At 67.0% G+C, this 114,684-nt stretch carries 111 protein-coding genes and 1 pseudogene (2 of these 112 cut by a window edge); 75 read left to right on the forward strand and 37 right to left on the reverse strand.

Features of this window, described 5'->3' with window-relative positions; all coding sequences use genetic code 11:
* Positions 1–4,179, reverse strand: partial view of a non-ribosomal peptide synthetase gene (locus ABIA65_RS22890; protein ID WP_354524993.1) — the 5' portion only. 3,042 nt of this gene lie to the left of the window's left edge; the window shows 4,179 of its 7,221 coding nt (coding positions 1–4,179); its start codon is at positions 4,177–4,179; the stop codon falls past the left edge of the window.
* 157 nt (positions 4,180–4,336) lie between these two features.
* On the opposite strand from ABIA65_RS22890, the gene ABIA65_RS22895 reads away from it, so the two are divergent.
* Positions 4,337–5,755 carry an amidase gene (locus tag ABIA65_RS22895; RefSeq protein ID WP_354524994.1) on the forward strand — a complete coding sequence of 473 codons (1,419 nt, stop codon included), beginning with the start codon at positions 4,337–4,339 and terminating at the stop codon, positions 5,753–5,755.
* On the opposite strand, the gene ABIA65_RS22900 is transcribed toward ABIA65_RS22895, so the two are convergent.
* Positions 5,752–7,293 (reverse strand): alpha/beta fold hydrolase, encoded by a 1,542-nt coding sequence (locus tag ABIA65_RS22900; protein WP_354524995.1) that lies wholly within the window; start codon positions 7,291–7,293, stop codon positions 5,752–5,754. The genes ABIA65_RS22895 and ABIA65_RS22900 overlap by 4 nt on opposite strands.
* A 248-nt stretch (positions 7,294–7,541) precedes the next feature.
* Between ABIA65_RS22900 and ABIA65_RS22905 the strand changes: the two genes are divergently transcribed.
* Genes ABIA65_RS22905 through ABIA65_RS22925 form a run of 5 tightly spaced genes read left to right on the forward strand, consistent with a single transcriptional unit; the run spans position 7,542 to position 13,543 of the window.
* Positions 7,542–8,711: an FtsX-like permease family protein gene (locus ABIA65_RS22905; protein ID WP_354524996.1), complete on the forward strand. Its 1,170-nt coding sequence runs from the start codon at positions 7,542–7,544 to the stop codon at positions 8,709–8,711.
* A gap of 17 nt (positions 8,712–8,728) precedes the next feature.
* Positions 8,729–9,295, forward strand: coding sequence for an FtsX-like permease family protein (locus ABIA65_RS22910; protein ID WP_241399734.1), 567 nt, complete (start codon positions 8,729–8,731; stop codon positions 9,293–9,295).
* Complete coding sequence (locus tag ABIA65_RS22915) at positions 9,296–10,018, forward strand: ABC transporter ATP-binding protein (RefSeq protein WP_354524997.1); 723 nt, start codon at positions 9,296–9,298, stop codon at positions 10,016–10,018.
* A gap of 29 nt (positions 10,019–10,047) precedes the next feature.
* Positions 10,048–11,565, forward strand: coding sequence for an APC family permease (locus ABIA65_RS22920; RefSeq protein ID WP_354524998.1), 1,518 nt, complete (start codon positions 10,048–10,050; stop codon positions 11,563–11,565).
* Positions 11,566–11,569: 4 nt separating this feature from the next.
* On the forward strand, positions 11,570–13,543 hold the full coding sequence (locus ABIA65_RS22925) for a primary-amine oxidase (protein ID WP_354524999.1): 1,974 nt from the start codon (positions 11,570–11,572) through the stop codon (positions 13,541–13,543).
* A 9-nt stretch (positions 13,544–13,552) separates the two neighbouring features.
* Here ABIA65_RS22925 and ABIA65_RS22930 read toward each other — a convergent pair whose 3' ends face one another.
* Both ABIA65_RS22930 and ABIA65_RS22935 read right to left on the reverse strand, forming a co-directional pair.
* The gene (locus tag ABIA65_RS22930; RefSeq protein WP_354525000.1) at positions 13,553–13,993 is read right to left on the reverse strand and encodes a carboxymuconolactone decarboxylase family protein; all 441 of its coding nucleotides are present in this window, start codon (positions 13,991–13,993) and stop codon (positions 13,553–13,555) included.
* 75 nt (positions 13,994–14,068) lie between these two features.
* A complete protein-coding gene (locus ABIA65_RS22935) occupies positions 14,069–14,485 on the reverse strand; it encodes a MarR family winged helix-turn-helix transcriptional regulator (protein ID WP_241399729.1) in 417 nt (138 codons plus the stop codon).
* Positions 14,486–14,530: 45 nt separating this feature from the next.
* On the opposite strand from ABIA65_RS22935, the gene ABIA65_RS22940 reads away from it, so the two are divergent.
* The 5 genes from ABIA65_RS22940 (at position 14,531) to rlmN (ending at position 18,695) form a co-directional block, all read left to right on the forward strand.
* The gene (locus tag ABIA65_RS22940) at positions 14,531–15,217 is read left to right on the forward strand and encodes a class I SAM-dependent methyltransferase (protein WP_354525001.1); all 687 of its coding nucleotides are present in this window, start codon (positions 14,531–14,533) and stop codon (positions 15,215–15,217) included.
* A 115-nt stretch (positions 15,218–15,332) separates the two neighbouring features.
* A complete protein-coding gene (gene pyrH, locus ABIA65_RS22945) occupies positions 15,333–16,061 on the forward strand; it encodes a UMP kinase (protein WP_241399727.1) in 729 nt (242 codons plus the stop codon).
* 42 nt (positions 16,062–16,103) lie between these two features.
* Positions 16,104–16,661, forward strand: coding sequence for a ribosome recycling factor (gene frr / locus ABIA65_RS22950; RefSeq protein WP_241399726.1), 558 nt, complete (start codon positions 16,104–16,106; stop codon positions 16,659–16,661).
* 33 nt (positions 16,662–16,694) lie between these two features.
* Positions 16,695–17,555: a phosphatidate cytidylyltransferase gene (locus ABIA65_RS22955; RefSeq protein WP_241399725.1), complete on the forward strand. Its 861-nt coding sequence runs from the start codon at positions 16,695–16,697 to the stop codon at positions 17,553–17,555.
* A 48-nt stretch (positions 17,556–17,603) separates the two neighbouring features.
* Positions 17,604–18,695: a dual-specificity RNA methyltransferase RlmN gene (rlmN, locus tag ABIA65_RS22960; protein WP_241399724.1), complete on the forward strand. Its 1,092-nt coding sequence runs from the start codon at positions 17,604–17,606 to the stop codon at positions 18,693–18,695.
* A gap of 61 nt (positions 18,696–18,756) precedes the next feature.
* Here the strand turns inward: rlmN and ABIA65_RS22965 are convergent, their stop codons facing one another.
* Genes ABIA65_RS22965 through ABIA65_RS22975 form a run of 3 tightly spaced genes read right to left on the reverse strand, consistent with a single transcriptional unit; the run spans position 18,757 to position 21,312 of the window.
* A complete protein-coding gene (locus ABIA65_RS22965) occupies positions 18,757–19,203 on the reverse strand; it encodes a nuclear transport factor 2 family protein (RefSeq protein ID WP_354525002.1) in 447 nt (148 codons plus the stop codon).
* Entirely contained in the window at positions 19,200–20,696 is a 1,497-nt protein-coding gene (locus ABIA65_RS22970) for an aldehyde dehydrogenase family protein (RefSeq protein WP_241399722.1), read from the reverse strand. Before ABIA65_RS22970 ends, ABIA65_RS22965 begins: the two co-directional genes overlap by 4 nt.
* Before the next feature lie 52 nt (positions 20,697–20,748).
* Positions 20,749–21,312 (reverse strand): TetR/AcrR family transcriptional regulator, encoded by a 564-nt coding sequence (locus ABIA65_RS22975; protein WP_354525003.1) that lies wholly within the window; start codon positions 21,310–21,312, stop codon positions 20,749–20,751.
* 116 nt (positions 21,313–21,428) lie between these two features.
* Between ABIA65_RS22975 and ABIA65_RS22980 the strand changes: the two genes are divergently transcribed.
* Positions 21,429–22,601: a CaiB/BaiF CoA transferase family protein gene (locus tag ABIA65_RS22980; RefSeq protein WP_354525004.1), complete on the forward strand. Its 1,173-nt coding sequence runs from the start codon at positions 21,429–21,431 to the stop codon at positions 22,599–22,601.
* A gap of 30 nt (positions 22,602–22,631) precedes the next feature.
* Here the strand turns inward: ABIA65_RS22980 and ABIA65_RS22985 are convergent, their stop codons facing one another.
* Positions 22,632–23,189 (reverse strand): TetR/AcrR family transcriptional regulator, encoded by a 558-nt coding sequence (locus ABIA65_RS22985; protein ID WP_241399719.1) that lies wholly within the window; start codon positions 23,187–23,189, stop codon positions 22,632–22,634.
* Positions 23,190–23,277: 88 nt separating this feature from the next.
* Between ABIA65_RS22985 and ABIA65_RS22990 the strand changes: the two genes are divergently transcribed.
* Positions 23,278–24,543, forward strand: a complete 1,266-nt coding sequence (locus ABIA65_RS22990; RefSeq protein WP_354525005.1) for a cytochrome P450 — start codon at positions 23,278–23,280, stop codon at positions 24,541–24,543.
* A gap of 13 nt (positions 24,544–24,556) precedes the next feature.
* Complete coding sequence (locus ABIA65_RS22995; RefSeq protein WP_241399717.1) at positions 24,557–24,748, forward strand: ferredoxin; 192 nt, start codon at positions 24,557–24,559, stop codon at positions 24,746–24,748.
* Positions 24,749–24,823: 75 nt separating this feature from the next.
* Here the strand turns inward: ABIA65_RS22995 and ABIA65_RS23000 are convergent, their stop codons facing one another.
* On the reverse strand, positions 24,824–25,501 hold the full coding sequence (locus tag ABIA65_RS23000; RefSeq protein WP_354525207.1) for a FadR/GntR family transcriptional regulator: 678 nt from the start codon (positions 25,499–25,501) through the stop codon (positions 24,824–24,826).
* Here ABIA65_RS23000 and ABIA65_RS23005 point away from each other — a divergent pair.
* Entirely contained in the window at positions 25,397–25,624 is a 228-nt protein-coding gene (locus tag ABIA65_RS23005; protein ID WP_354525221.1) for a hypothetical protein, read from the forward strand. The two genes, ABIA65_RS23000 and ABIA65_RS23005, sit on opposite strands and share 105 nt — an antisense overlap.
* 62 nt (positions 25,625–25,686) lie before the next feature.
* Here ABIA65_RS23005 and ABIA65_RS23010 read toward each other — a convergent pair whose 3' ends face one another.
* Positions 25,687–27,273 carry an SLC13 family permease gene (locus ABIA65_RS23010; protein WP_354525006.1) on the reverse strand — a complete coding sequence of 529 codons (1,587 nt, stop codon included), beginning with the start codon at positions 27,271–27,273 and terminating at the stop codon, positions 25,687–25,689.
* A 236-nt stretch (positions 27,274–27,509) separates the two neighbouring features.
* Between ABIA65_RS23010 and ABIA65_RS23015 the strand changes: the two genes are divergently transcribed.
* From ABIA65_RS23015 to ABIA65_RS23030, 4 genes are read left to right on the forward strand one after another with little or no spacing between them, the layout of a single operon-like run.
* The gene (locus ABIA65_RS23015) at positions 27,510–28,610 is read left to right on the forward strand and encodes an isocitrate/isopropylmalate dehydrogenase family protein (protein ID WP_354525007.1); all 1,101 of its coding nucleotides are present in this window, start codon (positions 27,510–27,512) and stop codon (positions 28,608–28,610) included.
* Entirely contained in the window at positions 28,607–29,047 is a 441-nt protein-coding gene (locus ABIA65_RS23020) for a VOC family protein (protein ID WP_354525008.1), read from the forward strand. The genes ABIA65_RS23015 and ABIA65_RS23020 overlap by 4 nt, the downstream gene beginning before the upstream one ends.
* Positions 29,044–30,351 (forward strand): four-carbon acid sugar kinase family protein, encoded by a 1,308-nt coding sequence (locus tag ABIA65_RS23025; protein ID WP_354525009.1) that lies wholly within the window; start codon positions 29,044–29,046, stop codon positions 30,349–30,351. Before ABIA65_RS23020 ends, ABIA65_RS23025 begins: the two co-directional genes overlap by 4 nt.
* 8 nt (positions 30,352–30,359) lie before the next feature.
* Entirely contained in the window at positions 30,360–31,181 is an 822-nt protein-coding gene (locus ABIA65_RS23030) for a class II fructose-bisphosphate aldolase (protein ID WP_354525010.1), read from the forward strand.
* A 237-nt stretch (positions 31,182–31,418) separates the two neighbouring features.
* On the opposite strand, the gene ABIA65_RS23035 is transcribed toward ABIA65_RS23030, so the two are convergent.
* The 3 genes from ABIA65_RS23035 to ABIA65_RS23045 all read right to left on the reverse strand — a co-directional run bounded on the left by ABIA65_RS23035 (position 31,419) and on the right by ABIA65_RS23045 (position 33,637).
* Positions 31,419–31,649, reverse strand: a complete 231-nt coding sequence (locus ABIA65_RS23035; RefSeq protein ID WP_241399711.1) for a hypothetical protein — start codon at positions 31,647–31,649, stop codon at positions 31,419–31,421.
* A 305-nt stretch (positions 31,650–31,954) separates the two neighbouring features.
* Positions 31,955–32,767 (reverse strand): thioesterase family protein, encoded by an 813-nt coding sequence (locus tag ABIA65_RS23040; protein ID WP_241399710.1) that lies wholly within the window; start codon positions 32,765–32,767, stop codon positions 31,955–31,957.
* 45 nt (positions 32,768–32,812) lie between these two features.
* Positions 32,813–33,637: an SMP-30/gluconolactonase/LRE family protein gene (locus tag ABIA65_RS23045; RefSeq protein ID WP_354525011.1), complete on the reverse strand. Its 825-nt coding sequence runs from the start codon at positions 33,635–33,637 to the stop codon at positions 32,813–32,815.
* A gap of 128 nt (positions 33,638–33,765) precedes the next feature.
* Here ABIA65_RS23045 and ABIA65_RS23050 point away from each other — a divergent pair, with 128 nt between their 5' ends.
* Genes ABIA65_RS23050 through ABIA65_RS23080 form a run of 7 tightly spaced genes read left to right on the forward strand, consistent with a single transcriptional unit; the run spans position 33,766 to position 40,695 of the window.
* The gene (locus tag ABIA65_RS23050; protein WP_354525012.1) at positions 33,766–34,470 is read left to right on the forward strand and encodes an NIPSNAP family protein; all 705 of its coding nucleotides are present in this window, start codon (positions 33,766–33,768) and stop codon (positions 34,468–34,470) included.
* Positions 34,471–34,478: 8 nt separating this feature from the next.
* Positions 34,479–35,723, forward strand: coding sequence for a cytochrome P450 (locus ABIA65_RS23055; RefSeq protein ID WP_354525013.1), 1,245 nt, complete (start codon positions 34,479–34,481; stop codon positions 35,721–35,723).
* 3 nt (positions 35,724–35,726) lie between these two features.
* Positions 35,727–36,695 (forward strand): zinc-binding dehydrogenase, encoded by a 969-nt coding sequence (locus ABIA65_RS23060; protein WP_354525014.1) that lies wholly within the window; start codon positions 35,727–35,729, stop codon positions 36,693–36,695.
* Positions 36,692–37,480, forward strand: coding sequence for an HpcH/HpaI aldolase family protein (locus ABIA65_RS23065; RefSeq protein ID WP_354525015.1), 789 nt, complete (start codon positions 36,692–36,694; stop codon positions 37,478–37,480). Before ABIA65_RS23060 ends, ABIA65_RS23065 begins: the two co-directional genes overlap by 4 nt.
* Positions 37,481–37,509: 29 nt before the next feature.
* Complete coding sequence (locus ABIA65_RS23070; RefSeq protein WP_354525016.1) at positions 37,510–38,220, forward strand: SDR family NAD(P)-dependent oxidoreductase; 711 nt, start codon at positions 37,510–37,512, stop codon at positions 38,218–38,220.
* A gap of 4 nt (positions 38,221–38,224) precedes the next feature.
* Positions 38,225–39,742: a flavin-containing monooxygenase gene (locus ABIA65_RS23075; protein ID WP_354525017.1), complete on the forward strand. Its 1,518-nt coding sequence runs from the start codon at positions 38,225–38,227 to the stop codon at positions 39,740–39,742.
* On the forward strand, positions 39,739–40,695 hold the full coding sequence (locus ABIA65_RS23080) for an alpha/beta hydrolase (protein ID WP_354525018.1): 957 nt from the start codon (positions 39,739–39,741) through the stop codon (positions 40,693–40,695). Before ABIA65_RS23075 ends, ABIA65_RS23080 begins: the two co-directional genes overlap by 4 nt.
* Here ABIA65_RS23080 and ABIA65_RS23085 read toward each other — a convergent pair.
* Positions 40,692–41,174 carry an SRPBCC family protein gene (locus ABIA65_RS23085; RefSeq protein WP_354525019.1) on the reverse strand — a complete coding sequence of 161 codons (483 nt, stop codon included), beginning with the start codon at positions 41,172–41,174 and terminating at the stop codon, positions 40,692–40,694. The genes ABIA65_RS23080 and ABIA65_RS23085 overlap by 4 nt on opposite strands.
* A gap of 101 nt (positions 41,175–41,275) precedes the next feature.
* On the opposite strand from ABIA65_RS23085, the gene ABIA65_RS23090 reads away from it, so the two are divergent.
* From ABIA65_RS23090 to ABIA65_RS23100, 3 genes and pseudogenes are all read left to right on the forward strand, one after another.
* On the forward strand, positions 41,276–42,403 hold the full coding sequence (locus ABIA65_RS23090) for a phosphotransferase (protein WP_354525020.1): 1,128 nt from the start codon (positions 41,276–41,278) through the stop codon (positions 42,401–42,403).
* A 156-nt stretch (positions 42,404–42,559) separates the two neighbouring features.
* Positions 42,560–43,755: pseudogene (locus tag ABIA65_RS23095) on the forward strand (acyl-CoA dehydrogenase family protein).
* 40 nt (positions 43,756–43,795) lie between these two features.
* Positions 43,796–44,716 carry an LLM class F420-dependent oxidoreductase gene (locus tag ABIA65_RS23100; RefSeq protein WP_354525208.1) on the forward strand — a complete coding sequence of 307 codons (921 nt, stop codon included), beginning with the start codon at positions 43,796–43,798 and terminating at the stop codon, positions 44,714–44,716.
* Between the two features lie 12 nt (positions 44,717–44,728).
* Here ABIA65_RS23100 and ABIA65_RS23105 read toward each other — a convergent pair whose 3' ends face one another.
* The gene (locus ABIA65_RS23105; protein ID WP_241399698.1) at positions 44,729–44,983 is read right to left on the reverse strand and encodes a DUF2631 domain-containing protein; all 255 of its coding nucleotides are present in this window, start codon (positions 44,981–44,983) and stop codon (positions 44,729–44,731) included.
* Positions 44,984–45,068: 85 nt separating this feature from the next.
* Positions 45,069–46,358 (reverse strand): cryptochrome/photolyase family protein, encoded by a 1,290-nt coding sequence (locus tag ABIA65_RS23110; protein WP_354525021.1) that lies wholly within the window; start codon positions 46,356–46,358, stop codon positions 45,069–45,071.
* 59 nt (positions 46,359–46,417) lie between these two features.
* Here ABIA65_RS23110 and ABIA65_RS23115 point away from each other — a divergent pair, with 59 nt between their 5' ends.
* From ABIA65_RS23115 to ABIA65_RS23125, 3 genes are read left to right on the forward strand one after another with little or no spacing between them, the layout of a single operon-like run.
* The gene (locus tag ABIA65_RS23115) at positions 46,418–47,287 is read left to right on the forward strand and encodes a TIGR03619 family F420-dependent LLM class oxidoreductase (protein WP_241399696.1); all 870 of its coding nucleotides are present in this window, start codon (positions 46,418–46,420) and stop codon (positions 47,285–47,287) included.
* A 58-nt stretch (positions 47,288–47,345) separates the two neighbouring features.
* Complete coding sequence (locus ABIA65_RS23120) at positions 47,346–48,164, forward strand: MerR family transcriptional regulator (RefSeq protein ID WP_354525022.1); 819 nt, start codon at positions 47,346–47,348, stop codon at positions 48,162–48,164.
* Entirely contained in the window at positions 48,161–48,928 is a 768-nt protein-coding gene (locus tag ABIA65_RS23125) for an SDR family oxidoreductase (RefSeq protein WP_241399694.1), read from the forward strand. The genes ABIA65_RS23120 and ABIA65_RS23125 overlap by 4 nt, the downstream gene beginning before the upstream one ends.
* Before the next feature lie 90 nt (positions 48,929–49,018).
* Here ABIA65_RS23125 and ABIA65_RS23130 read toward each other — a convergent pair whose 3' ends face one another.
* Entirely contained in the window at positions 49,019–49,468 is a 450-nt protein-coding gene (locus ABIA65_RS23130; RefSeq protein WP_241399693.1) for a nitroreductase family deazaflavin-dependent oxidoreductase, read from the reverse strand.
* 15 nt (positions 49,469–49,483) lie between these two features.
* Positions 49,484–50,320, reverse strand: coding sequence for an NAD(P)H-binding protein (locus ABIA65_RS23135; RefSeq protein WP_354525023.1), 837 nt, complete (start codon positions 50,318–50,320; stop codon positions 49,484–49,486).
* Positions 50,321–50,400: 80 nt separating this feature from the next.
* On the opposite strand from ABIA65_RS23135, the gene sigI reads away from it, so the two are divergent.
* Positions 50,401–51,264 (forward strand): RNA polymerase sigma factor SigI, encoded by an 864-nt coding sequence (sigI, locus tag ABIA65_RS23140; RefSeq protein WP_241399691.1) that lies wholly within the window; start codon positions 50,401–50,403, stop codon positions 51,262–51,264.
* Positions 51,265–51,282: 18 nt separating this feature from the next.
* On the opposite strand, the gene ABIA65_RS23145 is transcribed toward sigI, so the two are convergent.
* Positions 51,283–51,873, reverse strand: a complete 591-nt coding sequence (locus tag ABIA65_RS23145; RefSeq protein WP_241399690.1) for a fasciclin domain-containing protein — start codon at positions 51,871–51,873, stop codon at positions 51,283–51,285.
* Positions 51,874–51,994: 121 nt separating this feature from the next.
* Entirely contained in the window at positions 51,995–52,666 is a 672-nt protein-coding gene (locus tag ABIA65_RS23150; protein WP_241399689.1) for a fasciclin domain-containing protein, read from the reverse strand.
* A gap of 181 nt (positions 52,667–52,847) precedes the next feature.
* Here ABIA65_RS23150 and dxr point away from each other — a divergent pair, with 181 nt between their 5' ends.
* From dxr to ABIA65_RS23180, 6 genes are all read left to right on the forward strand, one after another.
* Entirely contained in the window at positions 52,848–54,029 is a 1,182-nt protein-coding gene (gene dxr / locus ABIA65_RS23155; RefSeq protein WP_354525024.1) for a 1-deoxy-D-xylulose-5-phosphate reductoisomerase, read from the forward strand.
* Positions 54,026–55,255, forward strand: coding sequence for a M50 family metallopeptidase (locus ABIA65_RS23160; protein ID WP_354525025.1), 1,230 nt, complete (start codon positions 54,026–54,028; stop codon positions 55,253–55,255). Before dxr ends, ABIA65_RS23160 begins: the two co-directional genes overlap by 4 nt.
* 32 nt (positions 55,256–55,287) lie before the next feature.
* On the forward strand, positions 55,288–56,424 hold the full coding sequence (gene ispG, locus ABIA65_RS23165; protein WP_354525209.1) for a flavodoxin-dependent (E)-4-hydroxy-3-methylbut-2-enyl-diphosphate synthase: 1,137 nt from the start codon (positions 55,288–55,290) through the stop codon (positions 56,422–56,424).
* A gap of 55 nt (positions 56,425–56,479) precedes the next feature.
* Positions 56,480–57,334, forward strand: a complete 855-nt coding sequence (locus tag ABIA65_RS23170; protein ID WP_354525026.1) for a GNAT family N-acetyltransferase — start codon at positions 56,480–56,482, stop codon at positions 57,332–57,334.
* Positions 57,335–57,487: 153 nt separating this feature from the next.
* Positions 57,488–59,311 carry a penicillin-binding transpeptidase domain-containing protein gene (locus ABIA65_RS23175; protein WP_354525027.1) on the forward strand — a complete coding sequence of 608 codons (1,824 nt, stop codon included), beginning with the start codon at positions 57,488–57,490 and terminating at the stop codon, positions 59,309–59,311.
* Between the two features lie 60 nt (positions 59,312–59,371).
* Positions 59,372–59,989 (forward strand): DUF1707 SHOCT-like domain-containing protein, encoded by a 618-nt coding sequence (locus ABIA65_RS23180; protein WP_354525028.1) that lies wholly within the window; start codon positions 59,372–59,374, stop codon positions 59,987–59,989.
* 6 nt (positions 59,990–59,995) lie between these two features.
* On the opposite strand, the gene ABIA65_RS23185 is transcribed toward ABIA65_RS23180, so the two are convergent.
* Genes ABIA65_RS23185 through ABIA65_RS23195 form a run of 3 tightly spaced genes read right to left on the reverse strand, consistent with a single transcriptional unit; the run spans position 59,996 to position 62,698 of the window.
* The gene (locus ABIA65_RS23185; protein ID WP_354525029.1) at positions 59,996–60,379 is read right to left on the reverse strand and encodes a PaaI family thioesterase; all 384 of its coding nucleotides are present in this window, start codon (positions 60,377–60,379) and stop codon (positions 59,996–59,998) included.
* A gap of 43 nt (positions 60,380–60,422) precedes the next feature.
* Complete coding sequence (locus ABIA65_RS23190; protein WP_354525030.1) at positions 60,423–61,592, reverse strand: sulfotransferase family protein; 1,170 nt, start codon at positions 61,590–61,592, stop codon at positions 60,423–60,425.
* A complete protein-coding gene (locus ABIA65_RS23195; protein ID WP_354525031.1) occupies positions 61,589–62,698 on the reverse strand; it encodes a DUF1214 domain-containing protein in 1,110 nt (369 codons plus the stop codon). Before ABIA65_RS23195 ends, ABIA65_RS23190 begins: the two co-directional genes overlap by 4 nt.
* 69 nt (positions 62,699–62,767) lie before the next feature.
* On the opposite strand from ABIA65_RS23195, the gene ABIA65_RS23200 reads away from it, so the two are divergent.
* The 5 genes from ABIA65_RS23200 (at position 62,768) to ABIA65_RS23220 (ending at position 67,037) form a co-directional block, all read left to right on the forward strand.
* Positions 62,768–63,352, forward strand: a complete 585-nt coding sequence (locus tag ABIA65_RS23200) for a TetR family transcriptional regulator (RefSeq protein ID WP_502919606.1) — start codon at positions 62,768–62,770, stop codon at positions 63,350–63,352.
* Positions 63,353–63,369: 17 nt separating this feature from the next.
* A complete protein-coding gene (gene map, locus ABIA65_RS23205) occupies positions 63,370–64,230 on the forward strand; it encodes a type I methionyl aminopeptidase (RefSeq protein WP_241399681.1) in 861 nt (286 codons plus the stop codon).
* A 19-nt stretch (positions 64,231–64,249) separates the two neighbouring features.
* Positions 64,250–65,737 (forward strand): cobyric acid synthase, encoded by a 1,488-nt coding sequence (locus ABIA65_RS23210; protein ID WP_354525033.1) that lies wholly within the window; start codon positions 64,250–64,252, stop codon positions 65,735–65,737.
* Positions 65,738–65,746: 9 nt separating this feature from the next.
* Positions 65,747–66,409, forward strand: a complete 663-nt coding sequence (locus tag ABIA65_RS23215; protein ID WP_354525034.1) for a hypothetical protein — start codon at positions 65,747–65,749, stop codon at positions 66,407–66,409.
* Positions 66,410–66,473: 64 nt separating this feature from the next.
* The gene (locus ABIA65_RS23220; RefSeq protein WP_241399678.1) at positions 66,474–67,037 is read left to right on the forward strand and encodes an alpha/beta fold hydrolase; all 564 of its coding nucleotides are present in this window, start codon (positions 66,474–66,476) and stop codon (positions 67,035–67,037) included.
* Positions 67,038–67,054: 17 nt separating this feature from the next.
* On the opposite strand, the gene ABIA65_RS23225 is transcribed toward ABIA65_RS23220, so the two are convergent.
* A complete protein-coding gene (locus ABIA65_RS23225) occupies positions 67,055–67,339 on the reverse strand; it encodes a cupredoxin domain-containing protein (RefSeq protein ID WP_354525035.1) in 285 nt (94 codons plus the stop codon).
* A gap of 207 nt (positions 67,340–67,546) precedes the next feature.
* Positions 67,547–69,127, reverse strand: a complete 1,581-nt coding sequence (locus ABIA65_RS23230) for an amino acid permease (protein WP_241399676.1) — start codon at positions 69,125–69,127, stop codon at positions 67,547–67,549.
* A gap of 194 nt (positions 69,128–69,321) precedes the next feature.
* Between ABIA65_RS23230 and ABIA65_RS23235 the strand changes: the two genes are divergently transcribed.
* The 10 genes from ABIA65_RS23235 (at position 69,322) to ABIA65_RS23280 (ending at position 79,973) form a co-directional block, all read left to right on the forward strand.
* Positions 69,322–70,671 (forward strand): glutamine synthetase family protein, encoded by a 1,350-nt coding sequence (locus ABIA65_RS23235; RefSeq protein ID WP_354525210.1) that lies wholly within the window; start codon positions 69,322–69,324, stop codon positions 70,669–70,671.
* Entirely contained in the window at positions 70,652–71,410 is a 759-nt protein-coding gene (locus ABIA65_RS23240) for a gamma-glutamyl-gamma-aminobutyrate hydrolase family protein (protein ID WP_354525036.1), read from the forward strand. The genes ABIA65_RS23235 and ABIA65_RS23240 overlap by 20 nt, the downstream gene beginning before the upstream one ends.
* Positions 71,407–72,771, forward strand: coding sequence for an aldehyde dehydrogenase family protein (locus ABIA65_RS23245; protein WP_354525037.1), 1,365 nt, complete (start codon positions 71,407–71,409; stop codon positions 72,769–72,771). The genes ABIA65_RS23240 and ABIA65_RS23245 overlap by 4 nt, the downstream gene beginning before the upstream one ends.
* The gene (locus tag ABIA65_RS23250; protein ID WP_241399673.1) at positions 72,772–73,545 is read left to right on the forward strand and encodes a 3-oxoacyl-ACP reductase; all 774 of its coding nucleotides are present in this window, start codon (positions 72,772–72,774) and stop codon (positions 73,543–73,545) included. It abuts the gene before it with no gap.
* Between the two features lie 4 nt (positions 73,546–73,549).
* Entirely contained in the window at positions 73,550–74,269 is a 720-nt protein-coding gene (locus ABIA65_RS23255; RefSeq protein WP_241399672.1) for a FadR/GntR family transcriptional regulator, read from the forward strand.
* 9 nt (positions 74,270–74,278) lie between these two features.
* Positions 74,279–74,599, forward strand: a complete 321-nt coding sequence (locus tag ABIA65_RS23260) for an ArsR/SmtB family transcription factor (protein ID WP_241399671.1) — start codon at positions 74,279–74,281, stop codon at positions 74,597–74,599.
* Positions 74,600–74,688: 89 nt separating this feature from the next.
* A complete protein-coding gene (nicT, locus tag ABIA65_RS23265) occupies positions 74,689–75,804 on the forward strand; it encodes a Nickel transporter NicT (RefSeq protein ID WP_241399670.1) in 1,116 nt (371 codons plus the stop codon).
* A gap of 439 nt (positions 75,805–76,243) precedes the next feature.
* A complete protein-coding gene (locus tag ABIA65_RS23270; protein ID WP_241399669.1) occupies positions 76,244–76,642 on the forward strand; it encodes a MarR family winged helix-turn-helix transcriptional regulator in 399 nt (132 codons plus the stop codon).
* A complete protein-coding gene (locus tag ABIA65_RS23275; protein WP_241399668.1) occupies positions 76,639–77,079 on the forward strand; it encodes an MmpS family transport accessory protein in 441 nt (146 codons plus the stop codon). The genes ABIA65_RS23270 and ABIA65_RS23275 overlap by 4 nt, the downstream gene beginning before the upstream one ends.
* Positions 77,076–79,973, forward strand: coding sequence for an MMPL/RND family transporter (locus ABIA65_RS23280; protein ID WP_354525038.1), 2,898 nt, complete (start codon positions 77,076–77,078; stop codon positions 79,971–79,973). Before ABIA65_RS23275 ends, ABIA65_RS23280 begins: the two co-directional genes overlap by 4 nt.
* 9 nt (positions 79,974–79,982) lie before the next feature.
* Here ABIA65_RS23280 and mtr read toward each other — a convergent pair whose 3' ends face one another.
* A complete protein-coding gene (mtr, locus tag ABIA65_RS23285) occupies positions 79,983–81,377 on the reverse strand; it encodes a mycothione reductase (protein WP_354525039.1) in 1,395 nt (464 codons plus the stop codon).
* A 5-nt stretch (positions 81,378–81,382) separates the two neighbouring features.
* A complete protein-coding gene (locus tag ABIA65_RS23290) occupies positions 81,383–82,426 on the reverse strand; it encodes an alpha/beta hydrolase (RefSeq protein WP_354525040.1) in 1,044 nt (347 codons plus the stop codon).
* Between the two features lie 142 nt (positions 82,427–82,568).
* On the opposite strand from ABIA65_RS23290, the gene mqo reads away from it, so the two are divergent.
* From mqo to ABIA65_RS23345, 11 genes are read left to right on the forward strand one after another with little or no spacing between them, the layout of a single operon-like run.
* On the forward strand, positions 82,569–84,095 hold the full coding sequence (gene mqo, locus ABIA65_RS23295) for a malate dehydrogenase (quinone) (RefSeq protein WP_241399664.1): 1,527 nt from the start codon (positions 82,569–82,571) through the stop codon (positions 84,093–84,095).
* Between the two features lie 10 nt (positions 84,096–84,105).
* Positions 84,106–84,570 (forward strand): GNAT family N-acetyltransferase, encoded by a 465-nt coding sequence (locus ABIA65_RS23300; protein WP_241399663.1) that lies wholly within the window; start codon positions 84,106–84,108, stop codon positions 84,568–84,570.
* On the forward strand, positions 84,560–86,431 hold the full coding sequence (locus tag ABIA65_RS23305; RefSeq protein WP_354525041.1) for a magnesium chelatase subunit D family protein: 1,872 nt from the start codon (positions 84,560–84,562) through the stop codon (positions 86,429–86,431). The genes ABIA65_RS23300 and ABIA65_RS23305 overlap by 11 nt, the downstream gene beginning before the upstream one ends.
* 21 nt (positions 86,432–86,452) lie before the next feature.
* Positions 86,453–87,067, forward strand: coding sequence for a cob(I)yrinic acid a,c-diamide adenosyltransferase (cobO, locus tag ABIA65_RS23310; protein WP_354525042.1), 615 nt, complete (start codon positions 86,453–86,455; stop codon positions 87,065–87,067).
* A gap of 30 nt (positions 87,068–87,097) precedes the next feature.
* Positions 87,098–88,474 carry a cobyrinic acid a,c-diamide synthase CobB gene (locus tag ABIA65_RS23315; protein ID WP_354525043.1) on the forward strand — a complete coding sequence of 459 codons (1,377 nt, stop codon included), beginning with the start codon at positions 87,098–87,100 and terminating at the stop codon, positions 88,472–88,474.
* 19 nt (positions 88,475–88,493) lie between these two features.
* Positions 88,494–89,714 (forward strand): uroporphyrinogen-III C-methyltransferase, encoded by a 1,221-nt coding sequence (gene cobA / locus ABIA65_RS23320; RefSeq protein WP_241399659.1) that lies wholly within the window; start codon positions 88,494–88,496, stop codon positions 89,712–89,714.
* Between the two features lie 22 nt (positions 89,715–89,736).
* On the forward strand, positions 89,737–91,317 hold the full coding sequence (locus tag ABIA65_RS23325) for an MFS transporter (RefSeq protein WP_241399658.1): 1,581 nt from the start codon (positions 89,737–89,739) through the stop codon (positions 91,315–91,317).
* 57 nt (positions 91,318–91,374) lie between these two features.
* Complete coding sequence (locus ABIA65_RS23330; protein WP_354525044.1) at positions 91,375–92,856, forward strand: MFS transporter; 1,482 nt, start codon at positions 91,375–91,377, stop codon at positions 92,854–92,856.
* Positions 92,853–93,539 (forward strand): VOC family protein, encoded by a 687-nt coding sequence (locus ABIA65_RS23335; RefSeq protein WP_354525045.1) that lies wholly within the window; start codon positions 92,853–92,855, stop codon positions 93,537–93,539. Before ABIA65_RS23330 ends, ABIA65_RS23335 begins: the two co-directional genes overlap by 4 nt.
* Before the next feature lie 49 nt (positions 93,540–93,588).
* Positions 93,589–95,331: a proline--tRNA ligase gene (locus tag ABIA65_RS23340; protein WP_241399655.1), complete on the forward strand. Its 1,743-nt coding sequence runs from the start codon at positions 93,589–93,591 to the stop codon at positions 95,329–95,331.
* 27 nt (positions 95,332–95,358) lie between these two features.
* Complete coding sequence (locus tag ABIA65_RS23345) at positions 95,359–96,345, forward strand: calcium/sodium antiporter (protein WP_241399654.1); 987 nt, start codon at positions 95,359–95,361, stop codon at positions 96,343–96,345.
* A 1-nt stretch (position 96,346) separates the two neighbouring features.
* Here ABIA65_RS23345 and ABIA65_RS23350 read toward each other — a convergent pair whose 3' ends face one another.
* Entirely contained in the window at positions 96,347–96,760 is a 414-nt protein-coding gene (locus ABIA65_RS23350) for a ferritin-like domain-containing protein (protein ID WP_241405728.1), read from the reverse strand.
* 329 nt (positions 96,761–97,089) lie between these two features.
* Positions 97,090–97,602 (reverse strand): hypothetical protein, encoded by a 513-nt coding sequence (locus ABIA65_RS23355; RefSeq protein WP_371746816.1) that lies wholly within the window; start codon positions 97,600–97,602, stop codon positions 97,090–97,092.
* 177 nt (positions 97,603–97,779) lie between these two features.
* On the opposite strand from ABIA65_RS23355, the gene rimP reads away from it, so the two are divergent.
* The 7 genes from rimP to ABIA65_RS23390 all read left to right on the forward strand — a co-directional run bounded on the left by rimP (position 97,780) and on the right by ABIA65_RS23390 (position 105,503).
* Positions 97,780–98,340: a ribosome maturation factor RimP gene (gene rimP, locus ABIA65_RS23360; protein ID WP_241399652.1), complete on the forward strand. Its 561-nt coding sequence runs from the start codon at positions 97,780–97,782 to the stop codon at positions 98,338–98,340.
* Positions 98,337–99,380 carry a transcription termination factor NusA gene (gene nusA / locus ABIA65_RS23365; protein WP_241399651.1) on the forward strand — a complete coding sequence of 348 codons (1,044 nt, stop codon included), beginning with the start codon at positions 98,337–98,339 and terminating at the stop codon, positions 99,378–99,380. Before rimP ends, nusA begins: the two co-directional genes overlap by 4 nt.
* Before the next feature lie 141 nt (positions 99,381–99,521).
* A complete protein-coding gene (locus ABIA65_RS23370) occupies positions 99,522–99,773 on the forward strand; it encodes a YlxR family protein (RefSeq protein ID WP_354525046.1) in 252 nt (83 codons plus the stop codon).
* A gap of 102 nt (positions 99,774–99,875) precedes the next feature.
* Positions 99,876–102,668: a translation initiation factor IF-2 gene (infB, locus tag ABIA65_RS23375; protein WP_354525047.1), complete on the forward strand. Its 2,793-nt coding sequence runs from the start codon at positions 99,876–99,878 to the stop codon at positions 102,666–102,668.
* A complete protein-coding gene (gene rbfA / locus ABIA65_RS23380; protein ID WP_241399649.1) occupies positions 102,669–103,175 on the forward strand; it encodes a 30S ribosome-binding factor RbfA in 507 nt (168 codons plus the stop codon).
* Positions 103,150–104,157, forward strand: coding sequence for a DHH family phosphoesterase (locus ABIA65_RS23385; protein ID WP_241399648.1), 1,008 nt, complete (start codon positions 103,150–103,152; stop codon positions 104,155–104,157). The genes rbfA and ABIA65_RS23385 overlap by 26 nt, the downstream gene beginning before the upstream one ends.
* A 17-nt stretch (positions 104,158–104,174) precedes the next feature.
* Positions 104,175–105,503 carry an MATE family efflux transporter gene (locus ABIA65_RS23390; protein ID WP_354525048.1) on the forward strand — a complete coding sequence of 443 codons (1,329 nt, stop codon included), beginning with the start codon at positions 104,175–104,177 and terminating at the stop codon, positions 105,501–105,503.
* Between the two features lie 6 nt (positions 105,504–105,509).
* Here the strand turns inward: ABIA65_RS23390 and ABIA65_RS23395 are convergent, their stop codons facing one another.
* The 5 genes from ABIA65_RS23395 to ABIA65_RS23415 all read right to left on the reverse strand — a co-directional run bounded on the left by ABIA65_RS23395 (position 105,510) and on the right by ABIA65_RS23415 (position 110,585).
* Entirely contained in the window at positions 105,510–106,109 is a 600-nt protein-coding gene (locus ABIA65_RS23395) for a class I SAM-dependent methyltransferase (RefSeq protein ID WP_502919611.1), read from the reverse strand.
* 75 nt (positions 106,110–106,184) lie between these two features.
* The gene (locus tag ABIA65_RS23400; protein WP_354525050.1) at positions 106,185–107,195 is read right to left on the reverse strand and encodes an LLM class flavin-dependent oxidoreductase; all 1,011 of its coding nucleotides are present in this window, start codon (positions 107,193–107,195) and stop codon (positions 106,185–106,187) included.
* Positions 107,192–108,517 (reverse strand): MFS transporter, encoded by a 1,326-nt coding sequence (locus ABIA65_RS23405; RefSeq protein ID WP_241399645.1) that lies wholly within the window; start codon positions 108,515–108,517, stop codon positions 107,192–107,194. Before ABIA65_RS23405 ends, ABIA65_RS23400 begins: the two co-directional genes overlap by 4 nt.
* Before the next feature lie 47 nt (positions 108,518–108,564).
* On the reverse strand, positions 108,565–109,740 hold the full coding sequence (locus ABIA65_RS23410) for an amidohydrolase family protein (RefSeq protein ID WP_354525051.1): 1,176 nt from the start codon (positions 109,738–109,740) through the stop codon (positions 108,565–108,567).
* Positions 109,737–110,585 carry an IclR family transcriptional regulator gene (locus tag ABIA65_RS23415; RefSeq protein ID WP_354525211.1) on the reverse strand — a complete coding sequence of 283 codons (849 nt, stop codon included), beginning with the start codon at positions 110,583–110,585 and terminating at the stop codon, positions 109,737–109,739. The genes ABIA65_RS23410 and ABIA65_RS23415 overlap by 4 nt, the downstream gene beginning before the upstream one ends.
* 199 nt (positions 110,586–110,784) lie before the next feature.
* Between ABIA65_RS23415 and ABIA65_RS23420 the strand changes: the two genes are divergently transcribed.
* A complete protein-coding gene (locus tag ABIA65_RS23420) occupies positions 110,785–111,240 on the forward strand; it encodes a cupin domain-containing protein (protein WP_241399642.1) in 456 nt (151 codons plus the stop codon).
* A gap of 73 nt (positions 111,241–111,313) precedes the next feature.
* Here ABIA65_RS23420 and ABIA65_RS23425 read toward each other — a convergent pair whose 3' ends face one another.
* The gene (locus ABIA65_RS23425; protein ID WP_354525052.1) at positions 111,314–112,069 is read right to left on the reverse strand and encodes an enoyl-CoA hydratase; all 756 of its coding nucleotides are present in this window, start codon (positions 112,067–112,069) and stop codon (positions 111,314–111,316) included.
* 45 nt (positions 112,070–112,114) lie between these two features.
* Here ABIA65_RS23425 and ABIA65_RS23430 point away from each other — a divergent pair, with 45 nt between their 5' ends.
* Together ABIA65_RS23430 and ABIA65_RS23435 are read left to right on the forward strand one after the other, a co-directional pair.
* Positions 112,115–112,384, forward strand: a complete 270-nt coding sequence (locus tag ABIA65_RS23430) for a DUF2277 domain-containing protein (protein WP_241399640.1) — start codon at positions 112,115–112,117, stop codon at positions 112,382–112,384.
* Positions 112,385–112,391: 7 nt separating this feature from the next.
* The gene (locus ABIA65_RS23435; protein ID WP_354525053.1) at positions 112,392–112,940 is read left to right on the forward strand and encodes a DUF1802 family protein; all 549 of its coding nucleotides are present in this window, start codon (positions 112,392–112,394) and stop codon (positions 112,938–112,940) included.
* Here ABIA65_RS23435 and ABIA65_RS23440 read toward each other — a convergent pair.
* Together ABIA65_RS23440 and ABIA65_RS23445 are read right to left on the reverse strand one after the other, a co-directional pair.
* Positions 112,929–114,566, reverse strand: a complete 1,638-nt coding sequence (locus ABIA65_RS23440) for a CocE/NonD family hydrolase (protein ID WP_354525054.1) — start codon at positions 114,564–114,566, stop codon at positions 112,929–112,931. The two genes, ABIA65_RS23435 and ABIA65_RS23440, sit on opposite strands and share 12 nt — an antisense overlap.
* Before the next feature lie 9 nt (positions 114,567–114,575).
* On the reverse strand, positions 114,576–114,684 hold the 3' portion of the coding sequence (locus ABIA65_RS23445; RefSeq protein WP_241399638.1) for a DUF3558 domain-containing protein. 476 nt of this gene lie beyond the right edge of the window; the window shows 109 of its 585 coding nt (coding positions 477–585); its start codon lies off the right edge, out of view; it ends in the stop codon at positions 114,576–114,578.

A 114,684-nucleotide genomic window follows, 5' to 3' on the forward strand; every position in this document is an offset into this window, starting at 1 on the left:
CTGCTCGAAGACGGCCTGGACGACCGCGCGCGACGTCGCGGCGGCTGTGTCGACGCGCACCGGTACGGCGTTGAGGAACAGGCCTGCGGTCAGTTCGGCGTTGGTGAGCTGGGGACGCGCGTGCGTCACAACACCGCAGGTGACATCGGACTGTCCCGCGAACAGGCCGACGACGAGCAGGTTGGCAGCGAGGTACACGGCCTTGACCGGTACGTGCTCAGCGCCCGAGTATCGGACGGCGTCGGCGGCCAGCGGCGCTGGGATGACCGTGGCGCGCCGCATCCGGGAGTCGGATTCGCCCACACCGCGGGGGATGTGATGGACCATGCCGGGAATGCGGGTCGGCGTGGCATCGGCGAGCAGGTCCAACCAGTAGGTGCGGTCGTGTTCATTCTCCAGCGAGAGGCGTTCCGCACGAACGTATTCGGCAAAGGATGGCAGTTCCGTGCCGATCGCGGCAGCGACCCCCTCGTCGCCCAGACCGTAGAACTCGTTTAGCAGTTCGGCCAGCAGGGTGGAGACGCTCCAGCCGTCGAGGATCGCGTGGTGGAACGAGAACACCACGTCGATGTGGTCGGGTAGCAGGAAGACACCAAAGTGGTGCAGTCCCGGCCGATCCAACCGGTACCCAAGGTGACGGCGCTGGTTGATGTGCGCGGTCACAATGGATTCCGAGTCGATCTGAGAGTCGTTGCGCAGATCGACGATATCGACATCCGGGGTGACGAGCGGGTGCACGAGCTGCAGCGGCTCGGTGAAGCCTGCGAGCTCGAATGACGTGCGCAGGGCAGGATGCCGCGCGACCAGCCTCTCCAGTGCCATCCGCCACGCCCGCTCGTCCCACGTCATGCGCAGGGAGTAGCGGAAGACGTCGTGATAGAGCGGCGAGTCCTCCGTCTCATGGCTGTGGAACAGCATGCCCAACTGAAGCCGAGTCAAGGGGTAGGCGTCGGTGACGTGACCCAGTCTGGGCCGATCGACTGACGAGACGAGTTCGAAGGGGCGGACCGGAGGTGTCGCCTCGGTGCCGTCGTCGCCGAGAACACTGACGTACTCGGACAGTTCGGCGATCGTCGGGTGGTTGGCGATATCGCGCGTATCCAGGGTCAGGCCACGGGTCTCGGCCAGCGCTCGGACCCGCAGGGTCAGGATCGAGTCGCCACCGAGGTCGTAGAAGTTGTCATGGATCGACACCGACGCGACGTCGAGCGCCTCCTGCCAGACCGCGACGAGGGTGGCCTGGACATCGGTGCGCGCCCCGGCATGTCGTGGCCCCGCTGCCGTCCTTCGGGTGGCCAGCAGTGCCAGTCGGTCCACCTTGCCGCTGGAGGTGACGGGAATGTGCTCGACTGCCAACAGCTGTGCGGGAAGCATGAAGTCCGGGATGCGCCCAGCCAGTTGCGTGCGCAGAGCCGTCGCGTCCAGGTCTGGTGAACCCACATAGAACGCCACCAGATGCGTGCCACGGCTGGGTGTCTCGTCGGCGATCACCACGGCATCGAGCACTCCGGGAAGGTCGATGAGGACGTTCTCGATCTCCCCGGGCTCGACGCGGTTGCCCCGAATCTTGACCTGACGGTCGATCCGGCCGAGGTACTCGAGCTGACCGTCAGCAAGCCGCCGCGCCAGGTCGCCGGTGCGGTACATCCGCTCACCGGCGTGAAATGGATCGGCGACGAACCGCTGTGCATCCAGGTCGGGCCGATTCAGATAGCCACGTGCCACACCCGCGCCGGCGATGCACAGTTCGCCCGCGATACCGACCGGCTGCGGTTGATCGGACCCACCGAGGACGTAGAGGCGTGTGTTGTCGATCGGCTGGCCGATGGGGACACGTCGCAGCGGCACGTCCTGCTCGCGCGGGCAGTCGAACGATGACACGTCCACGGTGGCCTCCGTGGGTCCGTACAGGTTGACGAGACGGGGTGCCGCCTCGCCGTACTGTGCGAACGCGCGGTTCCAGCGCAGCACCTGTTGTGGGCGCAGGGCTTCGCCGCTGCAGAAGGCGAGCCGAAGGCTGGCGGCTTGGTGGACGGCGTCGGGTGACGTCTCGAGGATCTCGAGGAAGGGGGTCAGCATCGATGGGACGAAGTGCAGCACCGTCACCTTGGCTGTCTCGATGGCGCGCAGGATCTCGCGCGGATCCTTCTCGCCGCCCGGTTCCAGGAGCGCCACGGCTGCACCCTGCATCGCCCACCAGAACAGCTCCCAGACCGACACGTCGAAGGAGATCGAGGTCTTCTGCAGGATGACATCGCCGGGTCCGATCGGATAGCGACGTTGCATCCAGTCCAGGCGGTTGATGACCGAATGATGCTCGACGGCCACCCCCTTGGGCTGGCCGGTGGAACCCGACGTGTAGATGACGTAGGCGAGGTCGTGGCCTGACGGTGCGGGCGCGTCGGACGGGGACTGGGTGGGGGTGGAGTCCGGGGTGATCACCGGGACACCCGCGAACTCCTGCGCGTCGCCGCGGTCGGTGAGGACGGCAGCCGCGCCGCTGTCGCTCAATACGAAACCGATCCGCTCGGCGGGATGCCGCGGGTCGATCGGCACGTACGCAGCCCCGGCGTGAAGGGCGCCGAGTACGGAGACCAACAGCTCGGGGCCACGGTCGGCGATCACGCCGACGCGGTCTCCGGTGGTGATCCCGCGCTGGAGGAGTGTGGAGGCGAGTTCGGTTGTCCGTGTGGCGAGTTCGGCGTAGGTAAGGGTCGGTGCGGAATCGGCGCCGAGCACGGCGACGGCATCGGGCGTCGCGGCGGCCCGCGCCATGATCCGGCCGATGACGCTCGAGGTGTCGTCGTATGCCACCTCGGTGCTCCGGTCGCGGTCGATGAGCAGATCGTGCTCCTGGGCCGACAGCATCGACAGCGTCCTGGGATCGGTGTCGAGCGCGTCGAGACCGGCGTAGAGCAGCGCCTTGAGCTGGCGCTCCACCGATTCGATCGGATAGCCCTCGTCGAAGACATCGGTGGCGTAGTCGAAGATCAGCTCCATCGGGCCGTCCGTGTCGAGTTCGTGGATGTGCACCGCAAGGGTGAGCACATCGGACCCCTGAGGCAGGCCCTCGACGCTTTCCACGATGTCGGACAGCCTCCTGGTCTCGGGCAGCCGGAGGTAGTTGACCGTGACGTCGAACAGCGGTCCCGACGTGTGGCCGTCGCGGCGCAGCTCACTCATGAGGTCGCCGAGGGCAAAGCGCTGCCGGGCCTTGGTGTTCTTGACGCGGCGTTGGACGTCAGCGACCACATCAGCGAGGCCGGACTGCGATCGGAGGTCGATGCGCAGGGGCAGGGTGTTCGCGAAATGTCCTCCCACAGTGCCCATCTCCGCGGGGGTGTTCCGGTTGTTCAGCGGAATGCCGACGGTGATGTCGTCACTGCGCAGCACATGACTCAGGTAGGTGCCGACCATGGTGCACAGGTAGGGGAAGAAGGGCAGGCCCAGAGCGCGCACGCGGTTGGCGAATTCCCGCGGCAGCTGGCAGACGTACCGATTGACGGGCGCGAGTTCCACGCCCGGCCGTTCGAACACGGCAGCCGCGGCATCGCGGGCCTGGTCCACCAGAAAGTCCCGGTCATCGATCCACTGCTGCGATTCCCGGTAAGCGTGGGCGCCGTCCACGGCGTCGCGGAACGATGTCTTGGGGAGGGGTGCCGGTTGGCCGGTGGCCTTGATGCTGGCGTAGTCGGCGAGGATGAAGGCGGCGAGGGTGTACATCCCGGTCGCGTCGCTCGCGACGTGATGGGAGCGAAGCAGTACCGAGTACGCGCTTGCGCTTTCGCGCAGGACGATGAGCTGTAGCGGAACCTGGCCGTCACGCAGGTCGATGGGAGTGTTCATCTCGGCTTGGATCACGGCTTGCGCCGCGGCGGCCGGATCGGCGTGCATTGACAGGTCACGTTGGTCGATCGGCGGCATCTGCCGCGCCCACTCCTGGTACGGCACACCGTCCTCGACACCGAATCGGACGCGCATCGCGTCGTGGCGCTCCCAAGCGCGTTCGTAGCACCCGATGAGCGCCTCGATGTCGATGTCACCCACGATTCGGGTCTGCAGGCCAGACACGTAGCAGGCCACGCCGGGGAAGAGCTCCGTGATCATCCAGAGGTCGCGTTGGTAGGCGCTCAGCGCCCGACGTCCCAGGGACTCGTCGCGAGTGGGGTCGATGTTCACGATGTGCGTTTTGCTCCTTGGATCCGATCCTGGATGGCATGGCTCGGATCGATCGCGAGCAGAGGCCGCTCGCAGCTTAGGGTGCCCTCACCTAAAATTGTGGGCTACCTCTTTGACTTCCTCTTTGGCTACCGGGCCAGCTGCTAACGTCGGTGCGATGGCACTTGTGTCCGCGTTCGACGACGACGCGCTGGGTGAATTGGATGCCGTCGGGGTGGTCGACGCGATCAAGTCGGGGGCGATCTCTCGCGCCGAGGCGGTCGAGGCGGCGATCGCGCGGACCCAGAAGGTCAACCCGCAGCTCAATGGTCTGGCGTACGAGGCCTTTGACAGGGCCCGCGCGCGAGCCGCGGCACAGCACTCCTACGGTGGCTTCTTCGACGGCGTACCGACGTTCGTCAAGGACAACGTCCAGGCCGCGGGTATGCCGATGATGGAGGGTACCGACGCGTGGGCACCGCGGCCCGCGGCGACCGACGGCGAGTTCGTGCGTGCCTATCTGGGCACCGGACTGACTCCGCTTGGTAAGACGCAGCTGTCGGAGTTCGGTTTCAGCGCATCAGCCGAGCATCCCCGCCTCGGCGCCGTTCGCAACCCGTGGGACACCGAGCGCACCGCCGGGGCGTCATCCTCGGGGTCGGGGGCGTTCGTGGCATCCGGAGTAGTGCCCATCGCGCACGCCAACGACGGCGGCGGGTCCATCCGGATCCCGGCGTCGTGTAACGGTCTGGTGGGACTCAAACCGTCGCGCGGACGGCTGCCGCTGGACAAGGACATGCGCCAGATGCCGATCCGGATCGTCGCCAACGGCGTGGTCACCCGGTCCGTGCGCGATACCGCCGCGTTCTACCGCGAGATCGAGAAGACTTGGCGCAACCCCAGGCTCGCGCCGATTGGTGACATCACCGGGCCGGGCCGCTCGCGTCTGCGGGTCGGTGTCTTCACCAAATCGGTGATCCGGGAGGCCAGCCCGGAGGTACGCGAGCGCACGCTGCAGGCAGCGGCGCTTCTTGAACAGATGGGCCATCGCGTCGAGTGCCTCGACCGGCCTCCGGTGCCCGCCTCGTTCATCGATGACTTCCTGCTCTACTGGGCGCTGCTGTCATTCGCGCTAGTGCGCGGCGGCAAGCAGCGATTCGGCCCCTCGTTCGACCGCAGCAAGCTGGACAACCTCACGCTGGGCCTGGAGCGGCATGCGGGCCGCAACCTGCACCGGCTGCCCGTGGCGATCACTCGCCTGGCGTCGCTGCGACGGCGCATGCTCAAGGATGTCTCGGCCTACGACGTGCTTCTCACACCGACGCTCGCCGAGGAGCCGCCGAAAGTCGGACATCTGGACCCGACGGCCGACTACGACCAGATCATCTCGCGACTGGTGGACTGGGTGGCGTTCACGCCACTGCAGAACGTCACGGGCGATCCCGCCATCTCACTTCCGCTGGCAGTCTCGGAGAACGGCCTGCCGATCGGCGTGATGCTCAGCGCGCGCCTCGGTCAGGACGCCACGTTGTTGGAGCTGGCATTCGAACTCGAGGCCGCCAACGCGTTCCGTCGACCGCCGTTGGTCGCGCTCTAGTCGAACGGGGGTACGCGGGTTGTGGCTGCACATCCCGCGTCGTAATCGGTTGGTTCATCGAGGAAGTCGATCGTGATCTGCTGTGCGCACGTCGAGGTGCTCAGCACGTCGTGTCCTGAACCAGCGATGCGGACGACGTGCCCGTTCGGTAGACCCTCGGCGGCCACATCGGCCTGACTGGGTGGCGTGACGGCGTCCAGCGTGCCGGCCAGCAAGAGCGCGGGGACCTCGCTGCGCACCGGTGCGTGCACGGCCTTGTCGGCGGCACCGACGTTCCACACGCCGCACTCGTCGACGATCCGCGGTGCCTGCGGCGCCAGCGACAACACCTCGGTGGGCAGCAGTGGAAGCGCTCGCTGGGCCGCGGCGAGAATCCGCGGCGTATCGGTGAACGCCACACTCTCGCGGCAGAACACGCCATAGGTCAGGCCGTAGCCGACGATGTTCGGAGGACCGATCGCTGCCGCCAACAGACCCGCCGCCGGGGCGGGATCGCCAGTGGCGATGGCGTGAATTGCCTTGGGCAGGGCTGGGATGAGACGGGTGTTCAGCGTCGAGGAGACCACCAGGTTGGCCAGTGTGTAGCCGTCGATGACCACCCGCCGTTGAGACGCTCCGGCGGTGCCGGGCACGTCGACGACGACAGGTTCCCTGGCCAGCCGGTTCACGGTGGCCGTGAACTCATCGGCCAGACCGGGGTAGGCGCGTGCACACGCGGGTTGCGCCTCACACGCGTCGAACAGTGCCGCCTGTCCCTCCGCCGCGCTGGGCCAGAACCGCTCGATCAGATTCGTCTGGGGTGGCGCCAGGGAGTCCACGACGATGCTGCGGATGCCCTCGGGGTGATCGCGCAGCAGTTGCAGTGCGAGATCACTGCCATAGGACACGCCATAGACGTTCCACTCCTCGATTCCCAGCGCGGTGCGGAGATCGGCGATGTCCGCGGCGTTCTCGGTGGTGTCGAATGACGCCAGGTCGATGCCCTCGCCGGTCAGCCGGTCACGGCATGCCCGCACCGCGGCCAGGTCCTTCTCGGCCGTACTCGGCGCCTGGATTGACATTCCCAGCGCGCTGTCGACGAAGCCGTCGATCTCGGGGCAGGTGAGGACTGGCTGTGAGTGCAGTGTGCCGCGCTGGTCAACGACGATGAGGTCGCGGTCCCGATTGAGGCCTGTCGCGACCAAGCCGTTGCCAAGCGGTAGGCCAGGACCACCCGGTCCGCCGGTGAGGTAGACCAGCGGGTCGGGCCGCGGATCGGCCGACTGGGCCTTGGCGCGGGCGACTGCGATCTTGATGGTGCGACCGTCGGGCCGGTTGCGGTTCTCCGGAACCACCAGGAAGCCGCAGGAGAACTCCGGACCGAGATCGGCCGCCGGGACGCCGGCCATATTGGGGTTCGGGCACGGGGCGGACTCGAAGGTCGCCCCCGATGGCGCGGGTGCGGACTCGGGCGCGGAAGCGGGCTGTTGGGCACAGCCGCCGATCAGCAGAGCGGGCAGCAGGGTGAGGGCCGCGAGTGTGGCGCCGGATCTTTGCACCAGGAAGACAATAGCCGTGATTCGTTGCATCCGTTGCCACTTCGTGTGGTGTGCTGATGCGCTGGTCGGGCCGCTGACGCAATGGCCGCAGGGGCGATCCTCGGGGCGGTGAGGCGTGTTCGAGACTGAGTTCGCAACGAGATCCGTAGCCGCTGTGACACAGCGGCGTAACGGCGCCGTCGGCGAGTTAACCTGCGTGACACCGGTAGTCGCCACCGAGGAAACAGGATGGCCGCAGTCTTCTCCGTGTGGAGACCCCTGCGCCCACAACCGTTCGATCACCGGCGATCGCCACCGCAACCTCGGGCAACACGCTGACGTGTCTGATCCGGTTTGCGCTGGCGAACATCCGCCGACGCCCCGAGCGGTTTGTGCTGTCCGTCGTCGGTATCGCACTGGCCATCGCCTGTGTGACGATCGTCCGTACCATCTCGGCGAGTTTCGCGATCACCGGCGCTGACGCCGTGACCGACGTTCTCGGCGACGCCCAACTGTGGGTTGTTCCCGCCGAGGGTGTGTACTACGACTCGGCTGCCCAGGCATTGGTCGCCGGCGGTGCCGCACCAACGTTCACGGCACCGCCTGGCTGGACCGCCACCTGGACGCCATCCGGTGTCACGCACATCGGTGGTGAGACGGTTTCGCTCCGCGGCAGCGACGAGATCCCGAGCAACCAAGTCACATTGGGATCGCAACTGGCCGAGCGCCTCGGCAGGGGCCCAAGCGATCAGATCGTCCTGGCAGGTGACACCCTGACGGTCGCGGTCGCCCCAGGTGGGGGACAGAGCGCGTACGTCTCGACCGCCCGCGCGCAGGCCGTCGTCGGCGATCACGCGTGGTGGACGGTGCACGCTCCCAAGGGCCAGGAGAAGCGGCGCGACCTCGCGCAGGTGTTCGGCGCCGCGGTCGACCTGCCGTCCACCGCCGACCCGGCGGTGACACCCGATCCGCATGGCGCCGGGCTGATCTATGACACCGTCGGCGGCTCGGGTCCACTGAGCTTCGAGCAGATGTACTCTGCACTGTTCTCGGGAAAGGTCACCAGCTCCACATTGGGCCTGATCTCGACGATTGGCCTGATCCTCGGCTTCGTCATCGCCCTGTCGTCGTTCCTCGCCGCCGTCGCCGAACGCAAGCGCGAGTTCGGCATCATGTCGAGCATCGGTCTGGCCGACGAGGTGCTGTACTTCTTCCTCGTCGAGTCGGCGATCGTGTTCATCGTTGCGTACGTCGTCGGGGTCGCCGGTGCGGGAGCCGCTGTCGCCCTGGTCATTCCGGATATCGCGACACCCATCGCCTGGGCCCAGGCAGCGGCGATGGTCGCGGCGTTCCTGCCCGCAATGGCCATTGTCGGCGCGCTGGTGCCCGTGCACCGGCTGTTGCAACAGCGGCCCGTTGACCTGTTGGGGGATAGATGACCGGGGCGAGGGGAAACATGCTGAGCAGGGGACTGGCCTATGGCTGGCTGTCGGCTCGCCGACGGCTCGGTGAGATGATCCTGCCCGCGATCACCACGGCGACCGGAGCGTTCCTTGTCGTCATCGTGTTCGGGATGGCTGACGGCATCCGTGCGCAGTCGGCATCGCTCGGCCATGCAGATCAGATCGCGAGTGCGGTGGTCCTGATCGCGGTGACCGTTCTGCTGGTGGGCGTGGTCGAGGTGGCCGTGGCCACCACGCGCACCGTCGCGCACCGGACCCGTGAGCTTGGAGTGCTGGGGGCCAACGGTATTCCGCGAGGACCCGTCGTGGCGGCGCTTCTGGTCGAGCCCGCGATCGCCGCGGTGCTCGGTGCGGTCGGGGGAGCGGCAGTCGCCGTCATCGCCGCGTTCACTCTCAACGCGATGGGCCTGGTTCCCACCGGTGTCGCGGTCGGCGGGCTACTGCTCGGCGTCGTGATCTCCGTCGTCGTCAGCATTCTGGCCGCACTGGCCACCAGCATCGTGCCCACATGGAACGCAGCGTCGCGGCCACCGATCCGCTCACTCTCATCTGGAGGCTGAATGACCATCATCGACGCGAGCGTGGCCGAGGCCGCATCGTCCACGACGACGGCACCCGTCATCGAGATCTCCGACGTGTGGAAGTTGCACAAGTTCGGCGATGAGGTGGTCAAGGCGTTGGTGGCCGCCGAACTACAGGTCGTGCCCGGCGAGTTCGTCTGCCTGATGGGTCCCAGCGGCAGCGGGAAGTCGACGCTGCTGAACATCATCGGTGGCCTCGATCGTCCCACCAAGGGGATCGTGAAGGTGGCAGGCAGGGACACCGCGCAGCTCACCGAGAGCCAGTTCGCGGCGCTCCGCCACGACACCATCGGGTTCATCTTCCAGAGCTACAACCTGATCCCCTTCCTCTCCGCCGTCGAGAACGTCGAGCTTCCGTTGATGTTCGAGCCCTATGACCGCAAGGCACTGCGCAAGCGCGCCACCGAATTACTCGAACTCGTCGGACTCGGCCACCGGGTGAACCATCAGCCCACCAAGATGTCCGGCGGTGAGCAGCAGCGCACCGCCATCGCGCGGTCCCTCATCAGCAACCCCACCCTGGTGCTTGCCGATGAGCCGACCGCGAACCTGGATCACCGCACGGGGGAGACGGTGGTGCGGATGCTGCGCGACCTGTGCCTGACGCTCGGCGTCACGGTCGTGGCCAGCACTCATGACGCAGGAGTGGCCGACGAAGCGAGCCGTGTCGTCCGGATGAAAGACGGACAAATCGTCAACTGATCCGCGTGAATCCGATTGGGAGAGAACTCATGACACAAGAACTCGAAGCAGCCCCACCATCCGACCGCGACAAGCTCATGACCACCGAGCTGGTCCCCGAACAGATTCTGCCGAAGGTGATGAGCACGTTCGGTCTCACTGCGGCATATGTGTTCATCATCTGCTGGGTCACCGGATCGTCGATCATGGCAGCGGGTGGCTGGACGGCCATCCCGATGTGGGTGCTCGGCATCCTCACCTTCCTCATCCCCGCTGGCATGGCCGTGGTGGAACTCGGCAATCTCTGGCCCGGCCAAGGTGGTGTGTACATCTGGGCCACCAGAACGATGGGCGAAACCTGGGGATTCATCGGCGGTTACCTGTCATGGGTGCCGGTGATCCTGAACGCCGCGTCCTCACCCGCGGTCGTCCTGCAGTTCCTTCTGCTGGCATTCCACACCGAACTGGGCTTGACGACCAGCATCATCCTGCAGCTGGTGATCCTGTGGACGGTCATCGGGCTGGCGCTGGCGAAGCTCGCCGCCAATCAGAGGATCATGAACGTCGTCTTCGTCGTGTACTGCATCCTGACGCTGACGATCTTCATCTGCGGTCTCCTGTTCGCCGTCGAGAACGGTTCCGCCACCCCGTTCAGCTGGCATGAGGCGACGATCCCCAACTTCGCCGTCGCGGGGTTCCTGTACGGCACAGTGCTGCTGTATCTGCTCGGTGTCGAGACGCCGTACAACATGGGAGCGGAGTTCCTGTCGGTGCGCCGCAGCGGTCCGAGGATGATCCTGTGGGGCTCGATTGCACTGGTTGCCATCTACCTGATGACGACGCTGGGCACGATCATGGTCCTGCCGAGCGACGAAATCGACCCGGTGACTGGTGTTATCGCCAACCTCGGGGTGTCGGGCTTTCCCGGTTTGATGGAGATCGGCGCGGTCGTGCTGGCCGGCATCATCATCGTGGCACTCATGACCTACCAGGTGGCCTACTCGCGCCTGATCTTCGTCTCGGGCCTCGAGCGACACCTGCCGCGCATATTCACCCACCTCAACCCCCGCACCCGCAACCCGGTGTCCGCCATCCTGATTCAGGGCGTCATCTCATCGCTGATCCTGGTCGGCTTGTACTCGCAGAGCAGCATGGCCAACGTGACCATCTATCTGCAGGGCGGCCTGAGCACGGTGTGGCTGCTGTCGGGCTTCTTCTTCCTCATCCCGGTGATCGTCGCGCGCAAGAAGTACGCCGATCGCTATGCCACGGAGACGTTCTGGCGCATTCCCGGCGGCATGGTCGGCGTGTGGATCACGGTCATCGTTGGCACGCTGGGCACGATCGGCGGCGTCTACTACTCGTTCGTGACGCCGTGGATTGACGTGCCCGCCGCCACCTGGATGACATGGGTGGGCGGCATCAGCCTGGGCATGTTCGCCCTGGGACTGATCGTGTTCGTGTTCGGCAGGCGTTCGGCGCACAAGGTAAGTCAGGAGGACGCGCTGGCACATCTGGCGGTCTTCGATCTGACTAAGGACGCGAAGTCCGACACGGAAGCGGTGTAACAGCATGACGATGGAAGACACGGTCCTGTCCGGCACGGGCGAAGCGGTGACGCGGTATCCGCTGGATCCCCTGAACGGCGCCGAGATTCAGGCCGCGGCGTCGATCATCATGGCATCCGAATACTCGACGCCGACACTGAAATTCGTGATGATCCAGCTTGCCGAACCCGCCAAGAACGCGGGCCTGACATTCACCGGGCTCGAGGTCCCGCGGTGTGCGTTCGCGTCCATGTACGACGCCGCGGCGAAGATGATCTACGAGGCGGTCGTCGACCTCGGAGCGCGCGTGATCGAGTCGTGGGAGTCGATTCCCGGCCGGTTCCCGTCATATCTGGTGGAGCATATGACGGGGGTGGAGGAGACGGTCCGCGAGGACCCCCGCTGGCAGGAGGCGATGCGCAAGCGAGGCGTCACTGACTTCAGCCTGGCGATGATCGACCCGTGGCCTGCGGGCTACTACGGCGCGCAGGATCACTACGACAACGCACCGCTGGTGTGCCGGCCACTGACGTTCATGCGGGCCGCGCCATCCGAACACGGCTACGCGCGCCCGGTCGAGGGTCTGATCGTCACCTTCAACCTCGACACGATGGAGGTCATCGAGATCGAGGACCACGGTGTGGTGCCGCTCCCGCCCACGGCAGGCAACTACGACCCGCGATTCATGTTCGACGAGAACAACCGGCCCGCGTTCACCGAGTTCCGCTCCGACGTGAAGCCCATCGAGATAACCCAGCCCGACGGCCCGAGCTTCACCGTCGACGGCTGGCACGTGCAATGGCAGAAGTGGTCGCTGCGGATCGGCTTCAACCCGCGCGAGGGCATCACGCTGCACGAGGTCTCCTACACCGACCGCGGTGCGACGCGGCCGATCATGTACCGGGGTTCGCTGTCGGAGATGGTCGTGCCGTACGGCGACACATCGCCGACGCACTGGAACAAGAACGTCTTCGACATGGGTGAGGTCGGCATGGGGTTCTCGGCCAATCCGCTGACGCTTGGCTGTGACTGTCTGGGTGAGATTCACTACTTCGACGGCACGGTGAACGACTCCGACGGCAATGCGGTGACGATCCCCAACGCCATCTGCATGCACGAGGAGGACTTCGGAATCTCCTGGAAGCACACCGACTTCCGCACCGGCGAGGTTGAGGTGCGGCGTTCGCGGCGGCTGGTGATCTCGATGATCTGCACCGTCGGAAACTACGAGTACGGCTTCTTCTGGTATCTCTACAACGACGCCTCCATCGAGGTCGAGGTCAAGCTGTCCGGTGTGCTCACCACGGGTGCCATCGAGGACGGCGAGGTGCCGCGCTGGGGCAAGATGGTGGCCCCGGGGATTTACGGGCCCAATCACCAGCACTTCTTCAACTTCCGGCTGGACATGAGCATCGACGGGCCGGGAAACAGTGTGTACGAGGTGGATTCGATTCCCGAGCCTGACGCCGCACTCAATCCGCATCACAACGCATGGATCACCCGCGACACGCTGGTGGCGTCGGAGGCCGACGGTGCGCGGGACTGGGATTGGCAGACCGGCCGGTACTGGAAGATCACCAACCCGTCGAAGTGCAATGAACTCGGCGCCCCGGTGGCCTACAAGCTGGTGCCGAAGGACATCGTGCCCGTGATGGTGCAGGAGGGATCGCACATCTACGACCGCGCCCGCTTCGTGCAGCACAACCTCTGGGTGACCAGGTATGACCAGGGGGAGATGTTCGCCGCCGGCGATTACATGTACCAATCCGCCGACGCCCAGGGTCTGCCCGAGTACGTCGCCGATGACGCGCCACTGGAGGACACCGACGTGGTGCTCTGGTACACCCTCGGCGCACATCACGTGGTGCGGCCGGAGGACTGGCCCGTGATGCCCTGTGCCTACACGGGATTCCACCTCAAGCCGGTGGGCTTCTTCGACGGCAACCCGGCACTGGACCTCCCGCCCTCACCGCCCAAGGCGTGCCACGCCAAGCACTGAGGCTGGGCGTCAGGGTTTGACGGCGTAATGACTCGAGATCGCGACGCGGTTGAACCCGTTGATGGCGATCGCGACCCATCGCAGCGCCGCGGCCTGGGCCACCGTCAGCGCGTCGCCATCGTCGGCGCTCGCCGCGGTGGAGGAGATGTTGGTGATCTCCTCGGCGATCGCCAGCGCGGCGCGCTCGGCGGGGGAGAAGTACGCCGTCTCGCGCCATGCCGGTATGACGGCGATCCGGTCGGTGCTCTCACCCTTGGCCAGTGCGTCGCGAACGTGCATCCGCAGGCAGAAGCCGCAGCCGTTCAGCTGTGAGGCCCGGATCCGCACCAATTCGATCGACAGCGGATCGACTCCGGCGTCAAGTGCGGCCTTCTCGGCCTGCTCACTGAGCGTGATCAGGGTCTGATAGGCCGTGGGTACTGCGGTGTTCAACAAGGTCCGAACCGCCATGTCGCCTCCAATTCGTCGGGTACGTCAACTAAGACGCAGTCGATACCCGATTCGTGACAGCGCGGACGATAACGATCAGCCCAGCTCGGCCAGAATGCGTCGCAGATGCCTTTGATCCTGGGCCGAGAGTGGCGTGAGAACCCTCTCCTCGGCCTCGCGCACGCCGGCGTCGGTGCGTGCCAGCATCGCGACGCCCTCGCGGGTCAGTTCGGCGGGCAGGGACCGGCCGGATGCCACCGTCGCGGGCCGCGTCACCAGTCCCCGCTCCTGCAGTCCGCGCACCGTCATATTCATCGCCTGCGGCGACACGAACAGGTTGCGGGCGAGATCGGCGTTGGAGTGACCGGGTGTCTGCGACAGCAGTCGCATGCAGAGGTATTGCGTGAAGGTCAGACCGAGGGGTTCCAAGGCGTTCTGGGTCACTTCGGCCCGCAGGTGCGCGATGACGCGGTGCAGCAGAAACCCGAGCGGGCGGTTCTCATCGTCGACCATGTCAGTTATCTTGACATATATCAACTAGGTTGATACACCGGATGAATGACGAACCCCAGTGACGAGATGTTCGATTCCGCCTACCGTGGCGACGCCGAAGTGATGGGTATGGGCGCTCGGCCGCCATGGAGCATCGGCGAGCCGCAGCCCGAGATCGCCGCGCTGATCGCCGCGGGCAGGGTTCACGGTGAGGTTCTCGACGCCGGCTGCGGTGAGGCCGCGACGGCGCTGGCGCTGGCCGAACTCGGGCACACGGCCGTGGGCCTGGACCAGTCTCCGACGGCGATAACGCTTGCCCGCGAGGAGGCGGCGAAGCGCGGTCTGACGAACGTGAGCCTCGACGTCGCCGATATCAGCGCGTTCACCGGCTACGACGGACGTTTCGGCACCATCATTGATTCGACGCTGTTCCGCTCAATGCCTGTCGAGCTGCGGGAGGGTTACCAACAGTCGATCGTGCGCGCCGCAGCGCCGGGCGCGTCGTACTTCGTGCTGGTCTTCGATCGCACCTCGATGCCCGTGGGCAACCCGGCGAATCCCGTCACCGAGCAGGAGCTGCGCGACGTGGTGTCGAAGTACTGGGTGATCGATGAGATCAGGCCCGCGCGAATCCATGCCAACGTCGGAGAGAACGCTGCCCACTTCAAGGAATTTGCGGGTGCGGGCGCAGCGGATGAGGGCAACGGCCGCATGTCAGTGCCCGCCTGGCTGCTGTCGGCACACCTCGACTGATTGGCTGGCTAGTGCCACCCCTGCGTCGTCGGGCAGCCTCCATGAGGCAGGATTGAGTCACCGTCCCTGGTGATTGCCGGGACGGGTGAGACTTGCCCCGATCCGGAGGAGCCCGATGACACAGGCGGCCCCCATCAGGCCGATGTACACCCGCGTATTGCTCAAGCTCGGGGGTGAGATGTTCGGCGGCGGGCAGGTGGGCCTCGACCCCGATGTCGTGGCACTCGTGGCGCGTCAGATCGCCGACGTGGTGCGCAGTGGCGCGCAGGTCGCCGTCGTCATCGGGGGCGGAAACTTCTTCCGTGGAGCGCAGCTGCAGCAGCGCGGTATGGAGCGCACCCGTTCGGACTACATGGGCATGCTCGGCACGGTGATGAACAGCCTCGCGCTGCAGGACTTCCTGCAGAAGGAGGGCATCGACACCCGCGTGCAGACCGCCATCACGATGGGGCAGGTCGCCGAACCGTACATCCCGCTTCGCGCGCGCAGGCACCTCGAGAAGGGCCGCGTGGTCATCTTCGGTGCAGGCATGGGGCTGCCCTACTTCTCCACCGACACGACCGCGGCACAGCGTGCGCTGGAGATCGGGGCGGAGGTCGTCCTCATGGCCAAGGCCGTCGACGGCATCTACACCGACGATCCGCGGGACAACCCGGACGCCGAGATGATCACCGCGATCAGCCATCGCGAGGTGATCGACCGAGGACTGAAGGTGGCCGATGCGACGGCATTCAGCCTCTGTATGGACAACGGCATGCCCATTCTGGTGTTCAACCTGCTCACGGACGGCAATATCGCGCGTGCGGTCGCAGGTGAGAAGATCGGAACACTGGTCACCACCTAGCGGGCGGCTGCGCTCGCGAGGAGCAGAAACAGGAGAAGCACCGTGATCGACGAAACCCTCTTCGACGCCGAGGAGAAGATGGAGAAGGCGGTGTCGGTGGCGCGGGACGACCTCTCGACCATCCGGACCGGCCGCGCCAATCCGGGCATGTTCTCGCGGATCAACATCGAGTACTACGGCGCGATGACGCCTATCACGCAGTTGTCGTCGATCAATGTGCCCGAGGCACGCATGGTGATCATCAAGCCGTATGAGGCCACCCAGCTGCGCGTCATCGAAGATGCCATCCGCAACTCCGACCTCGGTGTGAACCCGAGCAACGACGGCAACATCATCCGCATCTCCATCCCGCAGCTCACCGAGGAGCGGCGCCGTGACCTGGTCAAGCAGGCGAAGGGCAAGGGTGAGGACGCCAAGGTGTCGGTACGCAACATCCGCCGCAAGGCGATGGAGGAGCTGGCCCGCATCAAGAAGGACGGCGATGCAGGCGAGGACGATGTGAGCCGCGCCGAGAAGGAACTCGACAAGGCCACCCAGACCTACACCGGCCAGATCGACGAGTTGGTCAAGCACAAAGAAGGCGAGCTGCTGGAGGTCTAGGTCATCGCCGACCGACCTTTAGCGACGTATTCCGTGGCAGATACCGAGATCGCTCCAACCGGGGAGCCCAAGAAGACGTCGCGGGCCGGACGTAACCTGCCCGCCGCGATAGCGGTCGGCGCATTCCTGGGATTCGGCGTCATCGCCATCCTGGTCTTCGCCCCTCTCGGCTGGATTCCGGTAGTGGCAGTCGCGATGGCCGTCGCGACGCTTGAGGTGGTCCGTCGCCTGCGCACCGCGGGATACTCGATACCCATTGTTCCGCTGCTGGTGGGCGGGCAGGCGATCGTCTGGTTGACCTGGCCGTACGGCGTGACGGGGGCATTGGGCGCCTTCGGTGGCACCGTTGTCGTGTGCATGATCTGGCGACTGCTCTCCGGAGGCCTCAAGAACGCGCCGCAGAACTACCTCCGCGACGTCGCCACAACGGTCTTCCTGGCCGCCTGGATACCGCTGTTCGGTGCGTTCGGCGCACTCCTGGTGTACCCGGACGACGGCCGTTGGCGGGTGCTTTGCCTGATGCTGGGCGTCGTCTTCTCCGATATCGGCGGGTACACCGCAGGCGTGTTGTTCGGGAAGCACCCGATGGTGCCCGCGATCAGCCCGAAGAAGTCGTGGGAGGGGTTCGCGGGCTCGCTGATATTCGGCACCGCGGCCTCGGTGCTCGCCGTGGCGTTCCTGCTCGACAAGCCGGCCTGGGTCGGCATCCCGCTCGGCATCATGCTGGTCATCACGGGGACCCTGGGCGATCTGATCGAGTCCCAGGTCAAGCGCGATCTGGGCATCAAGGACATGGGAACCCTGCTGCCGGGCCACGGTGGCCTGATGGACCGTCTCGACTCCGTTCTGCCCTCGGCCGTCGCGACCTGGATCGTCCTCACGCTGCTCGTCTGACCCAGGCGGTTCGCTACGTGAGCCGACAGCGTTGATACTGGACGTGACATGAAACAAGAACTGGTCTTCGACGCGCCCCGTCGCGCGATGCCGCCCCCACATTTCGCCGACCTCGACGAGGCGGCGCGAGCAGAAGCTGTCACGGGCCTCGGGCTGCCCGCGTTCCGTGCCAAGCAGCTCGCCAACCAGTACTACGGACGTCTCATCGCCGATCCTCGCGAGATGACTGATCTGCCGGCCTCGGTGCGTGACAAGGTCGCCGAAGCGCTGTTCCCGGACCTGCTCAAGGTCGTGCGGACCGTCCAGTGTGACGCGGGGGAGACGCGGAAGACGTTGTGGCGCGGACACGATGGCACCACATTCGAGTCGGTGCTGATGCGCTACCCGCAGCGCAACACCGTATGCATCTCGTCGCAGGCCGGTTGTGGCATGGCCTGCCCGTTCTGCGCGACCGGCCAGGGCGGCCTCACCCGCAACTTGTCCACCGCTGAGATCCTCGAGCAAGTCCGTGCCGCATCGTCAACCATGCGCGCGGAGCACGACGGTCGACTCTCCAACATCGTCTTCATGGGGATGGGCGAACCACTGGCCAACTACAACAGGGTGCTCGCCGCGGTGCGCCGGATCATCGCACCGCCACCGAACGGGTTCGGCATCTCGGCGCGCTCGGTCACGGTGTCGACAGTCGGACTGGCGCCCGCCATCCGCAAGTTGGCCGACGAACGACTCGGGGTCACGCTGGCGCTGTCGCTGCACGCCCCCGACGACGAGCTGCGTGACACCCTGGTGCCGGTCAACAATCGCTGGAACGTCGGCGAAGCCCTGGATGCCGCGCGGTACTACGCCGAGGTCACCGGCCGCCGGGTTTCCATCGAGTACGCACTGATCCGCGACGTCAACGACCAGCCGTGGCGCGGCGACATGCTCGGTAAGAAGCTCCGCGCTGCACTCGGGCCGCTGGCGCACGTGAACGTGATTCCGCTCAACCCCACCCCCGGCAGCGAGTGGGACGCCAGCCCCAAGCCCGCCGAGCGCGAGTTCGTCAAGCGAGTCAGCGACCGCGGCGTCTCGTGCACGGTCCGTGACACCCGTGGCCGCGAAATTGCCGCAGCCTGTGGACAATTGGCGGCCGAGGGCTAGCCCGATTGGTTGCCGAACGTGAAGAAGATGGCGAGCGATGTGCGAAACATCGCCATCTAGTTCACGTTCGCGGGCCGTTGACGAACCACACGTTGTCCTCACGCAGATGCCGGCTGCGCCAACCGTCGGCCGTGCGCACCACCTCGTGGTGGTAGTAGCCGCCGCAGGAACTCAGGTCCGTCTTTCCGGGCAGCTGCATGGGGTTGTGGAACATCGCCCGCACGGTCGCGGTGTCGCCCATTCCGTCGAAATCCACCTCGATGTTGGTGATGTAGTGCATCGACATCGGAATGGAGGTGAACGCCTGCCTGAGGAACTCGGCGATGTCATCGCGTGCGCCCGCGGGGATTCCGTTCGACGAGTAGTCGATGACGGCGTCCTCGGCGAACACCGAGCGGTACAGGTCCCAGTCCTTGGTGTCGACTGCGCGCGCGTACCGCGAGAGCAGGGCCGCGATCTCGAGTTGGTCGGCGACGCGCGCCGAGTCGGTCACTCTGGCGTGATTCACGGCGCCGCCGTGTCCGGCATTCCGATGGTCTTGGCCTCGAGGTACTCGCGGTAGCCCTCGTCGCCATTGCGCCGGCCAAGGCCGCTCTGCTTGGTGCCGCCGAATGGGCTGGTGATGCCGAAGTGGGACTTGCCGTTGATGGTGACGTTGCCGGTGCGCATGCGGGTGGCGATCGCGAAGGCGCGGTCGACGTCTGTGCCCGACACCTCGCCGGACAGGCCGTAGATCGAGTTGTTGGCGATCGCCACGGCCTCGTCGTCGGTGTCGTACGGGGTGACGGTGAGCACGGGGCCGAAGATCTCCTCCTGCGCGATCTGGGAGTTGGGATCGACATCGGCCAGCAGCGTGGGCTGCGTGTAGTAGCCGACGGGCAGGTTCTCGGGCACGCCGCCGCCGGTGATGAGGCGGGCGCCCGAGTCGGTACCGCTCTTGATCAGACCGAGCACCTTCTCGCGCTGGGTCTGGCTGATCTGCGGGCCCTGCATGTTGCCGGGGGTCCACGGGTCGCCGACCGGGAAGCCCTCCATCATGGTCTTGAGTATCTCGATGCCCTCGTCATAGCGGCTGCGCGGCAACAGGATCCGGCTGGGCAGGATGCAGGACTGACCTGACATCACGCACGCCATCATCGCCGCCATCGGCAGGGCGGAGTTGAAGTCGGCGTCGTCGAGCACGATGTGTGCGGACTTGCCGCCCAGTTCCAGCAGTGTCTTCTTCACCGTCGCCGCGCCCGCGGCCAGGATCGCCCGCCCGGTGGCGGTGGAGCCCGTGAAGGTGATCATGTCGACACGCGGGTCGGCCGACAGCGCCGCACCGACGTCGTTGGAGTTGGACACCACCACGTTGAACACGCCGGCGGGGATGTCGGTCTCCTCGGCAACGATCCGGCCGTACTCGCTGCCCGACCACGGGGTGAGCTGGGCGGGCTTGAGTACCACGGTGTTTCCGGCCATCAGCGCCGGCACCGTCTCGGCGACGTTGAGGTAGAACGGCACGTTCCACGGTGTGATCGCGCCGACCACACCGATCGGCTCGTAGTGGATCTTGCGCCGCGCGGGCCCCAACTGCGTCGGGTGCACACCGGTGTCCTCGAGGTAGTTGAAGTTCCTGCCGTGCTCGGCCCAGTGCTTGACCTCCTCGATCGGGCTCTCGATCTGGGAGCCCGACACCGTCACGGGGCAGCCCACCTCGGTGATCAGGATCCGCCGCAGTCGCTCCTTGTTGCGCTCGAAGGCGTCGTGCAGCTGGGTCAGGCAGTGGTAGCGGAAGTCGAGGTCGCGCGACCAGTCGGTCTCGTCGAAGGCCCGCCGCGCGGCCCCCACAGCGCGGTTCATGTCCGCGACGGTTCCGTCAGTGGCCTGCCCGGCCACTTGTTCGCTGGCCGGATGTATGACGTCGAACTTCGCTCCGCTGCCGGTGTGCTGGAGTTCACCGTCGATCAGCATCCGCTCGTCGCCGGCCAGTACCCCGGAATCGCCCTCGAGTGTCGTCATATGGATAGCTTTACAAACTATCCGCCAAGTGTCATGCGTTTGGGCGTTTGGCCTAGTCGTTCATTGGCGACTTGATACCCACGGCGTGTCGGAGCTGGGCGAGGAACTGGTCCTTGTCATCACTGCGAACGATGTAGTGCGACACCGCGACCCGGACGGCGGTCGCGGCCTTCACCGACTTGTTGGGTCCCTGCAGCATGCGTTCCAGGTGGTTCCGCACCCGCGGGATCACCGTTGTCAGCTGTGCGATAACCACCTCGGGTTCGATGTCGATAAGGCGCACACCCGAGTAGGAGTACTGGTAGTCGACGATGAACTTCAACGCGCCATCGAGTTTCTCGTTGCCGCGTAGTCCGGCGGTTGCCTTGGTGATCCCCGAGTCGAACATGTCACGCTCGTAGGTCCCGAAGGCATCGAGGAGATCGGACTTCGACGCGAACCAGCGGTAGAGCGTGGGGCGGGACACGCCAGCCTGAATCGCGACCTCCGACAGGCTCAGCTTGGTCTGACCGCTGCGTGCAAGCGCTTCGGCGGTGGCGGCCAGAATTCGTTGCCGGGTCGAGGTGTCGTCGCCGAAGTCCGGAGCGTCCCGGTCGGCTGATGCCGGTTCATTCATCTGAGCACCTCCTCGGCGCGCCTCGAGCAATACGAACGTGAGGTCGATCGTAAGGTACCCGGAGGACGCGAGGGCGGCCAACGGCGCGATCGCCGACGCACCCGAGGAGGTCGGCTATGGCCGGACCGCTGGCAGGCATCAAGGTCGTCGAACTCGGCGTGTGGGTCGCCGGACCCGCGGCGGGTGGCATTCTCGCCGACTGGGGTGCCGACGTGATCAAGGTCGAACCGCCCCAGGGCGACCCGGCGCGCATGTTCGGCAGGATGCTGCAGATCGACACCGGCGAGAACCCGCCGTTCGAGATGGACAACCGGTCCAAACGCAGTATCGTCCTCGACCTCACGACCGACGACGGCATGGCGGTGGCGCTCGAATTACTCGCCGACGCCGACGTATTCGTGACGAACATCCGTCCTGGTGCTCTGGCGCGCCTCGGTTTGGATTTCGCCACGCTCGCCGCCAGCAACCCGCGGCTGGTGTACGGCCTGATCACCGGATACGGCACCGACGGCCCGGATGCCGACCGGGCCGCCTATGACATTGCTGCGTTCTGGGCCCGCTCGGGCCTGGCCGATCTGCTGACTCGCCCCGGTGACGTGCCGCCGTTCCAGCGGGGCGGGATGGGCGACCACTCCGCGGGTATGACGCTGGCCGCGGCGATCTGTGCCGCCCTCGTCGCGCGGCACAGTAGCGGGCAGGGGCAGTTGGTGACCACGTCGCTGTACCGCCAGGGTGCTTACACCATCAGCTTCGACCTGAACACGCTTCTGCTGACGGGTCAGCAGATCGCGGTCGGGCAGCGCGAGACCATGGGCAACCCGTGCGTGAACAACTACGCGACGGCCGACGGGAGGCGGTTCTGGATCGTTGGACTGCAAGGGGATCGGCACTGGCCCGCGCTGTGTCGTGCAGTGGGGCGCACCGACTGGCTCACGGATGACCGATACGCGACCGCCTATGGACGAGCCTGCAACGCAATCGATCTCATCGCCGAACTGGACGCCGTGTTTGTCACGCGATCGCTGGACGAGTGGGCGGAGGTCTTCGACGCCGAGCATGACTTCTTCTGGTCGCCGATCAACTCCATCATCGACGTCCTGGCCGACGATCAGTTCCACGCCGCAGGCGGGTTGGTGCAGGTGCCCGATGGTGACGGCTCCCAGCCGATGGTCGCCACACCCGCCGACTTCGGTGGCACACCATGGGAACCCCGATCGGCGGCGCCGAAACTGGGTGAGCACACCGACGAGATCCTCGATGAGATCGCCGATCGCCGGTCGCGGCGCTGACGGTCGGATTGCCGTTGCAGGCACGACCCGTCAGCTCGTCGGCTTGATTCCTGCGGCGTGCCGAAGTTGGGCAAGGAAGTCCTCATCGTCATCGCTGCGCACTAGGTAGTGCGACATGGCGACGCGCACCACCGTCGCCGCCGCGTCGGCTCCACTGGGTCCCGGTATGAGGCGTTCCAACCGGGATCGCAGCAGCGGGATCGCGGCAGCCAGACGCCTGATGACGTACTCCGGTTCGATTTCGACCACCCGGAGTCCCGGATAGGATCGCTGGTAGGCCACGATGGTGCGCAGCGCGGCGTCGAGACGATCCTCGGTCGGCAGCCCCGCGGTGGCCTTGGCGATGGCGTGTTCGTAGGACTCGCGCTCCCACACCACGAATGCGTCCAGCAGACCGCGCTTGGAATCGAACCAGCGGTACAGCGTGGGGCGGGACAGGCCCGCCTCGATCGCCACCTCGGACAGGCTCAGCTTGGTGGCGCCGCTGCGGCCGAGCACCTCGGCGGTGGCAGCCAGGATTCGCTCTCTCGTCGAGTTATCGTCCTGGTCCTCGAGCGGTTGCGTTTCGGGACGCGGCGTGTGCGACACGAGCAATAGCTTTACAAATATTATGCCAAGTGTCACGCTAGTTGAGTCGTTCCGATTCGCTGGCGCAGCCTGCCGGCCATTGCAGAGGATGCGTCAATTGACCGTCGCCAGCTCGCCGAAGCAGCGTGAGTACAGCCCATTCGACATCACCTCCCACCACTTCTGGGCGCAGCCGTTCGACGAGCGGGATCGGACCTTCGCGCAGTTGCGGAGTGCCGACGGGCTGTCCTGGCACAAGCCGCTGCCCTCGCTGTTCGACCTCGTCGAGCCCGGGTTCTGGGCGTTGACCCGCCGTGCCGACGTCACCTACGTCAGTCAGCATCCCGAGTTGTTCACCTCGGCCCAGGGCGTGGCGCTGGATCCGATGCCCGCCGAAGTGCAGCGGATGGCGTCGTTCTTCCTGGCCATGGACCCCCCGCAGCACACCGTCTACCGGAAGTTGGTCAGCTCGGCGTTCACGCCGAAGAACGTCCGCCGAATCGATGAACAGATCCACGACACGGCGGTCGCCGTCGTCGACGATCTCGTCGGCGCGGGCGAGATCGACTTTGTCTCAGCATGTTCGGCTCGCCTGCCGATGCTGACCATCATGAAGATGCTCGGAGTTCCCGAGTCTGACCAGCCGGCCGTGGCCGCGGCCGCCGAGAAGCTGTTCAGCATGAGCGATGACGAGTACAGCTCGCTGGAGGAGCGCGCCGCCGACACCATCAGCGAGATCATGCTGCTGGCCAGCACCGGTGCCGAGTTGGCCAAGTTTCGGCGCGCCAACCCCGGCGACGATCTGATGACCGCGATGGTCAACGCGGAGGTCGATGGCCAGAGGCTCACCGACGAGGAGATGGGTGCGTTCCTGATCCTGCTCGCCTCTGCGGGCAACGACACCACCAAGCAGGCGACCTCCCACGCCATGCTGGCGCTATCCGCCAACCCCGACCAGCGGGATTGGCTCATGGCGGACTTCGACGGGCGCATCGGCACTGCCGTGGAGGAGTTCGTCCGATGGTCCTCGCCGGTGCTGCAGTTCGCCCGGTTCGCGACCCAGGACGCCGAGATTGCCGGGCAGCCGATCGCCGCGGGGGAGAAGGTCGGGCTGTTCTACTGTTCGGCCAATCGCGACGAGGCGGTGTTCGATGCGCCGGGGTCATTCGACCTGAGCCGCTCGCCCAATCCGCACGTCGGGTACGGCGGCGGTGGTCCGCACTTCTGCCTTGGCAACCAGCTGGCACGAACCGAGCTGCGAAACCTGTTCCGCGAGTTGCTCACCCGGCTCAAGCATGTCGAGTTCGGCGAGCCCGAACTGCTGCACAGCAACTTCGTGCACGGCATCAAGCGGCTGCCGGCCGTGGTCAAGTAGGGCCGGAGGCGATATGCGGGTAGACGTCGATCTCGGAAAGTGCACCGGACACGGCATCTGCGAGTCAATCGCAGAGGACGTGTTCGAGGTGACCGATGACGGCAGCGTCGTGATTCACGACGGTGACCGCCCAGACGGCGACCTCGACCGTATGAAGCAGGCCGTCACTCAGTGTCCTGCCGCCGCGCTTCGCCTGTCGACTTGAGGGTTCGGCGTCTTCCGTCTCGTGCCGACTTGACGCCGCAATAACCCCGCGGTCGAATTCCGACCGATTGTTACGTCAGGAGGATTGGTCGGCGTCGTAGCTACCGGACGCTTGAGTGCTCTCGTTGTCGTTCGTCTCGTGCCAATAACGGACGACGGCAGCCAAGTGGGCACTCATGGCCACCCGGGCGGCAGTCTCGTCGCGATCGACGATGGCGTCGAGGATGGCTTGGTGTGAGCGCACGGCCTCTTTGTACGCAGAGGGCAGGGCGAGATTGTGCCGACGCACGTTGACCAGTCCGCCGTGCAGCGAGGAGAGCATCAGTTCCATCAGATGGTTGCCGGTCACTTTGGTGACGATGGTGTGGAACGCCAGATCCGCCGCAGCGGCTGTGGCGATCTCGTCGGTCGAGTTTCGGAGGTCCTCGACTGCCTGGCGCATGGCCTCGATATCAGCTTCAGTGGCGCGGTGTGCCGCGACCCCGGCCGCATGCACCTCGAATAATTCGCGCACCTCGTGAATGGAGCGATAGTCGAGATCATTGCTTCGTAGGTAGAGGATGAGGGACTCGTGTGCACGTTCCGGCGCCACGGCTGTGACCGTCGAACCACTTCCGACGCGTTGTGAAACGACACCGCGGCCACTCAGATGGCTAATCGCCTCCCGAACCACTGGTCGCGAAACCCCAAACTCGGCGGCGAGGTCACGCTCATTGGGAAGGCGATCGCCCGGCTTCAGAGTTCCTTCGCGGATCCGTTGCAGAAGTACCTCGATGACGTCATCGGTACGGCGCACTTCTGGGGTGGGAGGTCGGCGGGTGGCATCACCCGTGGCGGAGCCCGTCAGCGTCGCCTCCTTGGTCCGATGTTGCGGTGAGTCTAGTCGCGCGAACAGCCGAGCGGACCAGGAGTCCTGCTCGGCTGCTCGCGAATTGCCAGTTAGGCAAGGCCGACCAGGCTACCCATCGTGACCACGCTGATGGTGACGAAGAGGGCAGCGAGGATGTCGAACACCAGGCCGCTGCGGACCATCTTCGTGATCGGGACCGCGCCGGTCGCGTACACGAGCGCGTTCTGGGGCGTCGATATCGGCATCATGAACCCGAACGACGAACCGAGGGTAGCCGCAAGCCCCGGGAGGGCAGGATCGACGCCCGCCGCGATGGCCAGTGGAATCACGATGGGGACGACGATGCCGACGGCGGCGAGATTGCTGCCGATCTCTGAGATGAGGATGGCCAGTACGACGGCGGCGAAGGTCAAAATGATGACGTTGGCTCCGCCGAAGAGGCCCCCCATTGCTTGACCGACGCGTTCGGCCAGGCCGGTTCCCGTCAACTGCGCCCCGAGTGCCGCACCACAGATGATGAAGAGCAGTGTGCCCCAGTCGGTTTTAACGGCGTCCTGCCATTCGATCGTGAAGGTGCGGGTGCGCCGGTCAGTAGGTAGCAGGAACAACAGCGAGGCGCCCAGGATGGCGACAATTCCCTCATCGAGATGGTCGGCGACGGCGTTGTAGGCGGCCGATTCCGGGCCAAGGACAACGCCAAGCACGCCGGGCAGCAGCCAGCAGGTGACGACGCCCAGGAACACGATGAGGGTGTTCCACTCACCCCTGGACATGGGTCCTCGGGCATCGCGCTTGGCGGCCATCGATGCGGATAGGCCATCGAGACTCGTTGCCTCGGGCTTGTTCAGCTTGATCAACAGGAAGAGCAGGGCTCCCAGCAGAGGAATTGCGAACACGACGGCGATGGCGGTCCACTGGAAGAAGGTGATCGATCGTCCAGTGGCATCCTCGATCAGACCGCGCCCGATCAACTGGTGCGGCGCTCCGACCGGTGTGAGGGCACCGCCGATGCTTGCGCTGAACGCCAGCATCAACAACAGGCACGTCGCGATGCGCAACCGCGTCGGATCCTTCTGTCCGGCCTGCTTGCTGATCGCCACGATGATGCCCAGGACTGTTGGCAGAAGCATGGCGACGGTCACCGTATTGCTGACGAAGGCCGAGAACAAACAGGTCACGATACCGACGGCGATGATGACGCGAGTGACCGAATTGCCCACCCAGCGCGCTGCGAGCACCACATAGGCGGCGCGCTCCGCCAATCCGTGTTTGAGTAGGGCTTGGGCTAGGAAGAACGCGCCGAGGTAGAGCAAGACGATGGTGCTGCCGAATGAACTCAGTACGTCATCGGCCGGCGCCACCCCGAGTACGACCATCAGAGCGACGCTGAGAAGCGACGTTGCCGGGATCGGGATTGCCTCGCTCAACCAGAAGATCACCGTGAACGCGAAGACACCCGCGAGCGCCTGCTGATTCCACGGCAGATCCAAGGGCAGCACCAACACCAGGATCGCTACGACGGGGCCGGCGATCAGTCCGATGGTCTGGCGTCGGCGATCGAATCGCGCCTCAGCCGCACTGACGGTGGATTCGTCGACGCGACGGTAGGCACGGAATTGTTCGAGATCGGAGTCCTCGCCGGCGCTCGGCGCCGGCGAGGATGTGGCTTGGGTCACGGTAATCCTTTCAAGTGAAGCATGGCACAGCATATTGGTATGACAGCTTTCCGATGTCAAGCCCCATGTCTCAGAGTGTTGGGGGGGAGCCTCATCGCAGATGCTGGGTGCGACGGACCGCCTATTGGCCTTGTGTACGAGCGTTCGACGCGATCATCGATGCGGCTTGCGTTACGTCGCATCGATGCGGTAGACAGAAATCGACCTCAAAAAGCGGTAATACCAATGGAGATGCAGTGGGAAGCTATGACATCGTCGCCCTCCCCGGTGACGGAATCGGCCTGGAGATCACGGACGTCGCTTTGGGCGTGCTCGACGAAGTCACGTCGATTGTGGCGGGACTCCAAGTGTCCGTGGACAGCCACGACGCCAGCGCCCGGCGCTGGGTGCAAACCGGCGAGGCGATGAGCCAGGACACGTTCGAGGCATGCAAGTCCGCGGACGCCATTCTCATGGGTGCCATCGGCCTTCCCGAGGCGCGGCATCCCGATGGTCGTGAAGTCAACGGCGATGTCATCTTCCGTCTGCGATTTGCGCTCGACCTGTTCGCCGGAATCCGCCCCGTCCGCAGCCTCCCCGGTGTCAAGCCGACGTTGGCGAGCTCAGCACCGATCGACTATGTCGTGGTCCGCGAGAACGTCGAGGGCCTGTACGCCTCGCGGACGGGTGGCACCAACGTGCGCAATGAGGTGGCGACCGACACGATCGTCATCACCGCCAACGGCACGCGCAAGGTCAGCGAGATTGCATTCGATCTGGCGCAGAAGCGAAATGGACGCCCCCTGGACGGGCGCCGGATGGTCACATGCGTCGACAAGGCGAACGTTCTCAGCTCCTACGCATTCTTCCGCAGCGTCTTTAACGAGGTAGCCGACAAGTACTCCGGCATCGATCGAGACCACGTCTACGTGGACGCCATGACGGCTTTTCAGGTCCAACGCGCTGACCACTTCGACGTCGTCGTCGCGGAGAACATGTTCGGTGACATCATCTCCGACTTGGCAGCGGCTACCGTTGGTGGACTCGGTCTGGCGGCCTCCGGCGACGTCGGTTACGACCATGGCATGTTCCAGCCGGCGCACGGTTCTGCCCCTGACATTGCCGGCAAGAACCTGGCCAACCCCACGGCGATGGTGTTGTCGACCGCGATGATGCTGGAGTGGATTGGCCAGCGGCACAACGACGCCGCGGCCCTCGAAGCGGCCAAGCGCATTGACGCAGCCACGCTGGCCGTGTTGGCCAAGGGTGAGACGGTCACTGCGGACCTCGGTGGCTCGGCCTCATGCAGCCAGATGGGTCGAGCCATCCGCGAGGCAGTTGCGATGGGTGTGTCGTGACCGTGCCACTCACAGAGACAGTGGCGTTGACAACCACCAGCCTGATTGACCATGTCGCCATCGCCGCTCACGACGCGGCGATGTCGGCCGAATGGTTCGAACGCACGCTGGGATTGCAGCGCCACCACGACGAGATCGTCGAAGACGCCGGCGTGCGGCTGATCTGGCTGGTCCCGTGCACGGGACAGCAGCCTTCGACTGCAGCCACCATGCAGATCGTGCAGCCGCTGCGAGACGGCCCGGTCGCTCACCACCTCGCCGAACGCGGCGAGGGCCTCCACCACGTCTGCTTTGCCGTTCCTGACCTGGCCGCCTCGCTGAGAGACGTTGGAGAGGACCCGAGCCAGATCTTCACAGGCGGGTACGGCAAGCCGTGTGCCTTCCTGAAGGCTGCACCGACTGGGTGCGCGATCGAGTTGGTGGAGCGCACGCCGTGAAGGCCGACCCCGCCCGCGTCGTGATCCTCGACGACGACCCGACCGGTACCCAAGGGGCTCACGGGGTCGACGTTCTGCTCACCGACGTCCGCGCTGGCCTGACTCGCTTCTCCGGCCAAGACCAGCGCGCCGTGTACATCCTGACCAACACCCGAGCCAAGACACCTGCCGAGACGACCGAGATAATCACCGACCTATCGACAACCATCCGCGACGTGCTAGGCGATGACACCCTGATCGTGCTCCGCGGCGACTCCACACTACGTGGGCACATCGCATTGGAGATGGAGCTGCTCGGGCTGTCCGACGCCGTCGGAATCGTGGTGCCGGCCTACCCGGCAGGCGGACGCACGACCTGCGGAGGAGTGCACTACGTCCGTGGATCAAATGGCGATCAGCCAGCGGCCGAGACCGAGTACGCGCGCGATCCCGTCTTCGGATACAGCAGTAGCCGCTTGACCGACTGGGCGGCCGAGGTCGGATTGAAAGGGCCGTTCGTATCGATCGACCTTCGGGCGCTTCGCGAAATTGGTTCCAACGCTGTCGCTTCGGCGCTCTTAGCGGCGCCGCTCGGTGCCGTTCTCCTGCCCGACGCCGACTGCGACGAAGACATCGCCGTGATCGCCGATGGCATTCAAGAAGCGCGCGCCACGGGCCTCAAGATCGTCGTTCGCGCCGCTGCACCGCTGGCGGCAGCGCTAGCCGGCACCTCCGCACGACAAGTCGTGGCACCTTCGGCTGATTCGGTCCTCGTGGCGTGTGGTTCACACACCGAGGGTGCGAACCGCCAACTGCACCAACTGCCGTGCCAGACGCGGTTCCTTCCTGCCGTAGACGAACTCATTGATCCGCATCACGATTCGTCCTCTGGCCTCAGCGATCTCGCCAAACAGCTACGGGCCGATCTCAGGGAGCATGGGATCGCCGTTGTAGCCAGTCCACGGCAACGCAGCACGCGCCACGGCGAACTCACACACGGAGCTGCTGTCATGGAGGCACTCGTCCGCGTCGTCGATGCCACGTCCGATGCCGCCGGTGCCGTCGTGACAAAAGGCGGAATAACCGGTGCCGAAATTGCGGCACGCGGATTGGGCGCCGATCGTGCCGAAGTGCTGGGCCAAGTCGTCACTGGCGTGTCCCTATGGCGACTTCACCGCCCCGGCAAGCCCGAGCTTCACCAAGTGGTCGTGCCTGGCAATGTCGGCGCCGACACCGTAATACTCGATGCCGTAAACGTATTCAGGAGCGACGGAACTCGCTACGGTCAAGATTCATCTGTCCGGCCGCGCGCCACCAAATGCTGACACGCGGGATGACGCTACTGCGCGCAGCGGCTGCAAATCGGACCGCTGTGGCCGGGTTCGTCGCGTACAACCTCGAAACCGCCCAAGGCATCATTGCTGCCGCTGAACGCACGAACTTGCCCGTCATCTTGCAGGCGGGTTCGAGCGCATTCAACTACGCGGGCAAAGCGCTAGCGGCCATGGCGCTCGACCTCGCAGGCCGAACAGACGCGCATGTCGGCGTTCATCTCGACCACGCACGCACCATCGACGAGGTTCAGGAATGTCTCGACCTCGGCTACACCTCGGTCATGTTCGACGGGTCGCATCTGCCCTTCGACGAAAATGTACGACTGACCGCCGAGGCAACGAGACGTGCGCACGACAGTGATGCTTGGATCGAGGGCGAACTCGGGGCAATTGCTGGCGATGAAGACGTATCGACCAACGCGTCGGGCGGATGTTTGACCCATCCATCGCAGGCTGCCGAATTTGTTCAGCGAACCAGCGTCGATGTACTCGCCGTTGCGGTTGGCAATGTCCACGGTTGGACCCCGAGCCCGCCCATTCTCGACCTCGACCTCCTCGCAAAGATCCAAAGCGAAGCGCGCGTGCCTTTGGCGCTACACGGGGCCAGTGGGCTACCTCGGGACACGCTCGTCGCATGCTTAGAGCGCGGAGTGGTCAAAGTTAACGTCAACACGGAGTTGCGACGCGCCTACTTGCGGGCCGTCGACGAATCAGTTGAGGCGTCCCTGCTCAACGATGACCTGGTGGCGCATCTGACAAGCGGCAGAGAAGCGGTCGCTGAGGCAGCAACGCGAATCCTGCTTGCATTACAGCGGATATAGTCGACAACTCCGGCAGGTGGGGTCACAACACAGTCCATTGCGGATTGTCCCGTGTCAACGGGCTTTCAGTTACGAGCACCAGGATGGGCTGTTCCGGGCTCCGAGCGGCCTACGCCATGAGCCGCGGGTATCGACATCAACATCAATTCCGTGAGCCAGCCGCGCAGCCGAGCTGCGCCACCTGCTGACGAATGGCAGGGCATGTCAGCAACCCCACCATCCGGCACGCGTGGCCGATCAGTCGTCGTCGTCGTCCCAGTGCTTGTTCCAGTGCCCGCGGCCATGGTGGCCGTCGCGCCAGTCCACCCAGCCGGGCGCTTCGACGCATGCGCTGGCATAGCCGTATGGGCCCGTCAGACACACCTCGGGACCTGCTGCGGCCGGAGCTGCACCGACGAAGCCCAATCCCAGCGGCACCGCCGCTGCGGCGACCCCCACGATAGCCTTCGTGGCTAGTTTGGAACGCATCACACTCAACCTCCGGTTCGTTGCCTGTTGCACCAAACCCCCCGGCCTAAGGCCACTGTAGTACGTTGCCTAGCTATACGAACAATCTGGTGCGTATCCGGGTGGCGCGTGAATTGCCCAGCAGCACTGAGACTTTCGTCGCACTGCGAAATGTCGTTCGTTGCTCAGCGCCGATTTCATCGGCGTTGCGCTGACAGCCATCACCCGGCGTTTGCACAGGTCCCGTGCGGTCTGCCGGTCGTGTCGACAGCGGGCTCTTGAGCGCCGGTCCTGGTTTGCTGGCGGATGGGCGTGTCGGCCGCGAGCTAACGCGACGGCATCGGCCGCACCAGCACCGACTGCTGAATGCCGCCGATCGCACCGTGGGCGTCGAACAGCGTGCCGAACGTGGTCCCGATGCCATCGGGCCCGTAGCTCGTCTCGGCCCGGATGCCGATCCACTCACCCTCGGGCACGCGGTGCACATGCACGACCAGGTCGGTGTTCATGAACGTCCAGCGCCGGATGTCGAGCTTGGTGCCGATGCCGTTCGCATCGTCGGCGACGGTGAACAGCCGCTGCAGCGGCGTCATCGTCTCGCCCTTCACGAGGTCCACGGTCGGCCGCAGCCAGGATTCGCCGGGCCCGTCGGCCAATGGCGTGGTGAGCCAGCGCCAGTCGATGCTGTGCACGTAGTTGCGGTCCCAATTCTTGGCCATATCGCGGCTCTTCGCCTGCGCCAGCGGCGCGAGTGCGGGCGCGGGCGCGTGTACGACCGCTGTGGTGTCGAGGGTGGACAGCCGCCAACCGCTTGCCTTCGCGACGGTCCGCGGTGCACCGTCGCGGTCAGGGGCGAGTAGTTCCGCACTGACCAGTTCGATCTGCCTGCCTGGACGGTCGACTTGAGCGCGCAACCACAGGTCACCCTCTGCGGGCACGCCGCCGACCAGGTCGATCATCACGCGGCTGAGCCTGGTGTCATCGCGCGGCGCGCAGCGTTCCAGCGCACGGACCAGCAGCGCCGATACGGGGGCACCGTGCTGTATCGAGGCATTCCACGTGCCGCGCACCAGGTCGGTCGCGCGGAAACGCTCGCCTGCGTCATCGGTGTCGACGAGTTCGTAATAGGAGTCAGACATCTTCAACTTTCCGTCAGTGCCCAATTCCCTCAGTGCCCAATGTCCTCAGTGCCCGAATCGACCCGGGGCGGGCACGTCGACCATCAGCGCGTCGACGCGTGACGCCTTGGTGCCGATCAGACGTTCGGGATACGCGTCGGTGCTGGACAGCAGGAACAGCGTGCGCCCTTCGGGACCGCCCAGGGCGCAGGCGATTGCGGTACGCCCCGCCATGTCGATGCGATCGGTCACGTTGCCGCCGTCGGTGATTCGCTCGAATTGGTGGGCCAGCGTCATGGCCGTCCACACCCCGCCCTCGCCGTCGATCGCCAGGCCGTCGGGCGGCCCGTCGAGGCCGTCGGCGAACACCCGTCGATCGACCAGCGCACCGTCGGTGGTGACCGTGAACGCGGTGAGTCGACGTCCCGTCGACTCGGCGACGACAAGCGTGTCGCCGTCCGGGGTGATGACCATGCCGTTGGGGAAGTCGAGGTCGTCTGCCACGACGGAGGAGGTGTCATCAGGGTCGATGCGGACGATGACACCCCCCTCTCGGGCCTGCGATCCCACGAAGGCGGCACCACGGGCGTCGATCACCATATCGCCGAGATTGGCGGGCACCAGGTCGCCCAGGTCGGCCAGCACGGTCACGTGGTCACCGTCGTAGCGGAGCACCTGACGATCCTCGGTGGAGACGATCAGCAGCGTTCCGTCGGGCCGGAAACCCAGCCCGGACGGCGCTCTGCCGGGTAGTTGCAGGGTGCTGGTCGCGCCGTTGAGGTCCACGGTGTGCACGGCCTCGCCGAGCATGTCCGAGAACCAGAGCAGGCCCTCGAACCACCGCGGTCCCTCACCAAAACAGAATCCATTGGCCAATGGCGTCGGGCTCATCCGACGTCGAACCGGCTGATCGACCGCGATGCTTTACAAAACACGCCACAAGTGTCACGCTCGCTGGGTGCCACTGTCAACTATCGGCGGTGTGCGCATGACGCTAAACGGAGGTTGTTGAACCGGCCATGCGGAAGTATCACAGCCACACGCTTCTGTACCTGCACGAGACCATCGCCCTGGGTTCCGGACGCAGCGATCAGTTCACCAAGGCGTTCGACGAGGTCTATCACCCGATGATGTCCGATCTCGGCGCGCGACTCTTCACGATCTGGGAGTCCACGCCCTACAACGGACACTGGCCGCAGGTCACCATCATCTGGGAGATCGACGCCTTCGCCGACTACGCGCGCATCGGTAAGGCCCAGGCGCGCGGCGGAAGTCACGCCGATGCCGCCACCACGTGGGCGACCTATCTCGCCGACACCGGCGCCACGGGCGAGGGGCGGATCATGTACGCCGCCCCGCAGAACAAGAACCTCGCCGAACTCAAGGCGGCCGATTTCAAGGCGGGACTGGTGATCCAGGAGATCATGCAGACCAAGCCAGGGCGCCAGGACGACTACATCAAGGAACTCGAACGGTTGTACGTGCCGTGGTCGGAGAGCACGGGCAAGCGCTGGCTGGGGTCCTTCACCACGACGTTCCGGTTCAACGAGGTGATCCACTACTGGGCGCTCGACGGGGACTGGGAGTGCTTCGAGAACCACTACCCGTCGTGGAAGGACCAGCCACCCGCCGAGATCGTCACGTGGATGAGGCTCGCGCCCGCTCTACGCGACGGCTGGGAGGACTCCATTCTCCAGGCCCTCCCGCCCTCGCCGCTGCAGTGAATGCCCAGATGAGATCAGAGGCGATGCAGGACTTCTCGTATGATCCATTCGATCCGGCGGTGATGGCCGACCCGTTTCCGCACTACCGTGTGCTGCGCGACCACCACCCGCTGTACTACGTCGAGAAATGGGACACCTACGCGGTGTCGCGTTTCGCCGACGTGTGGGATGTGTTGGAGATCAACGACGGAACCTTCGTGGCGTCGGAGGGCACCCTGCCTGCCGCGACGGTTCTGGCACACCACAACGACGGGCCGGTGCCCGATCCGCCGGTGCATCCGATGCCGTTTCACGCCAACTTCGACAACCCGATCTACGGTGGTGTCCGGGGCGCGCACTCGAAGCCGCTGCGGCCGCGCAACGTCGCGGGACTGGCTGACCGCATCCGTGAACTGGCCAACGAGCGCCTGGATGTCCTGCTGCCGCAGGGCAACTTCGACCTGACCCAGGACTACGGAGGCGTCGTCGCGGCCTCAATGGTGTGTCACCTGGTCGGTCTGCCTGACGAGCTGGCGCCCGATGTGCTGGCCACGGTGAACGCGGGCAGCCTCGCCAAACCGGGTGACGGTGTCAACACCGCCAATGCCCGGCCCGGTTATCTCGAGTACCTGACACCGATCGTCGTACGCCGACGCGCCGAGGGCGCCGACGGCAGCCAGCCGATCGTCGACGGCCTGATCAACTACCGGCTGCCGGACGGGTCGGCGCTCTCCGACACCGAGGCCGCCACGCAGATGCTCGGAGTGTTCATCGGTGGCACCGAGACCGTGCCCAAGATCGTCGCGCACGGTCTGTGGGAACTGTCGCAGCGTCCAGACCAGCTCGCCGCCGTGCGTGCCGATCTGGAGTCCAACGTGGCTGTCGCGCGCGAGGAGATGATCCGCTTCTGCGCACCCGCACAGTGGTTCGCCCGCACCGTGCGCGCCCCATTCACATTGCACGGCACCACGATCGAACCGGGTCAACGCATCATCACGCTGCTCGCGTCGGCCTCGCGCGACGAACGCGAGTACGCCGATCCCGACGAGTTCATCTGGAACCGGCCCATCGAGCGACTCCTGGCGTTCGGGCGAGGTCAGCACTTCTGCCTAGGTGTGCATCTGGCGCGGCTCGAGATCGGCATCCTGGTCGCCGAGTGGCTCAAGCGGGTGCCCGAGTTCCGCGTCGACACCGAGGCCGCGTGGCGTCCGCCGTCGAGTTTCCAGTGGGGCTGGAACAACATCCCCGTGACGGTCCAGACCGGAGGTCACTGAGCCGTGTGGTCGTACCGACTCATCGCGCCGTACACATTCGAACGGACCGAGCAGCCCGAGCCCTCGCCGGCGTCGCTGGCCGACGGGCAGGTGCTGCTGCAGTTCCTGGCCGCTGGTGTGTGCGGTAGTGACCTGCCGGGATTTCGCGGCACACAGGGCCGACTGCCCGGTGACACCGGCGCGTGTGCCGCCGGGATGCACGGATTCCCCGTCCACGAGATCGCGGGCGAGGTCGTGGCCAGCCGCCACCCCGAGCACACCCGCGGCGACCGCGTCGTGGGCTGGGCATCGGGTTTCGACGGCCTGATGGACCAGGTCGTCGCCGACGGCGAGGGATTGGTCCGCTACGAGCCCTCGCTCACACCGGAACTCGCGATCGGTCTGCAGCCGCTGGCCTGCGTGCTCTACGCGGTCGAGCAGCTGGGCGATCTCGCGGGCAGACACGTCGCCGTCATCGGACAGGGCTCAATCGGCCTGCTGTTCTCGTACGTGGCGAAAGCTGCGGGTGCTGCTCTGGTCACCGGTGTGGACCCCGTCGACCGCGAGACCCTCGGGCCGCGCTTCGGCGTCGACCGTGTCGTGCGCGCGACAAGTGACCGCTGGATCCGCCACCTCGATCCGGCCGAACGCCCTGACGTGGTCATCGAGGCCGTGGGCCACCAGGTCGCCACGCTCGGCCACGCCATTGAGGCAGCCGCGTTCGGCGGCACCGTCTTCTACTTCGGCGTGACCGACGATGACACCTATCCGATCAGCATGCGCACCATGCTGCGCAACAACCTGACCCTGAAATCTGGTGTGACACTGGAGCGTCGGCGCATGCTCACCGCGGCGTCGGCGTTCGCCGCCGCGCACCCCGACCTGTTGACGGAATACCTCACCCACACGTTCCGACTCGCCGACGTGCAGGCGGCGTTCGAGACCGCATGCCGGCCCACACCCGGCCGCGTGAAGATCGCGATCGTGCCATGACCGGCGGAAGGCTCATCGACTCGCTCGCTCAGCGCGCCCAGGTGTGGGGCGGTTGGGTGGTGGGTCCCACCATGACGGGACCCGAGGCCTTCGCGCAGACGGGCTATGACTACGTCGGATTCGACTGCCAACATGGATATCTCGATGACGCCGACGTCGCGCTGCTACTCAAGGGCACCGAGCACCTGCCGATCGCCACCGCCGTCCGGCTCCCGTCCACCGCCCCCGCGCCGATAGGCCGGGTGCTCGATGCGGGCGCCGACGCGATCATCATCGCCATGATCGAGACGCCGGAGCAGGCCGCAGAGGCGGTGGCCGCGACGCATTTCGCTCCGGCCGGCGTGCGCAGCTTCGGACCGCTGCGGGCCAGCCTCGGCCACGACATCGCCCATCTGCAGGATCGGGTGAGCGTGCACGTGATGATCGAGACCGCCCGCGGTGTGGCCGCCGTCGACGAGATCTGCGCGGTCCCAGGGCTTAGCGGTGTCTATGTCGGACCGGCCGACCTGGCCATCTCGATGGGCCACACCCTGGCTGACGCATGGCGGCACCCTGCGGTGCTTGACGCGATGGCGCACATCGTCTCCCGCGCCACCGCCGCAGGCTTGATCGCCGGCGTGCACGCAGGCGATGGCGCCATCGGCCGCACCGCTGCGGCGATGGGCTTCCGCGTCATCACCCTGGCCTCGGAGTCGCAGTCCCTGCGCCTGGGCGCCGCACGACATTTGGCCACCGCAACCGAGCACGCCGACGAATCGACGTCCAACGATGGGGGATACCACTGAACACCAGCGAGACCACAACCGACGCCAGGGTGGCCCTTGTCACGGGCGCGGCCCGCGGACAGGGCGCGGCGATCGTGGCCAGGCTGCGTGCCGATGGATTCCTGGTGGCCGCGTGCGACCGAAACGCCGACGAACTGCGCGAGACCACCGGATTCGGTGACGACGTCATTGCCGTGCCGCTCGACGTCACCTCCGAGGAGCAGTGGGATGTGGCCGTGCGCACCGCGGTGGCTCGCTTCGGCGGCCTGAGCACACTGGTGAACAACGCTGGCGTCCTGCACCGCGCATCGCTGTCCGAGGAGACCCCGGCCGGTTTCGAGGGCAGCTGGCGGGTCAACTGCCTCGGCCCCTTCCTCGGTATCCGCGCCACGCTGGCGCACCTGAGGCAGGCCCACGGTGCCGCGATCGTCAACACCTGCAGCACCGGGGCCGTTCGGCCGTTCCCCAACCACGCCGCCTACGGTTCGTCGAAATGGGCGCTGCGTGGGCTCACGCAGATCACCGCGGCCGAGCTGGCACCGTCCGGAATCCGAGTCAACGCAGTGCTTCCCGGCCCGATCGAGACCCCGATGCTCGACGAGAACACCCAGCGGCGGCTCACCGAGATGTCGACCGGTGGGCGGCTGGGAAAGCCCTTCGAGGTCGCCGACGCCGTGGCATTCCTGGTGTCGGACGCCGCATCGTTCATCACCGGCTCCGAACTCGTGGTCGACGGTGGCCAATCGCTGCGGATCGGATGACGGTATGTCCAAGGGGCCCTCGGTGGGCATCATCGGTGCAGGACCCGGCGGGTTGGCGTTGGGTATTTTCCTCAAGAGGGCGGGCCTCGAGAACTTCACCATCTTCGACCGCGAGGATGGCGTCGGCGGGACATGGCGCATCAACACCTATCCGGGTCTGGCCTGCGATGTGAAGTCGCACCTGTACTCGTTCTCCTTCGACCTGAACTCGGGCTGGTCGCGGTTGTGGTCGGGACAGGCCGAGATCCTGGAGTACTTCGAACGCTGCGCGCGGCGGCACCGGTTGGGGCCCCACCTGACGCTGAACACCGAGGTGACCTCGGCACGCTGGCAGGAGTCGTCAAGGACCTGGCGGTTGATGACCGCGACCGGCGAGGAGCACGTGTTCGACGTCGTGGTGTCCGCGGTCGGACTGTTCACCCAGCCGACGATGCCGACACTGCACGAGGAGGAGCCGTTCACCGGCACCGTGATGCACACCGCGCGCTGGGACCACGACGTCGACCTGACTGGCAAGGACGTCGCTGTGCTCGGAACGGGCTCCACCGCAGCACAACTGGTGCCCGAGGTCGTCAAGGTGGCCAGGAGTGTGTACTCCATCCAGAGGTCGCCGACGTGGGTCCTGCCCAAACCCGACCGCGAGTACACCGACCGGGAGAAGTGGCTTTTCGCCACGGTGCCGTTCGCCAAGCGTCTCTACCGCACCCGGTTGTGGCTGCGCAGCGAGTCCAACATCTCGGTGATCGAGCATGGCAGCGACAAGACCCACGAGTTCCGGTCGGCGGCTGCGGCGATGCTCGAGCGAACCGTCGTCGACACCGACCTGCGCAAGCGCCTCACGCCCGAGACGCCCATCGGCTGCAAGCGATTGGTGTTCTCGTCGGATTTCGTGCCCGCGCTCACGCAGCCGCACGTCGAGGTGGTGTCCAGCCCGGCGCGGGCACTGCGCGCCCGCTCGCTGGTGACTGAGGACGGCCGCGAACTCGACGTCGACGTCGTGGTGTGTGCGACCGGGTATGCCGCAGCGGACTACCTGGGCCAGATCGAGGTGACGGGGGAGGACGGCCAGACGCTGCACGACGCCTGGCGCGACGGCGCGTACGCCTATCTGGGCATGGCGGTCCCTGGTTTCCCCAACCTGTTCATGCTGTACGGGCCGAACACCAACGTCGGTTCCAACAGCGTCATCTTCATGCTCGAGGCGCAGGCGCGGTACGTCGTCAAGGCCCTGCGGCACATGCGGCGGCGTAGACGGTCCTACATCGCGGTGCGGGCGCAGACCATGGCCGACTTCATCGCTCGGATCGACGAGTGGATGGACGGCACTGTGTGGACGACGCGGTGCAGCAGTTACTTTCGGGCCGCCAACGGCCGTGTCGTCACCCAGTGGCCGCGCAGTGCGCGTGACTTCTGGGCGATGACGCGTCGATTCCGGGCCGGCGACTACACCTTCGAACCACCGACCGAGAGGCCCGATATCCACGTCGACGCCCATGCCGTGGCGGGCGGTGACGTGCCGTGACGGCGGATGCCGGGTCGGACGCCGACACGACGCACAGGCTGGCGCCCGCGCTGCGCCACCTGGTCGACGCGCGGGTGAACCTGGCCGCAGACCTGCTGCCCGCCGTGCGGGATTCGATCAACGAACGGCGGCAGGCCAGCGCAGCGGCCCTGGACACAGCTGGCGTGGATGTCACCGACGCCACCGCTCACGACGAGCGCGGGCGGGGAATCGGGATCCGCATCTATAGGGGTGTGATGACGCGAGCTCCCGCGGTGCTGTTCTGCCACTCCGGTGCGTTCGTGCTCGGCAACCTCGACATCGACCACCGTCAATGCGTCGAACTCGCCCGGCGGGCGGGCGCCACGGTGGTGTCGGTGGACTACCGGCTGGCTCCCGAGCATCCGCACCCGGCCGGGCTGGATGACGTGTTGGCGGTCCTGAAATGGATTGTGGCTGAATCAGATCATCTCGACATCGATCCGAGCCGACTCGCCGTCGCCGGCAGCAGTGCCGGCGGCGCACTCGCCGCGCTGCTTGCTCAGCTGGCGGCGGACGGTGACGCACCGCCCGTGCTGTTTCAACTTCTGCACCAGCCGGTCCTCGATGACCGGCCGACGCCGTCGAAGTTCGAGTTCGTCACCACGCCGGGTTTCGACGGGCCAGCCACATCGCAGATGTGGGACCACCTTGCGGGCGGTGAGGCCGTGCCCCCGTCGGCCGTGCCCGCGCGCCGTGACGAGTTCGCCGGGGTCGCGGACGCACTCATCACGTGTTCGGAACTCGACCCGCTGCGCGATGAGGCCGTCGACTACGCGCTGCGGCTGATGTGGGCCGGAGTCGGCACCGAGCTACACGTCTTTGCCGGCACGTGCCACGGGTTCGACTCGCTGCTGCCCGAGTGGGACGTCAGCCAGGCGCTTTTCGCGATGCAGGGGGAGGCACTGCGTCGGGCCCTGCACCCCGGGCCCTAAGCGGTTGCGGCCGAGTCGAGTTCGCGTGCGATGGCGGCGTGATACTTGTCGATGTTGGCCGGGTTGACGATCTTGAAGAAGCCGTCAGGCAGGGGAGCGTCCCGGTAGCCCTCGATGGTCATGGTCCGCGCGAACAGCGTTATGCCCTGCCCCGGCTGGGTGAACTGATACTTGACGGTGATCCGGCCCGGCATACCGCCGTTGCCCTCGCGGTCGTGGCCGAGCCGCCCCACCGAGTTGAACACCCACATCTTCGGGCGCATGGCGATCGCGAGGTGCCAGGTGAAGATGCGGTCGCCGTCCGGTCCCGCCTCGGTCCAGGTGTCGCCGACCTTCAGTGGCAGGTCGTTGGTGACGCTGCCGACGTGGGAACTGCCCGGGTAGGTCTTGGTCCAGTTCACCGGGTTGGTGACGAAGTCGTAGATCGTCTCCGGTGACTGGGTGAATGCGGTCTCCGAAGTGGTCGTGACGATTCCCACGTGCGCTGGCCTCTCGATGGTCGATGACTGTCACGGATTAGCTTTACAAATCGTGGCCGAATTGTCACGCTTGGTGCGAAACGAGCAGGAGGCGGCGAACAATGGTGATCCGAGCGGTACGGCTGGGCGCGCACATGGGGCACGGGGTCGGGCGACTGGCCGTGGACGCCGCGCTCGGGCGGGCGCGGTCCTTCCCGCGCCGCGTCGCCGATCTCGGGCCCGAGGTGTTGTCGAAGGTGATGCGACGCACCGTCGATTCGGTGACCGTCCTGGAGGGGGAGGCGGGGACATCGTCGCGGGCTCGGCTGGCGCTGTCGGGTCGCGACGTTCCCGAGTCGGTGTTCGTCAAGCTCTCGGCCGCTGCCGCGGCCACTCGGATGCTGGGCGAACTCGCCCGTCTCGGTGAGACCGAGGCCCGGTTCTACGCGGCGCTGGCACCGGAACTCGGCGCGGGCATCCCACGCTCTCACGGTGCGGCGTTCGACCCTCTGACCGGACGCTACGTGGTGGTCCTCGAGGACATGACGACGGCGCCGTGTCAGTTCCCCGACACGCTCAATCCGCTCGATACCGACCAGATGGCCAGCCTGATGGAGGTGCTGGCCGGTCTGCACGGCAGTTTCTGGGGCCGGTTACCCGAGAAAGCCGGTGGCGGTGGCGCATTCGGCTGGCTTGCGGCACCGTCGCAGGATCCCGCCAACCTGCTCACCCCGGCGTTGATGAGGATGTCGGCCCGCAAACTCGCGGACCGGACGGACGTGCCGATCGAGGCCGGTCGGTATCTGTGGGAGAACTACCAGCGCGCCACCGAGATCGTCGACGCGGGCACGCACACTGTGCTGCACGGCGACTCCCATCCCGGCAACACCTACTTCCGCGACGGGCGTGCGGGTCTGCTGGATTGGCAGGTGGTGCGCCGTGGACACTCGTCGCGCGATCTCACCTACACACTGGTGCTCGGCCTTCCGGTGGACCAGCGTCGCGCCGCCGAGCGGGATCTGCTCGACGTCTACCGAGGCGCGCTGGCGGCGGCCGGTGGCCCCGAGTTGGACCGCGACGAGTTGTGGACCCGCTACCGGCAGGCGGTGACGTACGCCTACGTGTCGCCGCTGACCACCGCGGGTCTCGGAGGTATGCAGACCGAGGGAATCGCGTTGGAGGGGCTGGCCCGGGCGGTGGCCGCCGTGCAGGACCTGGAAACCGTCGCGGCGCTGCGGCAGGCCGCCTAACCCCTGCGATTCGGGCGCGCAAAGGCGCGCTCACCGCTCCTCAGCGCGCCGAAATCGCCACAACGCCCGGGGTGGCCCGCCGGATTGCGTTACAAACTTCATGGTAAGTGTTAGGTAGAGGCGCACGCGCCCGCACTTTCCAGACAGGGGTCGACGATGGACTTCGCACATGTCGAGCTGTCCGACGAGGACAGCGCGTTCCAGACCGAGCTTCGGGAGTTCTTGGCGCCGATCGTCACCGACGAGGTGATCGCGCGTGATCGCGCGACGGGTGAGAACTTCGACGAGGGAGTGCATCTCGCGCTGGCCGAACGTGGCTATCTGGAGCGCGACTACCGTCCCGCGGAGGACGGCGGTTTCACCGCGGTGCGCAGACGGATCTGGGAGCTGGAGATCGGGCGTGCGCACACGCCGTGGTTCCACTGGGGTACCACGGCAATGGTCGCGAAGTCCGTGGAGCAGTTCGGTTCGCGTGAACTCGTCGCGGAGGTCATGCCGGGTGTGCTGGCCGGCCGTCTACGGCTCTGCCTGGGCTACACCGAACCCGACGGCGGATCGGACGTGGCGACCTGCAAGACCCGGGCCGTGCGCGACGGTGACGGCTGGATCATCAACGGGTCCAAGATGTTCACCTCGAACGCCCACAACGCGCAGTACGTCTTCCTCATCACCAACACCGATCCGGCGGCACCCAAGCACAAGAGCCTGACCATGTTTCTGGTGCCGCTGTCCAGCCCCGGCGTGGATATCCAGGCGATCCGCACCGTCGACGGCGACCGGACCAACATCACCTATTACAGCGACGTGCGCATTCCCGACCGCTACCGGGTTGGCGACGTCAACGGGGGCTGGTCGGTCCTGCGCGAGGCGCTCAACGCCGAGCACGGCACCGTCGAACGCGACGCCGAGGGCCTACAGAAGATCGCGACCATGACCGAGCACCTGCTCCTGCTCGCCGACGGTCTCGACCGCGTCGCCGGTATCGTCGGCCGACCCGACTCGACCGGCAGACGGCCCGTCGATGACGAGTCGGTCGCCTACCGGCTGGGCCGGGCCACCGCGCGCACCGAGGCCGCGCGCAGCACACCGGAGAAGTTCGGCCGCGTGGCGATCGCACAGGCGCTGCGGGAGTTGACACCTGACCTCATGGACATCCTCGGCACGGCGGCGGTGCTGCCCGTCGGTACCGACGGCGCCGCCGACGCGGCCGACGACGGCGGTATTGAGTACCTGTTCCGGCTGGCGTCCCCGATGGGCATCTACGGCGGCACCCTCGAGGTGTTCCGCACATGATCGCCCAACACGAACTCGGCCTTGGGCGACCCACCTACTCGCCCATCCGGGCGTCCTGAGAGGACTGAGTCAGTGCCTGCGACAACAAAGCCTGCGAAGATGCGGTTCACCGTCACCCACCCGATGCACAGCCATCCGTACAACCCGGAACTCGTGGACGGCAGGGGAGTGGCGGCGGTCGCGGTCGCGGCCGAGACGGCCGGGTTCAGCGGCTTCGGGTTCACCGATCACCCCGCGCCCACCCAGAAGTGGCTTGAGCACGGGGGCCACGACACACTGGATCCGTTCGTGGCGATGGGATTCGCGGCCGCACACACCACGACGCTGCGGTTGATCCCGCACGTGGTGGTGCTGCCCTATCGCAACCCGTTCGTCGTGGCGAAGGCCGGTGCCACGCTCGACGTGCTTTCCGGGGGCCGATTCACCCTCGCCGTCGGCGTCGGTTACCTCAAGCGTGAGTTCGCCGCTCTCGGTGTCGACTTCGACGAGCGTGGCCAACTCGTCGAGGAGGCGCTGGAAGTGATCCGCGCCGTCTGGACTACCGACGACATGTCCTATGACGGTCGACATTTCAGCGCCAACGGGATCACCGCGCACCCCCGTCCGGTCACCCACCCGCACCCGCCGATCTGGATCGGCGGCAATACCGGTGCGGCTCGCCGCCGTGCCGCAGAGTTCGGCGAGGGCTGGTGCCCGTTCCCGGCGCCGGCGAGTCTGGCTCAGACGGCCCGCACCGCGGCGATGGACTCACTCGATGATCTCAAGGCCGGCATCGATGACTTTCACTCCAGGTGCGAGACGCTGGGCCGTGACCCGTCGGTGCTGGACATCATGTACTCCAACAGCGTGGGCGGTAATCCCGGTGATGACGTCTTCAACCCGGAGGTCTACCTCGAGGGCGTCGCGAAGCTCGCCGCGCTGGGCGTCACGTGGGTACAGGTGGCTGTGCCGGGCGATAGCCTCGCGCACACGCTGGAGTCGATCGAGAAGTTCGGCCGCCTCGTCATCGACGCGGCCTGAATTCGATCGGGGCTAGCGGGTCCAGCCGTGGCGACGCATCCACCAGTCGCGGGCGACGATGCCGAGGATCACCACTGCGAAGAAGACGAGGAAGACGTCCTCCACGTGGCCGACGTGGTTGCCGTGCATCATCGCGAGCATGAAGATCGCGGACAGGATGCCGCCGATACGGATCAGCCGGGGGTTCTCCTTGGACCAACCCCAGTTCGCCGAGGGCACTTCCTCGACGTCGACGCCGGTGTGTCGTTCCACCTCGGTGTTCGCCACGGTTGCTCCTTACGGTCTGGGTCCTGCGCCATTCTGGCATACGACGCGGCGTCGTATTCGGTCGGTGTCACCGCCGGCGCGCGTGTCAGCGGATCTCCCCGTAGCGACGCAGCGCCTCGGAACGCTCGGCCTTGTGGTCGACCATCGGCTCGGGGTAGTGCTCGCTGCCGTACTCCGGGACCCATCGCCGCACATAGACCTCGTCGGGATCGAACTTGTCGCCCTGGGTGCTCGGGTTGAACACCCGGAAGTAGGGCGCCGCGTCGGTGCCACACCCCGCAGCCCACTGCCAGCCGTGCTGGTTACTGGCCATGTCACCGTCGGTGAGCTGCTCGAGGAACCAGCGCGCGCCCCACTGCCACGGCAGGTGCAGGTCCTTGACCAGGAATGACGCGACGATCATCCGCACGCGATTGTGCATGAACCCGGTTTCGGCGAGTTGGCGCATACCCGCGTCGACGATCGGGAAGCCGGTTCGGCCCGCCTTCCACGTCTCGAACCGGGTTTGGGCGTCATCGTCGTCATCGGTCTCGATACCGTCGAAGGATCTGTTCCAGTTCTGCCAGGCGCTTTCCGGCCATTCGCGGAGCACGCCCGCATAGAAGTCGCGGAACGCGAGCTCCCGTAGGTACGCCTGGGCGCCCGCGCCATTACCCAGGTCCACGGCCATCGTGCGCGGGTGAATCGTGCCGAACTTGAGGTGTGCCGACATTCGGCTGATGCCGTCGGCGTCGGGCCGGTTGCGGTCGTCGGCGTATCTCGCGAGCCCGTCCGAGATGAAGTCGCGCCACTGGGCGCGTGCCGCGCGCTCGCCGGCCGGTAGGTCGAGTTCGACGTCACCCGTGGGGATGTCGACTCCGCCGTCCACATCGGCCGGGTCGATCCACTCGGCCGACGAGGGGCCGGTCGCCGCCGGGGCGCGCCAGCCATGGTCGCGCCACGCGGCGTAGAACGGCGTGAACACCTTGTAGGGCGTGCCGTCTCCCTTGGTGACGCGCCCCGGCGTCACCAGGTACGGCGAGCCTGACGCTTCCATGGGCACGTCACCGAGGGCGGCACGCACCGCCGCGTCGCGACGCATGCCGAACGGTGAGTAGTCACCCGTCACGTGCACGGAGCGCGCGCCGATCTGCTTGGCCAGAGCTGGTATTCGGGTCTCGGGGCGGCCACGGGTCACCAGCAGCCGACCGTTCAGGCCGTCGCGCAGATCGCGCAGCGCGTCATAGAGGTAGGCCAGCCGCCGTCCGCCCGACGCCCGCAACCGCGGGTCGAGCACGTAGCAGGCGAGCACGGGCTCATCGGCTGCGGCCGCGTCCAGCAGCGGCGGCAGATCGTGAAGGCGAAGGTCCCGCCGAAACCACATCAGCGTGGGCATGGATTGATCTTGCCCCGAATTCGCCGTCCGAAAACCCGGGGGTGAGGCAGGGTGAGGAGATGCAATTCTGGTCGGGGACGGCTTTCCTGAACACCGCAGACGCCTTGGCCGTGACCCGCATGCTCGACGAGACCGGCTACGACGGCATGATCTGCGCTGATCACCTGATCTATCCGCGGGACCTGAAATCGCCGTATCCGACCGGGGCTGACAAGCCGCCGTGGCAGCCGGAGACGGCCTGGCCCGACTCGTGGGTGATGATCGGGGCGATGGCCGCCCTCACCAGCCAGCTGCGCTTCACCAACGCCGTCTACGTCGCGCCGTCGCGGCCGCTTCTGCAGGTGGCCAAGCAGGTCGCGACCGCGGCGGTCATCTCGCAGGGGCGGGTGGCGCTGGCGGTCGGGGCGGGGTGGATGCGCGAGGAGTTCGACCTGCTCGGGCAGTCCTTCGACGACCGGGGCCAGCGGCTCAGCGAGATGATCCCCGCGCTGCGTGCACTGTGGCAGGGCGGCTGGGTGTCATGGCAGGGCGAGCACTACCAAGTGCCGGAGATCATGCTGGAACCGCATCCACCGTCGACGGTGCCGATCATGTGCGGTGGCGAGTCAGAGGCCGCGCTGCGGCGTGCTGCCCGGCTGTGCGACGGCTGGGTCGGCGCCGCATACACGTGGGACGACGCGGTGCGCCACGTCGAACGGGTCCACGCCCTGCGCCGTGAGTACGGGCGCGACAACGAGCCGTTCGAGATCATGTTGGCGCTCATGGAGATTCCCACCGCCGACCTGTTCATGCGCGCCGAGGACATCGGCGTGACCGCCGTGATGTGTGCACCGTGGATGGGCGCTCCCGAGACGGTCGACGGCGACGTCGAGTCCTTCCGCGCCTCGATCGAACGCTTCGCGGAGGACGTCATCGCCAAGGTGCGCTGAAGCGCTGCGACAGACGCAGGCTTGACTCTCCCGCACGGGGAGACTCCAAACTGGCTACATGCTCTCGATCGGCGACTTCTCCCGAATGACGCAACTGAGCGTCAAGACGCTGCGGCACTACCACGACGTCGGGCTGGTGGCGCCCCATCAGGTGGATCCCGCGACCGGCTACCGCTACTACACGCTCGACCAGGTGCCCACGGCGCAGGTGGTGCGCCGTCTGCGTGCGCTGGACATGCCGGTGGCCGACGTGAGGTCGGTGCTGATGGCCGCGCCCGCTGAGCGCAACGCCCTGATCAGCGCGCACCTCGGCAGGCTCGAGGCCAGGCTGGCCAGCACGCAGGCCGCCGTCCAGGCACTGCGCACGATCCTGGACCGACCCTCTGACGGACCGTCCGTCCGGCACCTCAGTGTCGCGGCGACGGCGGCGATCGCCGTTCACGCCGAAATCGACCGCGACGACCTGCCGCAGTGGTTCGAGGGGGCGGTGACCGAACTGCTGGCAGAGATCAGCGCCCAGGGGCTCACCCGAACCGGCGCGCCCGGTGGCCTGTACGGCTTCGACGTCTTCGCCAGCGACCGCGGCGCGGCCACGGTGTTCATCCCGGTGCGCGGCGCGGTGGCACCGACCGGACGGGTCGTCGGCTACACGGTGCCTGCCGCCGAACTCGTCGTGCTGCGGCACACCGGCTCGCACGATGACGTCGACCTCGTCTACTCCGAGCTGGGGGAGTACGCCACCCGCCACGAGATCAGCGTCGAGGCGCCACTGCGGGAGTACTACGAACGCTTCTTCTGGGATGACGAGGACTCGTCCGAGTGGGTGACCGACCTGTGCTGGCCCGTGTTCCGGTCCGGCCGCGAGGCCGTCTCGTGACGGCCCTGCGCGGCAGGCGCGCCGTGGTGACCGGCGGGACCAAGGGTGCGGGCGCCGCGGTCGTCGACCGGTTGCGCACCATGGGCGCATCGGTCACCGCGGTCGCCCGCAGCCGCGGTGAGCTCGACGAGTCGGTCGACTTCGTCGCCGCCGACATCACCACCGGCGAAGGTGCGCTGACGGTGGCCGAGCACGTCTCGGCCCGCGGCGGCGCGCAGATACTGGTGCACGTCGCCGGCGGATCATCGTCGCCCGCAGGCGGATTCGCCGCACTCACCGATGAGCACTGGCTCGCCGAACTGCAACTCAACCTGCTCAGTGCGGTGCGACTGGACCGCGCACTGGCGCCCGCGATGATCGCCGGTGGGTCCGGCGCCATCGTGCACGTCGCCTCGATTCAGGCTCGCATGCCGCTGTTCGACGGCACGCTGGGCTACGCCGCAGCCAAGGCGGCGCTGCGCACCTACAGCAGGGGCTTGGCGAATGAACTCGCGCCCAAGGGTATTCGGGTCAACACCGTGTCCCCGGGATTCATCCAAACCACCGCGGCCGACGCCTTGATCGCCCGCATCGCTGCCGCGAGCGGCACCGACGAGGCCGCCGCGCTGCAGTCGTTGATGGACTCGCTCGGCGGCATCCCGCTGGGCCGCCCGGCCCGGCCTGAGGAGGTCGCCGACGTGATCGCGTTTCTGGTGTCCGATGCCGCGTCCTCGGTGGTCGGAGTCGACGTGACGGTCGACGGCGGCACGGTGCCAACGACTTAGGGAGGCGCGGTGCGGCGTGGGCCGTGTCAGAGCGTCTATAGCCGATGGTGCTACCGGCACAGGCACTTCAAATCCGAGACGCGCGCGCCGTCAGGCGGGGTCGAACCTGAACACCGCCAATCGTCCGGCCAATGCCTCGAACTCGTCTGGTGTGCCGTCGACGACGAGTCCGCTGCGTTTGGCGAACCCGACCCCGACCGGAACCTCGCGTGCGAAGGCCCGCAACACGGGCCTCGACTCGGCAGCGGACAGCTCGACGATCCGCACCCGGCGCGAGCGCCGGCCGCGCGTGAGCGTGCCAACACCCGCGGCGCGGGCATTGGCCGCCCAGTCGGCACCGGGGTACCCCGCCACGGTGTACAGGCCGCCGTCGTGATCGAACGGCGTCATCGGCGTGCTCCGCGGTTGCCCGGACTTGCGTCCCGGCACCGTCAGCACTTGCGACGGACCGGCCGGAACGCCGAGGCGCCCCATCGCGAGCACCAGTTTGTTCATCTGCTTGAGCCAGCGCGGCGGGCTCGGATTGGTTGTACTCGACATGTGGTGACTCCCTTGTTAATTGAAGAGGTGGCGATGGTCGGACGCCCAACTGGCGAACGATGTGGCCGGACGCTCGAGGATCTTCTCGACGTCGGCTGTCACCTGTGCGGGCCGCTGGACCGTCTCGGCGAGCAGGCCCATGTAGGCGTCGGCGAAGGCCTCGGGAAAGCCGATGTCGACGAACCGTTGGCGCACCAGATCTGGCGGCAGTTCGTGGTACTCGAGGGGCCGCCCCAGCGCCGCACCGATGGTCTCGACGAGTTCGGCGTTGGTCAGCGCCTGCGGCCCGGTCAGCGGGATGCGTTGGCCCACAAGGTCGTCGGTCAGCAGAGCGTGCGCCGCGACGGCCGAGATGTCGGCGTCGGCGATCGGTGCCACCGACGCCGTCGCGTACGGCCCGCTGACGATGTCGCCGCCGCGGATCTGCGACGCCCACATTCCCGCGAAGTTCGACGCGAACACGCTGGGCCGCAGGCTGACCCACTCCAGCCCCGACCCGGCGGCGAGTTCGTCGACCTCCTTGTTGCGGTCGCCGCGGACGCGCGATGGCTGACGGGCGAAGTCGTCGTCGGCATTGATCGCCGACAGCGCGACCAGCCGCTGCACTCCGGCCGCGCGGGCCGCCTCGACGGTGGCGCGCAGTCGATCGCCGAGCGCGCGGGAGTTGAGGAACACCGCGTCGGAGCCGGGCAGGCCGTCGAGTGCGGTGCGGTAGACGTCGACTCCCGGCGGAAGATTGGCGCTGTCGGGGTTGCGGGTGACCGCGCGGACGTCGACGCCCGCCGTCGCGAGTTGGGTGACCAGGGGGCGGCCGACGTTGCCGGTGGCGCCGGTGACGAGAATCGTGAACATGCATCAAGGACGGGACTGGCGCGCAGAAAGTTACGCACCGCCACCTGTAACTTTTCCGGGCTCCGTTCCGTCATAAGACCATGACCGAGCTGAGCGCCGCCTGGCGCGCGCACCGCGCCTACCTCGTCAACCTGGCCTATCAGATGCTGGGCGACATCGGAGAGGCTGAGGACGTCACGCAGGAGGCGTTCCTGCGGTTGTCGCGTGCCGACGGCATCGATGACGAGCGAGGCTGGCTCACCGTCGTGGCGGGACGGCTGTGCCTCGACCAGCTCAGGTCAGCACGAGCCCGCCTGGAGACAAGTCTGCCGCCCGGCCATGAGATCGCCGTCGAACATGACCCCGCTGATCGAGTGACCCTCGACGACGAGGTCAGCCGGGCGCTCATGGAGACCTTGAGCCGACTCAGTCCGGGGGAGCGGGTGGCGTTCGTGCTGCACGACGTGTTCGCGCTGCCGTTCGACGAGATCGCCGAGACTGTCGGTCGGCCCGTCGGAACGTGCCGACAACTCGCGCGTCGAGCCAGGGCCAAGTTCACCGGGGCGGCCCCGCGCGCGGCCGATTCTCCTGTTGCTCCTCGCGTCCGCGCCGTCACCGCCGACGAACACCAGCGCGTCACCGAGGCCTTCATCGCCGCATGCGCCACAGGGGACCTCCAGGCGCTGGCCTCGGTGCTCGATCCCGCGGTGTGGGGTGTTGGCACCGTGCTCGCTGATCCGGCACCGCCGCCGCAGGTCAACCACGGGCCGCGCGATGTGGCCACGAACCTGCTGCGCTACCTGGGACCGGGCGCCACCGTGGTCGTCGGCGCCCCGGGTGAGCCCGTGCTGCTCGCGTTCGCCGAGGGCCGGTTGTTCGCCGTTGTGGTGCTGACGATCCGCGGTGGGCTGATCGTGAAGATCGAGGCCACCGCGGATCCGGGCGCGCGCGTCGCGCCGCGTTGATCGCTGATGCGCCAACCGCTATCGAGGCATCAGGACCGTGTCGATCAGATAGACGGTCGCGTTGGCGGTCTGCACGCCGCCGCACACGACTCCTGCGTCATTGACCTTGAGATCCTGGCCGCCGCCGGAGACTGTGACGGTGCCGCCCTGGACCGTCTCGTGGTTGCCGACGACCCTCGCTGGATCAGCCTGACCGGGTACCACGTGATAGGTCAGGATGCTGGTCAGCAGCGGTGCATCGGTCTTGAGCTTCTCGACGGTGGCCGGATCGAGCTTGGCGAAGGCGGCATCGGTCGGTGCGAAGACCGTGAACTCGCCACCGTTGAGCGTGTCGACGAGGTTCACCTCCGGGTTGAGCCCGCCCGAGACGGCGGCGGTCAGCGTGGTGAGCATCGGGTTGTTGGATGCCGCCGTGGCCACGGGATCCATGGCCATGCCCGCGACCGATCCCGGTCCGTCGGGTACCTGCGCTGCATACGCAGAACAGCCCGGCCCGACCAGCGCGGTGGCGGGATCGGCCGCCGCGACGGCGGTCGAAGAGAACAGCAGTCCTGTGGTGGCGACGGCGGCGAGGGCGGAGCCCGCGATGGTCTTGGCGTTGCGGTTCATGGTGTTTCAACTCTCTGTTTGTGGTTCGGGTGGATGGATGAGATGACATGAGCGGCGCCCCGGCGCGAGCACGGGGGATGTCCGCCGAGGCGCCGCTCATGTGTCAGGGGGTCGCTACCTGTCAGGCGGCCGGCGGCATCATGACGGTGTCGACCATGTACACCGTGGCGTTGGCGGTCTGCACGCCGCCGCACACGAGGGCCGACTTGTCGAACGTCAGACCCTCGCCCGCGCCGGTGATGGTGACGTCCTGCCCCTCGACGGTCTTGTGGGTGCCCGCGACCTGGTCGGGGCTCAGCTGACCGGGGATCACGTGGTAGGTCAGGATGCTGGTCAGCAGTGGTGCGTCGGTCTTGAGCGTCTCGATCGTGGCGGGGTCGAGCTTGGCGAAGGCGTCGTCGGTCGGCGCGATCACGGTGAACTCGCCCCCGTTGAGGGTGTCGACGAGGTTCACGCCCGGATTGAGCTGACCGGAGACCGCCTGGGTCAGCGTCTTCAGCATCGGGTTGTTCGAGGCCGCCGTGGCCACGGGATCCATCGCCATACCCGCGACCGAGCCCGGACCGGCAGGGACCTGTTCGGCGTAGGCGGCGCAACTGGTGCCGACGAGGTTGGCGCCGGGATCGGCCAGCGCGCTGGTCGGCGCCGCCGCCGACGTGGCTGCCGCGCTCGGGGCGCTACTGGACGTGCTCGACGCCTCGGTGTCCGAATCACTCGAACATGCCGCCGCGCCGAAGACGGCGAGAGCGCTCAGGCCCGCTGCCGCCACTGCTTTGCGTTGAGCTGAATTCATGACTGTTTCCATCCCATGTGTCTGGGGCGACGCTGCCGGCGCCCGAGGTCGATGACATCGGGTATTCGCGGTGGTCCCGGATGCGGATGGGTCAGGTGGCCCCGCGTCAGATTGGTGTCACATTTGGGTGTCACGAGGTGCGGACTGGGTTCCGGGCCGATCTGCGCGGCACAATGGAGCGGTGAGTCCTGATCGTCTACGCGTCCTGGTGCTTGGCAGTACCGGGTCGATCGGTACCCAGGCGCTCGAGGTGATCGCCGCCAATCCCGACCGGTTCGAGGTCGTGGGCCTGGCCGCAGGTGGCGGCAACGCCGACCTGTTGCATCGCCAACGCGTCGAGACGGGTGTCACCAAGGTCGCCGTCGCCGACCCCGAGGCCGCCGACCGGATCGGCGATGTGTCGTACTCCGGACCCGACGCCGTCACGCAGCTCGTCGAGGACACCGAGGCAGACGTCGTGCTGAACGCGCTTGTCGGCGCATTGGGGCTGCGACCCACGCTGGCGGCCTTGGCATCGGGCGCCCGGCTGGCGCTGGCCAATAAGGAGTCGCTGGTCGCCGGTGGTCCGCTGGTACAGAAGGCCGCGGCGCCGGGGCAGATCGTGCCGGTGGACTCCGAGCACTCCGCTCTGGCGCAGTGCCTGCGTGGCGGAACGGCCGACGAAGTGGCCCGGCTGGTGCTCACTGCGTCCGGTGGCCCGTTCCGGGGCTGGTCGGCCGCCGACCTCGAGGGCGTCACACCCGAACAGGCCGGTGCGCACCCCACCTGGTCGATGGGTCCCATGAACACACTGAACTCGGCCTCACTGGTCAACAAGGGGCTCGAGCTCATCGAGACGCACCTCTTGTTCGGCATCCCGTACGACCGCATCGACGTCGTCGTGCACCCGCAGTCGATCGTGCACTCGATGGTCACCTTCACCGACGGCTCCACCATCGCCCAGGCCAGTCCGCCCGATATGAGGCTGCCGATCGCGTTGGCGCTCGGCTGGCCCGCCCGGGTGCCGGGCGCGACGCTGGCGTGCGACTTCACCACGGCCTCCACGTGGGAGTTCGAGCCGCTGGACGACGCCGTGTTCCCCGCGGTCGACCTGGCCCGCCACGCCGGAAGCCGGGGTGGATGCCTGACGGCGGTCTACAACGCCGCCAACGAGGAGGCCGCCGAGGCCTTCCTCGCCGGGCGCATCAGCTTCCCCTCCATCGTGGCCACCGTCGGCGAGGTGCTGCGCGCCGCAGACCAGTGGTCAGCGGAACCGGCTACCGTAGAGGACGTACTCGAAGCGCAGGACTGGGCCCGGGACCGGGCACAGGGTGCCCTCAAAGCCCATGTGGGCGCCGCACAGGAGGTCGTAGTCACCCGATGATGTTCGTAGTGGGCATCGTGCTGTTCGCCCTGGCCATTCTGATCTCGGTGGCTCTGCACGAATGTGGACACATGTGGGTCGCGCGAGCGACGGGCATGAAGGTGCGGCGCTACTTCGTCGGCTTCGGTCCCACACTGTGGTCGACGATGCGGCCCAACAAGCTCGGCCAGACCGAGTACGGCATCAAGGCCGTGCCCCTGGGTGGATTCTGCGATATCGCCGGGATGACGGCCGTCGAGGAGATCGCGCCAGAGGATCGTCCATACGCGATGTACCGGCAGAAGGTGTGGAAGCGCGTCGCGGTGCTGTTCGCCGGTCCCGCCATGAACTTCATCATCGGCCTGGTCCTCATCTACGGCATCGCGATGGTGTGGGGACTGCCCAACCTGAACCCGCCCACCACCGCCATCGTCGGCGAAACCGCTTGTGTGGCATCCGATGTCGCAAAGGGCGAGCCGGGTCAGTGCACCGGCCCGGGACCTGCTGCGGCGGCGGGTATTCAGCCCGGCGACACGCTGGTCAAGGTCGGCGAGACCGACGTGGCCACGTTCGATGAACTGGTCGCCGCGGTGCGCAAGCTCGACGGCCCCACCCCGTTCGTCGTGCAGCGTGACGAGGACGGTCAGGTTCGCGAGTTCACCACGACCGTTGACGTGACGCGAGCCGAGCGCTGGATCAGCAAGGACGCCGCCGAACCGACCGCCGTCGGCGCCGTCGGCATCGCGCCCGCGCGTTTCGGGCCCACCCAGTACAACCCGCTGTCAGCGGTGCCCGCGACATTCGCGTTCACGGGTGACATGTCCGTCGAACTCGCCAAGGCCCTGGCGAAGATCCCGACCAAGGTCGGCGCTCTCGTCCACGCGATCGGCGGTGGCGAACGCGATATCGAGACACCGATCAGCGTCGTCGGCGCCAGCATCATCGGCGGGGACACCGTCGATCAAGGCCTCTGGGTGATGTTCTGGTTCTTCCTGGCCCAGTTGAACTTCGTGCTCGGGGCGGTGAACCTGCTGCCGCTGCTGCCCTTCGACGGTGGTCACATCGCGATCGCCACATACGAGAAGCTGCGCAACATGATCCGCAAGGCACGCGGGATGGTGGCCGCGGGGCCGGTGGACTACCTCAAATTGATGCCAGCCACGTACGTCGTGCTTGCCGTGGTGGGCGCTTACATGCTGTTGACCGTCACTGCCGACTTGGTCAACCCCATCAGGATCTTCCAGTAGGAGCCCTTGTGACCACCTCCATCGGACTGGGTATGCCGGCACCGCCCGCACCCACCCTCGCGCCGCGGCGCAAAACCCGCCAGCTCATGGTCGGCGACGTCGGCGTCGGCAGCGATCACCCGATTGCGGTGCAGTCGATGTGCACCACCAAGACGCACGACATCAATGCGACCCTGCAGCAGATCGCCGAGCTGACGGCATCGGGCTGCGATATCGTCCGCGTCGCCTGTCCCCGGCAGGAGGACGCCGACGCGCTGCCCGCGATCGCCAAGAAGGCGAACATCCCGGTGATCGCCGACATCCACTTCCAGCCCAAGTACATCTTCGCCGCGATCGATGCCGGTTGTGCGGCCGTCCGCGTCAACCCCGGCAACATCAAGGAGTTCGACGGACGGGTCAAGGAGGTCGCCAAGGCGGCCGGTGCGGCGGGCATCCCGATCAGGATCGGTGTCAATGCCGGTTCGCTCGATCCTCGGCTGATGAAGAAGTACGGCAAGGCAACCCCCGAGGCGCTCGTCGAGTCCGCGCTGTGGGAGGCGTCGCTGTTCGAGGAGCACGGCTTCGGCGATATCAAGATCAGCGTCAAGCACAACGACCCCGTCATCATGGTCGCCGCCTACGAGTTGCTCGCCGTGCAGTGTGACTACCCGCTGCACCTCGGCGTCACCGAGGCCGGACCGGCATTTCAGGGCACCATCAAATCCGCCGTCGCGTTCGGTGCTCTGCTGTCCAAGGGCATCGGCGACACCATCAGGGTCTCGCTGTCTGCACCGCCGGTCGAGGAGATCAAGGTCGGCAATCAGATCCTCGAGTCGCTGAACCTGCGGCCCCGCGGCCTGGAGATCGTGTCGTGTCCCTCCTGCGGGCGTGCCCAGGTGGACGTCTACACGCTCGCCAACGAGGTGTCGGCGGGTCTCGAGGGCATGGATGTGCCGCTGCGAGTGGCTGTTATGGGCTGCGTCGTCAACGGGCCGGGGGAGGCGCGTGAGGCCGACCTCGGTGTCGCATCCGGCAACGGCAAGGGGCAGATCTTCGTGCGCGGCGAGGTGATCAAGACGGTTCCCGAGTCGATGATCGTGGAAACACTGATCGAGGAGGCCATGCGGATCGCCGCCGAGTCGGGTCCGGAGGCAAGTGCAAGCGGTTCGCCCGTGGTGACCGTAAGCTGACAGTGCCCCTGTGAGCGGGGTCACCGCCACCGCGCTTGCCGCAGAAAGAGTCTCCATGTCGGCTCCACCGCTGTTTCGCCTCACCGACGAGCGACGCGTCACGGTGGTGCGTGACGCCGCCGAGGTGCAGCGCGTGCTCGATGACGATCCCGTCGGCACGTGCATGGTGGCGGCCCGGGTCGTCGACCACGGTGTGGACCCGACGGCGATCGGCGGCGAACTGTGGACGTGCCGTGAGCCCGGTGAGTCGCTGTGCTTCGCCGGCGCGAACCTGATACCGCTGCGCGGCGGTGTGGCCGATGTGAACGCGTTCGCGGACGAGGCGATGAGTTCTCCGCGGCGGTGTTCGTCGTTGGTGGGTCACGCCGAGTTGGTGCTCCCGATGTGGGATCGCCTCGAATGCGGTTGGGGCCCAGCGCGTGACGTCCGTGAGGAACAACCCCTGATGGCGCTGGATCGGGCGCCCGAGTGCGCCGTGGATCCCGCGGTGCGCATGGTCCGGATGGACGAGTTGGACGCCTACCTCGTCGCGGCCATTGACATGTTCATCGGTGAGGTCGGCATCGACCCGCGCCTCGGGGACGGCGGGCGTGGCTACCGCCGTCGAGTCGCGGGGCTCATCGCGACGGGCCGGGCGTGGGCTCGGTTCGAGCGTGGCGAGGTCGTGTTCAAGGCCGAGGTCGGCTCACAGTCGCCGGCGGTGGGTCAGATCCAGGGCGTGTGGGTGCATCCCGAGTGGCGTGGTCGCGGTCTCGGTGCGGCGGGCACCGCCGCGTTGGCCGGCGCGATCGTGCGTGGCGGTCGGACCGCGAGCCTGTACGTCAACGCGTTCAACACGATCGCCAGGTCGACCTATAACCGGATCGGGTTCACCCAGGTCGGTACGTTCGCCACAGTGCTGCTCGACTGACGCCTGCCCGGCCGCGAGTGTGAACGTCACGACGCCCTGAGCGTGCGGAGCGTCGTCAGACTCACACTCGGTGCGGACATTTCAGAGTGATCACGGTTGGATCTCGGTGCGCCTCCGCCCGAACCGGTCGTCACACTCTTAACATCAGCCCCAATGGCATCGCGAACCTCATCCGTATCACGGGCCGCAGCCCTGCTCGCGGTCACCGTCGTCGTCGGCGCGGCCGGCGCCCTCACTGCGTGCACGCCCAAACCCAACGGGCCCGAACCCGTCGCCGAGGCGTTCTTCGCCGCGCTCGCCACCGGTGACACCGGGGTGGCCGCCGAACTCGCCGACAAACCCACAGACGCCAGGACTGCGCTCACCGAGGCCTGGGCGGGTCTACAGGCCACCGGTCTCGATGCGCAGATCATGGGCTCGAAGTACGCCGAGGACACCGGCAGCGTCCTCTACCGCTACACGTGGCACCTGCCGAAGGACCGCACCTGGACCTACGACGGCCGGCTCAACATGATCCGCGACGAAGGCCGCTGGCGCGTCCGGTGGAGCGCCGCCGGGCTGCACCCGGACCTGGGGGAGAACCAGACCTTCGCGCTGCGGGCCGAGGCACCGCGCCGCGCGTCAGTCAACGAACGCGGCGGTTCCGACGTCCTGGTGCCCGGTTACGTCTACCACTACTCACTGGACGCCAGGGCCGCAGCGGGCGATCTGATGCCGACCGCGGTCGCCGTCGTCGACGCGCTGCGCCCGTTCGACAACACGCTGGATCCCCAACGCCTCGCCGAGCTGGCGAGCTCGTCGGCCACGCCGATGAGTCTCATCACGTTGCGCAAGGACGACAATGACCGGGTGTCGGCGGCGATCGGCAACCGGCCCGGCGTCGTCATCACGCCGCAGCCCGAGATGGTGGCCACCGACGACCGTTTTGCGCCCGCGATCATCAACCAGGTCAAGCAGTCCGTGACCGACCAACTCAACGGCCAGGCCGGATGGCGCATCGTGAGCGTGAACCAGAACGGCGCCGAGGTGGACGTGCTCAACGAGGTGCCGGGCGCGCCGGCGCCGTCGATCACGATCAGCCTCGACCGCTCGGTGCAGAACGCCGCGCAGGACGCCGTCAACATGGTCGGCAGGAAGGCGATGATCGTCGCGATCAAGCCCTCGACCGGTGAGATCCTGGCTGTCGCGCAGAACGCCGCCGCGGATGCGGACGGACCGACAGCGACCATGGGGCTCTACCCGCCGGGGTCGACATTCAAGATCGTCACCGCGGGCGCGGCGATCGACCGTGACATGGCCACACCCAACACACTGCTCGGGTGCCCAGGGACTCTGGACATCGGCCATCGCACGGTGCCGAACTACGGCGGCTTCGACCTGGGCACGGTGCCGCTGTCCCGGGCATTCGCGAGTTCGTGCAACACCACCTTCGCCGAACTGGCCAGCAAGATGCCGCCGCGAGGGCTGACCACCGCGGCCGCGCAGTACGGCATCGGGCCGGACTACATTGTGGACGGCATCACGACGGTGACGGGCTCGGTGCCGCCGACGGTGAACCTGGCCGAGCGCACCGAGGACGGCTTCGGTCAGGGCAAGGTACTGGTCAGCCCGTTCGGGATGGCACTGGTCGCCGCGACCGTCGCCGCCGGGAAGACCCCCGTGCCGCAACTGATCGAGGGACGACCGACTGAGATCACGGACCCGGGCGCGCCGATCTCGCCGAAGATGGTGGACGGTCTGCGGCCGATGATGCGACTCGTCGTCACCAATGGCACCGCCACCGACCTCGAGGGTGTCGGTGACATCCGCGGCAAGACCGGTGAGGCGGAGTTCGAGGGCGGCTCACACGCGTGGTTCGCCGGGTACCGGGGTGACCTGGCGTTCGCCGCCCTGATCGTCGGGGGCGGTAGTTCTGAGTACGCGGTCCGGATGTGCAAGGACATGTTCAAGGGGTTGCCCCCGGACTACCTCGCCTGAGGGCCCTCTGAATCCAGGCAGTGAGCACTCCGGGTGCCGCGCGGTAACGTTGAGCACGCCATGAACGGGATGGACGAGGAATACGCGCGCACGCAAGGCGTGGTGAGTGCAGACGTGCTGCGCATATCGGACGCAGACCGCAACGGCACGTTGCGCCGCCTGCACAACGCCGTGGCGCTCGGGCTCATCGACATCGATGAGTTCGAGGAGCGCTCCATAGCGGTCAGCAGGGCCCGCCTGCAGGCCGAACTCGCCGCACTGGTCGGCGATCTGCCCGGGCCGGGTGCCATCGTGACCACCGCTACCGACCGTGTCGAACTCCGTGGCGTGATGGGATCGCTGAAGCGGCAGGGGGAGTGGGTGGTCCCCACCCGACTCGCCCTGGTGCGCAGGATGGGATCGATCGACCTGGACCTGACCAAGGCCCGGTTCGCCGGCTCCATCGTGGTCATCGAACTCGACATGAAGTTCGGGTCCCTGAACATCCGGCTGCCCGACGGTGCCAGCGCGTCGATCGACGATCTCGAGGTGATCGTCGGCAGCGCGCGAGACCACCGCAAGGACGCCCCCGCCGAGGGCAGGCCGCACGTCATCCTCACCGGACGCAGCGTGTGCGGCTCTGTCGACATCCGGGGTCCGCGACGACGGGCCGTGATGAACCGGTTGCGGCGCGGCTAGAGCCGACTAGCGCCGTTCGAGAACGGCGAACGTCAGCGTCGCCTTCGCCGCCAGACGGTCCCGGCCGGCGTCGAAAACGTCGACCGATGTCACGATCAGGCGCCTTCCCGCACGCACCACAGTTGCCTCCGCCCGCGCGGGACCCTCGATGATCGGCGCAAGGAAGTGCACGTTCATGTCGGCGGTGGTGACGTCGTTGCCGGCCCCGGAGACGTTGCCCGCCAGGCGTCCCGCCGCGATGTCGATCAGTGTCGCCACCAGGCCGCCCTGAATGGCACCGCGGACGTTGACGAGGTCGGGGCGGTTGTCCATCTCGATGACGAGCCGCTGTGCGGTGTCCTCGACGTCTCGCATCTCCAGCCGCTTCAGCAGGTGCTCCGGTTCGGTCACCGCCGTACGGTAACACCATTACCGCTGGTCGAGGCGGCGCCCGCTACTTCAGCGTCTCGGTGGGGACCCCGAAGCGCTCCTGGTACGCGCTGACCTGGTCTCGCACCTCGTCGGCGTCGAGCCCGGTGTCCGCCCACGTGTAGCGGGCGCCGCCGCCGTCGCCCGGGTGCGCGGCCAGGAAGTCCCGCATGCGCCGTTCGGCCACCGGCGTCAGATCGCGTCCCAGTGCGGTGTACAGCTCGCGGATGGTCGCGAAAGGATCGCGGATGAAGTCGGCGAACTGCACGTCCACGATCTGACCGGGCGTCAGTACACCCGAGTCGCGGATCGACATCGAGCGTTCGAGGCCGACGAGGATCTCCTCGCGCGACTGTTGCGCGCACTCTCCGATATCGGTGTGGTCTGAGGCGAGGCGACGCACGTACGTGGTCAGTGCGGCGATCGAGGAGATCACGTTGAGCGGATCGCGGTGAGTCTGCACGATGAGCGCATCGGGGTACTCCGCGACCAGCGCGTCGAGCTGCCACAGGTGGGCGGGCGACTTCAGCAGCCACTGGCCGGAGACACCGGACTGCAAGTGCTGCAAGAAGATCCGATGATAGCGATAGGCGTTGCGGTGGTCCGCCTCGTGCAGCAGCCACCGGTAGTAGGTGGGCAGTCGATACTGCACTGAGAAGATCATGCTGCAGAACTGGGCTGCCCAGATACGCACACACTCCTGTCCGACCAGCGCACCCATCGGATGAAAGGTCAACAGTCCGGGCACGATCACTTCGGACATGTCGAGGTTGGCCTGGGTCTGCGCGATACGGGGATCGTCTGCGTAGGTGTCGGGCTGCGGCACCGGCCACGGCGCGTCGACCTCCCACGTCAGCGGAGGCCGAAGGTCGGGGTCCTGGGCCAGCAGGTCGAAGAGGATCGTGGTGCCGGTGCGGGGCTGGCCGAGGATGAAGATGGGCCGCTCGACGGGCGCGGCCGCGATCGCGGGATTCTCCTTGCGCCACTGCGTGATCCGCAGTCGGTGGGTGAGTGGATTGACGATGTCCATGACGGCGATCTCAACGCCGAGGTCGGACAGACGAGCCTCGGTGGCCAGTCCGTCGGCGAGAAGTGCGAGATTGTCGCGCCAGCCGTCGGGTTCGCCGAAGTCGTCGCTGCCCGCGATGTCGCAGGCCTGGGCGATCAGGGCATCGGGTTCGAATCGGTTCGTCATTCCGTCGCCCCCGAGCGCACGCTGACGGTCACGTCGGGTGCATCGGGATTGTCCAGCCAGCGCAGCACCACGAAGCCGCGGTGATGACCACCGGTGTCGAGCCAGTGCCCGTGGCCGAAGTCCTTGGCGCCGATGGCGATCCGAACCCTGCCGTCAGCGTCGGCCCTGACGCCCTTGTTGGTCACCGAGCTGTGCCTGCGCCGCGGTTCGATGCACTCGTGCCAGATGTTCTCCAGCGTGACGTTCCAGTACCGAGTGTCGGGTGGCGCGAATTCGAGCAGCAGCGTCTCGCCCTCGCCGAGCCCGAACGTGCCGATCATGTACAGGTTGTCCGGCGTCGTGTCCGCGGCACCGAGGTCGGCGGCCTCGGCCGTCAGCAGCACGTTGGGTTGCGTCAGCAGCTCGGGCTTGATGGTGCGGTGCAGGGTGGCCAGCTTGAAGATGGTCCACGCCATTGCGGTGAACTGCTCGGCCACATCGTCATCGGTCAGAACGCGCGGAGGATCGGGAAATCCATTGCTCCTCGCGTCCGCGGCATCGAGCGTCGCGATGTGCAGCGTGGCGGGGACCTCGGCCGCCACGTCACCGACGTACTCGCGGACCACGATCGACGCGGCGTCCGCGGGAATCTGGAGCCACTGCGCACCATCGAGTTCGGCGGGCGACGGTTCGTCGGCGGACACCACCACGGCGAACGAGTCCCCGTCGAGCCGCAGGTCGGTATCGCTGAGATAGGCCGCCATGCGGCGTGGCGTCATCCCGGTGCCCGCGAGCACCTGCATGCCGAGGTACGCGGTGCTGCCGCGTGTTCCGGTAACGCGGTAGCGGCGGTCACCGCGGATCATGGCGAGCAGATAGCGGCCGTCGGGGTTGGGTCCGCCGACAAGCCGGGTGGGCGAGCACATGTCGAAGAACCACGGCAGCTCCGGATCGGCCTCGACCGACAGCTCGGAGCACAGGGCGGTCACGCGCGACACCACCCGCAAGCCGTCAAGCAGCTCCCGTTCATCGCGTGCGTCGGCGGTCACGACAGCCGTGACGTCGTCGATCATCTTCCGGACGAACTGCCAGGCTTCCAGGGACTTCGTGGCAGTGATATCGCTCATGACGAGACAGGGTCTCATATGAGACTACGTCTCGAGGCTCAATTGGGAGCCCGTAGTCTCATGAATGAAATGAGCGAACCGATCGCACTCAATGTGCGCAAGCGTCAGGTCACGCGCGACCGCATCGCCGCGGCCGCCGCGCGGCTCGTGGCCGCGGACGGGCTGAGTGCCACCACCGTCGAGCAGATCGCGGCCGAGGCTGACATCGGCCGCGCGACGTTCTTCCGGTACTTCTCCTCCAAGGAGGACGCCGTGGCCGATGGCATGACGCGGCACTGGCTCGACGTCATCACCGCGCAGTTGGCCGCTCAGCCGCCGGAGATGTCGGCCCGCGACGCTGTCGCCGCGGCGTTTCACGACCTCGGCGACGGTTTCGACGCCATCAGCACCCAGGTTCGAGAGCTCGCCACACTGACCCGCTCATCGCCGGCGCTCAGCGCGTGGACGCTGCAGATCTATGTGGGCTACGAGGTCGCGATCGCTGACCTGGTGGCGCCAAGGCTGTGCGACCTGCGCCCCGACGACCCCCGGCCGAGACTCATCGGCGCGCTGGCAATGGCCTCGGTGCGCATCGCCCTCGACGACTGGCTGCGCCACGGTGGGTCGCTGCCGGACCGCGTGCGCACCGCGCTGGCCGCACTGACGGTTGGCTGACCATTTAGGCTGGTCCCATGTCCGTCCGCACTGCCCTTCGCTCCGGTGAGCTGTCCGCGACCCTTCCCGTACCCGCCTCGATCCCCAGGCCGGAGTACGCCTGGAAGCCGACCGTGGTCGAGGGCAGCGAACCCTGGGTGCAGACGCCCGAGGTGATCGAGAAGATGCGCGTCGCGGGCCGGATCGCGGCGAACGCACTGGCGGAGGCGGGCAGGGCCGTGGCCCCCGGCGTCACCACCGATCACCTCGACCGTGTGGCGCACGAATACATGCTCGACCACGGCGCGTATCCATCCACGTTGGGCTACAAGGGCTTTCCGAAGTCGTGCTGCACATCGCTCAACGAGATCATCTGCCACGGCATCCCCGACTCGACGGTGATCGAGGACGGCGACATCGTCAACATCGACGTCACCGCCTACATCGACGGTGTGCATGGCGACACCAACGCCACCTTCCTGGCCGGCGACGTCTCCGAGGAGCACCGTCTGCTCGTCGAGCGCACCCGCGAGGCCACCATGCGGGCGATCAAAGCCGTCAAGCCGGGCCGTGCCCTGTCGGTCGTCGGGCGTGTCATCGAGTCGTACGCGAATCGGTTCGGCTACAACGTCGTTCGCGACTTCACCGGCCACGGCATCGGCACCACGTTCCACAACGGCCTCGTCGTCCTGCACTACGACCAGCCAGAGGTCGAGACCATCCTCGAACCCGGGATGACGTTCACCATCGAGCCGATGATCAACCTCGGCTCGCTGGACTACGAGATCTGGGACGACGGCTGGACCGTCGCGACAGTCGACAAGAAGTGGACCGCGCAGTTCGAGCACACGCTGGTGGTCACCGACGACGGCGCGGACATCCTCACGCTCGCCGAATGAACCCGCGAGCCGTAGCGCAGTGAGCGGTTCAGCGCTGCTGATCGCGGGGACGACGTCGGACGCGGGCAAGTCGATGGTCGTGGCAGGCCTCTGCCGGCTGCTGGCGCGTCGAGGTATCCGCGTCGCGCCGTTCAAGGCGCAGAACATGTCGAACAACTCCGCGGTCACCGCCGACGGTGGTGAGATCGGGCGTGCGCAGGCGATGCAGGCACGCGCGGCGGGGCTGGCGCCCAGCACCCGGTTCAACCCCGTCCTGCTCAAGCCGGGATCCGACCGGACATCGCAGCTCGTCGTGCGCGGCAAGGTGACGGGGTCGGTCAGTGCCGGCGACTACTTCACTCACCGCACCCGGCTCGCCGAGGTGGTGATCGATGAACTCACGTCGCTACGAGGCGAATTCGACGCCGTGATCTGTGAGGGTGCGGGTTCACCGGCAGAGATCAACCTGCGCGCCACCGACCTGGCCAACATGGGCCTGGCGCGTGCCGCGGAGCTGCCGGTGGTGGTGGTCGGCGATATCGACCGCGGTGGCCTGCTGGCGCACCTGTTCGGCACCGTCGCTGTCCTCGAGCCCGAGGACCAACGGCTCATCGCCGGCTTCATCGTCAACAAGTTTCGCGGTGACGCCGCACTGCTGGCGCCCGGTCTTGACCAACTGCGTGACCTCACCGGAAGGCCCACGTACGGCGTGGTGCCCTACAGCGAGGGCATGTGGCTGGATGCGGAGGACTCACTGTCGGTGCACGCTCACCGTGCCGTGGGAGTGCCCCAGGCGCCGCGCGGCGCGGGCTGGCTGCGGGTCGCCGCCATCAGGCTGCCGCGCATCTCGAACACCACCGACGTGGAGGCGCTGGCGTGTGAACCGGGGGTGCTGGTGCGGTGGGTCACCGACCCCGCCGACCTCGCCGATGCCGACGCGGTGGTCCTTCCGGGTAGCAAGGCGACCGTGTCCGATCTGGCCTGGCTGCGGGAGCGGGGTCTGGCCGACGGTGTCATCGCGCACGCCGCCGCGGGCCGGGCGGTTCTCGGGGTGTGCGGCGGCTTTCAGATGCTGTGCCGCCGGATCGACGACCCGGTCGAGTCGGGCCGCGACGATGTCGCCGGCCTGGGCCTGTTGGACGCCGATATCGTGTTCGACCCGGTCAAGACCCTGCAGCACTGGGATGAGCCATTGTCCGGGTACGAGATCCACCACGGTCAGCTCACCCGCCACGCCGAGGACGACTGGCTGTCAGTGGGGATTCGGCACGACCACGTCTACGGCACGCACTGGCACGGGCTGCTCGACAACGACGAGCTGCGCCGTCGGTGGCTGACCGACGCGGCGCAGGCGGCGGGCCGCGACGACTTCGAGGTCGCCGCCGACATCGACGTCACCGCGCGTCGCGACGGTCAACTGGACCTGATGGCCGATCTGCTCTGCGAGCACGTCGATGTCGACGCCCTCATGGGCCTGCTGAACGGGGGCCCACCGCCACGGCCGGTGATCACCTCGGCGCTGGGTTAGCCTGGCGTCATGAGGGCCCTGCGGGTGGCTGTCATCGCGATCATTGCGTTGGCGACCGGCAGCTGCGCGAATTCGGTCGAGGGAACGGCGACCTGGCCCGGCGCCCGCATTGAGCAGGCCGTCCTGAGTGCGGACGACTTCCCGCCGGGTGTGACCTATGACCGCCTGAACAAGGACCCGGCCGCCTCCGACGCGTCGGGCGGACTGCCCGCGATGCTGTCCAGCCCGAAGGGATGCTCGGACGGGCTGAGCCGGGTGATCTCCGCGTCGGCCGAGCGCGGTGCGGGCAGCGCAGTCGAGTACGTCGTCGGCTACGACGGCGCCCGCATTCTGATGACGGTGTTGTCGTGGCCGCTCGACCTCGACGGGCTGGCCGCAGAGGCGGAGCGGTGCGCACGGTTCGAGACGTTCTTCGACACAGCGTCCCCTGGCATTCCGATGACGACCACCCGGTTGGACACCTCGCGTGAGCAGACACTGGCCTATCGGCAGACGATGACACTGGGCTCCGGTGAGAGCAGCGTCTACTTCTGGTTCGCCAACGCTGAGGAGTCGGCGGTTTTCGCCGTTGCGTTCCCGACTCCCAACCCGACGATCGCCGTCAAAGCCGCTTTGCCGCAGACTTTTCTGGATGTCGCGGCAAAGCAGACCGACCGTCTCGCGGACCGTTGAGCCCTGGGCGAACGCGCGCCGAAACCAGCCCCCAACATGATCAGTTTCCCTGTAGCGTGGCCGAATGCCCTCGACCGTGATGACCGTCGACGGGATACCCGCTGCCGTCGATGTGTCCGGCCCGGACAACGGGGCCGTCGTGGTGCTGCTCGGGGCGGCCCACCAGGGGCCTGCGGCGTATGACGGCGTGTGCCAGCGGCTGCACACCGCGTCGCTGAAGACTGTCGTGATTGGGCCGGATCCACGTCTGTCGGCAAAGGCCGTGGTCGGCATCCTCGACACGCTCGGCGTCCGGTGGGCGCTGCTGGTGGGTGACCGCCTCGGTGGTGAGCTGGCCTGGGAACTCGCCGCGACCCGCCTGGACCGCTTCATCGGGCTGGTGGTCGTCGACCGGGGTCACCCACGCGTGGCCGACCAGACTGGCCTGATCCGCGACAATGCCTGTCCACCGGTCGAGGTCAACACGACCGCCCTGGTCAGCTCCCCGGCGGCACGTTCGGTCGCGAAGGCGAGTCAGCGTTTTGTGTACGGCGACTACCGCGTGGTCGAGCTGCTTGGGCGTCGCAGCGCACAGGAATCCACGGCCCAGTTGGCGGCCGAGATCGTGATGCGCACCAGCACCTGGTGAGGGTCCGCGGGCCGACGCTACTGAACGATCAGCGTGCCGTGCATCGACGGGTGATACGTGCAGTGAAACGGATACGATCCGGGCTTGCTGGGTGCGGTGAACGACCCGTCGGCGTTGCCTGCGATGTCGACATCGAACGCGCCCGCGGTGTCGGACGTGACGGAGTGTTCGACGGAGTCGTTGTTGGTCACGCTGACCTGCGCTCCGGGCGGCACAGTGATCGGTTCCCCGAAACTGTGGCTGGCAATGGTGATCGTCGCTGCCGACGCGTCGGTCGCCTGTGACGCAGGGGCTGCCGTCACTGAGGTGACGGTCGACGCTGATCCGTAGGTTCCAGTGGGGCCCGATGACCCGCACGCTGCGGCGAGGACCGTGACAAGGCACATGACCGCCCAGAGCGCACGGCGCCGGACGAGCGGGAAATTCATTCGCGACCACATGTGAGAGACACGGTTGTAGGGCCGAAATGGTTCAGTGCCCCGACACGCCCATCGCCGTCATACCCCTCCTCACGGTGTGTCGAGGACGACCTCTTCGCCGGTCTCGGTGATCTCGACCTGCTTGATCGGCCCGGTGAACCACTTCTTCACCGACGCGTGCCAGTAGATGTAGAGCAGGATCAGGACGCCGCCCACCAGTAGCGGGGTGTAGTTGACGTACTTCCACTCGAAGGTGTCGCCCCAGAACACACCACCCGAGGACGTCGGGAACATCGCGATGGCCGAGGTGACGATGATCTCGGCGACCGCGACCGGCGCCATCCACTTGTGGTGGCCGCGCAGGTTCCACTTGCCCACCTTGAAGTCGTCGCCCATTCGCCAGCGCAGGTAGATCGGTACCGCGAAGCACAGGTAGAGACCGACGACGCCGATCGAGACCACCGCGAAGAACGCCACGGGCACCGGGGCGCCGTTGATGTCGACCTCGACGAGGGCGGGCAGGGTGATGACCGCCGCGAGCACCGCGGTCACGACGACGCCGTTGGCGGGCACCTTCTTGGCGCTCACCTTCGACCAGAGCTGGTGCCCGGGCACCGCCCGGTCCCGGCTGAACGCGAATAGCATGCGCGACGCGCTCGTCTGGCACGCCGTGGTGCAGAAGAACTGCCCGGCCGTCGAGATGAGCAGCACGATCACAACCCACTGGGAGTCGAGCGCCTGATTGAAGATCCCGACGACGGCACCGCCGCCGGCCGACACCGCGTCGGCGTCGTTCACCGCGAACAGGAACGACAGCAGCAGGATCCAGCCGCCGATCGCGGAGTAGAAGATGGACCGCCAGATGCCCTTAGCCGCACCGTCGGCAGCGCTCTTGGTCTCCTCGGACAGGTGCGCCGACGCGTCGTAGCCGGTGATCGTGTACTGCGTCAGGATCGCCGAGATCGGCAACACGAATAGCAGCACGCCGATGCCGGACATCTCACCGCCGAACATGCCGCTGTTGTTGATGGTCTGGGTGAACACATCACCGAAACTGGCGTGCTGTTCGGGCAGCAGGAAGAGGATCAGGATGACCGCGGCCGCACCGGCGACGTGCCACCACACCGAGACGTTGTTGATCACCGCCAGCAGGTGCGACGAGAAGATGTTGATCGTCGCCGAGACTGCCAGGATGATGACGAACAGGATGAAGGTCCTCGTCAGGCTGTATCCAGCCAGCCAGGTCTCGCTGAACGTGCCGAGCGTGAGGTCCAGGAACGTGGCGCATCCGTACGACACCGACGCCAGGATGGCGATCAGGCCGATCAGGTTGAGCCAACCGGTGTAGAAGCCTGCCTTGGGGCCACCGAGCTTGGCCGCCCACCAATAGATTCCGCCCGACGTCGGGTACGCCGACACCAGCTCCGACATGCACAGCCCGATGATCAGGATGAACACCGAGACGATCGGCCAGCCCCACGCGATGGCAGCGGGTCCGCCGTTGTTCCAGCCGAGGCCGAACGACGTGAAACAGCCCGCCAGGATCGAGATGATCGAGAACGAGATGGCGAAGTTGGAGAAGCCGGACCAGGACCGGTTCAGTTCCTGCGTGTACCCCAGCGAAGCGAGGTGTAACTCGTCGTCGTTCAGTACTTCATGACCCTCCGGCATGGTGCTCTCCTCCTAGGCGTCCCCATGGTCTAGGGGGACAATAGAACTCCATTGGTCTGGTGTCCTACCTTTGACGATGACAGTTGTGTAAATCCACGGCACCCTTACATGGTGGGATGAGATCCAATGGTTGAATTTCCGACATGTCTGACAGGGGAGCGCACGTGACGTTGAAGACCAGGACCGGGACTGGGATGTTGTCGCAAGCCGAGCTGGAGGGCCTCATCGCGGCCGGTGACGTGGACACGGTGGTCGTGGCATTCGCCGATATGCAGGGCCGGCTCACCGGTAAACGCATCTCGGCGCGGCTGTTCATCGACGAGGTCGCCGAGCACGGCGCGGAGTGCTGCAACTACCTGCTCGCCGTCGATGTCGACAACAACACCGTCGACGGGTACGCGATCTCCAGCTGGGAAACCGGGTACGGCGACATGGTGATGACACCGGACTTCTCGACATTGCGGCTGCTGCCGTGGCTGCCCGGCAGCGCGCTCGTCATGGCCGACCTGTCCTGGACTGACGGCACCACGGTGAAGCAGGCGCCGCGCAGGGTCCTGCGCACCCAGCTCGACCGGCTCGCCGAGCGGGGCATGGGTGCGATTGCCGCCACCGAACTCGAGTTCATGGTGTTCGACGACACCTATCGCGACGCCTGGAAGTCCGATTACCGCAACCTGACGCCCGCCACCGACTACAACGTCGACTACGCGATGCTCGCCTCGACCCGGATGGAACCGCTGCTGCGGGATATCCGCCTGGGCATGGAGGGCGCGGGCATGTACTGCGAGGGTGTCAAGGGCGAGTGCAACCTGGGGCAGCAGGAGATTGGGTTCCGGTACGACGACGCGCTGGTCACGTGTGACAACCACACCATCTACAAGAACGGTGCCAAGGAGATCGCCGATCAGCACGGCAAGAGTCTGACATTCATGGCGAAATACGATGAGCGCGAAGGTAACAGCTGTCACATTCACATCTCGTTTCGAGGCGCCGATGGCGACGCGGTGTTCGCCGACGAGTCCGATCCGCATGGCATGTCCAAGATGTTTCGCAGCTTCATCGCGGGCCAACTCGACACATTGCGCGAACTCACGTTGTTCTATGCACCGAACATCAACTCCTACAAGCGGTTCGCTGACGGAAGCTTCGCCCCCACCGCCGTCGCGTGGGGCCTGGACAACCGCACCTGCGCGCTGCGCGTGGTCGGACACGGCAGCGGTCTGCGGATGGAGTGCCGCGCGCCCGGAGGTGATGTCAATCAGTACCTGGCCGTGGCGGCGCTGATCGCGGGCGGACTGCACGGCATCGACGCGGGCCTCGAGCTTCGCGAGGAGTGCAGTGGCAACGCGTACACCAGTGGTGCAGAACGTCTTCCGACGACCCTGGCCGAGGCCGCCGACCTCTTCGGCTCGTCCTCTGTGGCACGCGCGGCGTTCGGCGACGACGTCGTTGACCACTACCTGAACAACGCGCGCGTCGAACTCGCGGCGTTCAACTCGTCTGTGACCGATTGGGAGAGGCGCCGTGGGTTCGAACGTCTCTAGGCCGGTTCTGGGTCTCACCACCTATCTTCAGCAGGCGCAGACCGGCGTGTGGGACGTGCGCGCGAGCTTCCTGCCCGCCATCTACGTCGAGGGCGTCACCAATGCCGGCGGCATCGCCGCACTCCTGCCGCCGCAACCCGTCGACGACGACATCGCAAGCCGGGTGCTCGACGGTCTGGACGGACTCGTCATCACCGGAGGCCGCGACGTCGACCCCGCCACGTACGGTCACGCGCCGCATCCGACGACTGACCAGCCGGCAGACGACCGGGACGCCTGGGAGTTCGCGTTGCTGCGGGGCGCGCTGGCGCGCCGTCTCCCGGTCCTCGGAATCTGCCGTGGCGCACAGGTTCTCAACGTGGTGCTCGGCGGTACGCTGCACCAGCATCTGCCCGACGTGGTGGGACACACCAGGCACCAGGCGGGCAATGCCGTGTTCACCACCTCGAGTATCAGGACCGTGCCCGGGACCCGGGTGGCTGGGCTGGTCGGTGAGTCCATCGATGCCCAGTGCTACCACCACCAGGCGATCGCCACGCTCGGCCGCGACCTCGTGGTCAGCGCCTCGGATACCGTCGACGGCGTTATCGAGGCGGTGGAGATCGACACGACGGCCCACCCGGACTCGTGGGTTGTCGCGGTGCAGTGGCATCCCGAGGAACGACTCGATGACCTACGGCTGTTCGCGGGAGTCGTCGAGGCAGCCCAGACGTATTCGATGAGGAGAGTGAACGCATGACGGCCACCCAGGTGATCAACCCGGCGACCGAGGAGGTGCTGCAGACCGTCGAGCACTTTGACGTCGAGGCCACCGACGACGCGATCGTCCGGGCCAAGGTCGCCCAGAGGGCCTGGGCCAAGGCCGCTCCCGCCGAGCGCGCCGCGGGACTGCGTGCCTTCGCTGCCGTCGTCGACGCGCACGTCGACGAACTCGCTGCGCTCGAGGTGGCGAACTCGGGCCACCCCATAGGCAACGCGGAGTGGGAGGCCGGCCACGTCCGCGACGTCCTGCAGTTCTACTCAGCGAGCCCAGAGCGGCTGACCGGCAAGCAGATACCGGTCGCCGGTGGGCTCGACGTGACGTTCAACGAGCCGCTCGGCGTGGTCGGGGTCATCACGCCGTGGAACTTTCCGATGACGATCGCGTCGTGGGGTTTCGCGCCCGCGCTGGCGGCGGGTAACGCCGTCCTGGTCAAACCCGCCGAGTGGACGCCGCTCACGACCGTCCGGCTCGCGGAGCTCGCTGCCGAGGCCGGGTTGGACCCAGACCTCTTCCAGGTGCTGACCGGCCGCGGGTCGGTGATCGGGGAGCGGTTCGTCACGCACCCCGATGTGCGCAAGATCGTCTTCACAGGTTCCACCGAGGTGGGTACGCGAGTGATGGCCGGCGCGGCAGCCCAGGTCAAGCGGGTCACTCTGGAACTCGGTGGCAAGAGTGCCAACATCGTGTTCGATGACTGCGATCTCGAGAGAGCGGCGGCCACCGCGCCCTACGGCGTTTTCGACAACGCCGGCCAGGACTGCTGCTCCCGCAGCCGGATCCTGGTGCAGCGCAACGTCTACGACCGCTTCATGGAGCTCTTCGAGACGGCGGTGAAGGGTGTCGCCGTCGGCGATCCCACGGCCCGCGAGACCGAGATGGGCCCCCTGGTGTCCAAGCCGCACTGGGAGTCCGTCGCCGCCTATGTTCCCGACGATGCGCCCGTGGCGTTCCGCGGTTCGGCGCCGACGGGGCCGGGGTACTGGTTCCCGCCGACCGTCCTGACGCCGCAGCGCAACGACCGCACCGTCACCGAGGAGATCTTTGGACCGGTGGTCACCGTGCTGCCGTTCGACGACGAGGCTGATGCCATCGAGCTGGCCAACGACACCCCGTATGGTCTGTCGGGTTCGATCTGGACCGAGAACCTGTCCCGCGCGGTGCGGGTGTCGCGGGCCGTCGAGGCCGGGAACCTCAGCGTGAACTCGCACTCCTCGGTGCGATACAGCACGCCATTCGGCGGCTTCAAGCAGTCGGGGCTGGGCCGCGAGCTGGGACCGGACGCACCGTTGCACTTCACCGAAACCAAGAATGTGTTCTACGCGATCGGAGAGAACTGAATGGACCTGACCCAGCGACTGAAGGACAAGGTCGCCGTCATCACCGGCGGCGCCAGCGGCATCGGACTGGCGACGGCCAAGCGCATGCGGGCCGAGGGGGCCATCGTCGTCATCGGTGACGTCGACGCGACCACAGGCAAGTCTGTCGCCGATGACTTGAACGTCACCTTCGTACAGGTCGACGTCTCGGATCAGGTCGCGGTCGATCGACTGTTCGACACGGCGGTCGAGGTGCACGGTGGGGTCGACATCGCGTTCAACAACGCCGGCATCAGCCCGCCGGAGGACGACCTGATCGAGAACACCGGTATCGACGCGTGGGACCGGGTGCAGGACATCAACCTCAAGTCGGTGTTCTTCTGCTGCAAGGCCGCACTGCGGCACATGGTTCCGCAGCAGCGCGGCTCGATCATCAACACGGCGTCTTTCGTCGCGGTGATGGGGTCGGCGACGTCGCAGATCTCCTACACCGCGTCCAAGGGCGGGGTACTGGCCATGTCGCGCGAACTCGGGGTGCAGTACGCACGTCAGGGTATCCGGGTCAACGCACTGTGCCCGGGGCCGGTGAACACCCCGCTGCTGCAGGAACTCTTCGCCAAGGACCCCGAGCGGGCCGCTCGTCGACTGGTGCACGTTCCGGTCGGGCGGTTCGCCGAACCCGAGGAACTCGCCGCCGCTGTCGCATTCCTTGCCAGCGACGACGCCTCGTTCATCACCGCGTCGAGCTTCCTCGTCGACGGTGGCATCAGTGGTCACTACGTGACGCCGCTCTAGCACCATGACCGATCCCGATCCGCTGCCCAGGTCTGAGACGCTGCTGCGCCCGGTGCGGCTGGGTAATGCGTTCGAAGACACGGTGGGTCGGCTGCTGGAGACCATAAGGCTCGGTCTGCTGGCGCCCGGCGAATCCCTGCCCCCGGAACGTGAGCTCGCCGTTCGGCTTGGCGTCAGCCGCGACACCGTCCGCGAGGCCATCAAGTCGCTCGCCGAGGCGGGCTACCTCGTCTCTCGGCGCGGTCGGTACGGCGGCACGTTCCTGGCCGAGGAACTGCCCTCGCCGAGCGCGGAGGGCATCCGGTTCAGTCGCGCCGACATCGACGATGCCCTGCGGCTTCGCGAGATCCTCGAGGTGGGCGCGGCGCGGATGGCGGCGAGTCGAACGCTCACCGCCACCGAGCGCGAGACGTTGTGGACCCGGCTGGCCGACGTCCGTGACGCCGAACCCGAGGACTACCGCAGGCTCGACTCGCGGCTGCATCTGGCGATCGCCGAGGCGGCGGGGACGCCGTCGGTCGTGCCGCTGGTCGCAGACAACCGGATGCGCCTCAACGAACTGCTTGACCAGATCCCGCTGCTGGCCCGCAACATCGTCCACTCCGACGAACAGCACGAGGCCATCGTGATGGCCATCCTGGCCGGTGACGGTGAGCGAGCCGCGGAGGTGATGACCGCCCACGTCTGGGGCTCGGCAGCCCTGCTGCACGGTTTCCTGGACTAAATTGCAGGTGTGGCGGATCGGACCGTGGTCAAGCGGGCCTCGTCGGCGCTGGCCGACGTCGACACCGGCGGCTGGGCACAGCGTTTCGATCTGTTGTCCGACCCGCACCGCCTGGAGATCCTGCTCAGCCTGCACCGCGCGCCGGGCATATGCGTCAGCGATCTCGCTGCCGCGCTGGGAAGGTCAGAGAACGCCGTGTCGCAGGCCCTTCGGGTGCTGCGCGAACAGGGCTGGGTGACCAGTACCCGGGTGGGCCGTTCGGTGGCGTACCGGCTCGATGACGAAATCGTGCACGACCTGCTGCATTGGATCGGTGCGCGTCACGGCTGAGACGCCCGATCTGATTTGGCGGGCGGGGTGGCGGGTGATGTCATCTGTTCACCTAGACAGATGTGGTGCATGGTCCTAGGGTCGGATTGATGAGCGCCCGGGTCAGCGCAGTCAACTCCACATCGAGCGAATCATCCGCGACACCGCGCTTCCAGCGGGCGGACTGGACGTCGATCGCTGTGATCGGCGCCGTCGTCCTGCTGCTGCATGTCGTCGGATGGGGCGTGCTGGTCCTGGCCGTTGCACCGCAACACATCACGCTCGGATCGGCGGGAGTGTTCGGCGTCGGCCTCGGGGTGACGGCCTACCTGCTCGGAGTGCGCCACGCCTTCGACGCCGATCACATCGCCGTCATCGACAACACCACCCGGAAACTGGTCGGCGAGGGCAAGCGCTCGCTCAGCGCCGGATTCTGGTTCTCCCTCGGACACTCCAGCGTCGTGTTCGGTCTGGCGCTGCTGCTCGCTCTCGGCGTGCGCGCTCTCGTCGGTCCGGTGCAGGACGAGGGTTCCCCGATGCTGCAGACCCTCGGACTCATCGGGTCCCTGGTCGCCGGGACGTTCCTCATTCTGATCGGCCTCACCAATCTGTTCGCCGTGTTCGGTATCGCCAAGGTACTGCGCACCATGCGCACCGGCGAGTTCGACGAGGCCGAACTCGAACGGCAGTTGCACAGCCGCGGCTTCCTGGCCCGGTTACTCGGCCGGGTGATGCGGCGCGTCGACAAGCCGTGGCACCTCTACCCGGTCGGTCTCCTGATGGGTCTGGGCTTCGACACCGCCACTCAGGTGGCGCTGCTGGTGCTGGCGGCGGGCACGGCGGCATTCACGTTGCCCTGGTACGCCATCCTCGTGCTGCCGGTCCTGTTCGCGGCGGGTATGAGCCTCTTCGACGCGCTCGACGGCATCTTCATGGCACGCGCCTACGGCTGGGCGTTCCTCAAACCGGTCCGCAAGGTCTACTACAACCTGACTGTGACAGTGCTGTCGGTGCTCGTCGCACTCGTCATCGGCGTCATCGTCCTGGCGGGACTGCTGGCCGATCGTCTCGGCGTCGAGACCGGGCCATTGGCGTTCGTCGGGTCAGCCGACCTCGAGGTGGTCGGCTTCATGATCGTCGGGCTGTTCGTCGTGGCCTGGCTGATCGCCTTGGCCGTCTGGCACTTCGGTCGGGTCGAGGAACGGTGGAGCCCGCCCGTCACCTAGCCGGGGTCGTGGCGCCAGGATTCACATAACGCACACTATGTAGATCCCCGAGTGGCCGAGGCGGACTGGCTGGCCACGGTGGTCGCGCCAGGCGCTGCCCACGGCTCCGAGTCCATGAGATTGGGTGTGTGGCAACGCATTCAAATATTTCGTGCCCGGGTCGGGGTCGCGATCCTGGCGCGGGCGGGCACAGGGTGGGGGACTGGCCGGGGCCCGCCCGGCGACCTGCGGGCCATCCTGAAACCACAACGGGAGCAAGTGTTTCTGTGAAGTTGCTGTGATGTGCTGGACCCAGGTCCGCATTGTTGCTACATAGTGCGCGTGATATAGGTACGGTATGCAAAATTCGCCGTCCGCTGGGCGAGCCAGCGATTGTGTCGGCGAGCTTCTTGATCAGTCGGTGGACCTGACAGCTCGATTCCTCACCGACCGTGCCGAATTGAGCACGTCCGCAGCGTTCGCGATGAACAGGGTCAACCGAGAGGGCCCGATTCGGTTGACGGCGTTGGCCGCCAGGGAGGGGATCAGCCAACCGTCGATGACGCAGCTGGTCCAACGGCTGGAACGACAGGATCTGGTGACCCGGTTCGCCGACCCCGCGGACGGGCGCGCTGCCCTCATCGGCCTCACTGAGCATGGTCGAGAGGTTCTGGACGACCGGAAGCGAGTCCGTAGGGCCCGCCTCGCCGAGTTGTTGGCGACGCTGTCGCCCGAGGAGGAGAACGCGTTGTGGCTTGCCGCGCGGGTCGCATATCCCGTCCTGGTTCGCTTGACCGCCGAGGCTGACTGCGCCACAGGTGATGTCGCGGCCGAATTCGACCCGAAGGTGGCCAAGTGAGACGCGTTCCGATTGGCCGTGCGTTGAAAAAGCTGTGGATCCCGTTGGTCCTGGTCGTCGTTCTGGCGATCTCCGGTCTTGTCGTCTCCCGTTTGCACGGGATGTTCGCCTCCGAGGATCTGAACGCCAACGCAGGTGCCGGCATCGAAATCGTGCAGTTCAACCCGAAGGTCATGGTCTACGACGTGTACGGCCCGCCAGGAACCACGGCCCAAATCAGTTACTTCGATCCTGACGCGAATGTGCATCTGGTCACCGTGCCGTTGCCCTGGTCGGTCACATTGTCGACGACGTTGCCGACGGTCAGCGCCAATCTCATGGCGCGCAGCGACGGCGACGAGATCGGTTGCCGCGTCACAGTGAACGGAGTTGTCCGTGAGGAGAAATCAGCCAATGGGGTCAATGCCCAGACCTACTGCCTGGTGAAGTCGGCATGACCCATACCGCGCCCCCGGCCACCGCTGCCGACCAACACAAGCGGCCACTCTTCGCGCACGCGCTGCGCATCCTTGCTGTGCCGATAATCCTGTTCTGGATCGCCTTTGCCGTCACGGTGAACGTTGTCGCGCCTCAGCTCGAGGTCGTCGGTGAGCTCCATTCGGCGCCGATGGCCCCCGAGGACGCGCCGTCGATGAAGGCCATGAAGCTGATGGGCGCCAACTTCGGCGAGTTCGACTCCAACAGCACGATCATGGTGGTCATCGAGGGCGAACAGGCGCTCGGCCCCGATGCTCACCAGTACTACGACGAGATCATCCGCAAGCTGCGCCAGGACCCCGAACACATCCAGCACATCCAGGACTTCTGGGGCGACACGTTGACGGCGGCCGGCGCGCAGAGCGCCGACGGCAAGGCCTCCTACGTGATGCTGAACCTGGCCGGCGAGCAGGGGCAAACCCTGGCCAACGAGGGCGTTCAGGCCGTTCGCAAGGTCATCGCCGAGACGACTGCACCCCCAGGCGTGCAGGCCTACGTCGCGGGACCGGCATCGCTCACCGACGACCTGCACGTCATCGGCAACGCCAGCCTGGCCACGATTACGCTGCTCACCCTTGTTGCGATCGCAGGCATGCTGCTGGTCGTCTACCGCTCGATCGTCACAACGCTCATCCAGCTGTTCCTCACGTTCCTCGGACTGCTGACGGCGCGCGGCGTCGTGGCGGTACTGGCCAGTCATGGCGCGTTCGGACTGACGACGTTCGCGGGCAACATCCTCACGATGTTGGCGATCGCGGCGGCCACCGACTACGGCATCTTCCTGTTCGGCCGCTACCGCGAGGCACGCGGTATGGGGGAGGACCGCGACGACGCCTACTACACCACGATCAAGTCGGTAGCTCCCATCATCGTGGGCTCGGGTCTGACCATCGCCGGGGCCACCTTCTGCCTGAGCTTCGCGCGGCTGCCCTATTTCAGCACCATGGGCGCACCGGTCGCGATCGGCATGATCGTGGTCGTGGCGATCGCCGTCACGCTCGGGCCGGCCGTCCTCTATCTCGGCAGCAGGATTGGGCTGTACGAATCCAAACGCCCTCCCCAGAGCCGGTTTTGGCGGCGTATTGGCACCGCCGTGGTCCGCTGGCCCGCACCCATCTTCGTGGCGAGCCTCTTCGTGGTGCTGATCGGCCTTGTGGCAATTCCGGGATACAAGCCGGCCTATAACGACCGCTACTACCTGCCGCAGGACGCTCCGACGAACGTCGGCTTCGCCGCCGCCGACCGGCACTTCTCGCAAGCCCGGATGAACCCGGACATCCTGATGGTCAACGCCGATCACGACATGCGGAACCCCGCCGACATGCTGGTGCTGAACGCGGTGGCACGCAACGTCATGCACACCGAGGGCATCGCCATGGTGCAGAACATCACCCGGCCGCTTGGGATTCCGATCCAGCACAGCTCAATTCCGTTCCAGACCAGTGTTCAGGGTCAGACGAACAATATGAACCTGCCGTTCCAGCGGGACCAGCTGGCCAACACGCTCAAAATGGCTGACGCAACGCAGGTGTCGATCGACATCTTGGAGGAGCAGTACCAACTCTCGCTCAAGCAGACCGCACTCACGCAGGACTCGGCGGCCAAGTCGCAGGACCTGCTCGCGATCACCGCGAAGGTACGAGACAACATCGCGAACTTCGATGACCAGTTCCGGCCGATGCGGAACTACTTCTACTGGGAGCCGCACTGTTTCGACATCCCGCTGTGTGCTGCGGCGAGGTCGCTGTTCGATTCCCTCGACGGGATCAGCGAACTGACTGACGCGACGGGAGCGGTGCAGGGCAACACCGACCAGTTGGCGGCGCTGGCTCCTCAGTTGACGGCACTCCTGCCGCAGACGATCGCGGCGATGAAGACCAGTAGAGACCTGTCGCTGGCGTCATACAATTCGCAGAAGGCGCTGCTCGATCAGTTGGAGGCGAGCAACGACACCGCCTTGGCGATGGGTGCGGCGTTCGACGATGCAAAGAACGACGACCTGTTCTATCTGCCCCCGGAGGCGTTCCAGAACCCCGACTTCGAGCGCGGGCTGAAGATGTTCATGTCACCGGACGGCAAGTCGGCGCGGATGTTCATCACGCACGAGACCGATCCCGCGACAACTGAGGGAATCAGCCGGATCGACTCGATTCGCAAGGCCGCGCAGGATGCCTTGAAGATGACGTCGCTGTCGGACGCGAAGATCTACCTCGGCGGGGTGGCGGCGACCTACAAGGACATGTCGGACGGCGCCAGGTACGACCTCATGATCGCCGTGGTGTCGTCGCTGACGCTGATCTTCATGATCATGCTCATCCTGACCCGAAGTGCGGTGGCATCGCTGGTCATCGTCGGCACGGCGGCCAGCTCGATTGCCGCGTCATTCGGTATCTCGGTGCTGATCTGGCAGGACCTGTTCGGTATCCAGGTGCAGTGGCTCGTCATGCTGATGTCCGTCATCATCCTGCTGGCGGTGGGATCGGACTACAACCTGCTGCTGGTCTCGCGATTCAAGGAGGAGATCCACGCGGGCCTCAAGACCGGCATCATCCGGTCCATGGCGGGTACGGGCGGCGTGGTCACCTCAGCCGGGCTGGTGTTCGCGGCCACGATGGCGGGAATGATGGGCAGCGAGCTGATCGTGCTGGCCCAGATGGGTTCCACGATCGCCATCGGACTGTTGGTCGACACGTTCATCGTGCGTTCGCTGCTGATGCCGTCGATCGCGACACTGTTGGGCCGGTGGTTCTGGTGGCCGCAGGTCGTGTATCCGCGGGGTGACAACCACTTTCGGAAGTCGCCGCCGCCTCCCAGCGAAGACGCGGACACGGCGGCACTTCCGGTGCAGGCGTAGGCGCGGGAGCTAGTCGAGGCCGAGCAGCGCGTTCTCGACGACCTCGGACAGCGCCGGGTGAATCCAGTACTGGCCCTTGGCGACCTCTTCGGCCGTCTGGCCCAGGCTCATCGCCTGGATGAGCGGCTGGATGAGCGAGGACGCCTGGTAACCCATCAGGTGCGCGCCCAGAATCAGGCCGGTCGAGCGGTCGGCGATCACCTTGGCGATCCCGGTCTTGTCCTCCATGGCCCAGCCGTAGGCGGTGTCGCCGTAGTTCTGCACCTTGACCGCGATATCGAAGCCCTGTTCACGGGCCTGCGCCTCGGTGAGTCCGACCGTGGCGATCTGGGGGTCGGTGAACACCGCCGACGGAACGAAGCGGTGATCGGAGGCGACCATCGACGCGGTGTCGTCCCAGTCGAGGAGCAGATTGCGTCGCACCACCCGCATCTCGTGGTTGGCGACGTGCTTGAGCTGGTAGGCCGACGACACGTCACCGAGTGCGAAGATGCCAGGCGCGGTGGTCCGCTGGTACTCGTCGACCACCACCATGCCGTTCTCGTCGACTGCCACACCGGCAAGGTCGGCGTCGAGCAGATCGCCGTTGGCGATCCGCCCGGTGGCGACCAGGAGCATGTCGGCGGTGATCGTGTCACCGTCATCGAGTTCCAGGACGATGCTGTCCCCGTCGTGATGTGCGCCGACGATGTTCTCGTGCGTGCGCACGTTCCACTTCGCCTTCGCGAGATCGGTGAACCGGTGACACAGCGTCTCGTCGCAGTGGGTGAGCAGGCCGTCGCCGCGCACCACGATGGTCACCTGCACTCCGAGCGCGGAGAACACGTGCGCGAACTCCGCGGCGACAAACCCGCCGCCGACTATCACCAGATGTTCGGGCAGTTCCGGGATCCGCATGACGGTGTCGCTGGTCTGGTAGTCGACGCCGCAATCGATGATGGCCGGTGGAACATTGATGCGCGAGCCCGCGGCGATCACCACCTTGTCCGAGGTGAACTCCTCACCCGCCTCGGTGCGCAATGTGTACCGGCCGTCGGGCTGGGTGGGTCCGAACCGCGTGTGGCTGCGGTACAAGTCGACGCCTGCCAGACTGCGTTTGTAGTCTTCGCCGCCCTCGGCGATCGGATCGATGCGGCTGAAGACCCGCGACACGATATCCCGCCACCGCACACCGTCGATGGTCGCGTCGATACCGTAAACCTTTGCGTGCCGGATGGTCTGGGCCACCTCGGCGGCGTACACGAACATCTTGGTGGGGATGCAGCCGACGTTGAGGCAGGTGCCGCCGAACGTGCCCTGCTCGCATATCGCGATCCGCATATCGGCGTAGCGCGGGTCGGCGGCGGGATCGGGAATGCTGTTGCCAGAACCGGTTCCGATGATGGTCAGGTCGTAGTGCTCCACGCGTATCAGCCTTGTCCGGTTTGAGTGCAGGGGGGAGAGATGGTTCCGTCGGGTCGGTCGTCGTCTGTGTGGTCGTAGCTGGTGTCGAGGAAACGCTGCAGCCATCGGTCCAGCTCGCGATAGGCGGCAGCGCGTGGCTGCGCCAGCGAGAGAAACACATCGTGTTTGGCGTCGGCGATGGGCGCGACGGTGGTGTGGTTTCCGACGCAGCCGGCCCACCGTGCGATCTGCGTGACGTCCAGGACGGCGTCACCGCGCTGGATTGCCTCGGGATCGGGAGCCTCGGCAACGCTGTGGCCCGAGCGCAGAATCAGGTTCGGGACGCCGACGTCGAGGCCGCGGTGCAGCCGGGCCTGACCGCGACGGACCGCGTTGATCCACCCCAACGTGACAGGGAAGCCGCCGAGTGGTTTCCACTCCAGGTCGTAGTCGAACTCGCCCGCGTAATCGCGGTGCAGGCTCGTTCCGTACCCGCCCTCGGTCGGTTTGCGGATCACGTGCAGCTTCCGCCAGCGGGCCAGCGCGGCGAGCGCGGCCGATGTGGGTGCCGACCGCAGGATCGCAGGCCCGTGCAGATCGAAGAACGGGCTGTTGAGCACCAACCCGTCGACATCGGTGGACGCACCCCGCTGGCGAACGCGGTCGAGGAACAGCGAGGCGATCAGACCACCCGCCGAGTGCCCGTACACGCACACCTGTGCCCCGCCCGTGTCGGTCGCGATGGCGTCGAGTGCACGGAGCAGTTCGGTGTCGTAGCTGGCCAGGTCGGTGGTGAAGTGCGGGGTCTGCCCGGTGCGCCATGATCGGCCGCACTTGTGCAGGTCGAGGGCGTAGAAGGTGAAGTCACGCTCGGCGAAACGGTCGGCGAGTTCGGTGTTGAAGAAGTAGTCGGTGTAGCCGTGCAACGCCAGGACGGCTCGGCGCGCAGTGCCCCCGTCGCCGCGGCGCACCAGCGTGGCGAAGAGATCTCCCTCACCATCGGGATCGATGCCGAGCGCAATGGTCTGCTGCCAGTAGCCGGGCAGCACATCGGGCTCCCACCGTGTCACGACAGCCACCTTAGCCGCGGGGAGTGTCGTCGCGGGGTACGGCAGGGCCGGTGGGCGGTGGGAAGCAGCGGGCGGCGGGATAACCTAGTGGTTACTGAGCCGTATTGATACGGGTGCGCGATCAAGAAGGGCCGAAGAACAGGTGACTGAGGCAGCCAAGACAGCGAAGACCGACGTCGTACTGGTGGGCGCCGGCATCATGAGCGCCACCCTCGGCGCGCTGCTCCGACTGATGGAACCCGACTGGTCGATCACGTTGATCGAACGCCTCGACGGCGCCGCCGCGGAGAGCAGCGACCCGTGGAACAACGCGGGCACCGGTCACTCGGCACTGTGTGAGCTGAACTACACGCCGCAGCGCTCCGACGGCACGATCGACACCGCCAAGGCCGTCCACGTCAACGAGCAGTTCCAGGTGTCACGCCAGTTCTGGGCGTATGCCGTCGAGAACGGTGTGCTGCCCGACGTCCGCAGCTTCCTCAACCCGATTCCGCACGTGAGCTTCGTGCACGGGGCAGGCAATGTCGACTATCTGCGCAATCGTCGCGAGGCGCTGGTCACCAACCCCCTGTTCGCGACCATGGAGTTCATCGACGACCGCGACGAGTTCGCCCGCCGGCTTCCGCTGATGGCGGCCAAGCGGGACTTCTCCGATCCCGTCGCCCTGAACTGGACGCAGGCCGGCACCGACGTCGACTTCGGTTCGCTGTCAAGGCAACTGATCGGCTACACCGCCCAGCGCGGTATGACGACCCTGTTCGGCCACGACGTGCGCGACCTGCACAAGGAGTCCGACGGCACGTGGACGCTCGGTGTGATCAACCGGCGCACTCGGAGCAAGCGGAAGATCAACGCCAAGTTCGTGTTCGTGGGCGCGGGCGGTGGCGCGCTGCCGCTGCTGCAGAAGTCGGGCATCAAGGAAGTCAAGGGATTTGGCGGCTTCCCCGTCGGCGGCGAGTTCCTGCGCACCAACAACCCCGTGCTGGCCGCCGGTCACCAGGCCAAGGTGTACGGCGCTCCGCCGCTGGGTGCCCCGCCGATGTCGGTGCCGCACTTGGACACCCGTGTCATCAACGGCCGCTCGTGGCTGCTGTTCGGACCGTTCGCGGGCTGGTCGCCCAAGTTCCTCAAGCAGGGCAAGGTGACCGATCTTCCGCTGTCGGTCAAGGCCAACAACCTGGCATCGATGCTCGGTGTCGGTCTGACCGAGGTCAGCCTGGTCAAGTACCTGGTCAGCCAGCTTCTGCTCAGCGAGGACGACAGGGTCAAGGACCTGCGCGAGTTCGCTCCGAGCGCGGTGGCCTCGGACTGGGAGCTCGATGTGGCGGGCCAGCGCGTCCAGGTGATCCGCAAGAAGGGTGCAGGCGGTGTGCTGGAGTTCGGCACGACGGTGCTGTCGGCCGAGGACGGCAGCATCGCGGGTCTGCTCGGTGCGTCGCCGGGTGCATCGACCGCCGTGCCCGCGATGTTCGACGTGATGGAGCGCTGCTTCCCGGATCGCTTCGAGACATGGCGGCCCAAGCTCAAGGAGATGGTGCCGTCCTTCGGTACCGAGCTCTCGGGGGCGCCGAAGCTGTACCAAGAGGTCTGGGACTGGGGCACAAAGGTGCTCAAGCTCGACGAGCCCAAGGCACAGATCGCCGCAGTCCAGGCCGCGGCGTCGGCGTGATGGTCACCACGTGACGATCGCTCCGAGGCGCAGTTGGGCCAAGGACCTCGACGCGGCAACGCTGTACGAACTGCTCAAGCTTCGCGTCGAGGTGTTCGTCGTCGAGCAGGCCACGCCGTATCCAGAACTCGACGGCCGCGACCTGCTGGCCGAGACACGGCACTTCTGGCTGGAGGACACCGACGGCCGCGTGGTCTCGACGCTGCGGCTGATGGAGGAGCACCCGGGCGGTGAGAAGGAGTTCCGCATCGGTCGGGTGTGCACCAAGCGCGCCGAACGCGGGCACGGACACACCAGCCGTCTGATGCAGGCCGCGCTCGCCGAGGTCGGCGACTACCCTTGCCGCATCAACGCACAGATTTACCTCGAGGAGATGTACGCCAAGCACGGATTCGTCCGTGACGGTGACGAGTTCCTCGACGACGGTATCCCGCACGTTCCGATGTTGCGCAGTGGTGGTTCCCATGGCGGCTGAACCCGGTTACCCGTTTAGTGCCTTGGTGGGCCAGGACCGCCTGCGACTCGCGCTGGTGCTCTGCGCGGTGCGACCCGAGATCGGCGGCGTGCTGATTCGCGGGGAGAAGGGCACCGCGAAGTCGACGGCGGTGCGGGCGCTCGCCGACGTGCTGTCCGCGATCGACGATGACGCCAGGCTGGTCGAGTTGCCGATCGGAGCCACCGAGGACCGTGTCGTGGGTTCGCTGGACCTGCAACGGGTTCTGCGCGACGGCGAGCACGCGTTCTCGCCGGGTCTGCTGGCCCGGGCGCACGGTGGAGTCCTCTACGTCGATGAGGTCAACCTGCTGCATGACCACCTCGTGGACGTGCTGCTCGACGCCGCGGCGATGGGTCGGGTGCATGTCGAGCGGGACGGCGTCTCGCACAGTCACGATGCGCGGTTCATGTTGGTGGGCACCATGAATCCCGAAGAGGGAGAACTGCGTCCGCAGTTGCTCGACAGGTTCGGGCTGACGGTCGACGTGCGCGCCTCGCGCGACGTCGACGTTCGCGTCGAGGTGATTCGGCGCCGGATGGACTTCGAGGCCGACCCGGCGGAATTCGCGTCGCGCTATGCCGACGAGGACGCGCAGCTCGCCAAATCCATTGCCGAGGCCCGCGCGTCGGTCGCCGATGTCGTTCTGCCGGACAGTGAACTGCGTCGCATCGCAGCGCTGTGCGCGGCGTTCGACGTGGACGGGATGCGCGCCGATCTGGTGGTCGCCCGCACTGCGGTGGCGCACGCGGCATGGCGGGGCTCTTGCGCCGTGGAGGAACAGGATGTTCGCGTGGCAGCCGAACTCGCGCTGCCGCACCGGCGTCGTCGCGATCCGTTCGACGATCCGGGTCTAGACCCCGATGTGCTCGATGAGGCCATGACCCAGGCCGGTGAATCGGCGGATGCCCCCGAGTCTGACCCCGAACCCGATCCCGACCCGCCCGGCGGTGGTGGCGCATCCGAGCCCTCGGCGGGAGAGCCTCCCGTGGAAGGCAATTCGACTCGGCCGGGGTCGTCGGGATCGCGTCCGAACGCGCCGGCGTCGTCGACGTTCAAGACCAAGGCACTGGTGGTACCCGGCGTCGGTGAGGGTGCCCCGGGCCGACGTTCACGGGCGCGCAACCGCACCGGTACGACGGTGGCGGCCACCGAGGATCCTCTAGCCGGTCACGGCGTGCACCTGTTCGGCACGCTGCTGGCCGCGGCGGGTCATCAATCGGGCGCGGGGCGGATGTCGGTATCGCCCGACGATGTGCGGCGTGCGATCCGTGAGGGCCGCGAGGGCAACCTGGTGATCTTCGTGGTCGATGCCTCCGGTTCGATGGCAGCGCGCGACCGGATGGCAGCCGTCGGTGGCGCGACGCTGTCGCTGCTGCGCGATGCCTACCAGCGTCGCGACAAGGTCGCGGTGATCACGTTCCGGGGCCAGCAGGCTCATGTCGTGCTGCCGCCGACGTCGTCGGTGCACATCGCGAGCCGTCGCCTGGCCAACTTCGACACCGGCGGTAAGACGCCGCTGGCCCAGGGTCTGCTCACCGCCCGCGATCTCGTCGTGCGGGAGAAGGCGCGCGACCGTGCCCGGCGTGCCCTGGTGGTGGTCCTCACCGACGGCCGCGCCACCGGGGGAGCCGATCCGTTGGGTCGCAGTCGGGCCGCCGCGGGGCTGCTGGCCGCCGAGGGCACCGCGTGTGTCGTGGTCGACTGCGAGACGTCCTACGTGCGACTGGGATTGGCCGACGAACTCGCCCGACAACTGGGTGCGCCCGCGGTGCGCCTTGCACACCTGCGCGCCGATTCGCTCACCCGGCTGGTCACGGCCGGGACCGAACTCGCCGCCTGAACGACCGGTAGGGAGACGCTGATGCCACAGGGCCAACCGATCGAGGTGCCCGCCGACGGGTTGACCACCAAGGCCCGCCGCAACGCCCCGCTGCTCGCGGTGCACACCGGCCCCGGCAAGGGAAAGTCCACCGCGGCGTTCGGGATGGCGCTGCGAGCGTGGAACCAGGGGTTCGACATCGGCGTGTTCCAGTTCGTCAAGAGCGCCAAGTGGAAGGTCGGCGAGGAGGCCGCCTTCGCCGAACTCGGCCGCCTGCACGACGAGCGCGGCGTGGGCGGTCCGGTGCAGTGGCACAAGATGGGTTCGGGTTGGTCCTGGTCGCGTAAGCAGGGATCCGAGGTCGACCATGCCGCCGCCGCAGCCGATGGCTGGGCCGAGATCACCCGCAGGCTCGCCGAGGAACGGCACGGGTTCTACGTCCTCGACGAGTTCACCTATCCGCTGAAGTGGGGGTGGATCGACACCGACGAGGTCATCGAGGTTCTGGCCGCCCGCACGGGTACCCAGCACGTCGTCATCACCGGCCGGGACGCCCCACAGCGGCTTGTGGACGCCGCTGACCTCGTCACCGAGATGACCAAGGTGAAGCATCCGATGGACAGCGGCCGCAAGGGCCAGCGGGGCATTGAGTGGTGAGTGGGCCAGTGTGGTGAGTGGGCCAGTGTGGTGAGTGCTCCCGCCGTCGTCATCGCGGCGCCGTCATCGGGCAGCGGTAAGACCACCGTGGCCACCGGACTGATGGGCGCGTTGCGGCGAGCCGGGCAGCGCGTCGCACCCTTCAAGGTCGGACCCGACTTCATCGACCCCGGTTACCACGCGCTGGCCACCGGTCTACCGGGGCGCAACCTCGATCCGGTGCTGGTGGGGGACTCGCTGATCGGTCCGCTGTACCGGCACGGTGCCGCTGGCGCCGACGTCGCCGTCGTCGAGGGCGTGATGGGGCTTTTCGACGGCCGAATCGACCCGGCCTGGGCCGGTGCGGCCCGCGGATCCACCGCCCATGTCGCGGGCCTGCTGGGTGCGCCGGTGGTGCTGGTCGTCGACGCGCGTGGCCAGAGTCACAGCATCGGGGCGCTGCTGCACGGGTTCTCGACGTTCGACGAGACCGTCCGCATCGCGGGCGTGATCCTCAACCGGGTTGGCTCACCGCGCCACGAGGAGGTGCTGCGCCAGGCCTGCGATCAGGCCGGGGTGCACGTGTTCGGCGCCATCCCACGCGCCGACGAACTGTCGGTTCCGTCACGGCATCTGGGCCTCGTGACGGCTGTCGAGCACGGAGCGCTGGCACGGCGCGCGGTCGAGGCGATGACCGAATTGGTGGCCCGGCACGTCGACACGGGCGCGGTGCTCGCCGCCGCCCGATCGCACGTACCGGATGCGCCATGGGATCCGGTGGTCGCCGAACCCGTGACCGGCGGGGTCGTCGTGGCGGTGGCCGCGGGCCGCGCGTTCAGCTTCGGCTACCCCGAACACATCGAGCTGCTGACAGCCTCCGGTGCAGAGGTGGTCGAGTTCGATCCGCTGCTCGACCCACTCCCGAGCGCCGTCGACGCGCTGGTGCTGCCTGGCGGCTTCCCGGAGCAGTTCACCGCCGAGCTTTCCGCCAACGACGTTGTGCGAGGGCAGATCTCGGCCCTCGCAGCAGCGGGTGCTCCTGTTCATGCGGAGTGTGCCGGGCTGGTCTACCTCGTCGACGACCTGGACGGCACCCCGATGTGCGGCGTGCTGGCGGGGACGGCGCGGTTCACCGACAAGCTCACCATCGGCTATCGCGATGCCGTCGCGACGTCTGACTCGTCGGTGCACCCGACCGGTGCACGCGTCGTGGGCCACGAGTTCCACCGCACGAAGGTGACGTTCGCCCGAGACTACGACCCCGCGTGGGTATTTCGGACGGGTGTCCAGGCGCGCGGGGCCACCGCCACCGACGGTGCGGTGCGCGCCGGAGTTCATGCCGCCTATCTGCACACCCATGCCGCGGCGCATCCATTGGCGGTGACCCGCTTCGTGGCCGCGGCGGCAGCCTCTAAGCTCGCCGGGTGACGCGCACGCGAGGAGCAACGTGACTGATAACGCCTATCTCGTCGGACTCCGACTGTCCGGCCGGAAGGTGGTCGTGGTCGGCGGCGGCACTGTCGCCCAGCGCCGGTTGCCCCTTCTGTTGGCCAACGGCGCCGACGTCCACGTCGTCGCCCGGGCCGTGACGCCCGCCGTCGAGGCCCTTGTCGACCAGCAGCCCGGCATCACGCTGGAGGTGCGCGACTACCGCGACGGTGATCTCGACGGCGCCTGGTACGCCATCGCCGCCACCGACGACGCGGAGGTCAACGCGGCCGTCGTCGCCGAGGCCGAGCGCGGGCACGTGTTCTGCGTCCGCGCCGACGCCGCGCGCGACGGCACGGCCGTGACACCCGCCTCCTTCGAGTACGAGGGGCTGTCGGTCGGAGTGCTGGCCGGCGGCGATCACCGCCGCTCGGCGGCGATCCGCAACGCCATCCACGAGGCCCTGCAGAGCGGCGTGCTCACCGACGAGGTCACCGAGGCGATGCGCGGAACGGTCGCGTTGGTCGGCGGTGGCCCCGGGGACCCCGAACTCATCACCGTGCGGGGCCGCAGACTGCTCGCACAGGCCGACGTCGTGGTCGCCGATCGCCTCGCGCCTCCGGAGTTGCTGGCCGAACTCGCGCCCCACGTCGAGGTCATCGACGCCGCGAAGATCCCGTACGGCAGGGCCATGGCGCAGGACGCCATCAACGCGGTCCTCATCGACCGCGCCAGGGCGGGCAAGTTCGTCGTCCGGCTCAAGGGCGGCGATCCGTTCGTGTTCGCGCGGGGCTATGAGGAGGTCCTGGCGTGCACCGAGGCGGGGGTTCCCGTGTCGGTCGTGCCCGGTGTGACGAGTGCCATAGCGGTGCCCGCATTGGCCGGTGTTCCGGTCACCCACAGGGCCGTCAACCACGAATTCGTGGTGGTCAGTGGGCATCTCGCACCAGACCATCCGGAATCGTTAGTGAATTGGAATGCGCTGGCCTCGCTGTCCGGCACGATCGTGCTGCTGATGGCCGTCGAGCGCATCGAGCTATTCGCGAAGGTGTTGTTGGAAGGCGGCCGACCAGCGGATACGCCGGTGATCGTCGTACAACACGGCACCACGGCCTCACAGCGGACCCTGCGCACCACCCTGGCGGCCGCGGGCGAGGAGATCCGCGCCGAGGGCATCCGACCTCCCGCGATCATCGTGATCGGGTCCGTCGCGGCCTTTCGTCAGATAAAGGGTTCTTAAGATTACTGTAAGGTAACCCGGTATGACCGCTCTCAGCGATGAAGAGCGCGCCGCGGCCCGAAACGACGCCGAAGGCGCCAGCAAGCGGGCCCTTCCAGTCCGCGTGCAAGCCGATGAAACGAAGCGAAGCAGCTGGTACCCAGCCTGGCTGCCATCTCAGCGGTTCCTTGCCGCCGTCATCGCGATCGGCGGCATGCAGCTGCTGGCAACGATGGACAGCACCGTCGCCATCGTCGCGCTCCCTAAGATTCAGGACGAGCTCAACCTGTCGGACGCGGGCCGCAGCTGGGTGATCACCGCCTACGTGCTGACGTTCGGCGGCCTGATGCTGCTCGGTGGCCGCCTCGGCGACACCATCGGCCGCAAGCGCACCTTCATCGTGGGCGTCGGCCTCTTCACCATCGCCTCGGTCCTGTGCGGTATCGCGTGGGACGAGTCCACTCTGGTCCTCGCGCGTCTGCTGCAGGGTGTCGGCGCGGCGATCGCCTCGCCGACGGGCCTGGCGCTGATCGCCACCACGTTCCCCAAGGGTCCGGCGCGCAACACGGCCACCGCGGTGTTCGCCGCGATGACCGGCGTCGGGTCGGTGATGGGCCTCGTCGTCGGCGGCGCACTGACCGAGGTGTCCTGGCGCTGGGCGTTCCTGGTCAACGTGCCCATCGGCCTGGTCATGATCTACCTGGCGCGCAAGACGCTGCGCGAGACGAACCGCGAGCGGATGAAGCTGGACGCCGCGGGCGCCATCCTGGCGACACTCGCCTGTACGGCCGCCGTCTTCGGCTTCTCGATGGGGCCCGAGAAAGGCTGGTCGTCGGCCCTCACGCTCGGTTCCGGCTTGGCGGCGCTGGTGTTCTTCACCGCCTTCGTCTACGTCGAGCGCAATGCGGTCAACCCCGTCGTCCCGTTCAGTCTGTTCCGTGACCGCAACCGGGTCGCCACGTTCGCGGCGGTGTTCCTGGCCGGCGGCGTGATGTTCACGCTGACGGTGCTGATCGGCCTGTATGTCCAGGACGTCATGGGCTACAGCGCCCTGCGCGCCGGTATCGGCTTCATTCCCTTCGTCATCGCGCTGGGCATCGGACTCGGGTTGTCCTCGTTCCTGGCCTCGCGGTTCCCGCCGCGGGTGCTGGTGATTGCGGGCGGCGTGCTGGTGCTGGCGGCGATGATCTACGGCTCGACGTTGCACGGCGACATCCCCTACTTCCCGAACCTGGTTATCCCGATCACCGTCGGTGGTCTCGGCATCGGCATGATCGTGGTGCCGCTCATGATCTCGGCCATCGCGGGCGTCGGCTTCGACGAGATCGGTCCGGTATCGGCCATCGCCCTGATGCTGCAGAACCTCGGCGGACCCGTCGTGCTTGCGATCATTCAGGCCGTCATCACGTCGCGCACGCTCTACCTGGGCGGAACCACCGGTCCGGTGAAGAACATGGACGCCGCGCAGCTGCACGCGCTGGACCAGGGCTACACCTACGGCCTGCTGTGGGTGGCTGCCGTCGCCGTCGTGGTCGGCGCGGTGGCTCTGTTCATCGGCTACACCGCTGAGCAGGTCGCGCATGCCCAGGAGGCCAAAGACGCCCTCGACGCCGGAGAGATCTAACTCGACCACGGCGTTGTCACCAATGGGTGCCGTCACCAATCGGTAGTGTCGCAAAGCATGTCTGCCGAGCGCAGTACCGCACCGCTGTCCTCGTCGGTGCTCGGCACAGCCATCATCGCGATCACCGGCATGCAGCTGATGTCGACGCTCGACGGCACCATCGTCATCGTCGCGTTGCCCCAGATGCAGGCCGACCTCAACCTCTCCGACGCGGGCAAGAGCTGGGTCATCACGGCCTACGTCCTGGCGTTCGGCGGTCTGCTGCTGCTTGGTGGTCGCGTCGGTGACGCGATCGGGCACAAGCGGGCCTTCCTGTCGGGTGTCGGCGTGTTCACCATCGCGTCGCTCGTGTGCGGGCTGGCCAACGACGAGTACACGTTGATCGCCGCGCGTGCACTGCAGGGAATCGGGGCGGCTGTCGCGGCGCCGACGGGGCTGGCACTGATCGCCACCACCTACGCTGTGGGCCGCGCGCGCAATCAGGCCATGGCGGTGTCGGCGGGCATGCAGGCCTGCGGGTCTGTCCTCGGCCTGGTGCTCGGTGGCCTGTTCACCGTCATCTCCTGGCGGCTCGCGTTCCTGATCAACGTGCCGATCGGCATCGTCATCATCGCGATTGCGGTGTTTCAGATCGCCGAGACCACCCACGAGCGGCTCAAACTCGACATCACGGGCACGCTGCTGGCCACCCTCGGCTGCACCTCGGCCGTCCTGGTCTTCACCCAGGGCCCACCGCGCGGCTGGGTCGACCCGTGGGTGATCGGCGCCGCGGTGGCCTCGGTGTGCTTCTTCGTCGCGTTCTTCGTGGTGGAACGCACCGCCGACAACCCGCTGGTGCCGTTCTCGGTGTTCAACGACCGCAACCGGGTGGCGACGTTCGCCGCGTGGTTCCTCGGCGGCGGGGTGTTGCTGACCGTGACGGTGATGGTCGGCCTGCTGGCTCAAGACGTCCTCGGGTACTCCGCGTTGCGGGCCGGGATCTGCTTCCTGCCGTTCGCGGCGGCGGTCGGCGTCGGCAACGTGCTGGCCACCAGGTTGGCGCCATTGTTCGCGCCCCGCTGGCTCATAATCGGCGGCGGCCTGTTCGTTCTGGCGGCCATGCTCTACGGCTCCACGCTGACCCGCGACATCCCGTACTTCCCGGACCTGTTCGGGCCGATCGTGGTGGGCGGCTTCGGAATCGGCATCATCTCGGTGATCCTGCCGCTGTGCGCCGTCGCAGGTGTCGGACCGAGCGAGATCGGGCCGGTTGCGGCGATCACGCTCATGGTGCAGAACCTCGGTGGGCCCCTCGTGCTGGTCGTCATCATGGCCGTGCAGACCTCCCGCACGCTCTACCTCGGCGGCACCACCGGACCGGTGAAGAACATGACGCCTGCCCAACTCGACGCGCTGGGACAGGGCTACACCTATTCGCTGCTGTGGGTGGCGGGGGTCGCGATCCTGGTGGGTGTTGCCGCGTTCTGGATCGGCTTCTCCGCCCGCGACATCGCCCGCGCGCAGCACACCCGTGAAGCGGTCGAGGCGGGCGAACTGTGAGCGACGCGATGCCGACCCGCGGCCAGATATCCCAGATCGCCGATCCGCTGGGCTGGCGGCTGATCCTCGGTGTGCTCACCACCCACGTGGCTGTGCCGTCGCTGCCCGCCGCGGTGCAGGCCGCCGCCACCGCGGTAGACGCCGTCAGCGATGACGCAGACGGGCACCTGCGCGTCGATCTGCACGCCGACCGGATCGTGCTGCACCTGCAGACCCTCGCTGCCGGCCGGGTCACCGACCACGACCTGGCGCTGGCGCCACGCATCACGGCCGGCCTGGCCGAACGGTCCCTGGACACCCGCCCCGGCGAGGGGTCGGTGACGCCACAGGCGATCGAGATCGCCATCGACGCGCTCGACATTCCCAGGATCCGGCCGTTCTGGCAGGCCGTGACCGGCTATATCGACGAAGCTGCGCCGGTCGATCTGCCGGAGGGCGCCCTGTGTGACCCGCTGCGACGCGGGCCGACCATCTGGTTTCAGCAGATGGACGCCCCGCGTCCCCAACGCAATCGGATCCACATCGACGTCGATGTCGCACCCGAGGTGGCCCAGCCGCGGATCGCCGCCGCGCTGGCCTCCGGCGGCACGCTGGTCAGCGCCGATGCGGCGCCCGCATTCTGGGTGCTGGCCGATCCGGAGGGTAACGAGGTGTGCGTGTGCACCTGGCAGGGGCGGGACTGACGGACGCGACGAGCAGTGGCCACACCGGACATCGCTAAGGTTGTCGGCTGTGATCACCCGCATGTCCGAGCTGTTCCTTCGCACCCTCCGAGACGACCCCGCCGACGCCGAGGTGCCCAGCCACAAACTGCTGATCCGCGCCGGCTATGTCCGGCCCGTCGGTCCCGGGCTGTACAGCTGGCTGCCGCTCGGGCTGCGCGTGCTGCGCAAGATCGAGGCGATCATCCGCAGCGAGATGAACGCCATTGGGGGACAGGAGATCCTGCTCCCGGCGCTGGTACCGCGCGCGCCCTACGAGAAGACGAACCGGTGGACCGAGTACGGGCCCAACCTGTTCCGGCTGCAGGACCGTCGCCGTAACGACTACGCGCTCGGGCCCACCCACGAGGAACTCTTCACGCTGACGGTGAAGGGGGAGTACTCCTCGTACAAGGACTTCCCGCTGCGGCTCTACCAGATCCAGACCAAGTTCCGCGATGAGGCGCGTCCGCGTGCGGGCATCCTGCGTGGCCGCGAGTTCGTGATGAAGGACTCGTACTCGTTCGACGTCGACGAGGGTGGACTGAAGGACGCCTACCACGCCCATCGCGAGGCCTACCAGAGGATCTTCGCGCGTCTGGGCGTGCAGTACGTGATCGTGTCGGCGGTCTCTGGCGCGATGGGTGGCAGCGCGTCCGAGGAGTTCCTGGCCGAGAGTGAGGTCGGCGAGGACACCTACGTGCGCTGCGTGGAATCGGGTTACGCCGCCAACGTCGAGGCCGTGATCACCACGCCGCCCGCGCCGATCCCGTTCGACGGGCTGCCCGAAGCGGTCGTCCACGACACCGGTGACACGCCGACCATCGCCACGCTCGTCGACTGGGCCAACGGCGCGGGCCTGGGCCGTGAGTTCACCGCGGCGGACACGTTGAAGAACGTGATGATGAAGGTCCGTGAGCCCGGCGGTGAGTGGGAGCTTCTGGCCGTCGGCGTCCCGGGTGACCGCGAAGTCGACGACAAGCGGCTTGGTGCGGCTCTCGAGCCGGCGGAGTACGTGATGCTCGGTGATGCCGACTTCGCCAAGCACCCGTTCCTGGTGAAGGGTTACATCGGCCCGAAGGGCTTGCTGGCCAACGGTGTTCGCTATCTGGTCGATCCGCGGGTCGTGGACGGCACGGCGTGGCTCACCGGGGCCGACGAGCAGGGCAAGCACGTTCTGGACCTGGTGGTCGGCCGCGATTTCACGCCCGACGGCACCATCGAGGCGGCCGAGGTCCGCGACGGCGACCTCTCGCCCGACGGCAGGGGCCCGCTGGTGTCGGCGCGCGGTATCGAGATCGGTCACATCTTCCAGCTCGGCCGCAAGTACACCGACGCCTTCACCGCCGACGTGCTCGGTGAGGACGGCAAGCCGGTGCGCCTGACCATGGGCTCCTACGGTGTCGGGGTGTCGCGCCTGGTCGCCGTCATCGCCGAGCAGCACCACGACGATCTCGGCCTGCGGTGGCCCAGTGCGGTCTCGCCGTTCGACGCCTACGTGGTGATCGCCAACAAGGACGACGACGCCAGGACTGGCGCGACGGAACTGGCCGGTGCACTGGATCGGCTCGGGCTCGAGGTGCTTCTTGACGATCGCAAGGCCTCACCCGGCGTGAAGTTCAAGGACGCTGAACTGCTCGGGGTGCCGTGGCTCGTCGTGGTCGGCCGCGGGTGGGCCGACGGCGTGGTCGAGTTGCGCAACCGGTTCACCGGTGAGAACCGCGAGATTCCGGTCGACTCGGCTGCCGCGACGATCGCCGAGGCCATCGCGTAGGCACTTTCGCCACTGGGGGACGCCGGGATGTTGACGGATGTGTCGTGGTTTCTGGTCGGGTTGATCGCGTTGGTGATCGGGGCCGACGTCATGGTCCGGGGCAGCGTCGAGGTCGCCGCGCGGCTGGGGATCAGCCCGATTGTCATCGGCCTGACGGTGGTGTCGATCGGCACCAGCATGCCCGAACTGGCCATCGGTATCACGGCGGCCAGGGAGGGCGGCGGGGAGCTGGCCGTCGGCAACATCGCTGGCACCAACGTCGTCAACATGCTGCTCATCCTCGGGCTGAGCGCCCTGATTCTGCCGCTCGCGATGCAGATGCGGACGCTGCGCTTCGAACTGCCGGTGATGGCGGGGGCCGCGGTCGCTATGTGGGTGTTGGCGGCCGACGGCACGCTGTCACGGATCGACGGTGCGATTCTGGTGACCGGTGCGATCTGCTACATCGTTGCGCTGATCCACGTCACGCAGCGTGAGTCACGCGTTGTGGCAGGCGAGTTCGCCCACGCCATATCGGCTGACGAGCCCGGTGAGGCGGCGTCGTCTGAAAGGCGTCCGCTGGCGCTGTACGTGGCGATGATGCTCGTCGGCATCGTCATCGTGGTGGTGGGCGCGGACTGGCTCGTCAACGGTGCCGTCGGATTGGCGCGTGAGTTCGGTGTCTCCGACGCGTTGATCGGCCTGACCGTGGTGGCCATCGGCACGTCGGCGCCGGAGCTGGTCACGACCGTGGTCTCGACGATTCGTGGTGACCGCGACGTCGCCGTCGGAAACCTGCTCGGCAGCAGCATCTTCAACATCCTGCTGATCCTCGGCGTCACCTGCCTGGTACCCGCGCACGGTTTGGCGTTGCCGGACAGCCTGGTCCGCATCGATATCCCGATCATGGTGGGCGTCGCCCTGCTGTGCGTCCCGATCTTCATCACGGGACGGCGGGTGTCCCGCATCGAGGGCGGCGTCATGGTCGCCGCTTACCTGGTCTATCTGGGATATCTGCTGGCGGCGCAAACCTGAGCTACTCGGTGCCTCCGGGGAACGCGACGGTGCTCGGTGAGGTGCCGAGTACGGCGCGCCATCTGGCCGCGGTGACCGCCGCCTGAGTCAGCGCCGTCACGGCGAACGCGCGGTCCTCGGTCGTCGTCGCCTGTTCGAGCACCGCCCGCCATGCGACCGCGCTGTCCTCCTCCATCCGCGTCGCCAGCTGGGCCGCGTCCTGCGGCGTGTTGACCGCGATGGGGATCTCGTAGCCGACGGCGGGCAGGGGCGCGGTGACGTCGCGATCGGTCAGCCGGGCGATCGCGTCCTCACGGAGCTTGCGGTGCGCGGCCATCGCCTCGGCGACGATGTCGTTGACCTCGGGTGCGGAGTGCGCCGATACCAGGCCGTACCCGTAGATCACGCCGTGCTCGGTCGCGACAGCGTCGAACAGCGCCGCGTCGGGTCCGTCGCTGGGGCGTGCCGGGTCAGTGGTCCGGCTCGTGGACGACTCCGAGGTGGTCGTCGTGGGTTGAGTCGTGGTCGGTTGAGTCGTGGTCGGTTGAGTCGTGGTCGGTTGAGTCGTCGTCGGTTGAGTCGTCGTGGTGGTGCTGGGCGGCTCAGTCGTCGTAGCCGCGGGTGGGGCCGCGGGCGGGTTGCTGGTGGCGGGCGGCACTGGCGTTGTGGTCGACGTGGTCGGCGCCGACCTGGTGGTGGGTGGCACCGGCGTGGTGGCCGATGTGGTGGCCGGTGCGGTCGTGGCCGGTCCGGGCAGCGGCCCTGTCATGGCGCCACCTCGGCCAGGGCGACGGTGTACGCGGCTGTGCACGCCGCGGTGATGGAGCCGAGTAACCCGGCGCGGTAACCCGCCTGTTCGGCGGCCGCCTGGGCGGCGCTGCCCGCGGACTTCGCGAGAGCCACGACGACGTCCTGCGGTGTGGGAGCGACCACGGGCTCTCCCGGGGTGGGAGGGGGTGACGTGGAGGTCGCGGAGGCGCTCGAGGACGTCGGTTCCTGGCCTGTCACACGGATGATCTCCTCGGTGAGCGCCTCGGCGTGCGCGGTGCGCTCGGCGGCGACGACGGTCAGGGCCGCGGCGATGGGCGGCGGGGCGGCCGCGGCAGCGTCTGCGGCCAGCTGGCTGTCGGCTCGGGCGAGGTCGATCTGGGTGACCAGTGAGCTGAGATCGGCTGGGGGGGTCTTGGACCCACAGGCGACCGACGTGGTGCTCAGCAGCGCCAGGGCGGCAGCACCAATCAGGACATGCCGCCTGCTGAGGGAGGGAGTGCTGGTCACGTTCGACATCGTGGGTCATCCTGCCATCCCGCAGGATCCGGTCAGTCGGCCGTGCGTTCGACCGGCTGACCTGTCGTTGGCCAATCGGGCGTCCTGGACTGGCGTATCGTTGATACTCGATCCCGAGGGTCAGTAGCCCGGGATCACGTCCGCACAACTCAAGACGAGGAGCTCGCCGTGGCATCGGATCAACCGCTACGGTCCCCGCACTTGCCGACTTCTTCGCAGGTGACCGAGCTGCTCGAGGCTGAGTTCGCGCGTCGCGGGTACGACGTCGAGGATGTCGCCGTTCAGCCCGTGTCTCGGCCGCCCCGCATCGTGGTGGTCGCCGATGGCGAGGAGAACCTCGATCTCGAAGCGGTCGCGGAGTTGTCGCGTGTCGCATCTGAGCTGCTCGACGCGTTCGAATCGTCGTCGGGGGAGTTCGACCCCTATGTTCTGGAGGTCACATCGCGGGGCGTGGACCGTCCGCTGACCACTGAACGGCACTACCGGCGTGCACGCGGTCGCAAGGTGGCGCTGTCGATGTCCGACGGTTCCTCTCTGGAGTGCCGGTTGGGCGAACTCGTGGGCGACACCGTGAGCGTGGTGGTCGCCGACAGTCGGCGCGCGAAATACGAGGTCCGTGACATAGCGCTTAGTGAAATTGTCAAAGCTGTTGTACAAGTGGAGTTTTCACCACCAAACCGGCGAGAGCTCGAGTTAGCCGGCCATTCCGGAGAGGAGGTCGACGAATGAACATCGATATGGCTGCACTGCATGCCATCGAAGTGGATCGGGGGATCGCGGTCGATGAGCTGTTGGAGACGATCAAGACCGCGCTGCTGACCGCGTACCGCCACACGGAGGGGCACGAGGCCGACGCCTGGATCGACATCGACCGCAAGACCGGCGTCGTGCGGGTGATGGCCCGCGAGACCGACGACGACGGCAACCTGATCCAGGAATGGGACGACACCCCAGAGGGTTTCGGCCGGGTCGCGGCGACCACCGCACGGCAGGTGATGCTGCAGCGATTCCGTGACGCGGAGAACGAGCGCATGTTCGGCGAGTTCTCCGCCCGCGAGGGTGATATCGCGGCGGGCGTCGTGCAGCGTGATGCGCGGGAGAACGCGCGGGGCAACGTCGTCGTGCGCCTGGGCACCGAGAGCAAGGGGTCGGAGGGCATGGTCAGGCCCGCCGAGCAGGTCCCCGGCGAGAGTTACCAACACGGTGATCGGTTGCGCTGCTACGTGATCGGGGTCACCCGTGGTGTCCGTGAGCCCAGGATCGAGCTGTCGCGCACCCATCCCAATCTGGTCCGCAAGCTGTTCTCACTCGAGGTTCCCGAGATCGCCGACGGATCGGTCGAGATCGTCGCCGTGGCCCGCGAGGCCGGGCACCGCTCGAAGATCGCCGTGACATCGCGGATGCCGGGCCTCAACGCCAAGGGAGCCTGCATCGGGCCGATGGGCCAACGGGTTCGCAATGTGATGAGCGAGCTGTCGGGCGAGAAGATCGACATCATCGACTACGACGAGGATCCGGCGCGGTTCGTCGCCAATGCGCTGTCACCGGCCAAGGTGGTGTCGGTATCGGTCATCGACGAGGCAGGGCGTGCCGCGCGTGTCGTGGTGCCTGACTTCCAACTGTCGCTGGCGATCGGCAAGGAGGGGCAGAACGCACGTCTGGCTGCCCGTTTGACCGGTTGGCGGATCGACATTCGCAGTGACGCCGCGCCAACGCCAGAGGGTCCGCCGCACTCGGGGGCGGCCCACGGCGCCCAGCGTGACAGGTAGCGCGACACGCGATTCTGTCTGGGGCAACGGGTGAGGCTAGACTGAGCCGTGATCCAGCGCGAGACTCCTGCCTCGACGCGCGAGAGTACCGATCGGCCCCTCGGCCCGGTGCGAACGTGTGTCGGTTGCAGGAGGCGAGAGTTGGCCGTCGACTTGCTGCGAGTGGCCGCTGTGTGTGACGGGAATGGCGATCACGCCGTAACCGTTGACTCAGCGGGTAACCTGCCGGGGCGGGGTGCGTGGTTGCACCTCGACCCGCAGTGCCTCGATGCGGCGATCCGGCGGCGGGCTTTCACCCGAGCGTTGCGCATCACCGGTCCGCCGGACACATCCGCGGTGACCGAGTACTTCGAGGGATTGAAGGACACGGCCGCCCGGCAACAGAACAGGTAGCGAAGAACATGAGCACACCGTGAAGTCTCGATGACCATGCGTCATAGCTAAACCCGAGGCGCGGCCTACCACCGCTGTCGCCTCCAGACAGGAGTAGTAGTAGTGGCAGGTAAGGCCCGCGTGCACGAGTTGGCTAAAGAACTCGGTGTCACCAGCAAGGAAGTTCTCGCCCGTCTGAGTGATCAGGGCGAATTCGTTAAGTCCGCGTCCTCCACTGTGGAGGCTCCCGTGGCGCGCCGGTTGCGCGAGGCGTTCGGTGCAGGCAAGCCCGCCAAGGCCGCGCCGGCACCGGCGAAGCCCGCCGCCGCAGCCGCTCCGTCCGAATCGGCCGGGCCCAAGCCCGGTGCCGCACCTGCGGCAGCCGACGGTGGCGTCGTGACCTCGGCACCCAAGCCCGGCGGTCCGAAGCCCGCACCCCCGGCACCGCCTGCGCCGCCCGCAGCTCCGGCTCCGGCACCGGTGCAGACACCCGCCGCCGCGGCACCAGCACCTGCCGCGAGTGCACCGGCCCAGCCCGCCGCACCGGCAGGTCCGACACCGGGTCCCCGACCCGGTCCGGCGCCAGCCACTCCCGGCGCGCCCAAGCCCGCACCGCGCGCCCCGCGCGTGGGCAATAACCCCTTCTCGTCGCAGCAGCCGGTCGAGCGTCCGGCGCCGCGTCCCGCGGCAGGCCCCGGTGGCCCGCGCCCCGGCCCGCGTCCCGGAGCGACACCCGGCAACATGCCTCCACGTCCCCCAGGTGCCCGACCAGGCGCGATGGGTCGTCCCGGTGGCCCGCGTCCCGCCCCCGGCGGCCGTGGTCCCGGTGGCGGCGGCGGTCGTCCCGGCGGTCCCGGTGGTGCCGGTGGCGGTGGCGGTAACTACCGCGGCGGTGGCGCCGGCGGCGGTGCCGGAGCCCCAGGTGGCGCACCCGCAGGTGGCTTCCGCGGACGCCCAGGTGGCGGTGGCGGCGGTGGTCGTCCCGGTCAGCGTGGTGGCGCGGCAGGTGCATTCGGTCGTCCCGGCGGCGCAGTCCGTCGTGGCCGCAAGTCGAAGCGGGCGAAACGCGCCGAGTACGAGAGCATGCAGGCACCGGTCGTCGGTGGTGTGCGGTTGCCGCACGGCAACGGCGAGACCATCCGGCTGGCCCGCGGCGCGTCGCTCGTCGACTTCGCCGACAAGATCAACGCCAACCCGGCATCGCTGGTGCAGGCGCTGTTCAACCTCGGCGAAATGGTCACCGCGACTCAGTCGGTAGGTGACGAGACGCTCGAGCTGCTCGGCAGCGAGATGAACTACGTCGTGCAGGTCGTGTCCCCGGAGGACGAGGACCGCGAGCTGCTGCAGTCCTTCGACCTCACCTACGGCGAGGACGAGGGCGACGAGGACGATCTCCAGTACCGTCCGCCGGTCGTCACGGTCATGGGTCACGTCGACCACGGCAAGACGCGACTGCTGGACAGCATCCGTCAGGCCAACGTCCGCGAGGGCGAGGCCGGTGGCATCACCCAGCACATCGGTGCGTACCAGGTCCTCACCGAGCTGGATGGCAACGAGCGTCTGGTGACCTTCATCGACACCCCCGGTCACGAGGCGTTCACCGCCATGCGTGCCCGTGGTGCCAAGGCCACCGACATCGCCATTCTGGTGGTCGCCGCCGATGACGGCGTCATGCCGCAGACGGTGGAGGCCATCAACCACGCGCAGGCCGCAGACGTGCCGATCGTGGTGGCGGTCAACAAGATTGACAAGGAGGGCGCCGACCCGGCCAAGATCCGGGCGCAGCTCACCGAGTACAACCTGGTTGCCGAGGACTTCGGTGGCGACACCATGTTCGTCGACATCTCGGCCAAGCAGGGCACCAATATCGACGCCCTGCTCGAAGCGGTGCTGTTGACCGCCGACGCCGCACTGGATCTCCGGGCCAACCCGGACATGGAGGCCCAGGGCGTCGCGATCGAGGCACACCTCGACCGTGGCCGCGGCCCCGTGGCCACCGTGCTCATCCAGCGCGGAACACTGCGGGTCGGCGACTCGATCGTGGCGGGCGACGCCTACGGCCGCGTCCGTCGCATGGTCGACGAGCACGGCGAGGACGTCGAGGAGGCGCTCCCGTCGCGTCCGGTCCAGGTCATCGGCTTCACGTCGGTGCCAGGTGCCGGTGACAACCTCCTGGTTGTCGACGAGGACCGCATCGCACGGCAGATCGCCGACCGGCGCAGCGCGCGCAAGCGCAACGCTCTGGCGGCGCGGACCCGCAAGCGCATCAGCCTGGACGATCTGGATGCCGCGCTGAAGGAAACCAGCCAGCTGAACCTGATCCTGAAGGGCGACAACTCCGGCACCGTCGAGGCGCTGGAGGAGGCCCTGCTGGGCATCGAGATCGGCGACGAGGTGGAGCTGCGCGTCATCGACCGCGGTGTCGGCGGCGTCACCGAGACCAACGTCAACCTGGCGTCGGCGTCGAACGCGATCATCATCGGGTTCAACGTCCGTGCGGAGGGCAAGGCCACCGAGCTGGCCAACCGCGAGGGTGTCGACATCCGGTACTACTCGGTGATCTACCAGGCCATCGATGAGATCCAGAGCGCGCTGAAGGGCATGCTCAAGCCGATTTACGAGGAGAAGGAACTCGGCCGCGCCGAGATCCGGGCGATCTTCCGGTCGTCCAAGGTCGGCAACATCGCCGGCTGCCTCGTCACCTCGGGCATCATGCGCCGCAACGCCAAGGCGCGGTTGCTGCGTGACAACCTCGTCATTGCCGAGACCGTCACCATCTCGTCGCTGAAGCGCGAGAAGGACGATGCCACGGAGGTGCGCGACGGCTACGAATGTGGTCTGACGCTCACCTACAACGACATCAAGGAAGGCGACGTCATCGAGGCGTACGAACTCGTGGAGAAGGAGCGCACTTAAATGGTTGACGTGGGCCGCGCACGACGGCTCTCCAAGCGCATCGGCACGGTCGTCGCGTCAGCCATCGAGTTCGAGATCAAGGATCCCCCGTTGGCCTTCGTGACCGTGACGGACACGAAGGTGACGGGTGACCTGCACGACGCCACCGTGTACTACACGGTGCGCGGCGAGACGCTGGCCGACGAGCCCGACTATGACGGTGCCGCCAAGGCGCTGGAGCGTGCCAGGGGCATCCTGCGGAGCAAGGTTGGCGCCGCCACCGGTGTGCGCTTCACCCCGACGCTGGCGTTCGTGCTGGACAAGGTGCCCGACACGGCGCAACACATGGAGGAACTGCTGGCGCGCGCGCGTGCCGCCGACGCCGATGTGGCACGGATTCGTGAGGGTGCCACACCGGCCGGTGACGCTGACCCGTACCGTGTGGTCGGGGGCGAGGAATCGGGCGACGAGCCTGATGACGATTCCGACGCTGAGGACACCGGTGACAACGATCGACCCGACGACTGAGCTAGTACCCGAGGCTGCGGCCGTACGCGTCGATGCGCACGGCGCGGCGGCACTGCTATCCGGTGCAGCCAGTGTGGCGGTGTTGTGTCACGTCTATCCCGATGCCGACACCATCGGCGCCGGGCTGGCGCTGGCATTGGTGTTGGAGCGTGTGGGCAAGGCCGTCGAGGTCGCGTTCGCCGAACCAGCCGATCTGCCGGAATCACTGCAGTCGCTGCCGGGTGGTCACCTGCTGGTAGCCGCGGACGCGATGCGGCGTGACCCCGATCTGGTCGTCACAGTCGACATCCCCAGCGTCAACCGGCTGGGTGAACTGCGCGGTGTGGCCGACTGTGCCCGGCAGGTCCTGGTGATCGACCACCACGCGTCGAACCAGCTGTTCGGCACCGCGAACTACGTGGATCTGTCGGCGGACTCCACCACGATGCTCGTCGCCGAGCTTCTCGATGCGTGGGGTGAGCCGATAGACGCACCCGTCGGGCACTGCCTCTACGCCGGCCTGACAACCGACACCGGATCGTTCCGGTGGGCCACCGCCCGGGCGCACCGCCTTGCCGCGCGGTTGCTCGAACTTGGTGTCGACAACGCCGCCATCAGTCGCACCCTGCTCGACACGCACCCGTTCTCGTGGCTTCCGATGCTGTCGCGCGTACTGGCGTCGGCACGTCTCGCGCCCGAGGCGCTGGGTGGTCTCGGTTTCGTGTATGCCGTTGTGCCCCATCAGGAGTTCAGCGCCGCCCGGCTCGAGGAGGTGGAGAGCATTGTCGATATCGTGCGCACCACCTCGCAGGCCGAGGTGGCCGCTGTGTTCAAGGAGATCGCTCCCCAGCGCTGGTCGGTGTCGATGCGGGCGAAGGCGGCGGTAGATCTCACAGTCGTCGCCGGCCGATTCGGCGGAGGTGGGCACCGGTTCGCCGCTGGCTACTCCGCGACCGGCCCGGTCGAGGACGTCGTGAAGGCGCTCGCTGATGCGCTTGGCTGACCGCGTCAACGCGCGCCTTGGCTGATTCGCCTGAGCAGCCGGCACCGGCGACCGGCAGGCGAATCGCCGGTCTTGCGCTACCCGCACTGGGTGTACTGGCCGCTGAACCGCTCTACCTGCTGTTCGACCTGGCCGTGGTGGGTCGACTCGGAGCGCTCGCGCTCGCAGGGCTGGCGATCGGCGGACTCGTTCTGGCGCTGGTGTCCTCGCAGCTGACGTTCCTGTCGTACGGGACGACGGCGCGCGCGGCCCGGTTCTTCGGGGCGGGGGACCGGCGTGCGGCAGTCGGGGAGGGCGTGCAGGCCACCTGGTTGGCGATCGGCCTCGGGTTGGTGGTCGTCGCGGCGGTCCAGGCGGCCGCGGTGCCGCTGCTCGCGGTGATCGCCGACGGCGGAGAGATCGCCGAGGAGGCGCTGCCCTGGCTGCGGATCGCGATCCTGGGTGCACCGGCGATCCTGATCTCGTTGGCGGGCAATGGCTGGATGCGTGGCGTACAGGACACCGCCCGGCCGCTGCGCTACGTGGTGTCGGGTTTCGCGGTGTCGGCAGTGCTGTGTCCGCTGCTGGTCTACGGGTGGCTGGGACTGCCCCGGATGGAACTGGCCGGTTCGGCGGTGGCCAACGTGGTTGGGCAGTGGCTGGCGGCGGTGATGTTCTGCCGGGCGCTTCTGGTCGAGCGGGTCGCGCTGCGCGTCGACTTCGCGGTGCTGCGCGCTCAGCTTGTGATGGGCCGTGACCTGGTGGTGCGCACCCTGGCGTTCCAGGCGTGTTTCGTCTCCGCCGCGGCGGTCGCCGCGCGTTTCGGGGCGGCGGCGGTGGCCGCGCACCAGGTGGTGCTGCAACTGTGGAGTTTCCTTGCCCTGGTTCTGGATTCGCTGGCGATCGCCGCCCAGTCGCTGGTCGGTGCGGCCCTGGGAGCGGGTCAGTTGGCGCATGCGAAGTCGGTGGCGTGGCGTGTGACCGTGGTCTCGACGCTGGGTGCCGCGGTGCTGGCGGCGGCGTTCGCGGTCGGCTCGTCGGCGCTCCCGGCGCTGTTCACCTCGGATCGCTCGGTGCTGGACGAGATCGGCGTGCCGTGGTGGTTCCTGGTCGCGCAGCTGCCGGTGGCGGGCGTTGTGTTCGCGCTCGACGGCGTGCTGCTCGGTGCCGGGGATGCGCGGTTCATGCGCAATGCGACGCTGGCCAGCGCCCTGATTGGGTTCCTGCCGCTGGTCTGGATGTCTCTGGCGTTCGGGTGGGGATTGCTCGGCATCTGGTCTGGTCTGACCACGTTCATGGTGCTGCGCCTGGTGTTCGTCGGATGGCGGGCGTGCTCCGGTCGCTGGCTGGTGGCCGGGACGGGCTGAGCAGACTCAGGGCTTTGTGCCGCTGACCGTCCACACCGGACGTCGACCGGCCCGGTCACCGGTGACGCAGACGTCGACCAGTCCCGCCGCGCGGCACAGTCCGGCGAATGACTCCGCCTGGGCATCGGTCCAGCCGTGGGTCGCCAATCCGGTGGCGCCGTGGTCGGTTCGGCGCTCGACAGCCAGCAGCCGCCCACCGGGTGCCAGCACGCGATACGCCTGCGCGAGGCCCTCGGTCACGTCGCGCCAGTGGTGCACGGTGGCCAACGCCCACACGACCGTCGCCGAGCCGTCGGGAACGGGGAGGCGCTCGGCGGTGCCCTCGGCCCACGTGATGTCGGCGCGACCGCGCGTGACGGCCTGCGCGATCCGCAGCATCGATGCCGACGGGTCGACGCCGGTGACGCGGGCACCGCGGCGGGCGGCTGTGCGGGCGGCGGTGCCCGGTCCGCAGCCGACGTCGACGACGTGATCGGCGGCCGAGACGTGGGCGCGTTCCGTCGCGAGTCGCGCGTTCGCACGGCCGATGAGCAGGAATAGGAATCCGAAGAGGCTGCCGGTGATCCCGGCGAAGCCGGGGTGGTCGGCATGGTGGTTGACGGGCATTTCGGCCGATGCATCGTTCACATGCTCAGCTTGCCGGTTCAAGCCGGGTTGACGTCAAATGGCGATATGGACGCGCTAGGCGGCGATGGCCTCGAACAGTTCCAGACATCTCACTGCGGTGGTGATCCGTGAACTCTCATCGGCCGCGAACGGAACGAGCGCGATCTCGTCGATCGGCAACCTGCACAGTTCACGCATCTGCGCCAGCACTTCACCGGGATCACCGGCGACGGCAAATCGCGCGGTCAGCTCGGCCGAGACATGTTCGGCGTGACCCGCGCTGCTGGACATGTGCTGGTAGTAGTCGTAACGGCGCCGTAGTTCGGATACCTCCTGGACCAGCTCGGCGGGCAGCGCCACGGGGTGTGGCCGTAGTGCGGTCCTGGCGACATGCGGCCGGACCAGTCGTCGGGCCTGTGCCGAGTCGTCCTCCACCGCGATGGGTAGCCACAGGACGCGATACACAGACCCCACTTGCCTGCCTGCGGTGACCTCTCCGCTGGTCACCCGCGCCAAGGCCCTTCGGATCGCATCGGGGTCTGCGCCGGCAAGCAGTACCACGCCGTCCGCGGCGCGGCCGGCGAGATCCAACATCTTGGGTCCCGATGCCGCCAGGTGAACCGGGACCGCGGTACGGGCCGAGGCGTAGGTGATGCGGACCTGCGCCGGTCCAGTGTCAAGCGTGACCCCTTCCCCCGACGTCAGCGATCGCAGCATGCCGACGGCGCGTTCGAGATCGTTGGTGCGCATCGGCGCGCTGCCGATGGTGGCCAGTGATGAATCACCGGTCCCCAACCCGGCGATCACGCGACCCGGTGCCATTTCTTGTAGTGAGGCGAACCCGCCCGCCACCGTCGCCAGGTGGCGGGTAACCACATTGCTCACCCCTGTCGCGATACCGATCCTGTTGGTGCTGTGTGCAATTGCGCCCATCGCGGTGAATGACTCGCGCCAGATGTTCTGTGAGTCGCCGATCCATAGTGTCGAGAAGCTGTGATGTTCAGCGACTTTCGCGGCTTGGACCATGTCGTTGATGGGTTGGGTCGGATACAGTGCCAGGCCGACACGGGGTGTGGTGCCTCTCATCGGGCGAGCAGCGTCGACGGCTTGTCACTGGGCGCGCCTGGACCGCCGACAGAGGTGGTCTGCTGCTCGTTGAGGAACAGCGTGGCGATGAATGAGACCACCCCCACCGCGGCCATGTAGCCCGCGATGGCTGGCCAGCCGTCGGTGCGATCCAGCAGAAAGGTGCACACGATCGGTGCGGTCGCACTGCCGAGGACGGTTCCGAGTGTGTAGCCGAGCCCCATTCCGCTGTAGCGGACATCGGCTGGGAAGCAGTACGCGAAGAAGGTGGGCATGGCGCCGTAGTTGAAGCAGTAGGGGATGTAGACGAGGACGAAACCGAGCAGCATCCACGGCGTCGATCCCGTGGTGAACAGCGCGAACCACGCAACCGGCATGACAGTCAAACCGGCGATGCCGAACAGGTACAGGCGCTTTCGATTGATCCGGTCCGACAGCCAGCCGACATAGAGTGTGCCCGAGACCGCGACGACGGTGACCGCCATGACCATCCACAGCACGTGTGACCGGTGCAGGCCAAGGTGGTTCTGCCCGTACGTCAGTGAGAAGACGGTCGCGGTGTAGAAGAACGTGCCGTTGATCATGTAGGAGAACGCCATCGCCAGGACTGTGCGCCGATGGTCACGCAGGACTTCCAGGATCGGTTGTCTGCGTACCTCGTTCTCCTCCTGTAGCTGCGCGAACGCCGGGCTCTCCTCGATATGCAGGCGCATGTACATCCCGACGAAGACAAGAACGGCGCTCGTCAGGAACGGGATTCGCCAGCCCCACTGCGCGAACGAGGAGTCACTCAGCGAGGACAGCAGCAGGAAGATGCCGTTGCCCAGCAACATGCCCCAGGACGCCCCGGTGTTGATGACCGCGCCGTAAAGCCCGCGCTTTCCCGGAGCGGCGTGCTCGACGCTCATCAGAACGGCACCACTGTACTCGCCGCCGAGCGACAGTCCCTGGATGAATCTCAGTGCCACCAGCAGGATTGGCGCGGCAACCCCGATCGTGGCGAAGCTCGGCAGGAGACCGATCGCGAACGTGGTGGCGCCCATGACCGTGAGGGTCAGTATGAGTATTCGCTTGCGACCGATGCGGTCACCGAAATGCCCACAGATGACGCCACCGATGGGGCGGCTGATGAAGGCGACAGCGAATGTTGACAACGACAGCAGAGTGCCGATGAGCGGGTCGAATTCGGGGAAGAAGACCTTGTTGAACACCAACGCGGCGGCGATACCGTAGACGAAGAACTCATACCACTCCAGAGTCGTGCCGACCAAGCTCGACATGAGCACTCTGAGGGCTGGCGAACCGTCGTTCCGCACTGTCATACGGAGCTCCTTTCTTGTTGGATACTGCGCTTATTCGTTCTGGACGGTCAGTGGGCGACCAAGTCCTCGCGCGGAAACTGCGGCACCCGCCGCGGTGGAGCGGTGTTTCGGCTGCGCCGCACCACGATCTCGCCGCCGGCGATCACGGCGGCCACTGCCGGAGTGTCGCCAAGCGTCAAAGCAGCGGACATATCGTCGGCCCTGCTGCCGTCGGGGGCGTCGGCGACGACGAGGTCGGCCCGCTCGCCGACACGAAGCCGGCCGCCGGGTATCCGTCGGACCCGGGCGGTGTTGCCGGTCGCGGTCGCGACGGCGATTGCCGGCGGCACATCGGCCATTGAGCACATCGTGGCCATCAGCCGCAGCATTCCGCCCGCGGCGATGCCGGCGCCCGCTGGCGAGTCCGTCCCGAGCACAAGCCGAGCGAGTTCGCCACTGTCGACCAGCATCCGTGAGACCTCAACGGCGGCAAGCTGATTACCGTTGTATACCAGCTCGACTGCGGCGCTCGTCTGATCGAGGATGGTCCGCACATCGTCCAGGGCCGGTGCTGTGGGGCCGCCGTTGACGTGTGCGGCGACGTCAGGCATGACCTGCGCGCAGAACGCGCCGTCGATGGTGCGGCTGGTCGGAACGGATTTCCCGCCGACGTGGACCGTCACGGTCATCCCGGCCGCCTGCGCCCATCTGGTCATCTCCGCGGCCTGCTCGGGGTCCTGTACACCCGAGATCCCAATCTCGCCGACGAGGTGCACGCCCTCGGCGGCCATCTCCACGAAATGCTCACGGGTTAGGCCGTTCTCGAGAAGGACGGCACCCCCGTAGACGCGGATTCCACCGGGGCGGAACTTGGCGAAGGCCTTGTGGGCGAGCACCGCCAGAGCGCAGGTGCCCGCCGGGTCGGTCGGCCGGCCGGGGGTGTGCACCTCACCCGCAGAGACCGCCGAGGTGACGCCGCCGTGCACGAACCCGCTGAGGAAGTCGGCCTGTGACTGCCGCGGGGTGTAGTCGCCGACGACTGGGTGGATGTGGTTGTCAATGAGTCCTGGAAGCACAGTGGCTCCCGCCGCATCCAGCCACCTGTCGGCGGAGAAGTCGGATCGCGCGCCGACTCCAGTGATCAGGCCGTCCACGATGAGAACGGTGTCGGCCGCCGCAATGGGTGCCTCGATGTCCCCGGACATCAGCGTTCCGATATTGGTCACGGCCAGCGAGTGGCTCATTCCTGCTCCTTCTTGGTGTTCGGTGCGGTGTCGGGTCCGGGATTGTGGAGTGGGCGCGCCAGCGCCAGTAGGTCGTTGACCCAAAGCGACGCTCGAAAGCGTGACGTTGGACCTGCGATCGAGACCGATCCGACGATCTCGCCGCCGATCACGATCGGCACCGCGGCCGCTGAAACGCCGGCACGCCATTCGTCCTCGCTGGTTGCGTAGCCAACCTCACGCGCGGTGGCGAGTTGACTGAGCAGTTCCGTGCGGCTGCCAACGACATTGCTGCCCTCCACAGGCAGGGACTCGTCGGGGAACATCGTCATGAGTTCCTCGTCGGTGAGGCCCATCAGGATGGCTTTCCCAGCTGCCGAGGTGTGCAACGGCATTCGGGTGCCTTCGCGAATGCTGGTACCCAGCGCGTGTGACGTTTCGAAACGCTTGACGAACAGAACTTCGTCCGCGGTTCGGACGCCGAGCGACACGGCTTCTGATGACCGTGCCGCGAGTTCGCTCATGGGGTCCGAGAGCGCGGTGACCAGGCGGGAGTTATCGCGGGCGGCCCCGCCCAACTGAGCGGCCGCCAGCCCGAGTCCGTAGCGCTCGGTACCCGGATCCTGCACCACGAAGTTCATCGCGCGCATCGTCTGCAGGCTCAAGTACACCGTGCTCTTCGAGCAGCCGGTGCGTCGCGACAAGTCGCTGATGCCCACGGGGGAGTCGTCTTTGGCGAGTTCGCAAAGGATGGACAAGGCACGCTCCACTGATCGAGACCGGGGTGGGTTACTGTTCGGCACTGCTGAACACCATTCTGTTTGACGGAACGAAGCATGGCAGACCAACCGTGTGAGGTCAACCACATGAATTTGGGGCAATTTCTCACCCTGCCAACGAATGTTGGTTGACCGGCGCTGGAAGTGCGTGCCATGCTCTGACTGTAATTGGAACAGTGTTCAGTATAGCTGAACGATGGGTAATGAGTGTCGAATCTCGAATGAGAGTTGATGTCGATTTCCCCATGGCGTTCTGAGCACCCGCACAAGAGAGGGATCAGTGAAAGTGTCCACCGCCGAGAAGCTGCTGACCGCGACAGAGGCCATGAAGACCCACAATGCGCCGATCATCCGTCGCCCCGACGACACAGAACCGAAGATGGGCCGGTTCAAGAACACCACGCAGATGGTGTTCCACCCCTCAGATGAGGATCCGACTCAGCCCAACGCCGGCATCATCAACTACCTTCCGGGGTCCGGATTCCCGCTGCACAAGCACGATTTCGCCCAGATGTGGTACGTCATCGAGGGGGAGTGCGAATACGGCGAGACAGTCCTGCGTGCCGGCGATCTGGTGTACATGCAGGATCCGCACTTCGAGTACGAGATGAAGACTGAGAACGGGTGCCGGATCTTGTTCCTGCAGTACCAGGGTCCAACGACTGGTCAGGGGCCGATCTATGAGGGCCGCTTCAACGTGGCCAAGGTGAAGGAAGTCGTCGCGGCGGACTTGGAACGCTAGCGGGCCCAGGCCAAGCCGCCGTCGCACGCCGCGGCGGCGGCTTCGGCATTGGCCTGCGGTCCCCTACGCGGAGTCAACGCGCCCGGTTGCGCCCGCGCTCCATCACCGCAGAGCGGCTGGCGGCAATATCGTCGCCGCTGGTCTCCCGCATCCACTGCGTGGCGGACTGGGCCTCGATCCACAGTCCGGCGCTGGTCTGCTGTTCGTCGATGCGGTGGTAGGACTCCAGCAATGCCCTGACCGCCCGCTGGTTATTGCCGACGATCGAGGCGGCGACGGCCCTGGCGGTCGGCAACAGATCGTCGTGGGAGACGACCTGGGTGACCAGGCCGGCGCGCAGGGCGTCGTCTGCCGACAGGTAGTCACCGGTCAGGCTCATTCGGCGCGCCATCCCGATGCCTACCTTCTGAGGGAGCCGAACGCTCAGCCCCCACGTGGGAAGCAGGCCGACACGGGCGTGCGTGTCGGCGAAGCTGGCCTTCTCCGAGGCGATCAGGATGTCGCAGTACAGGGCGAACTCCAGCCCGCCCGTCACCGCGGCACCGTTGATGGCACCGATCACCGGTTTGCGCATCGCCGGCCATTTGGGGGAGATATCGGGCAGTTCGGTGCTGTCGCCGAGTTCCTTCAGGTCCAGACCGGCGCAGAACACGGGGTCGGCACCGGTCAGGATCACCACGTCGACATCGTCGTCCGCCTCCGCGTCGCGCAGCGCCGCGAAGAACGCGGTCCGCAGATCCCTCGACAGCGCGTTTCGGGACTGCGGGCGGTTCAGCGTCAGCGTGCGCACGCGGTCGGTGGTGTCGATCAGCAGGACGGGATCGGTCATCTGCTCACGGTATCCGGCATCTCGAGCTGGCCTATCCTGGGTCCCATGTGCCGGAACATCACCGAATTGCGCGGCCTCGAACCTGCCGCCACCACGGAGGAGATCGAGGCCGCCTCGCGTCAATATGTCCGCAAGGTCAGCGGTATCACCCGTCCGACCGCGGCCAACGAGGACGCGTTCGAGACCGCCGTCGCCGAGGTCACCGCGACGACCATGCGCCTGCTGTCGGTCCTGCCGCCCCGGCGGCAGCCGCCGAAGACGGTGCCGCCGCTCCGCCGCCCCGAGGTCCGGGCGCGGATCGCCGCCAGGGGCTAGCACCCAGGTGAGCACGCCTGCGCTCAAGGAGTGGAGCGCGGCCGTACACGCGATGCTCGACGGCCGCCAGACAGTGCTGCTCCGAAAGGGCGGTATCGGGGAGAAGCGCTTCGCCCTCGACGCGTCGGAGTTCCTGTTCTTCCCGACGATCGCCCACGGCCACGCCGATCGGGTGCGTCCCGAGCATCGCGATCTGCTCGAGGTGGCCGCACCGGACAGCACCGAGAGCGCAGTGACGGTTCGGGCCGGTGCAAAGGTCGTTGCCGCCATCAGCGTCAACCAGCCCGAGCGGATCGCCGAGATCGCCGACCTGCACATCTGGACACCGGAGTCGGTACGCGCCGAGCGGCTGGACTTTCGGCCCCGACACCGGTTGACGGTGCTGGTCGTCTCGGCGATACCGCTACACGCGCCGCTCATCCTGGAGCGCACCCCCGACTTCGCCGGGTGCACGAGCTGGGTGGACCTACCTGTCGAACCGCAGTGGGGCGAGCCAGTCCACGACGATGACGCGCTGCAGGCTGTCGCCGACCGGGTGCGTGACTCAGTCGCCTGACGGGGGCATCGAACCCGACGGCAGGACCAGGCGTGACATTCCGCCCTCGCCGTGGTGCACCCTGTGCGTCGCGGTCCTCATGGTGCTGCCCGAGGAAGGCGGCTCGTCGGTGCCGAGGTTGCGGGCGAAACGCGGGTGGGAGCCGCCCGCCACCAGAATCCTGATCCGCGAACCAGCCGAGAAGCGGTGGGCCACGGCGTCGAGCTCGAGTCGGACTGTGCCGGAATCGGTTGTGAGCCTGACGTATCCGTCGCTGACATTGCGGGATCGGCCCTTGCCGTCGACCTCGCTGAGCCGGACGAAGACATCGTTGAACCGATTGTCACAGGAGTGCGCCAGTTCCACGACCGGCGAGCCGGCCACGTACAGGTCGGCTGGTAGCGGATCCCCGGTGAAATCCACGACGTCGGCCCGTCGGGCAAGCGCACTGTCGTCGCGGTAGCCGGCGTCGGGGGAGAGCAACCTGCCGCCGATGGTCGGTGTCGGGTCGGCGGGGTCGAAGGTGAACGTCGACGGCGTCGTGCCGGCATCGGGCTGATCCTCCGAAAGCCGGTGCGCGGGTTGCAGGTACAGCACCGACTCGCCCATAGGAGGCGGCCAGGCGGGGAGCTCGGTCCAGCCGGTGGCGTTGACGTAGGCGCGCACCGGGCTGCGTGGCACCGCGGCCCCGCCGGCGAGGTGAGTGTCCAGCCACGCCAACGACTCGCGCAGCACCGTGGGGGCACCCTTCGTCGTCAGGTGGGCATGTGTCCACGGGCCCACCGTCAACGCGGTGGGTACGCCGCGATCCCGGAGGCGCGTGTACTGCGCGAGGGACTGCTCGAGGAACGGATCCTGCCAGCCGCTGAACAGCAGGACCGGGACGTCGACACGGTCCAGGGCCGCGCCAAGCCGCATGGGTTCCCAGAACGCATCGTCTGAGTCGGAGTGCTCCACCCACGACTCCCACCAGGGTGCACCCGTGGCGAGCAGGCCGCGGCCCGATGCACCCATCGGTACCTGGATCGCGGTCCTGGCGAGGCCGCGACGCGACCTCACCCGCCGCACGAACTCACCGAAACCGGGGTCCTCCTGGTGGGAGACGGCGTCACTCCAGCCGAGGAAGTCATTGAGGGCGAATGATCCGGTGCCCCACGTCGCGGCGTTGAAGTCGTGGGGACCAACGCAGATCACGGCGGTCGTCAGCTCCGGTGGTGGGTCGACCAGCAGCGCCCACTGGGTGAAGCCCAGGTAGGACAGCCCGATGGTCGCAAACGATCCGGTGAACCACGGCTGTTCGCGCAGCCATGCGACGGTGTCGGCGCCGTCGGCCACCTCGTTGACCATCGGGGTGAACTCACCGCCGGAGCCGAACGTGCCGCGCACGCTCTGGAACACCACGTGATACCCGCGCGCGGCGTAGACGCTGCCGAACAGCGCGGAGAACGGGAATCCGCGACCGTAAGGACAGCGCGCCAGCAGGGTCCCGGCCGGGGTGGCGGTGTCGGGTACGTAGTGATCGGCGAGCAGCGCCACCCCGTCGCGCATCGGCACGCTCACACCGCGGCGCACGGTGAACCCCGTCGTCTGCGGCGGGAGGCGAAGAGCTCGGCCCAGTGCGTTAAGGGCGACGCTCTTGGGGCTCATTCGAGACGATCAGAACTTGTAATACGGCACCAGTTCGTTGGCGCGCTGCAAGTTGGTCTGGAGGCAGTCCACGTCAGTGGCCGAGTAGTCCGGCGCGTAGAACAGCGACTGCTGGAGA

Origin of the sequence: Mycolicibacterium sp. 624 (assembly GCF_040548615.1) — a bacterium.
Classification (GTDB): domain Bacteria; phylum Actinomycetota; class Actinomycetes; order Mycobacteriales; family Mycobacteriaceae; genus Mycobacterium.

Excerpts from the sequence above, each read along its gene's own strand:
- ABIA65_RS23245 (WP_354525037.1), top strand. The coding sequence starts at position 71,407 with ATGACGGCCACCCAGGTGATCAACCCGGCGACCGAGGAGGTGCTGCAG.
- ABIA65_RS23030 (WP_354525010.1), top strand. The coding sequence starts at position 30,360 with ATGACGCTACTGCGCGCAGCGGCTGCAAATCGGACCGCTGTGGCCGGG.
- ABIA65_RS23230 (WP_241399676.1), bottom strand. The coding sequence starts at position 69,127 with ATGCCGGAGGGTCATGAAGTACTGAACGACGACGAGTTACACCTCGCT.
- ABIA65_RS22995 (WP_241399717.1), top strand. The coding sequence starts at position 24,557 with ATGCGGGTAGACGTCGATCTCGGAAAGTGCACCGGACACGGCATCTGC.
- map (WP_241399681.1), top strand. The coding sequence starts at position 63,370 with ATGTCCGTCCGCACTGCCCTTCGCTCCGGTGAGCTGTCCGCGACCCTT.
- ABIA65_RS23250 (WP_241399673.1), top strand. The coding sequence starts at position 72,772 with ATGGACCTGACCCAGCGACTGAAGGACAAGGTCGCCGTCATCACCGGC.
- ABIA65_RS23405 (WP_241399645.1), bottom strand. The coding sequence starts at position 108,517 with ATGACAGTGCGGAACGACGGTTCGCCAGCCCTCAGAGTGCTCATGTCG.
- ABIA65_RS22930 (WP_354525000.1), bottom strand. The coding sequence starts at position 13,993 with ATGGCGGTTCGGACCTTGTTGAACACCGCAGTACCCACGGCCTATCAG.
- ABIA65_RS23090 (WP_354525020.1), top strand. The coding sequence starts at position 41,276 with ATGGTGATCCGAGCGGTACGGCTGGGCGCGCACATGGGGCACGGGGTC.
- nusA (WP_241399651.1), top strand. The coding sequence starts at position 98,337 with ATGAACATCGATATGGCTGCACTGCATGCCATCGAAGTGGATCGGGGG.
- ABIA65_RS22910 (WP_241399734.1), top strand. The coding sequence starts at position 8,729 with ATGCTGAGCAGGGGACTGGCCTATGGCTGGCTGTCGGCTCGCCGACGG.
- ABIA65_RS23145 (WP_241399690.1), bottom strand. The coding sequence starts at position 51,873 with ATGAACCGCAACGCCAAGACCATCGCGGGCTCCGCCCTCGCCGCCGTC.
- ABIA65_RS23170 (WP_354525026.1), top strand. The coding sequence starts at position 56,480 with ATGTCGGCTCCACCGCTGTTTCGCCTCACCGACGAGCGACGCGTCACG.
- ABIA65_RS22935 (WP_241399729.1), bottom strand. The coding sequence starts at position 14,485 with ATGGTCGACGATGAGAACCGCCCGCTCGGGTTTCTGCTGCACCGCGTC.
- ABIA65_RS23035 (WP_241399711.1), bottom strand. The coding sequence starts at position 31,649 with ATGCGTTCCAAACTAGCCACGAAGGCTATCGTGGGGGTCGCCGCAGCG.
- ABIA65_RS22970 (WP_241399722.1), bottom strand. The coding sequence starts at position 20,696 with ATGACGACACTCGAGGGCGATTCCGGGGTACTGGCCGGCGACGAGCGG.
- ABIA65_RS23150 (WP_241399689.1), bottom strand. The coding sequence starts at position 52,666 with ATGAATTCAGCTCAACGCAAAGCAGTGGCGGCAGCGGGCCTGAGCGCT.
- ABIA65_RS22915 (WP_354524997.1), top strand. The coding sequence starts at position 9,296 with ATGACCATCATCGACGCGAGCGTGGCCGAGGCCGCATCGTCCACGACG.
- ABIA65_RS23400 (WP_354525050.1), bottom strand. The coding sequence starts at position 107,195 with ATGAGAGGCACCACACCCCGTGTCGGCCTGGCACTGTATCCGACCCAA.
- ABIA65_RS23115 (WP_241399696.1), top strand. The coding sequence starts at position 46,418 with ATGCAATTCTGGTCGGGGACGGCTTTCCTGAACACCGCAGACGCCTTG.
- ABIA65_RS23345 (WP_241399654.1), top strand. The coding sequence starts at position 95,359 with ATGTTGACGGATGTGTCGTGGTTTCTGGTCGGGTTGATCGCGTTGGTG.
- ABIA65_RS23055 (WP_354525013.1), top strand. The coding sequence starts at position 34,479 with ATGAGATCAGAGGCGATGCAGGACTTCTCGTATGATCCATTCGATCCG.
- ABIA65_RS23255 (WP_241399672.1), top strand. The coding sequence starts at position 73,550 with ATGACCGATCCCGATCCGCTGCCCAGGTCTGAGACGCTGCTGCGCCCG.
- ABIA65_RS23100 (WP_354525208.1), top strand. The coding sequence starts at position 43,796 with ATGCGGTTCACCGTCACCCACCCGATGCACAGCCATCCGTACAACCCG.
- ABIA65_RS23440 (WP_354525054.1), bottom strand. The coding sequence starts at position 114,566 with ATGAGCCCCAAGAGCGTCGCCCTTAACGCACTGGGCCGAGCTCTTCGC.
- ABIA65_RS23180 (WP_354525028.1), top strand. The coding sequence starts at position 59,372 with ATGAACGGGATGGACGAGGAATACGCGCGCACGCAAGGCGTGGTGAGT.
- ABIA65_RS23065 (WP_354525015.1), top strand. The coding sequence starts at position 36,692 with ATGACCGGCGGAAGGCTCATCGACTCGCTCGCTCAGCGCGCCCAGGTG.
- ABIA65_RS23045 (WP_354525011.1), bottom strand. The coding sequence starts at position 33,637 with ATGAGCCCGACGCCATTGGCCAATGGATTCTGTTTTGGTGAGGGACCG.
- ABIA65_RS23005 (WP_354525221.1), top strand. The coding sequence starts at position 25,397 with ATGGCTAATCGCCTCCCGAACCACTGGTCGCGAAACCCCAAACTCGGC.
- ABIA65_RS23220 (WP_241399678.1), top strand. The coding sequence starts at position 66,474 with ATGCCCTCGACCGTGATGACCGTCGACGGGATACCCGCTGCCGTCGAT.
- sigI (WP_241399691.1), top strand. The coding sequence starts at position 50,401 with ATGACCGAGCTGAGCGCCGCCTGGCGCGCGCACCGCGCCTACCTCGTC.
- ABIA65_RS23280 (WP_354525038.1), top strand. The coding sequence starts at position 77,076 with ATGACCCATACCGCGCCCCCGGCCACCGCTGCCGACCAACACAAGCGG.
- ABIA65_RS22920 (WP_354524998.1), top strand. The coding sequence starts at position 10,048 with ATGACACAAGAACTCGAAGCAGCCCCACCATCCGACCGCGACAAGCTC.
- ABIA65_RS23120 (WP_354525022.1), top strand. The coding sequence starts at position 47,346 with ATGCTCTCGATCGGCGACTTCTCCCGAATGACGCAACTGAGCGTCAAG.
- ABIA65_RS23050 (WP_354525012.1), top strand. The coding sequence starts at position 33,766 with ATGCGGAAGTATCACAGCCACACGCTTCTGTACCTGCACGAGACCATC.
- ABIA65_RS22895 (WP_354524994.1), top strand. The coding sequence starts at position 4,337 with ATGGCACTTGTGTCCGCGTTCGACGACGACGCGCTGGGTGAATTGGAT.
- ABIA65_RS22990 (WP_354525005.1), top strand. The coding sequence starts at position 23,278 with ATGCGTCAATTGACCGTCGCCAGCTCGCCGAAGCAGCGTGAGTACAGC.
- ABIA65_RS23325 (WP_241399658.1), top strand. The coding sequence starts at position 89,737 with ATGACCGCTCTCAGCGATGAAGAGCGCGCCGCGGCCCGAAACGACGCC.
- ABIA65_RS22940 (WP_354525001.1), top strand. The coding sequence starts at position 14,531 with ATGACGAACCCCAGTGACGAGATGTTCGATTCCGCCTACCGTGGCGAC.
- ispG (WP_354525209.1), top strand. The coding sequence starts at position 55,288 with ATGCCGGCACCGCCCGCACCCACCCTCGCGCCGCGGCGCAAAACCCGC.
- ABIA65_RS23110 (WP_354525021.1), bottom strand. The coding sequence starts at position 46,358 with ATGCCCACGCTGATGTGGTTTCGGCGGGACCTTCGCCTTCACGATCTG.
- rlmN (WP_241399724.1), top strand. The coding sequence starts at position 17,604 with ATGAAACAAGAACTGGTCTTCGACGCGCCCCGTCGCGCGATGCCGCCC.
- ABIA65_RS23395 (WP_502919611.1), bottom strand. The coding sequence starts at position 106,109 with ATGCCCGTCAACCACCATGCCGACCACCCCGGCTTCGCCGGGATCACC.
- ABIA65_RS23195 (WP_354525031.1), bottom strand. The coding sequence starts at position 62,698 with ATGAGCGATATCACTGCCACGAAGTCCCTGGAAGCCTGGCAGTTCGTC.
- ABIA65_RS23305 (WP_354525041.1), top strand. The coding sequence starts at position 84,560 with ATGGCGGCTGAACCCGGTTACCCGTTTAGTGCCTTGGTGGGCCAGGAC.
- ABIA65_RS23330 (WP_354525044.1), top strand. The coding sequence starts at position 91,375 with ATGTCTGCCGAGCGCAGTACCGCACCGCTGTCCTCGTCGGTGCTCGGC.
- ABIA65_RS23135 (WP_354525023.1), bottom strand. The coding sequence starts at position 50,320 with ATGTTCACGATTCTCGTCACCGGCGCCACCGGCAACGTCGGCCGCCCC.
- ABIA65_RS23430 (WP_241399640.1), top strand. The coding sequence starts at position 112,115 with ATGTGCCGGAACATCACCGAATTGCGCGGCCTCGAACCTGCCGCCACC.
- nicT (WP_241399670.1), top strand. The coding sequence starts at position 74,689 with ATGAGCGCCCGGGTCAGCGCAGTCAACTCCACATCGAGCGAATCATCC.
- ABIA65_RS22925 (WP_354524999.1), top strand. The coding sequence starts at position 11,570 with ATGACGATGGAAGACACGGTCCTGTCCGGCACGGGCGAAGCGGTGACG.
- ABIA65_RS23160 (WP_354525025.1), top strand. The coding sequence starts at position 54,026 with ATGATGTTCGTAGTGGGCATCGTGCTGTTCGCCCTGGCCATTCTGATC.
- ABIA65_RS23190 (WP_354525030.1), bottom strand. The coding sequence starts at position 61,592 with ATGACGAACCGATTCGAACCCGATGCCCTGATCGCCCAGGCCTGCGAC.
- ABIA65_RS23425 (WP_354525052.1), bottom strand. The coding sequence starts at position 112,069 with ATGACCGATCCCGTCCTGCTGATCGACACCACCGACCGCGTGCGCACG.
- rbfA (WP_241399649.1), top strand. The coding sequence starts at position 102,669 with ATGGTTGACGTGGGCCGCGCACGACGGCTCTCCAAGCGCATCGGCACG.
- ABIA65_RS23175 (WP_354525027.1), top strand. The coding sequence starts at position 57,488 with ATGGCATCGCGAACCTCATCCGTATCACGGGCCGCAGCCCTGCTCGCG.
- cobO (WP_354525042.1), top strand. The coding sequence starts at position 86,453 with ATGCCACAGGGCCAACCGATCGAGGTGCCCGCCGACGGGTTGACCACC.
- ABIA65_RS23410 (WP_354525051.1), bottom strand. The coding sequence starts at position 109,740 with ATGAGCCACTCGCTGGCCGTGACCAATATCGGAACGCTGATGTCCGGG.
- ABIA65_RS23130 (WP_241399693.1), bottom strand. The coding sequence starts at position 49,468 with ATGTCGAGTACAACCAATCCGAGCCCGCCGCGCTGGCTCAAGCAGATG.
- ABIA65_RS23040 (WP_241399710.1), bottom strand. The coding sequence starts at position 32,767 with ATGTCTGACTCCTATTACGAACTCGTCGACACCGATGACGCAGGCGAG.
- ABIA65_RS23215 (WP_354525034.1), top strand. The coding sequence starts at position 65,747 with ATGAGGGCCCTGCGGGTGGCTGTCATCGCGATCATTGCGTTGGCGACC.
- ABIA65_RS23075 (WP_354525017.1), top strand. The coding sequence starts at position 38,225 with ATGTCCAAGGGGCCCTCGGTGGGCATCATCGGTGCAGGACCCGGCGGG.
- ABIA65_RS22980 (WP_354525004.1), top strand. The coding sequence starts at position 21,429 with ATGGCCGGACCGCTGGCAGGCATCAAGGTCGTCGAACTCGGCGTGTGG.
- ABIA65_RS22975 (WP_354525003.1), bottom strand. The coding sequence starts at position 21,312 with ATGAATGAACCGGCATCAGCCGACCGGGACGCTCCGGACTTCGGCGAC.
- ABIA65_RS23235 (WP_354525210.1), top strand. The coding sequence starts at position 69,322 with ATGTTGTCGCAAGCCGAGCTGGAGGGCCTCATCGCGGCCGGTGACGTG.
- ABIA65_RS23200 (WP_502919606.1), top strand. The coding sequence starts at position 62,768 with ATGAGCGAACCGATCGCACTCAATGTGCGCAAGCGTCAGGTCACGCGC.
- pyrH (WP_241399727.1), top strand. The coding sequence starts at position 15,333 with ATGACACAGGCGGCCCCCATCAGGCCGATGTACACCCGCGTATTGCTC.